This window comes from Bradyrhizobium sp. 62B (genome assembly GCF_030272265.2).
In the GTDB taxonomy this organism is placed as follows: Bacteria; Pseudomonadota; Alphaproteobacteria; order Rhizobiales; family Xanthobacteraceae; genus Bradyrhizobium.
Window position 1 is genome coordinate 7,134,113 of the sequence record NZ_CP092841.2, and the last position, 115,343, is coordinate 7,249,455.

Below are 115,343 nucleotides of genomic sequence, written 5' to 3' on the forward strand. Positions count from 1 at the left end.
GCGCCAGCGACACCGAGATCAAGATCGGGAATGTCGAGGCCTATTCCGGCCCCGCTTCGGCCTACGGCGTCATCGGCAAGACCGAGGAAGCCTATTTCAAGATGATCAACGATCAGGGCGGCATCAACGGCCGCAAGATCAACTGGATCTCCTACGATGACGGCTATTCGCCGCCCAAGACCGTGGAGCAGGTCCGCAAGCTGATCGAGAGCGACGAAGTGTTCCTGGTGTTCAACGCGCTGGGCACGCCGACGCAGACCGCCGTGCAGAAATATCACAATGCCAAGAAGGTACCGCAGCTCTTCCTCGCCACCGGCGCCAGCAAGTGGAACGACCCGAAGAACTTTCCGTGGACCATGGGCTTCCAGCCCAGCTATCGGGTCGAAGCCCAGATCTTCGCCAAGTACATCCTGAAGGAGAAGCCGGACGCGAAGGTCGCGATCTTCTATGCCAACGACGATTTCGGCAAGGACTATCTCGCCGGCATCAAGGACGTGTTCGGTGACAAGGCATCGAAGCTGATCGTGGCCGAAGAGAGCTACGAGACGTCGGAGCCGTCGATCGACGCCCATATCGTCAAGCTCAAGGGCACCGGCGCCGATGTCTTCGTCAACATCGCCACCCCAAAATTCGCGGCTCAGGCGATCAAGAAGATCGCCGAGCTCGAGTGGAAGCCGATGCATCTGATGACCGACGTCTCGGTCTCGATTGGTGCGGTGATGAAGCCCGCCGGCCTCGAGGCCTCCGAGGGCGTGCTGTCCGCCGGCTACCTGAAGGACGCGTCGGATCCGCAGTGGAAGGACGACGCGGGCATGAAGAAGTTCATGGCCTTCATCGACAAGTACATGCCGGGCGCGAACATCTCGGATGCGAACCTCGTCTACGGCTATGCGGCGGCCCAGACCATGGTTCAGGTGCTGAAGCAGGCAGGCGACAATCTCACGCGTGAGAACGTGATGAAGCAGGCTGCGAGCCTGAAAGACTTCACGCCAGATACGCTGATCCCGGGGATCAAGATCAACACCTCGGCCAACGATTTCGCACCGATCGAGCAGCTCAAGATGTGGCGCTTCAAGAAGGGCCAGTGGGAGCTATTCGGCGACATCATCAGCGCCGAAACCGGCGGCTGAGGCGCCCCTGCCGCGCCGCAAGATACCGAATGGCGGCTGCGAGGCCGCCATTCTTCTTGCCTGCGGACCGACAAATCCTTCATCCCGTCGCGACGGCCGCCGGAAAGGGATTTGCATCGCCCGGCTCGCGCTTCCGTTCCAAGTCGATCGACATCACGGCCAGACCGAGATGACGTGCATCGCCACTGCCACTGAATGGCGGGCATATCCATGCAAGGATCGCCGTGCCGGATGACGGCAGATCGAGCTCCAGCGTGTAGCTGTCACGACCGATCACGATCGCGGCCGGGTCGACGCGCGCGCCATCGAGATAGAAATACGCGCCGATCCTCTCCAGCGAGGCACGGAGAGCGGGACTTCGAATGCAGACCGTGTTGCGGCCGGGACGTCCGCTGATGCGAAGGGCAGCCTGCGGCTCGCTCCAACGGAAGGTGCGACCAGCCGACACCTCCATCTCGTGGAATCCCACTTGTGCAATGACATGTTCGCCAAGCGGGCCGGCAGTGGGAATGGGAACCTGTCTGAGGCGATGAATGCAGTCGAGCCTCTGAAGCCGGATCAGCGAGGCGATGTACCGCCTCAGCCATCGCTCGATCGCGTTGCTCGCCCCGACGATCGTCAAGAGGGACAGCACGGCGCGCGCTCCTAATGCCGCCAGCCGCGCGGAGACGCGCGCGGGAAGATCGCCGAGCAGCGCCGGCGCCACCCAGCGACGGAAGGCGCGCAGCTTCTCATCGGGCCGCTTCCAGCCTCGGCCCGCAAGGCTGTAACGCAAGAGCGCATTCAATGCGTGGCGGGCGAGCGAAGCATCGCGTTTGTCCCGCTCGCTCCACTCGACCGGCACGTCGAGCAGCTCGCTGCCGGGATCGCGGCGTGCCTCGCCGAGATAGCGGATCTCGCCCTGCACGAAATCGAGCGTGAACGTCTTCAGCTCGCCGATCTCGCCGATGTAATAATGATGGAAGCGCGCTTCTTCCAGATAACCAATGGCATAGCCTCGCGCGTGATACGCCGCAGCCAGCACCCATTCGGCGAAGTGGCCGAGCTCCTCGCGCAGGCCGCCGCATTCCCAATAGACGTCACGCCGCGTCACGAAGCACTGATCGAGCACTTTGCGCCAGGGATGCTGCTTCATGCCGAACTCGATGTCGGCCTGGTACATCGCAGCCTCTGCCACCGACAACCGGTTGTGGCAGATCGGGACCGAATGGCAGGAAAAGCCGGCCCAGTCGGGATGAGCCTCGATGGCGCGGATGCACAGCTCGATCACGTTGGGCTCTGGCCAGCAGTGCGATTCGGTGAAGAACAGATGGCGGCCGCGGGCTTTGGTGGCGCCGAATGCGCACAGCCCGATGTCATGTTCGGACTCGGTGAACTCGATACGGGCCTTGTCGGCGGCCAGCGCCTCCAACTCCTCTCGCGTCTTGAAATCCGGCGGCACGACCAGGATGATCTCGTAGAGCGATTTGTCCGCGGTCTGCGAGGTCCAGCCGAGCCAGGACTGCTCCCATTGCCCGCGGTGATATTCGAGCGGGATGATGATGGAGAACAGCGGAGTTCCGCCGTCGTTTCGCGCGGGCGCGTCCTGCATGGCAGATCCTTATAGACACATGCGAAGCCGCAGCAGGACTATTTCTCGCGGACTATAGCGTCAAAAACAGCGCAAAGGATTCATCAACCGTGCGGCGCAGATGCTTTCGATACAAGGCATGATTGTCATCATCGGGCGCAACCCGCCCCAGGGACGGCTGGGGGATGTTCCTGAGGGGCACGTAGGCGATCGGCGCCGCGATCGGTGTGAGCTGCGAACCAGGGCCTGCACGCAGCGTCGAGATGATTCCGTACATCTCGCCGGCGACCGTCGGCCGAGACACCGTGATCACGCGATGCTGGCCGTGCTTGATGATGACGAGGTAGATGAATCCGGACTGATGGGGAACGGCGACCTCACCGGTATGCTCGTAAGCGGCATCGGTCCGATCGCCCTCGCGGAAGACCAGTGACGAGACCTTCGGCTCCCAGACGATCTCGGTGCGGTAGGCGAAAATCGCATCCTTGTCGCCGAAGGACGGCCGCAACGTGATGTAGACGTCCTCGAGCCAGGTCACGGCGCGATGCGCGTAGGAGCCGAGACTGTCGGGAGCGACATCGCTGGCGGGCTGAGGCGCCAGCACGACGGGATTTTTGCGCAAGGAGACGCCCAGCGCCTGCTCCAGCCGGACCGTCGTCGCCAGCGTGAAAGGCCGCCGCCCGCCGAGCACCTTCTCCAGCGTCGACAGGCTGAGCTTGGCCTGCTCGGCCAGCGTCTGCCGGGAGATCCGGCGCCTGGCGAGTTCCTCGCGAATGGTCTCGGCGATCTCGCGGCTCTGCTCGTCCGAAAGCTGCCTGTCGGTCAGTTTGTCCTGCATCTGCATCGTGGGCCCCGCTTCCAGCACAGCCATTCTAGCAGGCCGGACAAACCAGCACAAAACCGCACATGGCCCCCTCGGGCACGGCGCACCCGGCCGGGCGTGGCGGAACATTGCCGATCATTCTGCTCGCGACATCGGCCCCTCCCGGCGAATGCTCGGAGCCAGCAAACGTCCTTTTGGGAGCAGGTCAATGGACACCTACGACGCAGCCGACAACGAAGAGCACCCCCTGTTGAAGGGGCTGATCAAGCTCGGATTGTTTCTTCTCGCGCAGGGCATCGCGGTGATGCTGATGGCGTTCGTAGCGCTGCTCGTCAGCTTCGGGACGAGCTGGTCGGCAACGACCGAGCAGGCCAGCCTGCTCCAGCCCGGCGCGGCCAGGTCCGGAAGCCTGCTCCTGAAGGACGACGGCGCTTACACCGAGGCGATCCGCCTCGGCATCGACGTCGACATCACCGTTTCCGGCCCGACCTTGCGCGCCCGGATCACTCAGGTTTTTCGTAACCCGACCCAGGATTGGGTCGAGGCAACCTATGTCTACCCGCTCGCGACCGGCGGCGCCGTCGATACGCTGAAGATGGTGGTCGGCGATCGCGTCATCGTGGGAGACATCAAGGAGCGGCAGCAGGCACGCGTGATCTACGAAGAGGCGCGCCGCGCCGGTCAGAGGGCCGCCCTCACCGAGCAGGAACGGCCGAACATCTTCACCAATTCGGTTGCCAATATCGGCCCCGGCGAAACCGTGCTGGTGCAGATCGAGTATCAGGAGCCTGTCCATCAATCCGGCAACGAATATTCGCTCCGCCTGCCGCTGGTGGTCGGACCCCGCTACAATCCGGCGCCGATCGTCCAGAGCGTCGACTTCCGCAAGGACGGGTCGGGTTGGGGCGCGGCGACGTCGGACCCGGTCGCAGACCGTGACCGCATCTCGCCGCCTGTGCTGGACCCCGCCAAGTCTGCGCCGGTCAATCCGACCAGCATCACGGTGCGCCTGAAGGCCGGTTTTGCGCTTGGCGAGGTCACGAGCCACCACCATAAGGTCACGATCGAGAGCCCGGACAGCAAGACGCGCGTCGTCACGCTCGCCGACGGCGTCGTCCCAGCCGACCGCGACTTCGAGCTGACCTGGAAGCCTGCCGCCGAGAAGGCGCCGTCGGTCGGCTTGTTCCGCGAACATGTCGGCGATGCCGATTATCTGCTTGCCTTCGTCACCCCGCCCCGCGCCGAGCAGACGACGCAAAAGCCGCTGCCGCGTGAGGTCGTGTTCGTGATCGACAATTCGGGGTCGATGGGCGGCACGTCGATCGTCCAGGCCAAGGCGAGCCTCACTTACGCGCTCTCCCGTCTTCAGCCAGCCGATCGCTTCAACGTCATCCGTTTCGACGACACCATGGACATGCTGTTTCCCGCGTCCGTGCCGGCGGATGCTGCGCATGTCGGCGAGGCGACCTCGTTCGTGAGCGCTTTGCAGGCGCGCGGCGGCACCGAGATGGTGCCGGCGATGCGCGCCGCGCTGGCCGACAAGCTCGGCGACACCGGCATGGTCCGGCAGGTCGTATTCCTGACCGACGGCGCAATCGGCAACGAGCAGCAATTGTTCGAAACGATCACGGCGATGCGCGGCCGCTCGCGTGTCTTCATGGTCGGCATCGGGTCGGCGCCCAACACCTATCTGATGACCCGCGCCGCCGAGCTCGGCCGTGGGGCCTTCACCCATATCGGTTCCGTCGAGGAGGTCGAGGAGCGCATGCGCGGCTTGTTCGCCAAGCTCGAAAACCCGGCCGTGACCGGCCTCACCGCAAAATTCTCCGAGGCCACGGCCGACGTTACCCCGGCTATCATCCCCGACGTCTATCGCGACGAGCCGCTGGTGCTGGCGGCTAGGCTCGACAAGCTCGCAGGCTCGCTCGAGATCAGGGGACGCGTCGGCGACCGTCCGTGGTCGGTGACGCTGCCGCTGCAGAATGCCGCCGAAGGCAAGGGCCTGTCGAAACTCTGGGCCAAGCGCAAGATCGGTGACGCCGAAGTGGCACGCGCCATGCGGGAGCTCGCGCCTGAGGCGGCCGACAAGGCGATCCTGATGCTGGCGCTCGACCATCAGATCGTCACGCGCCTGACCAGCCTTGTCGCCGTCGACAAGACGCCGAGCCGCCCCGAAGGCGCGTCGCTCAAGCTCAGCGAATTGCCGATCAACCTGCCGGCCGGCTGGGATTTCGAGAAGGTGTTTGGCGAACGGCCGCAGATCGCGCCGCAGCTACGTGAACGCCACGCGGATGCGAGCACACAACCGGCCACGCGGCGCGCGACGCCTGCAGCGCCCGATGCGATCCGCCTGCCCAAGACGGCAACCTCGGCCGAGCTGAAGATGATCGGAGGCTTCGTCCTGATCGTGATCGCCTTGTTGCTGTTCGTGTTCAACCGGCGTCGGCTCTTGCTCACCAACGCCGCTTGAGAGAGGAGCACCCCGACTCCTCTGTTAGCGCGCGCGGTCGCCCGTCCCGTACCCAACGGCCGCGCGCGCCTTTTTCTCAACGTCATTGCGAGGAGCGAAGCGACGAAGCAATCCAGGCTGCCGCTCAGGAGACAGCCCGGATTGCTTCGCGTCGCTCGCAATGACGGAAGGGAAACACAATGCCCCGCCTGCTATCTCCTCTGGTTCTCGCCCTGATCGGCCTCATCCTGTTCGGTGACGGGGTCTACATCCATGCCAAGGCGTGGCTCGCGCAAGTGCTGCTGGAGCGCGCCTTCGACAGAAGCCTTGCGACCGGCGAAATGATCAAGCCGTGGTCATGGGCCGACACCTGGCCGGTGGCCCGGATCGAGGTGAAGCGGATCGGCGCCAGCGCAATCGTGCTGGAAGGTGTCAGCGGCCAGGCACTTGCTTTCGGACCAGGCCATATCCCCCAAACGGCTGACGCCGGAGAACGCGGAGTTGCCGTATACGCCGCACATCGTGACACACATTTCCGCTTCTTGCGGAACGTTGCCATCGGAGACGTCATTGAGATCACCCGCCGCGATGGCAAGCAGTACCGCTACCGGGCGGATCATGCGGACGTTGTCCGTTCCGACGCGCCGGGCATCGATCCTTCAACGCAGAGTAGAGAGCTCGCGCTTGCAACCTGCTGGCCGTTCGACGCCGTCACATCCGGCCCGGAGCGCTATGTCCTGCATGCCACCTTGATCGAAACGGGTGAATAGCCGTTCGCAATCGGGGCCGTCCAGGGTCGATCGAACCTCCCAAATCACGCCGGACAGGCCCGGACTTCTGGCGCCACCGCCCGGAGCGCTGTAAGATTGGCCCATTGATTTTGTACGTTGCGATTTCTGAAAGAGCGATAATGGACGACGAGTTCAGGCAGCGCCTCGAACAGCGATTGGAGCAGCTCGAAAATCGCGTCGCGCTCCTGGAAAGGAATCAGGATCTCATCGCCGCCGGGCAGAGACGGTCCTCGCTCCGGAGCCTGTGGCGGCGGCCGCCGATCTGGACCTTCGAGCAATATCCGCCGCGCCTGCTCAATCTGACATCTTTTCCGCCAGCACCCTCGATTCCCGAGAATGCACCGCGGATCGCGATGGTCACGCCGAGCTACAACCAAGCGCAATATCTCGGCGCCACGATCGAGAGCATCGTCGGTCAGAACTACCCGAACCTGTATTATCACGTTCAGGACGGCGCCTCGATCGACGGCACGACGGATCTCCTGAAGCGTTGCGGCGCGAGCATCAGCTGGAAGAGCGAACCTGACAACGGGCAGTCGAACGCCATCAATCTCGGCTTCGCCGGCGTCGACAGCGAGATCATGGCTTATCTCAACAGCGACGACATGCTGCTGCCCGGGACGCTCGCCTATGTCGCCAATTATTTCACGTCGCACCCGCATGTCGACGTCGTCTACGGCCATCGCGTCTTCGTCGATCGCGAGGGGCTCGAGGTCGGCCGCGCCGTGCTGCCGCCCCATGACGGACGCGCGCTGCAATATGCCGACTACATCCCGCAGGAGACGATGTTCTGGCGCAGGCGCGTGTGGGACAGGATCGGGCCGCTCGATGAGAGCTTCCACTATGCGATGGATTGGGACTTCATCCTGCGGGCACAGGCCGCGGGATTCAAGTTCGTGCGGCTGCCGCGATTTCTCGCCTGCTTCCGAATCCATGACGCCCAGAAGACGGCATCAACCTATGCGATCGGCGTCCGGGAGATGGGCATCTTGCGGCGGCGCGTTCTCGGCTTCGATCCGACACAGATGCAGATCCGCCGCGCCATCGCACCCTATCTCACGCGGCAGCTCGCCTTCCACTACGCCCACAAGCTGAGCCTGCTGAGGTACTGAGCCCGCGGCGATCAGCGCCCTCCTGACGCACCGACATCGTCGTCGAGCCAGATCCGCTCGAGGCCGATGCCGAGCGGCCGCGCGTCGGAACTCAATCCGAGATCGGCGGGCGAGCGGGGATCGGAGAGCGACAGGCTGATGGTCAGCGTCCCGTCGGCCGCAATCGCGGCGGGATCGAGCATCAACCTGCGCTGGCCCGCGAAGGCCTCTTTCGAAAACGTCAATTGCTGCTGCACGCCGTTGCCGACGCGGCAAACCGCGTGCAGTTGTGGATTTCCGTCGGAGACGAACGCCCGGCACGCCAGCACGAGCGCGACCGGTCGTGACGGAATGGGGTGGACGGCGAAGCGGAGCACGCAATTCCTGGCGACGGACCAGGTGCCCCATTGCTCCGGCTCGCTCCACCCCTCGATCAACGCCGCGACACCCGCACCACCACGCGCGAATTCGAGCTGCTCGGCGCCGAGGACGGGCGCGGACACCGGGGGCTCCAGCGCAGCCGGATCGAACGGCTCCTGATCCGGAACGAATTGCGCGATCACGCGCACGGCATCCGCGATCGAATTGAGCCCGAGCACGGAACCGTCCAGCTCGTAAACCACATGGTTCTGTCCGGTGACGCGGACACGCTGGCCGGGTGGTGGCGGCCGATCCGCAAGGCGGGCGGGGATGACGATGTCAGCGACGTCGAACCCGTGCGTGCGGGCGAGTTCGCCGATGGTCCGCACGGTCCTGTCATACAAGGGCGGGCGGCTATTGATGTCGGTCGCGAGCGCCTGTGCCAGCGCCTTGAAGTCGAGCCGCACGTCGTCGTCATCCGCCAGCAGCAGACGTTTGAGGACGAGCATGTCCCTGGCGATGAAGAGCTGGAGCGCGTTGAGATCGGGGAGCTCCGGATCGCCGTCAACGGGTCCGAAATCGCGCGCCCCGCGCGGCGTTTCGAGCAGGTCGGTGGTCTCGAAGAACAGCGCGTGGCCGGTGCTGTGCTGCGAAAATCCGGCCATGCTCAGCGGCCGCGACAGCCGGACGAAGCTGTCCGTCAGCGCAGCGTTGGCGATGCCGGACGCCACATCCGGCGAAAGGCCGATGAAGTAGCGGCCTCCGAGTGCACGCATCCGATCGATGACGCTGCGGCGGACGAAGGAATTGTAGATCATCGGCAGATGCGCATAGTGCGCCTGGAAGCCGAAGACGCGCGCCAGCTCGGCGCGCGACGAGACGCGCTTTACCGACGAGGTCAGGTCGATCTCGGCCAGCAACCGGTTGCGGAACGCCGGGTGGTAATAGCCCGGCCAGTAGTAGCTGTAGGCGCTCCAGCTCAGGAGATCGATCTGTCGGCTGGAGAGCATGTCCGATGCCGTGGCACAGGCATAGGGCATCAGCCCGTCGTCATCGCCGAGGAAGGTGATGTACTCGCCCGAGGCACGGCCGAGCGCCGCCTCCCAATTGTCGGTCATGGTTAGCACGGTGTCGCTGGCAAAATATTTGAAGCGCTCGTCCTGGAGGTCTGCAACCATCTTCGCGATAGCGGGGTTGCCGCCATTGTTCTGAACGATGAACTCGCAATCTGCTTGCGCAGGCTGGCACGCCATGGTCGCGAGCGCGTGGCGAAGCGTGTCGGGACGATCGAGCGTCGGTATCACGATGGACAGCATCGGCATGATCACCAATGAGAGAATGAGCGCTACGATTGCGTAGCATCTTGCCTGGTCGTTCGCACTTTCGCCAAAAGTCTCGTGATGCTAGCCTCATCGACAAGTCTTGTCGTCAAGGCTTGCCATTCCGCCTCGCGGCATGGAGCCCGTCGCGATGAGGCACCAGACCGGCGCACGACAGCGCATTGCAACAAGAACAAGAGGCGAGGAACGCGCATGGAAGCTCAAGTGCCGGCTGCATCGGTGTCACAACGCCCATGGTCTCCATCGCCCGACGCCGGAGACATCGTCAAGGGCATCCACGCCATGCTGCACCCGCTCAACATCGTGCTGGTGGGCGCAACCGACAAGCCCGGCAATTACGCCGAACGCATCTGGAATAACCTGGTCAAGTACGGCTACGAGGGCGGCCTCTATCCGGTCAACGCCAAGCGCGAAACCATCTGGGGGGTCCCCTGCTTCAAGGACTTTGCGAGCCTCCCTGAAAAGCCCGATCACGTTCTGGTGCTGGTGCCGGCGCGCTTTGCCGTGCAGGTGATCCGCGACGCCGCAGCGGCCGGCGCGCGGTCGGCGACCATCGTCACCTCCGGCTTCAGCGAGTTGCAGGACGAGGACAGCCAGAAGCTCGCCGCCGAATTGCAGGCGGCGGTGCGCGAGACAGGACTTGCGGTCACGGGCCCGAATTGCCTCGGCAATCTCAGCGCCGGCGAGAAGCTCTTCACCAATATCGACGACCGTGTCGTGACCATGGAACAGGGCGCGGTGGCCATCGCCGGGCAGTCCGGCGCGATCGTCATGGCGATCCGCCAGGCGCTGGAAGATCGGGGTGTCGGTGTCGGCTATATGGTAACGACCGGCAACGAGGCCGGACTCGAGACGCCGGACCTGATGCGCTATTTCGCCGAGGATCCGAGCATCAAGGTGATCGTTGTCTACCTTGAGGGCGTTCGCAACACCAAGGCGTTCCGCGATGCCTGCAAGGCGGCGCGCGCCGCGAGCAAGCCCGTGATCGCGCTCAAGCTCGGCGCCTCCGAGGGCGGCCGTGCTGCGGCGATGGCGCACACCGGCGCGCTCGCGGGCTCGATCGAGACGTTCGACGCCGTTGCGACGCGCGAAGGGGTGATCCGGGTCGGCGGGCTCGACGAGCTGATCGAGACCACCGAATGCTTCGTTCACGCGGCGGTGCCCAAAGGCAACCGCCTCGCCGCCGTTACGCTGTCGGGCGGCAAGCGCGGAATGCTGCTCGATGCCTTCTACAAGGAAGGCCTGAACTTCGCGCCGCTCAGCCCGCATGTCGGCTCCGAACTGGCCAAAATGCTCGGACCGGGCTCGATCGTCGGCAATCCGCTCGATGCCGGCTTTGCCGCGGTGGTCGATCCCTCCGTTTACATGAAGTCGATCAAGCTGATGATCGACGACCCCGATATCGACATCGTCATCGTCGATGCCGAGCTGCCCAAGGCGCCGCATGAGCTGCGCGAACGCAATTTGCGCATCGTCGACGAGATGGCGCGCGAGGGCGGCAAGCCGGTGATCTACATCAGCGCGATGTCCATCGGCTTCACCGAGTTCACCAAAACCTTGCGCAAATCGCTGCCGCATCTCGCGGCGATGCAGGGCATGGACCGGGCGGTGACCGCGATCAAGTCGCTGCTCGACTACGCCAAGCTGCGCAAGGAGGTGCCCGATATCGTCTCGAGCTCGAAGCCTGCCGCGCGCGCCGTGCTGGAGAAGGCGCTCAAATCGGCGAGCGGCGCTGCGCTCGACGAGGTCGCCTCGAAGAAGCTCCTGAAGGCCTATGGCATCCCGATCTCCAAGGAGGCGATCGCTCAGACGGCGGCGGAGGCGGTGAAGATCGCCAAGCAGATCGGCTTTCCGGTCGTAGCAAAAGTCGTCAGCGCGGAGATCCTGCACAAATCGGACATCGGCGGCGTGGTGTTGAACCTGAACAGCCCGACCGAGGTGAAGAAGGCGTTCGCGGACATCACGGCACGGGTCGCGAAGCTGAAGGGCAAACCCAGGCTCGACGGCATCCTGATCGCGCAGCAGGTCAAGGCCGAGCTCGAGCTCGTGGTCGGCGCCTCGCTGGATGCCGAGATGGGGCCTGTCGTGCTGTTCGGCACCGGCGGCATCGACATCGAGCTGATGAAGGACGTTGCGCTCGCCGGCGCGCCCTTGGACGAGGCCGAGGCCCGGCTCCTGATCGGCCGGACCAAGGCAGGTATCAAGATGCGCGGCTATCGCGGCAAGCTGGCCCTGCACGAAGCCTCCGCGGTGAAGGCGCTGGTCGGCTTGTCCAATTTGATCGCGGATGCCGGAGACCGGATCGCCTCGATCGACATCAACCCGTTCCTGATCAACGCCAAGACGGGCGTCGCCGTCGATGCCCTGATCGTGCTGAACAATGCTGCGGCAAAGCGCGCGGCGGGACATTGAGGCGCCGTGGCCCGTAGGGCGGATTAGCGCCAGCGTAATCCGCCAGCTTGCACGGCTAGAGGCGAGGACGGCGGGTTACGCTTCGCTAACCCGCCCTACGTAACATCGCGGCCTCCTTCCAACTTCCCTGCTTTGGCCGTAAAACCTCCCCGTATGGCACGTGCGAGCAATCTGGTGATCGGAACGGCGACGCTGGCGGTGATCGCCGTGGCGTTCGGCGGCGTGCTCGGCGTGCAGAAATGGCGCACCATCCAGAGCCGCAGCCAGCTGCGCGTGGTGTTCGAGGGCGGGTCCGCCAGCGGCCTGCGCCGCGGCGGGCCGGTCAATTTCGACGGTGTCCCGGCGGGCCAGATCCTGTCGATCAAGCTGGATAGCCCGCGCAGGATCGTGGCCCTCGTGATGCTCGACAACACCGCGCCGATCCGCAAGGACACCGTTGCTGGCATCGAGTTCCAGGGCCTCACCGGCGTCGCCGCGATCTCCCTGATCGGAGGCGCTCCCTCCGCGCCACCGGTGCCGCTGGACTCGGACGGCGTCCCCGTCCTGACCGCCGATCTCAGCGACGCAGAATCCATCGTCGAGACGCTCCATAGCGTCGACCGCACGATCGTCAGCAATGCTCCCGCCATCAAGGAAGGCCTGCGCACGTTCGAAGATTACACCGCCGATCTCCGCAGCAAGGGCAGCGATATCGATTCCGTCATGGCCAAGGTCGACAGCGCCTTCGCGGGCTTCGACAAGGCGGTCACGAAGATCGAGGGCGTGGTGCCCGGCTTCGTCGACGGCAAGGCCGACGAGCTGTTCGAGAAGATCAAGGGACTGCACGAGCTTGCCAACACCATGAAGAAGAAGTCGGCCGGCTATCTCGAGGACATCCGCCGCTCGCTGCTCGACGTCAGCGAAGCCGCCAACAAGATGAGCGGGATATCGACGCCCGCCGCGGCCCCGCGCCCACCGCGCAAGCCTCCGCAGCCGAAGCGATAGATCCCTACCAAGCGTAGCGGACGACGCCCTTGCCGGCGTAGGAGCGGGAGACCTTCGAGAACTCGCCCTCGAAGGTCGCCGACGCAGACCAGCCGTTCATCCAGTTCATCTGCACCGCCGCCGTGGTCAGCGCGGAATCGCGCGCCTGGGCGGCACCGTTCACGACGAATGCCGATCCCGGCAACGTTTGGAAGACCGCGCCGACGCTGCGCTCCGGATTGTAGTCATGCGCCCAGGCGACGCGGCCGCGCAGGGTCATCAGGCCGCCGGCTGCGGCGAATGACTTGTCCGCGCGCAGGCCGAGCTCGGTGCGGGTGCTGGTCACGTCCTTGGCGGCATAGTTCAGCGCGAAGACATTGCTGCCGACCACAGCGAACTCCGAGTAGCTCGGAAGGCTGAACATGGTGGCCTGGACCGCCGCATAGGGCGTGAGGCCGATCCACTGCGAGGCATGGCGATAGCCGCCCTCGATACGGCCCGACAGCGCGTTGGCGTTGAACTGCGCACGCAACTGATCGACGCCGGCAGCGGTGACGATGCGGTTTGTCGTGACGTCCTGCCAGCCGTAGGCCAGCGCGGCCGTGACATAGGCAGGCCCCGCCGTGTGACGAACGAAGGCGCCGGCCTGGAACAGGTCGGAGCGGCCCCAGCCGAGCCCGTTGACGTTGAAGCCGGTGCCGCCGCCCGCAAGCGCAAACCCGGCGATCGTCGACGGCGAGAAGCGGTAATCGAGGCCGACGGCGGTGCCATAGACGCTGCTGCTGGTGGTGTTGGAGCCGAGGCCGGCGTTGCCGTCGGTGGCCTGCGACCCGCCATAGCCGGCCGCCCACACGTCCCAGCGCTGCTCGAACGTCGCAACCGGTGCTTTGCGGTAGATCGAAGCGAAGGCATCGCGCGTGGTCTTGTCGCGAGCGTTCCTGCCAGTTGCGGCATAGGCATTCGCGCTTGCGTCGTCCGCATACGGAGTCGCGCCGGGTGCACCGCCGCGCCCCGTGCCGAACACGTCCGTCAGCAGACTGATGAACAGGTTCATCGCGTTGAAGGTCGTCTGCTGCGAGCCGGTGCCCGATTCGCCGGAAGCCTGTGTGAGGCCGGCCGGCGAGAGATTGGCGAGCGCCACGGGAAGGCTGCCGCCGCTGTTGAAATAGTTCGTCAGCACATTGGCGACGTTCTGTTGATTGATGTTGAGGCCGCCGCCATAGCCGAGCGCGAGATCAAGGTCGACATTGTTGAGGCCATAGCTCAGCGTCGCATGCAGGTTCGGCGATAGCCCCACGACCACGGGATTGAACGTATCGGGCAGCGTCCCCGCGCTGAGGATCGTGTAGTGCTTCGCGATCGAGCCGGTCGGAACCACGACGACGGTAGCGCCGCCAAGCGTCGCCGTTCCGGTCACGACCGCAAGGCCGTTGCTCGCGCCCGAGACCTGCACCATGTAGCTCGACGCGCTCGTGAACGAGAGGTCGCCGGACACGGTGAGCGTCCCGGTCGGATTGCCTGGCGCCAGTGTGCCGCCATTCACGGTGATCGTGCTGACCGTGCCGACGCCACCGAAGGTACCGCCGGTGGCGACGGACACGGTGCCGTTGATGGTGCCGGCGAGCATCAGCGTGCCGCCGAGCACGTTCCAATCCTGATTGCCGGTGCCTGTCACGGTCCAGGTCGAGCTGTCGACCTTGTTGAAGGTCGAGAACCCGTCGTACTGGAGGCCAACACCGATCAGGTCGAGATTGAACGTATCCTTGCCGGTGCCGCCGAGCTGGAAGGTGTCGGTTCCGGATGCCAGAACCTGGCCGTTGATGACGCTGCCGGGGCCGAGGGTGAGCGTGTTGCTGCCGCATCCGCAGAAATCGATCGCGATGGCACCGGACGCGCCGGCATCGATGGTGCCGGAGTTGAAGACGCTACCGCCGCCACTCAGCATGATACCCGTGCCGTTGGCGCCGACGGTGATGGTGCCGGTGTTGACGATCTGGTTGGTCGTGCTGAACGAGCTGACGTCGATGCCGACGCCGGTGTCGCCGACGGTGATCTTGCCCGTGTTGGTGACGATGTTGGAATCGCCGACAACGAAGATGCCTTCGACAAAGTCGGCGCCCGTGATCTGCCCGCTGTTGGTTATCGTTGAGGACGAGCCGGTATAGGCGATGGCCACCCCGCCCAGCCCGACATTGATCGCGCCGCTTTGGCTGATCGTGGCCCGGTCACCCTGCAACGAAATGCCGGCCGTCCCGCTGCCCCCGACCGTGATCGTGCCGCCGTTGGTGACTTTCGAGTCGTCGCCCAGCACGGCGATGCCGACGCCAAAATCTCCGGCCGTGATCGTGCCGAGATTGCTGACAGTCTGGAAGTCGCCTTGCAGGAAGATGCCGGCGGCGTTCTGCCCGACCGTGATCGTGCCGGTGGCCGTATTGGTGATCGTGTTGTTGTCACTGATCGCCAGAATGCCGCCGGAGAATCCGGCGGAATCGCCGACCGTGATCGCGCCGGCATTGGTGATGATTGCACTGCCGAACGCAAAGATGCCGCTTGCACCGTCGCCGCCCGTGATCGTGCCGGTCGCAGAGTTGGTGATCGTGTTGTTCTGGCCGGCGAAGACGCCCACACCTGACCCGCCGACCGACAGCGCACCGCCGTTGGTGACGGTGTTGCTGTCACCGACCGAGATCGCGGCGCCGCTGTCGCCCGTCGTGATCGTTCCGGCATTGGTGATGACGTTGTGATCGATCGCCTGGATGCCGAGTCCGTTGTCGAGCACTGTGATGGTGCTGTTGTTGATCACGGTGTTGGAATTTCCAACGGCAATGCCGGTGAGGCCCGAGCCTGCCGACACGGTGCCGTTGTTGGTGACGGTGCTGGAATCGTTGACGCCGATCGAGACCGCGCCGTTGTCGTTCACCGCTGCGCCTGAGAGCACGTTGACATTGAGAGCATCGACACCGGCCCCGGCCTGAAAGCCGTCGGTATCGGTGCCGCTACAGGTAACGGTCTGGCCGCTCGTGGCCGGATCTGGTGTGCAAGTCGCTTTCGCCGGCGATGCGCACAGGCTGAACCCCAAAACGAACGCAGATGCGCCGACGAGCAACGCGGCACCGCGCCGGCGCAGTCGATCCTGCCGCCTCGATAGCCCCTCGCCCCTCACGTTACGCTCTCGCTTCCCCGCCAGTTCCGCGGGAACTTAGGCCATGAGAAGGCTCCGTAGAACTACGGCGCCATCGGAATGCGTCCGTTTGACCCACAACCGAGGCAGAATCCGGCGGTCATGTTGCAACCGGGACACGGTTTTCAGGGCCAAATTCCCATTTGGCGCATGAAGCCGGGTCGCAATGGCTCAGTAATTGGTGGCCGCCGCTTCATTCGGGATGCCGTCGATCGGGCATTCCGCAGTCCCCGGCGTCGCGCGGGTCATCGCCTCGACCATGTCCCGCGTGCCTTCTGGATCCTTGATCCAGTTCTTGTAGAAATCATACGGGCATGCCGCAACTCCACGCGGGCTGTCGCCGGAATTGATCATGCCGGTGTAGCCGCGGTGGACCAGCTTGTAGAGATGGTTCTGCGACTGGCCGTTGCGGCGCGCGTCGCGGATCAGATGTTTCGACAGCTGCGCGTATTGGATGCCGTAATCCTCCTCGCCGCACTCGCCGAGCGTGCGGCCATCGAAGCCGATGATCGCGGAGTGGCCGAAATAGGAATAGACACCGTCGAAGCCGGCGGCGTTGGCAACCGCGACATAGACGTTGTTGGCCCATGCCATCGCCTTGGAGATCATCACCTGCTGCTCCTTGGCCGGATACATGTAGCCCTGGCAGCGCACGATCAATTCCGCGCCCTTCATGGCGCAGTCACGCCAGATCTCCGGATAATTGCCGTCGTCGCAGATGATCAGGCTGACCTTGAGACCTTTCGGGCCTTCGGACACATAGGTGCAATTGCCGGGATACCAGCCTTCGATCGGCACCCATGGCATGATCTTGCGGTACTTCTGCACGATCTCGCCCTTGTCGTTCATCAGGATCAGGGTGTTGTAGGGGGCCTTGTGCGGATGCTCCTCATGGCGCTCGCCGGTCAGCGAGAACACGCCCCACACTTTCGCCTTGCGGCAAGCCTCGGCGAAGATGGCCGTCTCTTCACCTGGCACCGAGCACGCCGTCTCGTACATCTCCTTGGAGTCGTACATGATGCCCTGCGTGGAATATTCCGGGAAGATCACCAGATCCATGCCGGGTAGACCGACCTTCATGCCCACCAGCATGTCTGCGATCTTGCGGGCGTTGTCGAGCACCTCTGCCTTGGTGTGCAAGCGGGGCATCTTGTAATTGACGACCGCGACGCCGACCGTATCGTTGCTGCTGGAAATGTCGCCGTGAAGCATTTTGAGCGCTCCTGTCTCTTGTCTGTTTGAGGTCTTCGCTAGTGGCTGATCATCCAGGGCCGCGCGGTCGGAAAGCCCTTGGCGCCGCTCTTGGTCTTGGTCACCAGCCGTGCCGGTTTCTTGCTGTCCGCCGAGCCCTTGTCCTTGACTGTCTTTCCCGAGGAGCAACAGCCACAGCCAGGGCCGTGCGAGGCCTTGTATTGCGCCAGGGTCTGCGGCGCATGCGAGCTGCGCTCGTTGACGGCGTGGGCCTTGCGCCTGTCCGCCGGCATGCAGAAGAAATTCGGCGCGGTCAGGATCACCCGCGGCGCCATGGTCTCGCAATGCGGGCAGCTTTGCGGATCGTCGCATTCGGCCATCGGGCGGAGGTCCTTGAACGGACCGCAATCGTCACAGAGATATTCGTAGACCGGCATGGTTGATTCCTAGGCATTTAGCGACCGCGTGTGCGGAGACAGCCCTTCACCTCAATCCTCTCCCCGCAAGAACGGGGAGAGGGAGCACAGGCGTCATTTGTCCGGCGAGATCGGCATCTGGATGTCGCCGGTGATGTGCTTGATCGGCCCGGCCGCCGACGGCATCACGTCGAAGTCGAAGATTTCCGTCGGCAGCCATAGCGTGGCGCAGGCGTTGGGCACGTCGACCACGCCGGAGATGTGGCCCTGGCACGGCGCGGTGCCGAGGATCGAATAGGCCTGGGCGCCGGAATAGCCGAACTTCTTCAGATACTCGATCGCGTTGAGGCAGGCCTGACGGTAGGCGATGTGGACGTCGAGATAGTGCTGCTTGCCGGCCTCGTCGACCGAGATGCCTTCGAAGATCAGATAGTCCTTGTAGTTCGGCGTGATCGGCGACGGCTTGAAGATCGGGTTCTTGATACCGTATTTCGACATACCGTCCTTGATCACCTCGACCTTCAGGTGCAGCCAGCCGGCCATCTCGATGGCGCCGCAGAAGGTGATCTCGCCGTCGCCCTGACTGAAGTGAAGATCGCCCATCGACAGACCGGCGCCGGGCACATAGACCGGGAAGTAGATCTTCGAGCCGCGCGAGAGATCCTTGATGTCGCAATTGCCGCCATGCTCGCGTGGCGGCACGGTGCGCGCGCCTTCGGCGCCGATCTTGGCCTTGACGTCGCCCTTGGCGCGGCCGCCATGGGCAGTCGGCGCGAACGGCGGGTTGGCGAGCCCAGGCACGCGGGTCGGGTTGGTCGAGATCAATTCGGCTTCGCGCGTGTTCCAGGTCTCCAGCATCTTGGGATCGGGCAGACAGCCGATCAGTCCGGGATGGATGAGACCCGCGAAGTTCACGCCGGGCACGTGGCGGGACGAGGTGTAGAGGCCCTTGATGTCCCAGATCGACTTCTGCGCCAGCGGGAAATGGTCGGTGAGGAAGCCGCCGCCGTTCTGCTTGGAGAAGAAGCCGTTGAAGCCCCAGAGGCTCTCCTTGAGCGGACCGACGTCGAGCAGATCGACCACCAGCAGGTCGCCGGGCTCGGCGCCTTTGACGCCGATCGGACCGGACAGGAAGTGGACGATCGACAGGTCGATATCGCGCACGTCGTCGGCGGAATCGTTGTTCTTGATGAAGCCGCCGGTCCAATCATAGGTCTCGATGATGAAATCGTCGCCGGGATTGACCCACGCAACGATCGGGATGTCGGGGTGCCAGCGGTTATGCACCATGTCGTTTTCATAGGCCGACTTGGTGAGATCGACCTTGATCAATGTCTCTGGCATCGAGATGCTCCCCTTTGACTACGGTTGGTTAGACGGACAGATATTTCGAGACCTGCGCGGCATCGACGGCGTCGCGCGGATCGTCACGCACGATCTCGCCGTTCTCGATCACCAGCACACGGTCGGCGATGTCGAGCGCGAAGCTCAGCACCTGTTCGGACACGACGATCGAGAGCCCCTTCTCGTCACGGATGCGCTTCAGGGTGCGCGCCATCTCCTTGATGATCGACGGCTGGATGCCTTCGGTCGGCTCATCCAGCAGCAAAACCTTCGGCTTGGTCGCGAGCGCACGTGCGATGGCGAGCTGCTGCTGCTGGCCGCCGGAAAGGTTGCCGCCGCGACGGCCTTTCATTTCAAGCAGCACCGGGAACAATTCGTAGATGTCGCCCGGCACCTCGGAGCCACCGGAGACGACGAGGCCGGTTTCGATGTTCTCCTTCACCGTCATGGTGGAGAAGATCATGCGGCCCTGCGGGACGTAGGCGAGGCCCTTGGCGACGCGCTCAAAGCTCTTGAGGCTGCCGAGCTCGGCGCCGTCCATGGTCACCGAGCCGCTTTTGGCGGGCAGGATGCCCATCAACGACTTCATCAGCGTGGTCTTGCCCATGCCGTTGCGGCCCATGATCGCGACGATCTCGTTCGGCGCGACCTTGACGTTGAGCCCGTGCAGCACCTCGCTCTGGCCGTAGGCGACGTGCAGATCGGAAATTGCCAGCATCAATGCGCTCCTAGGCTCGATATATTTTCTTCCTTCTCCCCTTGTGGGAGAAGGTGGCGCGGACGAAGTCCGCGACGGATGAGGGGTCTGCATCCGCGAATGCGAGGAGCAGTTTCTCCCGCGGAGAGATACCCCTCACCCGGATCGCCTGCGCGATCCGACCTATCCCATAAGGGGAGAGGTGCACCGGCGTTGCCGCAACAGGCTCGCTCGACGTCATGTCTCAGTGCCCCAGGTAGACTTCAACGACCTTGGGATCGTTCTTCACCTTCTCCATGGTCCCCTCGGAGAGGATCTGGCCCTGGTGCAGCACGGTCACCTTGTGCGCGATGTCCTCGACGAACTTCATGTCGTGCTCGATCACCAGCACCGAGCGGTTCTTGATGATGCGGTTGAGCAATTCGGCGGTCTTGGCGCGCTCGGACACGCTCATGCCGGCGACGGGCTCGTCGAGCATCAGCAGGTCCGGATCCTGGATCAGCAGCATGCCGATCTCGAGCCACTGTTTCTGGCCATGGCTGAGCTCGTCGGCATAGGTGTTGAGCTTGTCCTTGAGGAAAATCATCTCGGCGACCTCCTCGACCCGGTCCTTCACCGGCTGGTCGCGCTGGAAAGTCAGCGAGCCGAACACGGTGCGCCCGCGCGGAAACGAGATCTCGAGGTTCTCGAACACGGTGAGATCCTCGAACACCGACGGCGTCTGAAACTTGCGCCCGACGCCGGTCTGCACGATCTCGTTCTCCCTCATCTTCGTGAGCTCCTTGCCACGAAATTGAATCGAGCCTGAGGTCGCCTTGGTCTTGCCGCAGATCAGGTCGAGCACGGTGGTCTTGCCGGCGCCGTTGGGACCGATGATGACGCGGATCTCGTTCTCTTCGACGTAGAAGGAGAGGTCGTTGACCGCCTTGAACCCGTCAAACGAAACGGTGAGTCCGGAGACCGCGAGCAGAAATTCCTTGGGCTGATGACCGATGAGCATGATCTATCTCCTCACTGCCGGCGTGGCATCGACATCGTGATGACCGATAAGCACGATGTCCTCCTCACTCTGCCGGCGCGCCGTCGGCGACCGAATTGTCGTTCCAGCCCGGCTTCGCCTTCCGCGAGGCGAACAGCCGATCGATGCGCGGCTGCACGTAGTCGGCCCAGAGCCCGGACAGACCGTTCGGGAAGGCGAGCACGACCGCGATGAACAGCGCTCCGAGGCCGAACAGCCAGAGTTGCGGGAAGGATTCGGACAGGCTGGTCTTGGCGAAATTCACCAGGATGGCCCCCCATATCGCGCCGAAGATCGACATCCGCCCGCCGACCGCGGTGTAGATCACCATCTCGATCGACGGCACGATGCCGACAAAGGACGGCGACATGAAACCGACATTGAGTGCGAACATGGCACCGCCGATCGCGGCGAAGACCGAGGCCATGCAGAAGGCAAAGATCTTGAAGTTGGCGACGCTGTAGCCGGAGAAGCGGACACGGTCCTCCTGTTCGCGCATCGCCACCAGGATGCGGCCGAGCTTGGTCAGCCGGATGAACTGCGCGATGCCGATGCAGGCGAACAGCAGCACCACCTCGACGAAGTACAGGATGATCTTGGCGTGGTCGGGCCGGATGTCCCAACCCTTCAGCGTGCGCAGATCGGTCATGCCGTTGATGCCGCCGGTATAGCCCTGTTGACCGACGATCAGGATGGTGAGGATGGCGGCCACCGCCTGGGTGATGATCGCGAAATAGGTGCCGCCAACACGGCGCTTGAACATCGCGGTGCCGATGATCAGGGCGAACAGGCCGGGGACCAGGATGATGGCGAGGATGGTGAAGGTCAGGCTGTGAAACGGCTGCCAGAACAGCGGCAGTGACGTGATCTGATTCCAGTCCATGAAATCGGGGATGCCGGGTGTCGACTGGATCTTGGTGTTCTCGACACTCGATGCCTCGAGCTTGAGGAACATCGCCATGCAATAGCCGCCCAAGCCGAAGAACACGCCCTGCCCCAGGCTCAAGATGCCGCCATAGCCCCAGCACAGCACGAGGCCGAGTGCGACAAAGGCGTAGGTCAGGTACTTCGCGACCAGATTGAGGCGGAAGACGTCGAGCGTCAGCGGCAGGATCACGAACAGCACGGCGGCGAGCGCAATGAAGCCCATGAGTTCGGATCGATTGAAGAAGCGTGAGTTAATGACCATGGCTTGCCTGCTTCTCGTTATTTGCGAACCTTGAGGGCGAACAGACCCTGCGGCCGCAGCATCAGGATGCCGACGACGGCGAGCAGCGTGAGCACCTTGGCCATCGAACCCGACATGAAGAATTCGAGCGTCGATTGCGTCTGCGAGATCGAGAACGCGGAGGCGATGGTACCGAGCAGGCTGGCGGCGCCGCCGAACACGACGACCAGGAATGTATCGACGATGTAGAGCTGTCCCGAGGTCGGCCCGGTCGAACCGATCATGGTGAAGGCGCTGCCGGCGATTCCGGCGATGCCGCAACCGAGGCCGAAAGTATAGCGGTCGACCTTCTCGGTATTGATGCCGACGGCGCCCGCCATGATGCGGTTCTGCACCACGGCACGGACCTGGCGGCCCCAGCGCGACAGGTAGAGAACGTAGGCGACAGAGATCGTGATCAGCACGGTGAGGCACATCACGAAGACGCCGTTGATCGGCACTTCGATGCTGTCGCTGACGTGCAGCGAACCGAGCATCCATTGCGGCAGCTCGACGCCGACTTCTCGTGCGCCGAACACGGAGCGATAGGCCTGCTGCAGCATCAGGCTGAGGCCCCAGGTGGCCAGCAGCGTATCGAGCGGACGCTTGTACAGATGCCGTATCAGCACCCATTCCACCAGCATGCCCAACGCACCTGACGCGACAAAGGCCAGGATCATCGCGAGGAAGAAGTAGCCGCTGAACAGGCTCGGCAAATAGGCCTGGAAGAGATTGGAGGTCATCCAGGTGACGTAGGCCCCGAGGATCATGAACTCGCCATGGGCCATGTTGATGACGCCCATCTGGCCGAAGATGATGGCAAGCCCAAGCGCCATCAGGACGTAGACCGAAAACAGGATCAGTCCTGCAAAACCCTGCATGACGAAGATCGAGCCGAGATCACCAAGCGAGTAGTCGCCGAACATCGATGTCCTCCGTCGGGGATAAGGGTCCCGCGTCGCGATGCAGAGTCGCGACGCGGGGTCTTGCGGCGTGGACTTGCGATCCACGCCAGGGAGCGGTTTTGGCTTTTGGGAAACTGCGGCGGAGGCCGCGGCTTACTGATAGCCCTTCGGGAACGGATCCGGCTCGACGAGATCGGCGGTCTCGTAGATCAGCTCGAACTGACCATCGAGCTTGGCGCGGCCTACGCGGGTCTTCGACCACAAATGATGATTCTCGTGGATGCGCACGTAGCCTTCCGGAGCCCCCTTGAACTCGACGCCCGGCGAGGCCGCCGCAATCTTGTCGACGTCGAAGGAGCCGGCCTTCTCGACCGTCAACTTCCAGAGCCACGGGCCGAGATAGGCAGCCTGGGTGACGTCTCCGATCACGGTCTTCTCGCCCCACATCTTCTTGAACGCCGGCACGAAGGCCTTGTTGTTCGGATTGTCGAGCGACTGGAAGTACTTCATGCAGGCATAGGCGCCCGCGATATTCTCGCCGCCGATGCCGTCGATTTCGTCTTCGGTCACCGAGATCGTCAGCAGCGCTTGCTTGGAAAGGTCGATGCCGGCGGCCTTGAGCTGCTTGTAGAAGGCGACGTTGGAGCCGCCGACGACGTCGGTGAAAATAACGTCCGGCTTGGTCAGCTTGATCTTGTTGATGACCGAGTTGAACTGGGTGTTGCCGAGCGGATAATACTCCTCGCCGACGACCTTGCCCTTCAGCACGTTCTCGACGTGCTTGCGCGCGATCTTGTTCGAGGTGCGGGGCCAGATGTAGTCGGAGCCGATGAAGAAGAACGATTTTGCGCCCTTCTCCTTGGCGATCCAGTTCAGGCCGGCGAGGATCTGCTGGGTCGCTTCCTGGCCGGTGTAGATGACGTTCTTGGACTGCTCGAGGCCTTCGTAGAAGGTCGGGTAGTAGAGCATACCGTTATACTGCTCCATGACCGGGAGCACCGCCTTGCGGGAGGCCGAGGTCCAGCAACCCATGATCGCCGCGACCTTGTCGTTGACGAGCAGCTTCTTGGCCTTTTCCGCAAAGGTCGGCCAATCGCTGGCGCCGTCTTCCTGGATGAACTTGATCTTGCGGCCGAGCACGCCGCCGGCGGCGTTGATCTGCTCGATGGCGAGCTTTTCAGCTTCGATCGAGCCGGTCTCGGAGATCGCCATGGTGCCGGTCGCCGAGTGCAGGATTCCGACCGTCACCTCGGTGTCCGTGACCGCAAGGCCCGTGGTGTTGACCGCCGAGGTCGCCGGGGCCTGGGCAAAGGACGCCCGCGGCAGCATCGTCATGGCCGGCAAGGCGGCCATTCCCATCAATAATTTGCGCCGAAGCGGCGATAACAGGCCCTTGTTTCCTTCGTCCGACATGAGCACCCCACTTTTTGTTCGAGAACACGCGATTGGTGCCGTGAGGATGGCTCGGATCTGGGCGGCGGAAGCATACGCAAGATCGCGTATATTGCACCGCAAAATGCCGACGTAGGCTTTTGGTACGGAAATTGCGAGGGCTCCGGGTCCGTATCGGGAGTGGGGTAGAGCGTGGCAGGGCGGCAGCGAATAGACCGCGTCAGGCGCCAGTACAATCAGTGGGTCGCCAACCAGACGTTGGAAGACTACGCGCTGCGCTTCACGGCCAAGAGCGCGCGCCGCTGGTCCGCCGCCAGGGTGGCCAACACCGCGCTGGGCGCGATCTCGTTCCTGGCGATGGAGGCGATCGGCGGGACCATCACCCTGAACTACGGCGTCACCAATGCGACCGCCGCCATCCTCGTGGTCTCGACGATCATCTTCTGCTGTGGCGTGCCCATCGCCTATTACGCCGCCAAGTGCGGCATCGACATCGACCTGCTCACGCGCGGCGCGGGCTTCGGCTACATCGGCTCGACCGTCACCTCGCTGATCTACGCGTCCTTCACCTTCATCTTCTTTGCGATCGAAGCCGTGATCCTGGCGTCCGCGCTCGAGATGTGCTTCGGGATCCCGCGGCCAATCGGCTATCTCATCAGCGCCGTCGTCATCATCCCGCTGGTGGCTTATGGCATCACGCTGATCAGCCGCTTCCAACTATGGACGCAACCGCTGTGGATCGTGCTCCACATCATTCCGTTCGCGGCGATCGCCTGGCACAACCCGCATTCCTTCACGGAATGGCGCAAATTTGCGGGCGAGCACGGCGACCTCAACGGCCAATTCGATCTGCTGCTGTTCGGGGTTGCGGCCTCGGTGGTGTTTTCCCTGGTGGCGCAGATTGGCGAGCAGGTCGATTTCCTGCGATTTTTGCCGCGCGACCGCCGCGCATCCAGGGCCTCCTGGTGGGTGGCGCTGATGAGCGCAGGGCCGGGCTGGATCGTGCTCGGCGCGCTAAAACTCCTGGCGGGTTCGTTCCTCGCCTTCTTCGCCCTCAGCCACGGGGTGCCGCCCGAGGAGGCCGCCGAGCCGGCCCACATGTATCTCGAAGCGTTCCGCTATGTGCTGTCGCAGCCCGATCTTGCGCTGGCCCTGACCGGCACGTTCGTGATCCTGTCGCAAGTCAAGATCAACGTCACCAACGCCTATGCCGGCTCGATCGCCTGGTCGAACTTCTTCTCGCGGCTGACGCACAGCCATCCCGGCCGCGTCGTCTGGCTGGTTTTCAATGTCATCGTGGCGCTGCTGTTGATGGAGATCGGCGTCTACAAGGCCCTGGAGCAGACGCTGGCTCTGTATTCGAACGTTGCGATCGCCTGGGTCGGCGCACTGGTCGCCGATCTCGTCGTCAACAAGCCGCTTGGCTTGCGGCCGCAGCAGATCGAGTTCAAGCGGGCGCATCTCTACGACGTCAATCCGGTCGGCGTGGGCGCGATGACGATCGCGACAATCGTCTCAATCAGCGCCTTTTACGGCCTGTTCGGGCCCAGTGCGAAGGCGCTGTCAGCCTTCATAGCGCTTGCGGCTGCCTTCATCACCGCACCGCTGATCGCCTGGGCCACAGGCGGCAAGTACTACATCGCACGCAAGCCGAAACGGAGCTGGCAGAACATCGAGGCGATCCAGTGCTGCATTTGCGAGCACGCGTTCGAGCCGGAGGACATGGCCTCCTGCCCGGCTTACGCCGGGCCGATCTGCTCCTTGTGCTGTTCGCTCGACGCCCGCTGCCACGATCTCTGCAAGCCGCACGCCCGGATCCAGGCGCAGGTGTCGGAGACTCTGGGCAAGCTGATGCCGCAGCCGATCTACGCGCGGATCAACTCGCAGCTCGGCCAGTATATCGGCGTTTTCGTGGTCTCCGCCGGCCTCGTCGCGCTGGTGCTTGGCCTGATCTATCTGCAGACCTCGGCGAGCGTGCATGGCGAGAACATGCTGGTTTCCGACGTGCTGTGGAAGGTGTTCTTCTCGCTCAGCATCATCATCGGCGTGGTGGCCTGGCTGTTCGTGCTGGCGCAGCAGAGCCGCCGCGCGGCCGAAGCCGAGACACGGCGGCAGACCACGCTGCTGATCCAGGAGATCGACGCCCACAAGCGCACCGACGCCGAGCTCCAGCGCGCCAAGGAAGTCGCCGAATCCGCCAACCTCGCCAAGAGCCGCTATGTGGTGGGCCTGAGCCACGAGCTGCGCTCGCCGCTGAATGCGATCAGCGGCTATGCGCAGCTGCTGGAGCAGGACGCGACGCTGAGCACCAAGCCGCGCGACCAGGTCCGCGTCGTCCGCCGCAGCGCCGACCACCTCTCCGGCCTGATCGACGGCATCCTGGACATCTCCAAGATCGAGGCGGGGCGGCTGTATCTGTCGCGCGACGAGGTGCGGCTCAGCGAATTCCTCGACCAGCTCGTCGGCATGTTCCGCCTGCAGGCCGCCGCCAAGGGCATCGACTTCGTGTTCCGGCGGCCGCCACATCTGCCGCTGGTGGTCTATGCCGACGAGAAGCGGCTGCGCCAGGTGCTGATCAACCTGCTATCCAACGCGATCAAGTTCACCCAGACCGGCAGCGTGCAGTTCGTCGTGCATTATCGCAGCCCCGTTGCCGAGTTCGAAGTGATCGACACTGGCCCTGGCATCCAGGGCGGCGATCTCGAGCGCATCTTCGCGCCCTTTGAGCGCGGCGCGCTCGGCGTCTCGCAGCCGCAGACCGGCACGGGACTCGGCCTGACCATCAGCCGCCTGCTGGCCGGGGTCATGGGCGGCGATATCAAGGTGACGAGCACGGTCGGCGCCGGCTCGACGTTCAAGGTCAAGATCCTGCTCTCCGAGGTCACAAATCCGCAGCGTATCGCGCCGATCGAGGCCCCGGTCTCCGGGTATCACGGCGCGCGCAAGACCATCCTCATTACGGACGACGATCCGGTTCACCGCGACCTTCTGCGCGAGGTGCTGACGCCGCTCGGTTTCATCCTGCTCAGTGCTCCCGACGGTCCCGGCTGCCTCGCGCTGGCGCAGCATTGCCGGCCCGATTTGTTCCTGCTCGACATCTCGATGCCGGCCATGGACGGCTGGGCCGTGGCGGAAGCGTTGCGCACGAGCGGCCACCGCCAGGCGCGCATCCTGATGGTGTCGGCGAGCGCGCTGGAAGCTCACGGCACGCCGCTGGCGCAGCCCTTCCACGACGGCTACCTGATGAAGCCGATCGACATCCCCCGGCTCCTGGAGGCAATCCGCCAGCTGCTCAAGATTGAATGGCAATACGGCTCGGACGAGATCGCGGTGTCGTTCTGGCGCCCCGAAAGCGGGTCGAGGCCGCCGGCGCGGCATATCGAGGCGCTGATCGGGCTCGGCCAGATCGGCTACGTCAGGGGTATCCAGTTGAAGCTGGACGAGATCGGCAACGAGCATCCGGAGCATGCCGACTTCGTCGCGCAGATGCGGTCCCTGGTGGACCGCTTCGATCTCGAGCAGTACATGGCCACATTGAAGACATTGCATGCGCATGAGCATTGAACCAAAGAAGCGCGACGTCGCGCTGGTTGTCGATGACTCTCCGGAGACGCTGCGGCTGCTGACCGACGCGCTTGACGGCGCCGGCATGACGGTGATGGTGGCGCTCGATGGCGCGGCCGCGATGCGCATCGTCGACCAGATCACGCCGGATATCGTGCTGCTCGATGCCGTGATGCCCGGCATCGATGGCTTCGAGACCTGCCGCCGGCTGAAGCGCGATGCGGACCTTGCCAATGTCCCGGTCATCTTCATGACGGGCCTTGCCGAAACCGAGCACATCGTGCGCGGGCTCGGGGCCGGCGGCGTCGACTACGTGACCAAGCCGATCGTGATCGAGGAGATGCTGGCGCGCATTCGCGTCCATCTCGGCAATGCCCGGCTGACGCAGAGCGCGCGCGCCGCGCTCGACGTCTCCGGCCGCTTCCTGTTCGCAGTGAACCGCCAGGGCAATTTGCTATGGGCGACGCCGCAGGCGCAGAAGCTGATGTCCGATCATCAGGGCGCACGGGCCGACGACTTCGTCCTGTCGCCGACGCTGCTGCAATGGCTGGAGCAGGCCAAGACCAAGGGTAGTTCGAAATCTCAGGCGACCTCGTTACCAGACAATCCGCAACTCCGGCTCTATTATATGGGCGAGACGGCGCCGAACGAGTTTCTGCTGCGGCTCTCCAGGGACTCCGGCACCGCGCTGCCGCCCGAATTCACCAGCGAGCTCGGCCTCACCACCCGGGAGGGCGAAGTGCTGGCCTGGCTCAGCAAGGGCAAGACCAACCGCGACATCGCGCAGATCCTGGGCCTCAGCCCGCGTACGGTCGACAAGCACCTGGAGCAGATCTACGCCAAGCTCGGCGTGGAGAACAGGACCGCAGCGGCGGCGATTGCCGCGAATGCGACGCGAAGGAATTCGTGAGCGGGGTGAGGACGTTTGTCCTCACCCATACACGAACGCCTTGTCGTCCAGATCCGTCTTCGGAATCTCGTCCTTCTCGGTCCAGTAATCCTGGCTGTGCTGCCATTCCGGCTTGTCGCCACGCTTGGGCAACAGGTTCATGTTGCGCATCATGTAGCCGGGATTGAAGTTCTCGGGATCGATCCAGGGCAGGATCGGCATATTGTGGTCTTCGGGGCGAAGTTTCACCTCGACCTTCTTCTTGCCCTTGGCCTTCATATGACCAAGCAGCCGGCAGACGAAATCGGCGACGAGGTCGACGCGCAGCGTCCAGCTCGCGCGGAAATAGCCGAACACCCAGACCATGTTCGGTACGCCCGTGAACATCATGCCGCGATAGGTGACGGTGTCGCCGAAGGCGAGCGGTTTGCCGTCGATCTCGAAGGCGATGTCGCCGAGCGCCGCGAGATTGAAGCCCGTTGCCGTGACGATGACATCGGCTTCCAGCCGCTTGCCCGATTTGAGCTGGATGCCGTTCTCGACGAAGCACTCGATCTCGTCGGTGACGACCGAGGCCTTGCCGCTGGCGATGCCCTTGAACAAATCGGCATCCGGCACGAATGCGATGCGCTGCCGCCACGGCCGGTAGGTCGGCGTGAAGTGCGTCTCGACGTCGTAATCGGGACCGAGCACGGCGCTGATCTGGCCGATCAGCTCCTTCTTCACCTGCTCGGGCTTGGACACGCAGAGCTTCGTGAAGGCATCCTGCTCGAACAGGATCTTGCGGCGAACGATCTCGTGGATCCAGGCCTCGTCGACCTGGAGCCGGCGCAATTCCTCGGCAATCTCGATGGCGTTGCGCCCCAAGCGGAAATAGGTCGGCGAACGCTGCAGCATGGTGACATGTGCGCATTTGTCCGCAATGTTCGGCACCAGCGTCGCCGCGGTGGCGCCCGAGCCGATCACGACGACCTTCTTGTTCCCGAGATCGATATCATCGGGCCAGGTCTGGGGATGGACGATGCGACCCTTGAAGCGGTCCATGCCCTTCCATTCCGGCGTGTAGCCTTCCGAATGGCGGTAATAGCCCTGGCACATCCAGAGGAAATTCGCGGTGAACGTCTTTGCTTCGCCAGTGTCGGTCGTCACCGCCTCGATGGTCCAGAGGTTCTGCTCGCTCGACCAGCTCGCGGAATTGATCTTGTGCTTGTAGCGAATGTGCTTCGCGATGTCGTTGTCCTCGATCACCTCGTTCATGTAGGTGAGGATTTCCTCGGCGGTCGCGATCGGCGGACCAACCCAGGGCTTGAAGCTGTAGCCAAACGTATGAAGATCGCTGTCCGAACGAATTCCGGGATAGCGATGCGTGGTCCAGGTTCCGCCGAACGTCGCCTGGGTTTCCAGGATCACGTAGCTGGTGCCCGGAAGCTGCTTGTCGATGTGATAGGCGCTGCCGATGCCGGAGATGCCGGCGCCGACGATCAGCACGTCGAAATGTTCAGAGGCCTGCTTGGTCGTGGCGTGACTGCGAACGGCGACATTCATTGTTGCTTCTATGCCTTGCTTGTTTTGGTGGCCGCCCTTGACTGGGCGACGCGTTTCCTCCGCAGCGGGCATGATCACCCGCCGCGCTTCCGCTTCAAAATGACATAGATCAAGTCGCGGTCAAATCACAGTGCCGCACCCCAGCTCCGCGCGGTCTGCAAGATCCAGTCGCGGTAGAGCGTGAGCGGTGTGACACCGGTCAAGCCGCCGCAACCGGCGGCGCCGTTCGGCCCCGTAGACCAGCTGACGAGACCGACGAGAACGGCACCGTTCGGCTTGTCCTCGAACACAGGCCCGCCGGAATCGCCCGTGCAGGCGCCGATTCCTTCACGAACACCGTTGGTTACGGGATCGACCAGCCGGATCTGGAGCGTGCCGGGCTGGCCCGTGGCAACGAGTCCGGCGACACGTATCGTGCCGCCACTCTTGCCGTCCCCGCGCACCGTGACGCCAATGCCGGCGATCGTGAAGCGACCGCCCACCCGAATCGGAATCTGCGGCATGCCGACCGTCACCGCGGATTTTCCCTTGAGTGGAATTTCCAGTTGCAGCAATGCCACGTCGGCGGTGGCACGATGTGATTGCATCGCCTGCATGTTGAAGTTCGGATGGATCGCGACCGTGCGCACGTTCAGCAATTGCGGCGCACCGTCGCTGCCGCGATCGACGATCTTGTAGTCAGCGCCGGGCTGGACACAGTGCGCGACCGTCAGGACCACACGTGGCGCAATCAGGCTGCCGGTGCAGAAATTGCCGCGCGAGCCGACGATGGTGACGACCGCGCGCGCCACGCCCTCGGCCTGCGGCGTGCCGCCGCCGACGATCGCGTGAGCGGGCGTGGCGAGCAGCAGCGCTGTCGTGACGAACGTGGCAAGCTTCTTCATGGGAACACGCTTCGGTCTGCGGCGGTGGATTGCTTCGGACTGGCTCTTGCCGATAGCGCATGCTAGCCCTCTTGGAAAGCAATTGACGAGGGCAGGATCGTGACGATCGAGGCGGTGATCTTTGATTTTGGCGGGGTGCTGACGAGCTCGCCGTTCGAGGCGTTCACGCGATTCGAGACCGAACGCGGCCTGCCCGCCGACATCATCCGACGCACCAATGCCGCCAACCATCTGGAAAACGCCTGGGCCAGGTTCGAGCGCGCCGAGGTCGACATCGAGACGTTCGATCGCCTGTTTGCCGAGGAATCGCTGGCCCTCGGCGCCGAGGTGCGCGGCCGCGAGGTGCTGCCCTTGCTGCAGGGCGACCTCCGCCCCGAGATGGTCGAAGCCTTGAAGCGCATCAAGGCGCAATTCAAGACCGGCTGCATCACCAACAACCTGCCGGCCAATGCCATTGGCAGCATGACGGGGCGCTCGCTCTACATCGCCGAGGTCATGGTGCTGTTCGATCACGTGATCGAATCCGCCAAGATCGGCCTGCGCAAGCCCGACCCGCGCATCTACAGGATCATGGTTGAGACCCTGAAGGTCGATCCCAAGAGGTGCGTCTATCTCGATGATCTCGGCGTCAACCTCAAGCCGGCGCGCGAGATGGGCATGACCACGATCAAGGTGACGAGCGGCGCGCAGGCGATCGCCGAACTTGAAGCCGCGACGGCGCTGAAGCTGAGCTAGGCCGCGTATTCATTAATCGGGGGTCGCCGTCTGACGTCTGCTATGCCTCTGATAGCAGTCCGAAATCGGAATGTGCAGGAGGTCCGCGTTGAGCCACAAGCGGACTAAGCATCCTCACGCGAGCGACGGTGCGCCAGCCAATAGTCAATCTGCCAGCCCTCGTAGCCAAGCAATTCGCAAGAGCGCCGTTCGTGATCTTCGGACCATGCTTCGAGTTCGTTTAGGAGCGCAAGCATGGCATCTATCCGCCACTCATGGCCGGGTAAAGCGTAGAGCAGTCTTCGGTGTGGCAGTTCAACTAATTCGCGTCGAATCAACCGGCCCGCAGCCACGTGTCTGTCGAACATCCGCCAATATCGAAGATTGACGTCAAACTCACGGGGGACAAAATTCAGGAAGTAGGCAAGAGGCTTCGTGCCCCTCAGCATCAGGCCGAGTTCTCTGCCGTTGTGCCCCAAATAGGGCAGTTCAGGAGGCTGCTCTGAACCCATGCTGAGCATGTTGATCGCTAGACGTTAATTTCCGCTAAGGGTCATAGGCCGTCGATCCCGACCGAGCGAGGCGACTTCCGCTTAACTCTCGAAAGCTGACGTTTATGAGTACACGTCCTAGTCCACAAATGCCGCAGGGTGAACAAAGCGAAAGCGTGCCACCGCAAGCATGGATGGGCACGGCGCTTCGCGCCTTTGCCCACCCTACGAGACCTACTCTGCCGCGGCGGCGACGCGCTCGGGAAATGCCGCCGCCAGCGCCGCGCGATCCGGCTTCAGCACACCGCGCTCGGTGATGAGGCCGGTGACGAGCCTCGCCGGCGTCACGTCGAAGGCGTAATTCGCGACCGGCGAGCCTTCGGGCACGATGCGCACCGTCTCCAGCCTCCCGTCGGCGGTGCGGCCGGTCATGTCGGTGACCTCCACGCCGCTGCGCTGTTCGATCGGGATGTCGCGGATGCCGTCATGGACGGCGAAGTCGATCGTCGGCGACGGCAGCGCGACGTAGAACGGCACGCCGTTGTCATGCGCGGCGAGCGCCTTCAGATAGGTACCGATCTTGTTGCAGACGTCGCCATTGGCAGCGACGCGGTCGGTGCCGACGATGGCGAGATCGACCATGCCATGCTGCATCAGATGCCCGCCGGTATTGTCGGGGATCACCGTGTGCGGCACGCCGTGATGGCCGAGCTCCCATGCGGTGAGCGAGGCACCCTGGTTGCGCGGACGCGTCTCGTCGACCCAGACATGGACCTTGATGCCGCGCTCATGTGCAAGATAGATCGGCGCGGTCGCCGTGCCCCAATCGACCGTTGCGAGCCAGCCGGCGTTGCAATGGGTCAGCACGTTGACCGTCTTGCCCGGCTTCTTCGCTGCGATCGCCTCGATCAGCTTCAGACCCTTGCCGGCGATGCCGCGGTTGATCTCGACGTCCTGCTCGACGATCTCGTCGGCACGCGCGTAAGCCGCCTCGGCCCTTTCCACCGGATCGATCGGCGCGAGCGCGATGCGCATCTCGTCCAGCGCCCATTTCAGATTGATCGCCGTCGGCCGCGCCACCACGAGCGTCTGGTAAGCACGCTTCAGGCCGGCGTCGGAGGAATCCTCGCGCATGGCGAGCGCCATGCCATAGGCCGCGGTCGCGCCGATCAGGGGCGCGCCGCGCACCAGCATGTCGCGGATGGCGACGGCAGCGTCCTCGCACGAGGTCAGCTTCGCGACGATGAACTCATGCGGCAGCCGGCGCTGATCGATCGCGCCGACCGACCACCCATCACGCTCGCGCCAGATGCTGCGGAAATGCTTGCCGTCGACCTTCATGGCATTCTGCCTTTTCGTCTCTCTTGCGTCTCACGCACGCAGCACGCGTCCTGCCACCGCATCGAGCTTCCTGAGGAGCTCCGGATCACGCGCCTCGGGCGCCGTGATCAGCGCGGTGTCGAGCGCGCGGTCCGAGCCGATCGGGCACGGCTCGTGCTCGCGCGGAAAATCCTTGGCCAGCCGCGCCACCAGCGCCTTCGCCTTGTCGGCGTTCGACGTCAATACGCGAATGATGTCCTGCACGGTGACCGCATCGTGGTCGGGATGCCAGCAATCGAAATCTGTCACCATCGCCACCGTGGCGTAACAGATCTCCGCTTCGCGTGCGAGCTTCGCCTCGGGCATGTTGGTCATGCCGATCACGGAATAGCCGAGAGTCTTGTAGGTCATGCTCTCGGCGTAGGTGGAGAATTGCGGCCCCTCCATGCAGACATAGGTTCCGCCGCGCACGATCGCGATATTCTCGGCTTCAGCCGCGGCCGCGAGGTGGATGCGCAACCGCGGCGAGACCGGGTGTGCCATCGACACATGCGCGACGCAGCCCCGGCCGAAGAACGAGCTCTCCCGCTTGTGGGTACGGTCGACGAACTGGTCGACGAGCACGAAGGTGCCGGGGGGCATCTCCTCCTTGAAGGAGCCGCAGGCGGACAGCGAGATCAGGTCGGTGACGCCGGCGCGCTTGAGCACGTCGATATTGGCGCGATAATTGATGTCGGAGGGCGACAGGCGGTGCCCCTTGTCGTGCCGTGGCAGGAACACGATCGGCAAGCCGGCGATGGTGCCACGCCTGAGGGGAGCCGACGGCTCGCCCCACGGGCTGCTGATCACCTCTTCGCGCGCACCTTCGAGGCCCGGCAGGTCATAGATGCCCGAGCCGCCGATGATGCCCAATACTGCCTGCGCCATGCCTGCTCCACCATGTTCGTCACGTACGACATGGTTAAGCTATGCCAGCTTTGGGGCGGTTTTGGAACGGGGGAGGGGTGATGGCGGTGGTGTGGTGGCGCGCGCTCCACACTCGGTGTCGTCCCTGCGAACGCAGGGCCGATAGCCGCAGTTTTGGCTTAAGCCGCGGTCGCCAACCGCAGCTGGGCCGCGACCATCCGCTCCAGCGTTTCGACGGACTGGAAGTTCTCCGGCGTGATCTCGGACTGTGGGATGGTGAAGTCGAACTCGGCTTCGACGCCGAGCATCAGATTGACCATGTCCATCGAGGTCAGGCCGGCATCGACCAGCTTGGCGGACGGCGTGACGTCGGCGCTGAGCGAATTCTGCTCGAGGATGCCCTTCACCAGCTTGATGATGCGATTGCGCAATTCGGTATCAAAGGCTTGCATCGGCAAATTCCCGTCTGTCTGTCGAAGGTCCGGACCGGCTTGCCGCTACGATGGGCGCGGCCCGCCGGTCCCGCAATGGCCAGCACCAATACTTCGCGTTTCTTAGTAAACGATGACTCAGATTGTCTGGAATTCGCCCTTCTTCCAGAATCCTAACGCGATGCCGGAAAATCAGGAGATGCAAACAACCCGAACTTAACTGTTCGTTCGGAATTGGGCTTTGTTTACCCTCTATTTCATCGACGAATTTGAATTAAATCCGTAGCCTCATCTCACAAGCAAAGATGGCCGGAGGATCGCTTACGCGCATCGCGAATGATGCCGGCGATCTCGAACGGCAAACCGGAGGCGGACGAGTATGAACGTGCGTGAAGCAGTCCTCACTGTCGACGAAACGCAGACAAGCTTCCTGGAGCAGACGCCTTCCCTGATCGAGCGCGCCGCCCGGACCGCTGCTGCGGCGGCGGCCGACGCCGACGGCGTCGACCGCGACGCCCGTTTCCCGCACAAGGCGTTCGAGGTCGCGCGTGAGCAGAAGCTGCTCGGCGTCATGATCCCGGTCGAGTTCGGCGGCTTCGGCGCCTCCATCTACGACGTCACCGACATCTGCTACACGCTGGGACGCGCCTGCGCCTCGACCGCGATGATCTATGCGATGCACCAGACCAAGGTCGCCTGCGTCGTCAGGCACGGCCACGGCATCCCCTGGATGGAAACCATGATGCGCCGGGTCGCCCGCGACCAGTGGCTGCTCGCCTCCTCCACCACCGAAGGCCAGAACGGCGGCAACATCCGCGCCAGCGCCGCCGCCGTCGACCACGCAGGCGATACCGTTTCGCTGGTGCGCGACGCCACCGTGATCTCCTACGGCGCCGAGGCCGACGGCCTCGTCACCATCGCCCGACGCGCCACCGAGGCCGCAGCCTCCGACCAGGTGCTGCTGGCGCTCGCCAAGGACGATTACTCGCTGAAGCGGACGCTGGGCTGGGAAACGCTCGGCATGCGCGGCACCTGCTCGACCGGCTTCGAGCTGAAGGTCGATTGCCCCGCCGACCGCGTCTTCCCGGAAGCCTATGACAAGATCCATGCCCAGACCATGACGCCGTTCGCACATCTGTGCTGGTCGTCGGCCTGGGCCGGCATCGCTGCCGCAGCCGTGACCCGCGCGCAGGCCTTCATCCGCAAGGCGGCGCGCTCTTCCGGCGGCCAGATGCCGCCGGCCGCTGCGCATTTCACCGCCGCGAAGATGTCGCTGGCCAAGCTGCGCGCGCTGATCGCGGCCAACATCGATGCTTTCGCCCACGCCGAACACGACGAGCGCGCCCTCGCCTCGCTCGACTTCCAGTCCTCGATCACGCTTCTCAAGGTGCAGGCCTCCGAGCTCGCGGTCGAGACCGTAATGCACGCGATGCGCACGGCCGGCCTCTCCGGCTATCGCAACGACGGCGAGTTCACCATGGGCCGGCATCTCCGCGACGTGCTGTCGTCCCCGATCATGATCAACAACGACCGCATTCTGGCCAACGCCGCGACGTCGACGCTGATGAGCGGGGTGCCGACAAGCCTTCGTGACTAAGTACCTGGCGACTGAACCAACAAGAACAATTTTGAGATAGCAGGACACCTAACCATGAACATTGCCGTCCTCCCCGATTCGCCCGCCACCGCGCCGCAGATGATCGATCCGCTCGATCATCTCGCCGACAAGCTGTTCCATCGCATGGGCGCCGACGGCGTCTATGCCCGCACCGCGCTCTATGAAGGCGTCGTCGAGAAGCTCGCCGCGCTCATCACCGGCCATCGCGAGGCCGGCACCGAGGTGATGCGTTTCCCGCCGGTGATGAGCCGGGCCCAGCTGGAAAAATCCGGCTACCTCAAGAGCTTTCCGAACCTGCTCGGCTGCGTTTGCGGCCTGCACGGCACCGAGCGCGAGATCAACGCCGCGGTGAGCCGCTTCGATGCCGGCGGCGATTGGACCACCTCGCTCTCGCCCGCCGATCTCGTGCTGTCGCCGGCTGCCTGCTACCCGGTCTATCCGATCGCGGCGAGCCGCGGCCCCTTGCCGAAGGGCGGCCTGCGCTTCGACGTTGCCGCGGATTGCTTCCGCCGCGAGCCGTCGAAGCATCTCGACCGGCTGCAATCGTTCCGGATGCGCGAATATGTCTGCATCGGCACGCCCGACGACGTCGCCGACTTCCGCGAGCGCTGGATGGTGCGCGCGCAGAAGATCGCGACCGACCTCGGCCTGACCTTCCGCGTCGACTATGCCAGCGACCCGTTCTTCGGCCGCGTCGGACAGATGAAGGCGGTGAGCCAGAAGCAGCAGCAGCTCAAATTCGAGCTCCTCATTCCGCTGCGCTCGGAAGAGCAGCCGACGGCCTGCATGAGCTTCAACTATCACCGCGAGCATTTCGGCACGACCTGGGGAATCCAGGATGCCAATGGCGAGCCGGCCCATACGGGCTGCGTCGCCTTCGGCATGGACCGGCTGGCGGTCGCCATGTTCCACACCCACGGCACCGACCTTTCCGCTTGGCCCGCCAAAGTGCGGGAGATCATGGGCATGCAGCCGTCGGCGACGGTCGGCGCCCATGGCGAAGGTTGGCGCTAAAGCGAACGAGGCCTGCCATTTCCACGGGTAAGACGAGCGTGATCCACACCAAAACCCGATGCCGCGAGATCACCGAGTCCGACGCAGAAGCGGTCGCGGACCTGCTGACGCGCGGCTTCGTGGGCCGCTCGCGTAACTATTGGATCCAGGGCCTGCGCCGGCAGGCCTTCCGGCCCGTGCCGGAGGGCTATCCGCGCTTCGGCTACATGCTCGACAATGAGGGCACGCCGGTCGGCGTGCTGCTGCTGATCTATACGGAACGCAAGAACGGCGAAGAGACCGCCATTCAGTGCAACCTGTCCAGCTGGTATGTCGATCCGGCCTACCGCAACTACGCCCCGCTGCTGACCAAGATCGCCCAGCGGCACAAGGACGTGACCTATTTCAACATCAGCCCAGCGCCGTGGACCTGGCCGATCATCGAGACCCAGGGCTTTCGCGCCTATTGCCGCGGCATATTCTTCTCGGTGCCCGCACTGGCGCGCGTCCCGCGCTGGAGCGAGATCGAGGTCATCTCGCCTCACGCCAAGACGATCGAGGGACTTTCCGAAGCCGAAACCGAGTTGCTGACGCGGCATGCGCGCTACAATTGCCTCAGCCTCGTCTGCCGCACGCCGAAGGGAACATTTCCGTTCATTCTACAACCGGTGCGCATCCGCCGCGGCTTCATTGCGCCCCCAGCGATGAAGCTGATCTATTGCCGTAGCGCCGCGGAATATTCCGCCTGCGCAGGCCGTATCGGCCGGTTGCTGCTTCGGCTCGGCAAGATCGCGGTGGCGATCGATTCCAATGGACCGGTTCCCGGCCTTGTCGGTATTTATACCGAGCGGCGCGGCCGCAAATATTTCAAGGGCCCGCATCGGCCGCAGCTCGGCGATCTCACGGATACGGAACTCGTGTTGTACGGGCCGTAGCGAAGGCTTTCGGACCCAATCATCTCGGGAATTTGCCGCGTCCTGCCGGTCAACTCTTGCAGGCGCCTCGGCATTCCGCCCCTCTCTCCATCGCCGGTCACCCTCCGTAAACTACTGCGCTTAAGGGAATTTTCCGGCCTCTTCGTTACCCTCGGTGGCTGAATTAGGTTGCGTTAAGTCTATTGCCCGCCGAGATCCTGCCGATCCCATGATTTCGACCTGCGACAACGAGCTTGGTGCGCGCCGCGAGCAGGGCCCGGAAGCCCTGGTCGCGCTGAGCCAGCTTGCGCTCGACCACATGGAACAGGGCGTCTGCGTCTACGACGCCGACAACCGGATCGTGCTGGTCAACCAACGCTACCTGTCCCTGTTCGGCATGTCGGCCGACATCGTACGGGTGGGCACGAGCTACCGCGAGGTGCTCGCGCACAGCGCCGGCCGCGGTAACTTTCCGGAAAGCGAGATCGACGCGCTCTATTCGGCGCGGATCGCGGAGATCGCGGGGGGAAAACCGTTCCGGACCGAGCAGCGGCTAGCCACCGGCCTCGTCATGTCGCTCGAGCTGAAGCCGCTTCCCGGCGGCGGCTGGATGACGATCTGCGACGATGTCACCCGCCTCGCCCGGCTCGAAGCGGAATTGCGCGTGCAGACCGAGCGCAGCCAGCACGCGCTCGCCAACATGTCGCACGGCCTCATCATGTACGACGCCGACAGCAGCGTCGTCGTCTGCAACGAGCGCTTCCTGAGCCTCTACAACCTCGATCCCGCAATCGTGAAACCGGGCGTCTCGCATCATGCGGTGCTCGACCATTGGCTGTCGCGCGGCAACATGGCCGGCATGCCGGCCGACGAATTCCAGCATTCCAGATTGGAGGACGTGCGCGCCAGGCGGGCCAAGACCATGCTGGTGATGCGCTATGACGGACGCATGGTGCAGACGGTCTCCCGTTTCCTGCCCGATGGCGGCTGGGTGACCGTGCACGAGGATGTCACGGAGCGGCTGCAATACGAGGAGACGCTGAGGCAGCAGAACTTCATCCTCGACGCGGCGCTGGAGAACATGGCGCACGGGCTCGCCTTCTACGACAGCGACATGCGCCTGCGCGTCTGCAACACCACTTATCGCAAGATCTACCTGCTGTCGCCGGAAGAGACCAGGCCCGGCACGCATCTCTCCGAGCTGATCGAGCGTTCGATAGCGAACGGCGCGTTTGCCTCGGAATACAGCCCGCAGCAGATCCTCGAAGCTGCCCGCGCGCGGATCGCGAGCCGCGATTGCTCGCCGATGCGACGGCGCATGTCGAACGACACGGTGATCTCGGTGCGCTATTGCGCGCTGCCCGAGGGTGGCTTCGTCGCTACCTATGAGGATATCACCGAGCGCGAACATGCGATCGGGGAGCTGAGCGAACAGTACCGCCGCTTCGACGCGGCGCTGAACAACATGAGCCAGGGTCTGTGCATGCTCGACTCGAGCCTGCGCGTGATCGTCTGCAATCGCCGCTATATCGAGATGTACGGCCTGTCGCCCGACATCGTGAAGCCCGGCGTCTCGATGCGCGAGATCATGGAGCACAGCTGCGAGCTCGGCATCCACCCGAACATGACGGGGGCAAGGCTCTATGCCGACTATGTCGAACGGCTGCGCGAGGGCGAGCACACGCTGCACCGGCATCTGAACGACGGCCGCATCATCAAGCTCAATCACAAGCGCATGGAGCAAGGCGGCTGGGTCGTCACCTATGAGGACGTCACCGAGCGCCACAAGGCCCAGGCCCGGGTGGCGCATATGGCGCAGCACGATTCTCTGACGGATCTGCCCAATCGCACGCTGTTCCGCGAGAAGATGAGCGAGGGTCTGAACCAGGTCGCGATCGCCGGCGGCGCGATGGCGGTGCTGTGCTTCGACCTCGATAATTTCAAGACCGTCAACGACCGCCTCGGCCATGCCGCGGGCGACCGCCTGTTGCGCTGGGTCGCGGCGCGCCTGAAGGAGAATGTCGGCGAGCACGACACCGTCGCGCGCCTCGGCGGCGACGAATTCGCCGTGCTGCAGCGCGGACCGCAGCCGCAATCGGCGGAGAAGCTTGCGCGGCGCCTGGTCGAGATCATCGGCCGCCCGCCGCCGCTGGAGAGCCAGTCGATCCATGTCGGCGCCTCCGTCGGCATCGCCATCGCGCCCGATCACGGGCTCGATGCCGACGAGCTGATGAAATGCGCCGACCTCGCGCTGTACCAGGCCAAGGCCAAGGGGCGCGGGGCCTATCAACTGTTCGAGCCCCAGATGGAAGAAGAGGCGCGCAGCCGCCACGCGCTGGAGCAGGATCTGCGCGGCGCGCTGGAGGCACGCGAATTCCACCTGGTGTTCCAGCCGCAGATGCGGCTCGATTCGTCGGAGCTCACCGGCTTCGAGGCCCTGCTGCGCTGGAAACATCCGTCGCGCGGCTTCATCTCGCCGGCCGAGTTCATTCCGATCACGGAAGAAAACGGACTGATCGTGCCGCTCGGCGAATGGGTGCTGCGCAGCGCCTGTGCGACCGCCGCGTCCTGGCCTGGTGTCGCCGTCGCGGTGAACCTGTCGCCGGTGCAATTCCGCTCGCGCGGATTGGTGGCAATGGTCACGAGCGCGCTCGCCGAAGCCGGTCTGCCGCCGCAGCGTCTCGAGCTCGAAGTCACCGAGACGGCCCTGCTCGACGACAGTGAAGCGACCATCGAGATCCTGCATCAGCTCCGCGCGCTGGGCGTCCGCGTCAGCCTCGACGATTTCGGCGTCGGCTATTCCTCGCTGAGTTACCTGCGCAAATTTCCGTTCGACCGCATCAAGATCGACCGTTCCTTCGTCGGCACGCTCGGCGAAAGCCCCGAGAGCGTTGCCATCGTCCGCACCATCGCCAGCCTCGGTTCCGTGCTCGGCGTCGAGACCACGGCAGAGGGTGTGGAGACCGAGGAGCAACTCGACTTCGTGCGCGAATGCGGCTGCACGGCCGTGCAGGGCTATTATTTCGGCAAGCCGTGCCCCGCATCGGAAGTCGGCCGCACCATCGAGACGCTGAATACGGTCCGGCGCGTGGCGTAACGGCTTTCTGCTCGCTCAAATTCCGCCTCTCGGCACACGGCCAAACGACGAATTGTCGCATGTGCCGGTTTGACCGGCATTGCCGCACCGACCGCCGCGCCCCTATCGCGCAACGCGCTTTTCTTCTCCCGCGATTTCGGGAACAATCCTCTCACAAGAACGAAGAACGGCGGCCCGCAAGCGGCCCCGAGGGAGGAATTCCGATGCCGCGATACGGGCTGAAGACGATCGCATTTGCCGCAATCCATGCTGTCCTGGGCACATTGCTCTCGACCGCCGTAATGGCGCAGGACTATCCCACCAAACCCATCACGCTGATCGTGCCATGGCCGGCCGGCGGCTCGACCGATATCTCGATGCGCGCCATCGCCGACAGCGCCTCGAAGGTGCTGGGGCAGCCGATCGTGATCGACAACAAGGCCGGTGGCGGCGGCACGGTGGGGCCCGCGACCATGGCCGCGGCCGCGAAGCCCGACGGTTACACCATCTCGCAGATTCCGATCACCGTCTTCCGCCTGCCCTTGATGCAGGAGGTATCGTGGGACCCGGCCAAGGATTTCACCTACATCGTCCATCTCACCGGCTACACGTTCGGTGTGACCACCAGCGCAGAATCGCAGTTCAAGAGCTGGAAGGACGTGGTGGAGTTCGCGAAGGCCAACCCGGGCAAGGTCACCTATGCCACGCCGGGCGCCGGCACCTCGCTGCATATCGGCATGGAGCAGATCGCCGGGATGTCCGGCATCAAGCTGACGCAAGTCCCGTTCAAGGGCGGCGCGGAGACCAACGCCGCGGTGCTGGGACAGCACACGATGCTTCAGGCCGATTCCACGGGATGGCGACCGCTGGTCGACGCCGGCAAGCTGCGCCTGCTGATGGTATGGACCGGCTCACGCTCGCCGAACTATCCCGATGTGCCGACGCTGAAGGAGCTCGGCTACCCCATGGTCTATGATTCCCCGTTCGGCATCGCCGGCCCGAAGGGCCTCGATCCAAAGATCGTCGCCAAGCTGCACGATGCCTTCAAGAAGGCGGTCGAGGATCCCGCCGTCGTGGCAACGCTCGCCAAATACGACATGGTGCCGAACTACAAGAACACCGAGGACTACAAGAAGTTCGTCCTCGAGGTCACGGAGTCCGAGCGCAAGGTGATCGAGACGCTCGGGCTGGCGAAGAAGTAGGACTGAGCCACCAGCGTGTCCCGGACGCGGTGCAGCGCTTCTTCAGCGGTGCACCGCAGAGCCGGGACTCATCCTGCCAAGCATCCATGGACCCCGGATCTGCAGCGCGTCACTTCGTGCCGCGCAGCGTCGGGGGAACGGCCGAGAGGGTGTCGATGACCAACCAAACCAACGCAAAACTCCGCCTCGACAATTCCGAGCTCTGGGGCGGGCTGATTGGGCTCGCGCTCGGCGGCTTCGTGATCTGGTCGGGCATGAAGCTCAAGCTCGGCACCATCAACGATCCCGGCTCCGGCTACGTGCTGTTCTACACGGGCATCCTGATGTGCCTGTTCGCTGGCGCCATCATCGTCTCGGCGGTCACCGAGGGCGGCCCGACGCTGGCCTCGCGCTGGGAGAATGTGCGCTGGAGCAAGCCGCTGCTGCTGATCGCATGTCTCGTGGCATTCTCCGTTGCACTGGAGCCGCTCGGCTTTCTGCTGTCGTCGATCCCGTTGATGCTGCTGCTGTTGCGGCTGATCGATCCGGTGCGCTGGACACTGGCGATTCCGATCGCCGTGCTGGTGCCCATGGGCATGTGGTGGGTGCTCAAGCGGCTGCTGTTGATCCAGCTGCCCTCGGGCCTGTTCGGGATCGGCTGACCCATGGATACACTCGTCAACGTCGCGCATGGGTTCGGCGTCGCGCTGCTGCCGGTCAACCTGCTCTACTGCTTCATCGGCGTCTTCATCGGCACGCTCGTCGGCGTGCTGCCGGGCATCGGGCCGATCTCGGCAATGTCGCTGCTGCTGCCCGTGACGCTGTCGGGCACGCCGGAATCCGGCATCATCATGATGGCCGGCATCTATTACGGCTCGATGTATGGCGGATCGACCACCTCGATCCTGGTCAATATCCCCGGCGAGGCGGCTTCCGTCGTCACCTGCATCGACGGCCACCAGATGGCGAAGCAGGGCCGCGCCGGCCCTGCGCTCGGCATTTCGGCCTTCGGCTCCTTCATTGCCGGCACGTTCGCGCTGATCGCCTTGATGCTGGTCGCGCCGAAGCTTGCCAGCGTCGCCATCGCGTTCGGCCCGGCCGAATATTTCAGCCTGATGGTGCTCGGCCTCGTCGTGCTCACCTTCCTGACCCAGGGCTCGATGCCGAAGGCGCTGCTGATGGCATGTATCGGCGTCGTGCTCGGACTGATCGGGCTCGACAGCATCACGGCGCAGCCGCGCCTGACATTCGGCCGCATGGAATTGATCGACGGCATCGGGCTCGTGCCCGTCGTGATGGGCCTGTTCGGCGTCGCCGAAGTGCTGCTCAACACCGAGCAGGCGATCAAGCGTGACGTCATCAACACCAGGATCACGCACCTGCTGCCCACCAGGGAGGACTGGAAGGCCAGCGCAGGTCCGGTCGGCCGCGGCACCATTCTCGGCTTCTTCCTCGGTATCCTGCCGGGCGGCGGCGCGGTGGTGGCGTCCTTTGCGTCCTACGCGCTGGAGAAGCGGCTGTCGAAGACGCCCGAGCGTTTCGGCCATGGTGCGATCGAAGGCGTCGCGGGGCCGGAATCGGCGAACAACGCCGCGGCAGGCGGCGCCTTCATTCCTCTGATGACGCTCGGCATTCCGCCGAACGTGGTGATGGCGCTGCTGCTCGGGGCCTTCGTCATTCACGGTCTGCAGCCGGGGCCGCTGCTGATCACGCAAAACCCCGGCCTGTTCTGGGGCATCGTCGCCAGCATGTATATCGGCAACGTCATGCTGCTGATCCTGAACCTGCCGATGATCGGCATGTGGGTGCAGCTGCTCAAGCTGCCCTACAACATCCTGTTCCCCCTGATCATCCTGTTCACGATCCTCGGCGTCTACTGCTCCAGCAACAACGTGTTCGACGTCTATGTGATGATCGCGTTCGGGATCATCGGCTATTTCATGCGCAAGCTCGGCTACGAGCCGGCGCCGCTGGTGCTGGCCTTCGTGCTGGGACCGATGATGGAGAACAACTTACGTAAGTCGCTGATCCTGTCGCAGGGCGATCTCTGGACCTTCGTGCAGCGGCCGATCTCGGCGGTGTGCCTCGCATTCGCAATGGTGCTACTGATCGCGCCGCTCCTGCCCGCGCTGCGCAAGAAGCGCGAGCTGGTGGCGCTGGATGAGGGGGCGTAACGTTTTGCAGAGGTCGGCTAAGATACAATTTCGCGAAAACAACCCCATGCACAGTAGATGGGGGATTGATTTCACAGGGAAAATTCTAGCGTGACATGCTACCCCGCCGCCGGCAGCGCGCTATCCGTCGGCGCGCCCCACGGCCGCTCTGCCGATGCCAAGCCGATCAGGCGGCCCTGGATATAGTCGCAGCCCCAGTCGCGCAGCATGCTTGCGGCTTCCTCATCCTGCACCCATTCGGCGACCGTCTTGATGTCGAGCCGGCGCGCGAGATCGATCAGCGTCTGCACGAAGGCGCGGTCGTCCGCGGAATGGGTGATGTTCTGCACGAAGGCGCCGTCGATCTTGACGATGTCCACGCCGAGCTTGCGCAGGTTTCGGAACGAGGTGTAGCCGGCGCCGAAATCGTCGATGGCGATGCGGCTGCCGAAATTCTTCAGCCGCGTGACGAAGCCACGGACGTCGTCGATGTCCTGGATCGCGACCGTCTCGGTGATCTCGACGATCAGCCGCTCGGCAACGCCGGGATGGGCCAGCATCAGCGATTCGATTCCCGCCCACCAGTCCGGATCCATGGTGGTATCGGGCGAGATGTTGAGGCTGAGGCAGATGTCGGGCGCGGCGGCGAGCTCGGCGACCACGAGCTCGAGCACGCGGTGATCGACCAGGCGGATCAGGCCGAGCCGTTCGGCGACCGGCACGATGTCGGGCGCGAGCAGCACCTGGCCGCCGCCCTGGTCCATCCGCACCAGGCATTCGTGGAAGGCGCGCTCGCGCGAGGCGGCCGACACCACCGGCTCATAGGCCAGCTTGATGCGGCGCTCGTTCAGCGCGGTGACGATCTCGTCGGTGACGCGGATATTGACGCGGCGCTGCGCGTCGCGCGCGGCATCCGGACGCCATGCCGCGAACGAGCCGGCCCGGCGGCGCTTGGCGGCGTCCAGCGTCTCATGGGCGCGGTTGACGGCCTCGTCGGTGTTGCGGGCGTAGCGCGGCAGGCTGACCGCGCCGATCGAGGCGGTGACCGAGACCGGGCCGGATTTGGTCGGCACCACCTCGTCGCGAATGCCGGCGAGGAAACGCTCGGCGGCGACGTTCATGTCGTCGACGGTGCAGTTCTTCAGGATCAGGCCAAACTTGTTGCCGGAAAAGCGGCCGAGCGCGTCGCCGCCACGCAGGCGCGAGCGGATGCGCTTGGCGATGTCGAGGATCACAGCGTCGGCAACGTCGAAGCCAAAGGCGTCGTTGACGCGGGCGAGATGGTCGATGCCGACCAGCATGAACGCCGCAGTGGAGCGGAAGCGGGTCGTCTCCTCGATCGCCTCGGCCAGCGCGGCGATCAGGTGCGAGCGGTTGAGCTCGCCGGTCAACGGATCGAGCCGGGCCAGCTTGGTCAGCTCCTCGTCGCGGGCATGGCGCTCGTTGTTGATACGGATCGAGCCGATCGCGCGCGTGGGGCGGCCGTCGGGGCCGGCGAACCAGCGGCCGGTCTCCTCGATCCAGATCACGGGATCGGCGGCGCTCATGCGGACGCCGTACTCGACACGGTAGGGCGTGCCGTCGGCGCCGTGCACGGCGGACGTCTGCGCCAGCGCCGCGGTCCGCAGCGACGACGCGGGTTCGATCAGTTTGGCAAATTCGGCGCCGGTCGCGAGGCGCTCGGCGGGAATGCCGGGAAAAACGCTGGCGACCTGGTCACCCCAGACAATGGCATCGCTGGCGACGTCCCAGGCGAACACGGCCTGGCCGAGCGCGGCCAAAATGTCGGAAGCTTGCGGCAATGCAGGGGTCAAGATCGCCTCGTTTCGGGACAGCGGGTAAGTCCTGGGCCGGCACAGAATAGGGCCAGATTCGCCTTCGACCCTAGGCAAAGTTCATAAACAATTTGGAAACCACGTTTCCGAGCCGCCCAGGAACGATTAAGCTCGGCCGGCATAGGCCTTGCGAGACCATCACATGCACCGGCGCCAATGTCCCAAAACGCGCCAGCTCAATCTGATGAACGGTGTTGCGATGGCGACGACGGATGGAATCGAAGAGATCAAGCGGCAGGGCGGCACGGCCCTGGTCCCGCTGATGCCGACGTTACGCTGGGTGCACAAGACGCCGATACTGCGCCCCGATCCGAGCTTCATCACCCAGCTCATCGCCAATGCCGAGCAGCTGCCCCAGGCGAGCCGGCTGCGCCGCGGTTCTTCCGAAGACGTGCAGATGGCCTATGGCGGCAAACGCCCGCTGCAGAGCGTCAGCGCACGGACACGGCAGGTCGCTTGAGGCTGATCAGCGCGGCGGCGTCTCGGAAGACGGCGGCGTGCCGTTACCCGGCTGAAGCTGCGGCGAGGGAATTTCCGGCGAAGACGCGCCCTGCACGGGCTTGGGCGCAGGATGATCCATCAGCACGGATTCCGCGACGGACTGCGCCGAGGGTGCGGGAGGCTCTCCCGGCACCGGCTGCGGCGCAATCACCGGCTCGAACTTGCGCTCGGACGCCGCATCCTCCACCGGCGCCTCAGCCTGGCGCTTGGCCTTGCGCGGCGCCGGCACCGTGGTCTCGGCGACATAGGTGACGCGGCGGCGCGTGCGCTGGGCAATGCCGCCGAGGAAATCCGCCATCGCCAGCAGCACCAGCAGGAAATAGGTCGAGTTGCCGAATTTGGGCCACATCACGAATTCGGCCGCGGCCGCGCCGAAGATGATCAGCGACAGCAGATGGTCCATCAGGAATTTCGATCCGGGCCGCGCGCCCTTGACCACCTCGAGCAGCAGCAGCACCACGCCGAGCGCGAGCATGAGATCAGCCAGCGTGACCGGCCAGGCCTCGCCCGTGATCATCGGCACCCGAAACAGCACATCCGAGAAGGACACGCTGGGCATCAGGAAAGCGATGATGTTGTACACCGCGAGCGGGATCAGAAGCAGCGGGAAACCGACCATCGGCAAAATGCCTTCTCAAGCATGATATCCGGACAGAACAATGCAGCGGCGAAGCATTCGCTCCGCCGCCGTCACCGTCTATCTCATGGGTGGGCCGAAATCAGGCAGGCGAAATCCTCCTGCCCGGAGAAAGGTCCTGGAGCTCAGGACTCTTTCTTCTTCAGGACCTGCCGGCCCTTGTACATGCCGGTCTTGAGGTCGAGATGATGCGGACGACGGAGCTCGCCGGAGTCCTTGTCTTCCACATAGGTCGGCTTCTTGATGGCGTCTGCCGAGCGGCGCATGCCACGGCGCGACGGCGAGGTTTTTCTTCTCGGAACGGCCATTTCAATATCCTCTAGGGATTGGTGTCATCAGGGCATCGTCCGCGGGACGGCTCAGCACCCAAACGGGGCGAGCGAAATGCCGATCAAGGCCGGGCTTATAGAGGAAGGCCGGGCGTAAAGCTAGGCTCTTGGGCCGGAAAATACGCTCCGAATGGGCCCAAAATCAGCGATTTTCCCGCCAGCAGGTCGCAAGCGAGCTCGCCTGCCCCCGGGCCATATAGGTGGCCGCCAGCCGCCGGACACCCGGGCCGGGGGTTTTGGCGCTGCGTTTGACCGGATTCGGCAGGATCGAGGCCAGCAGGGCCGCCTCCCGGGGGGATAGGTCCTCGGCCGACTTGCCGAAGGCAAAGGCGCTGCCGGCCTCGACGCCGAACTGGCCCTTGGGGCCGAACTCGGCGATGTTGAGATAGATCTCCAGGATCCGCGGCTTGGGCAGGACGAGATCAATCCAGAGCGCCAGCGGGAATTCGAGCGCCTTGCGGACGAAATCCCGCCCCTGCCAGAGGAACAGATTTTTCGCGACCTGCTGGGTGATCGTCGATGCGCCCCGGAACGGCGTACCGTCCTCCTGGGCATCGTCGATCGCCTCGCGCAGCGCGCCCCAATCGATGCCGTGATGCCTGCAGAAATGGGCGTCCTCGGCTGCAATCACCGCTCGCGGCAGATAAGGCGACATCGCCGCCAGATCGATCCATTCCCGCTGCATCGGCGCGCCACGGAGCGAGCGCCATGCCATCAGCGTCGAAACGGGATGGCCGATGCGGTAGAACGGCGCGATCACATAAGGCGCGAGAATGACGACCGCGAGCGCTACGAGCAGGATTTTGACGATGCGCAAATCGACCTTTCCGGCATGGAACGAGAAGCGGCCATGGATCACCCCATTAAGTCTGTGATAATTCGGGCCTTTTCCAGCACTTTTTAGGCCTTCCAAACGATTGACTGGGGCGGGCGCATAAAGGATTGTCCCGCCGAATTTTAGTTCTGGAGCCTTTCTTGATGACCGGCACGTCCCCGTCCGATTTCGCCAAACGTCTGGACAAGACCGCTGATGACACCGAAGCCCTGCTCGGGCGCCTGCTGTCGGACGACATCCTGCACGATGAGATCGCCCGGCCCAAGCGACTGATGGACGCAATGCGCTATTCGAGCCTCAACGGCGGCAAGCGCCTGCGGCCGTTCCTGGTGGTCGAGAGCGCTGCCGTATTCGGCGTGTCGCGCGAGGCCGCCCTGCTCGTCGGCGCCGCGCTCGAATGCATCCACTGCTATTCGCTGATCCACGACGATCTGCCGGCGATGGACAATTCGGACCTGCGTCGCGGCCGTCCCACCCTGCACAAGCAGACCGATGACGCGACCGCGATCCTCGCCGGCGACGGCCTCCTGACGCTCGCCTTCGACATCGTCACCCGCGACGAGATCCATCGCGACGCCAATGTGCGCCTCCTGCTGACACGCGCGCTGGCGCGCTGCGCCGGCATCGGCGGCATGGTCGGCGGCCAGATCCTCGATCTCGCCGGCGAAGGCCGCTTTGGCGGCAACGAGCCGATCGATGTCGCCCGCATCCAGCAGATGAAGACCGGCGCGCTGCTGCGCTACGGCTGCATCGCCGGTGCGATTCTCGGCCAGGCCTCGCAGAAAGAATATCAGGCGCTCGACGATTACGGCCGCGCGCTCGGCGAGGCCTTCCAGATCGCCGACGATCTGCTCGACGTCGAAGGCGATGCAGCCGCGCTCGGCAAGCCGGCCGGCGCCGATGCCGCGCTCGGCAAGACCACGTTCGTCACCCAGCTCGGCATCGAAGGCGCCAAGCAGCGCGTGCGCGACCTGCTCGCCCGGGCCGATAGCGCCGTGTCGATCTTCGGCGACCGTGCCGCTGTGCTGCAGGCCGCCGCACGCTTCGTCGCCGAGCGGAAGAACTGACGCGCTGCTATGGCGGGCAACGGCAAGGAAGATCCCGCCCTCGCCCGCTTCCGCAAGATGTCGCGGCCGGTGCGGCTGATCTATGCGCGGCCGCGGACCTTCATCGCGGTTGCGGCCGGCATCCTGGTCGGCCTGCTGCTGCCAGGCTCGTACCGGTTGGTGACCCGCCTGTTGTTCGGCTGGGATGCGCTGATCGCGGTCTATCTCGTGCTGGTCTATGCGATGATGCTGTGCAACGACCACCAGCACATCCGCCGCTCCGCCGCGATGCAGGACGACGGCCGCTTCCTGATCCTGCTGGTGACGGCCACAGGCGCATTCGCCAGCATCGCCGCGATCGTCTCCGAGCTCGGCACGCCGCATCGCGGCGTGTGGGAGCTCACGATCGCGATTGCCACCATCGCGCTGTCATGGGCCGCCGTGCACACGACGTTCGCGCTGCATTACGCGCATGATTATTACCGCGGCGCCAAGCCCGGCGGCCTGCAATTCCCGAGCGGCGACAAGGAAGACCACGCGGACTATTGGGACTTCGTCTATTTCTCGTTCGTGATCGGCATGACCGCGCAGGTCTCCGACGTCGGCATCACCGGCAAGACCATCCGCCGCACGGCCACCGCGCATGGGATCGTTTCATTCATCTACAACACGGCCCTGCTGGCCCTGACCGTGAACATCGCGGCGAGCGCAATTTCGAACTGATCGTCCCGGCGTTGCCGGGACGATCAGAATTGTCAGTTGCAGACCTCGGCATTGGCGTCATTGGAGGGGCCGCCACCGCCGCGATATTCGAGATGGCAGCCGCGGCTGACAGGACGGCAGCCGGTGCTGTTGCAGAACATCTGCCCGCCGCCCGAGGCACGGCTGGCGCCAGCGGCAATGCCGGCCGCAGCACCATAACCACCCGCGGCCCCGGCCGCCGCACCGCCGGCCTGACGACGCTGCCGCGCAGGACGCTCATCGCCGTCGTCGCGCTTGGCGGTCGCGGGTTTGGCCGGCTTGGCCGCACGCTGCTTTTCGCACTCATTGTCGTCATTGACCGCATAGCCCTCGCGGCAGACGATCTTGCTGCACTTGTCGCCGTCGGCCTTGAAGCCATGTTCGCAAACCAGCGGACAGACGCGCGACGGCTTGGCCTTGACGGCGTCGAGCGCGTCGGTGCTCGCAACCTTCACGTCGAGCTTGGTGCCGGCGTAGCGGTTGAACTGCGACAGTGAACGCTGCGAGGACGTACTCCAGTTGCCGTCGGCTGTGCCCGAGAAGCAGCCGACGCGGCCGAGCTCGGTCTGCACGGATCGGCTGAGATCGGCCGGCGCAGTCGCCGGCGTCAGCGACGCGACGTTGGTGCCGGCGGGGCTCGCCGTGCTGGCCGGCGCCGCGCTCGGGGCCGCAGCGGCGAGATTGACGCGCTGCTGCTCGGCGGCAGCGGCCTGCTGCTGTGCCTGCTCCTTTGTCTTCTGCGCGGCAAGCTGCGCCTGCTCGGCGGCCTTGGCATCGGCTGCGGCTCTGGCCTGCGCATCCTTCTGGGCGCCGAGGGCGGCGAGACGATCCCGCTCGGCCTCGGCCTGCTTCGCCTTCGCGATCGCCGCTGCGTGGGCCTGCTCGGCGCCGATCTTTTCGACCTGGAGCTTGGCAAGGTTCGCATAGAAACCATCGGGGTGCTGGGCGAGGAAGGCATCCCATGCCGCCTTGTTGCCGACCTGGAGCGCGAGCTCATAGTCGCGGCGGATATCGGCCTGCGGGTTAGCCACGGGCGCGACGGGTGCGGCCGCCGCGACCTTGACCGGGACCAGCGGCACGTCGTCGCCGCCGAGCGATCCGTAGACGAACGGCTCCTGCTTGTTACCGGTCGACTTGAGCACCTCGTCGCGCACGAAACCGAAGGCGCGGCGAACGTCGAGGCCCGGCGTCGTCAGATATTTCGACAGCGCAACCGTGAAGGGGCTGTTGGCACCGTCACCGTCCTGGGCGGTGAAGCCGGCCTTCGCCGAATAGGCGATCAGCGTGTTGGGGCTGGTCGGCTCGACCTGGGCGAGGCCACGGCCGATGCCGCGCGAGGCCACCGTACGCTTCATCGTCTTGCCGAACGGATTGTCGCGGCAGGCATCCAGGATCACCAGACGAAGCTGTTTTGCCGGTTCGACGGCAACCAGCACGCGATCGAGCGAGAGCGCCTCGTCATAGACGTCGGTGTCGCGCTCGAGCTTGGCGTCGACAGGGATCAGGTAATTCGAACCCTCGACCTCGATACCGTGACCGGCATAGTAAACCACGGCAATGTCGGCATTGCGGGTCGCGTCGGCGAAATCGCGCAGCACGCGCCGCGTCTCCTGGGCCGATAGATCGTGTCGGTAATCGACGGTGTCGAAACCGGCCTCCTTCAGCGTCTTGGCCATCACCGCACCGTCGTTGACGGGGTTGGTGAGCGAGGGCGCGTGCCGATAGGCCGAGTTGGCAAGCACCAGCGCGACGCGGTTGCCCGCGAACGCGGGCTCTGCGCCGAACAGCAGCGCTGCGGCGAGGAGAAGCGGGCAGAGTCTGAGCAGATTGCGCATGACACAACTTCCGAAGTTCGGGGCGTTTCGAGCCCCTTTAGGACCGCTTTAGCAGGATCTGGCGGCGGCGCTTGTGATGGAGGTCACGAAGACCGCACCAACGACAGCCCGAAAGTCCCCCTCTGTTTGTCGCGCCAGTCCGGCCGCGGTTCGCCGCCAAGCCGGCGTGCGGACCAAATTCCCCTAGCCATCACCGATATGCCCCCGATATTGCGGCAGATTGTCCGTAATGTCGTGCCAGGACGCCTTCGAGGCCACGAAAATATGGGCGCTCGGCCGGATCGAGGGGGTATCGACCAGGGTTCCCATGGCGACATGGACCCATTGTCCCTCACGCACCCGGGAATAAAGCAGCGAGCCGCATCGCCCACAATGCGCGTCGTGGGTGGTGTCGTCGCCGAAAATCAGCCGCTGGTCGTCGCCCCGGACAATACGGAGCTTGTCCTGCGCGATGCCGGCGAACGGCTTGAAGGCGGAGCCGGTGGTGCGACGGCAATTCGAGCAATGGCAGTTCATCGCATAGGAGAATGCGTCGGCAACCTCGAAGCGCACGGTGCGGCAGCAGCATTCGCCGATCAGGATACGAGCGTTCGAATTTTCTGATCCGGTCATGGCGAGGCCTCACGCAAATGGCTGACACACCCATAGCGCATTTTGACCTGTACGACTAAGTTCGTCCCAAGCCATCATGCAAAAGGATGACCCATGAACCAGAACCGCTCGAGCGTCGAAGCCGTCGTGCAATGCTATTTTGACGGCCTTTACGAGGGCGACGCCGAAAAGCTCGGCGCCATCTTCCATCCCTCGGCGGATTTGCGCTGGGTCGAGAAGGGCGAGCTGCAGGTGCTGACCGTACCCGACTGGCTCGACCGCGTGCGCAAGCGCCCCTCCGGCAAGGCCGAAGGCAAGCCGCGCGAGGACTTCATCGTCACCATCGACCGTTCCGACGAGAAGACCGCCTTCATCAAGGTCCGGTGCCAATTGCCGCCGCGCTTCTTCACCGACTATCTGGTGGCGATGAAGCTCGCCGACGGCTGGCAGATCGTATCGAAATCGTATCGCTATGATTTGAGGGAGTGAGGGGACCTGATCGTCTGCTGCCCAATATCTGCCGCGCTCACCCTCCAATTTCCGCGACGCGTAAGTCTCTCGCCCCGTCATTGCGAGGAGCTCTTGCGACGAAGCAATCCGGAATCCCTCCACGGACAGACTCTGGATTGCTTCGCTGCGCTCGCAATGACGGCGCGGATGAAGCGTGCGCTATATCTTCCGTCTCTTGTTCCCTGAAAGTCCCCCATGCATCTCGACCGCCGTTCCCTGCTCGCCTCGCTCGTCTGGATGGCCGCATCGCCCGCATTCGCCGCCGAGGCGCCGCCCGAGCTCGAATCCTATGAGCGCGAGAGCGGTGGGCGGATCGGGGTCCATGCCGAGAACCTTGCAACCGGCAGGCAGCTCGCCTGGCGCGCCGATGAGCGCTTCGTGATGTGCTCGACGTTCAAGGCCTCGCTCGCGGCCTGCGTGCTGGCACGGGTCGATCGCGATGAGGAGCAGCTGGCGGCCATGATCCCTTACGGCAAGGCCGATCTGCTGGACTATGCACCGGTCGCCAAGCAAAATCTCGCGGCCGGCACGATGTCCGTGACCGAGATGTGCAAGGCGATCGTCGAGCTCAGCGACAATACCTGCGCCAATCTGCTGCTGGCACGGATCGGCGGGCCGGCGGCCCTCACGGCATTCTGGCGTTCGATCGGCGATAGCACCTCGCGGCTCGATCATAATGAGCCCGAGCTCAACCGCTCACCGCCGGGCAATCCCCAGGACACCACGACGCCGGCAGCGATGGCGGGGAATTTGCGGCGCCTGGTGGTGGGTGAAGCCCTTTCGCCGGCCTCGCGCGCCCTGCTTACGGATTGGATGGTGAACTGCAAGACCGGCGCGAACCGGCTGCGCGGCGGCCTGCCCGCAAGCTGGACCATCGGCGACAAGACCGGCAACAACGGCAAGGATGCATCGGGTGATATCGCGGTCGTCTGGCCCAAACCCGACACGCCGATCCTGATCACGGCCTATACCCAGGGTGGCACGCCGAACGCGGCGCAGATCGAAGCCGTGTTCGCGCGGATCGGGCGCATGGTGACCGAGCGGCTGGCGTAAGCCGCGCATTGACGCAGCAGTCGCTTCCGGGTCAAGACAGGCCACTATGGAAGCGAAATTTCAGACCTTTCTCATCCTGCTCGCGGTGCTGGCGGGCACCGCACTTGCCGCGCGCCGCTTCAACATCGCGCCCGCGATCCTGCTGATGCTGGCCGGCGTCGGCCTCGCTTTCGTTCCGGGCATGCCCTCGGTGGAATTGCCGCCGGAGCTGGTGCTGCTGATGGTGCTGCCGCCGCTGATCTATTCGGCGAGCGTCGCCATGAGCTGGCGCGAGTTCCGAAAAAATTTACGCCCGATCGTCCTGCTCGCGGTCGGCGCGGTGATCTTCACCGCGGCGATGGTGGCGGCCGCGACCCACTACATGATCGGCCTGCCCTGGACCATCGGCTTCCTGTTAGGCGCCATCGTCGCGCCGCCCGACGTGGTGGCGCCGCTCGCGATCGCGCGCCGGCTCAACTTGCCGCGGCGGCTCGTGGTCATCCTCGAAGGCGAAGGGCTCGCCAACGATGCCACGGCGCTGATCCTCTACCGCTTCGCGCTGGCCGCGATCATGGTCGGGCATTTCTCGCTGCCGCTGGCGGCCGGCGAATTCCTCCTCATCGTCGCCAGCGAGATCGCCTTCGGCATCGGCGTCGGCTGGCTCTCCCTCCGCTTCCGCAAATGGTCCGGAGATCCGCAAGTCGAGCTGACGCTGTCGCTGATCACGCCCTACGTCTCCTATTGGCTGCCCGAGCATGTCGGCGGCTCCGGCGTGATCGCGACGGTCGCCTGCGGTCTCTATGTCAGCTGGAACGGCCCGCTGCTGATCTCGTCGGCGACGCGCCTGCAAGGCATCTTCTTCTGGGATCTCGTGATCTACCTGATCGAGGGCGTACTGTTCCTGCTCACCGGCTTTCAGATGCGCGCGCTCTACGAGAAATCGAAGGCGTTCCCGCTCGACGACATCCTGATCGCGACCGCCGTGGTGCTGGTGATCGTCGTGACGGCGCGCTTCGCCTGGCTCTATCCTGCAACCTATCTGCCGCGAATGCTCAGCAAGTCGCTGCGCGAGCGCGATCCGTCGCCGCCATGGCAGTGGCCGTTCGTGCTCGCCTTCACCGGCGTGCGCGGCGCGGTGTCGCTCGCGGCCGCGCTGGCGCTGCCGTTCACGCTGCCGGGCGGCGAAGCCTTCCCGTATCGCGACCTGATCCTGTTCGTGGCCTTCGGCGTCATCTTCGTCACGCTGATCGGCGTCGGGCTCACGCTGCCGCCGGTGGTGCGCTGGCTCGGTGTCGCGCAGGCCGGCCGCGACGAGCATGTCGCCGAGCACGAGGCCGAGATCGCCGCACGCCGCCAGGCGCTCGACGCCGCGCTGAAGTCGCTCGACGCAATGACCGAGGAGAAGGACGTGTCGGACGAGGTCATGCGGCTTCTGCGTGCACGTCACGAGATCCGCACCAACCAACTGCCGGAGTCGCTCGATCCCACCCGCCACGACGTCTCCGCCGCCGGCACCGCGCTGACCCGCGACCTGATCGCCGCCGAGCGCAAATTCATTCACAACCTGCTGCGCGACGGCCAGATCACCGACGAGACACGGCGACGGATCGAGCGCGACCTGGATCTGGAGGAGGCGGGCCTGGCGAACCGGGAGTATCGGGACGTGCCGCTTTAGCGCCGCGAGCTACCGCCTCTCGCAGAACTCCCTCATCGCAGCCGCAACGGCGCCCGCGACCACCTCATGCCGCTCCGCCGAGTTCATCGCCATCTCCTCATCGCGGTTGATGATGGAGCCGGCTTCGAGCAGCACCGCGGCGCTGCTTGTCCGTGAAAGAACGACCAACACGTCATAGCGGTAGACGCCGACATCCTTGTCGAGCAGCTGGCGCCGGTAACGGCCCATCAGCGGCAAGGTATATTGGCTGGCATAATGCAGGCCCTGTTCCTTCAACTGCCTGCCGATCATCCGGGCCAGCTTCAGGCTGGTGGCGAAATGCGAATTCTGCTGCGACACGAACAGCGAGTGGCCCGAAAAGCGATCGCTGAAATAGCTCTTCGCGCCGTCGAATTCCCAGGTCTCGAGCAATTTGTCCGGGACCGAATCGTGATGGATGGACAGGAAGAGATCGGCCCGGCCGTCATTCGCGGCACTGACCCGCTTGAACAGGCTCGGTCGTGCCTTGCCGTCGGTGACGAGCAGGCGGGTTGCCGCAAAACCCTCAGCCTTCAGCTTCGCCGTGACGAGGCGCGCGAGAACGAGGTTGAAGCCGAACTCCGGATCGTTGCGCGCGCTGAGTGCGCCGTAGGAGTCCGGGGTGTGCCCGACATCGACCACGATCCGGAACTTCGGCATCTCGCATTTGGCCGGTGATTGGGACTGCTTCGGCGTGGCCTTGGCGACCTTTCGCGCGGCCGCGGCCTCGCTGCGGCCAACAGGCGCAAGCCACGACAACAGGATCGCGGCGACCAGTCCGGCGATGATGCTGCGCGATTGCCCCACGCGTTACTCCGCCGCTGCGATCCTGGGTCGGCCGACGAAGCCCGCGACATCGCCAAAACGTTCCAGCATCACGGCGGGCAGATCCTTGGAGCTGCTGGTGACGCAGGCCCCGGAGCGCACCGCATAGCGATCCTGATGCGCGGCCTGCGGCGGCGGCTCGCCCTGCTGGAGCGCCCGGGCCAGATCCATCACGACTTTGCGGAAATGCATGATGCCGAGATCGGTCGGTCCGAGATGCTCGCGGGTGCGGTCGGCGATCGGGCCCTGGCTGTCCTGCACGGCGGCATCCTGCTCGGAGACGCCCTTGATGCCGGTGTAGCTGCGGGTCTTCTGCAGCTTGCGGTCGATCAGGTAGTCGTTGCCCTTGTGGCGCAGCGGCACGTAATTGTCGTCGACCTCCGCGATGACGCCGTTGCCGTGGTCATAGGCGTCGCGCTCGGCCTGCGAGAGCGGCCGTTCCGGATTCCACACATAGGTGTAGATCCAGCAATTGGTATCGGTGACGGGCACGAAGGTCTGGCCAAAAATATTCTCGCCCGGCATCGCGCTCGGGGCATAGGCATGGAACGGCATCAGGAACTGCGCGATGCGCCAGTAGATGTTGTCGCCGCCGGTGAGCCGGCCGCCGGCGATCGTCAGCCCGGCCTCGTGCGGCGCAACCTTGATCACAGGACGCGGGTCCTCCGCGATCCAGCGCATGTGATCGCTCGACATCCGCGCGATCGGATTCACAAAATGCTTCTTGATGTCCAGAATCTCGTTCTCCTCCTTGTCGAAGGAGAGATGGGCGAAGGTGAAATGCGCGGTGTCGATCGAGCCTTCCAGGGCCTGCACCCAGTTGCAGTCCTGCCATTTCTTGCTGACGTAGCGGTGCGATTCCGGCAGCAGCGCCATTTCGAGATCAGGCAGCTCGGGCATGGCTTCGAGCGGACCCATATAGGCCCAGATCATCTCGCCCCATTCGCGCACCGGGTACGACTTGATGCGGATCAGGTCCTTGGCATTGAGATCGGGATAGGAGGTCGGCATATCCACACAGCGCCCGTCGGTGTCGAACTTCCAGCCATGATAGACGCAGCGGATGCCGCACTCCTCATTGCGCCCCAGCCAGAGATTGGCGCCGCGATGCGGGCAGTATTGGTCGATGATTCCGACGACGCCGCGCGTATCGCGGAAGGCGAGCAGCTCCTCGCCGAGCACGACGATCTTCTTCGGCTCGCCGTCGGGCTCGGAAAGTTCTTCCGAGAGCAGGACGGGAATCCAGAAGCGGCGCAGCAATTCCCCCATGCCCGTTCCGGGGCCGGCCTCGGTCAGGAATTTATTGTCCTCTGCGCGAAGCATGAAGAAGCCTCCCGATTTGTTTTTTGGGAAGATTGGCGCGGGAGCAGGAGGACGTCAACGCAAGAACGAAGCACTTGTCCCCCGACGCGGCGCGGCGTGAAATGAGGCTGAAGCAGCGCTGCGCTGCGTCCGGGGCACAAGCAGCCCTAGACCGGCCGCTCGCCCTTCACCGTCACGCGCGTGCCCGAGCGCGTATGCGGCCAGTAGTCCCACATCGCGCGGTGCTGGGTGCAGCGGTTGTCCCAGAAGGCGATGGCGTTCTCGGTCCAGCGGAAGCGGCACTGGAACAGCGGGTTCTCGGCGTGCTGGTAGAGATAGGCCAGCATCGCATCGCTCTCATCGCGCGGGATGCCGTTGATGTGGCGGGTGAAGCCGCGGTTGACGTAGAGCGCCTTCTTGCCCGTGACCGGATGGGTTCGCACCACGGGATGCTCGGCTTGCGGATAGGAGGGACGATCGGCGACGCCGTAATTCGCATAGAGCCCACGGTAGATCGGCTCGCCGTCGTGCAGCGCGGTGAGGCCGTCGAGATAGGCCTTCATGCGGTCCGACAAGGCTTCGTAAGCCGCATACATGTTGGCGAACAGGGTGTCGCCGCCGCGCGGCGGGCATTGCTTGATGTAGAGGATCGAGCCCATCGGCGGCTCGAGATCGCAGGACACGTCCGAGTGCCAGCCCTCGCCATTGGCGCGCGGCGAGTTCTTGTCGGCGTAGATCTTCATCAGGGCCGGGTCTTCGTCCTCATGCGGCGCTGCGGGGTGAAAATGCAGCTCGCCGAACTTGCGGCCGAAGGCGAGGTGCTGCTGCGGCGTGATGTGCTGGTCGCGGAAGAAGATGACGAGGTTTTCGGCGAGCGCGCGGTGGATCTCGTCCATCTGCCGGTTGGAGCGCGCGTCGCCATCCACGAGCGAGCCGATGTCGATCCCGGAGATTTCCGCGCCGATGATCGGCGTGAGCTTTTCGACCGCGATGGTCTCGTAAGGCGCGCCGTCCTCAGCCGTGTGGCGATAGCGCGGACCCTGCTTGCCGGCGAGTGAGCTCATGGCGTGTCTCCCGATCATTGTTGATTGGGAGCCATCGTAGCAATGTAGGGCGGGTTCGCGAAGCGTAACCCGCCACTTCGCGTCCGCAAAAAAATTCGCGTCCGCAAAAAAATAAGGCGGGTTACGCTGCGCGAACCCGCCCTACGATTCAATGTTGAGGTGGCGCCTACTCCGCCGCCGTCACCGGCACCTTGGCGCCCTGTCCGTAGCGCTGGTCGATATAGTCGATCACCAGCGCCTTGAAGTCGGCGGAGATGGTGGGGCCGCGCAGCGTGCGGAACTTCTTGCCGTCGACGAACACGGGCGCGGCCGGGGCTTCGCCGGTGCCCGGCAGGGAGATGCCGATATTGGCGTGCTTGGATTCGCCGGGGCCGTTGACGATGCAGCCCATCACCGCGACGTTGAGCTCTTCCACGCCGGGATATTTCGTCTTCCACGCCGGCATCTCGTCGCGGATGAAATCCTGGATCGAGCGGGCCAGCTCCTGGAACGTGGTCGAGGTGGTGCGGCCGCAGCCGGGGCATGCCGCGACCAGCGGCACGAAGGTGCGGAAGCCCATGGTCTGCAGCAGCTCCTGGCCGACCTGCACTTCACGGGTGCGGTCGCCGCCGGGCTCCGGCGTCAGCGAGATACGGATGGTGTCGCCGATACCCTGCTGCAAGAGGATGCCGAGCGCCGCCGAGGACGCCACGATGCCCTTCGAGCCCATGCCGGCTTCGGTGAGGCCGAGATGGATGGCGTAATCGGAACGGCTGGCGAGGTCCTGATAGACCGCGATGAGATCCTGCACCGCCGAGACCTTTGCGGAGAGGATGATGCGGTTCTTGGGCATGCCGAGCTCTTCGGCGCGCGCGGCCGAGAGCAGCGCGGATTGCACCATGGCCTCGCGCGTCACCGCGCGCACGTCGCGCGGATTGGCGGAGGCGGCGTTCTCGTCCATCAGCTTGGTCAGGAGCTCCTGGTCGAGCGAGCCCCAATTGGCGCCGATGCGGACCGGCTTGCCGTTCTTGTTCGCGATCTCGATGATGTCGGCGAACTGGGTGTCGCGCTTGTCCTTGAAGCCGACATTGCCGGGATTGATGCGGTACTTGGCGAGCGCCTCGGCGCAGGCCGGATAGGCCGCGAGCAGCTTGTGGCCGATATAGTGGAAGTCGCCGATCAGCGGCGTCGTGATCCCGCGCTTGGCGAGGCCGTCGCGAATGTGCGGAACGGCGGCCGCGGCTTCCTCGCGGTCCACGGTGATGCGGACCATTTCGGAGCCGGCGCGCGCGAGCGCTGCGACCTGGGCAATGGTACCGTCGATGTCGGCGGTGTCGGTGTTGGTCATCGACTGCACGACGATCGGCGCACCGCCGCCGACGGCGACGTCGCCGACCTTGACCTGGGTGGTACGATGGCGCGGTGCAGGTCCCGCGAGATCGGAATCGATGGTGGTTTCGGGCTTGTTCATGGGGTCCAAATATCAGGTTTTGGTGACGTTCAGCAATGCATCAGCTGGCGCCGCAGCCGTTTGGCTCGGACGGTTAACCAGAAAAAGCCCAGCAATTACAAGGACAGCAGCCGCCCCGAACGCCAGGCTTAGGGTGTCGTGCATGATGAAATAGCTACCCACCACGCCAAACAAAGGGGTGATGAAGGTAAAAGCCGACAATTTGCTGGCCGAATAGGCCTTCACCAGAGCGAACCAAAGCGTGAACGTGGTTCCAACCACCCAGATCGCCTGGAACGCCATCAGGCCGAGCGAGAGCGGCGCCGGGGTGTGGGTGATGGTCTCGCCGAACAGCCAGGCCGCCAGCCCCAGGATGGGGATCGAGGTGGCGACCTGATAGCCCAGCGCCTTCTCCGGCGCAGCGAATCGCAACCGCGTGCCCTTGGCTACCAGCGTCGTCGCCGCCCACAGCGCGGCACCACCGACGATCATGAGGTCCCCGAGCAGCACATGTGAATCGACATTGGGCTGCGGCACGCCGATTGCGAGCGCGACGCCGGCAAAGCTGATGGCGAGGCCCAGCCATTGCGAGGCGCCGAGCCGCTCGCCGAGCACCTGATAGGAGCCGAGCGCGACGAAGAACGGCGCGGTGTAGAGGAACACCACCGCGCGCGAGGCGGAGGTGAGGCGCAATCCCTGGAAGATCAGCACGAATTCGATGCCGAACATCAGCCCGGCGATCAGGCCCGGCTTCCACGTGCGGTCGTTCTCGAAGAATTTGACGCCGCGAAGCGTGCCGATGATGAACAGCACCGGCAGCGCGCCCGCCGAGCGGATCGTGGCCTGGAGCATCGGCGGGATGTCCGGCAGCACCAGCTTCACCGCGATCTGGTTGAACCCCCAGGTCAGGCACAGCATGAGCATCAGGGCGATGGCGCCGGCACTGAGGGGGCGTGCGGCGGATAGGTTGGCTTGGGTTGCGGACATGTCTTCCTGAAAATCCGGCTTTGCGCCGTTGTTGCTTCAAGCAGCTTTCTGACAATGGGTGCAGACGCCCGTGATCTCCACCACGGACAATTTGGGAGCAAAGCCCGAGCTGCGCGCCGCGGCATTGAGATCGCCGGCGAAGGACGCCGAGGGAATCTCGCCGACCAGGCCGCAGCGCTCGCAGATCAGGAACGCCACCGCCGAGGTCGCGTCATGGTCGTGCGCGGCGCAGGCGAGGTAGGCATTGCGGCTTTCGATGCGGTGCACGAGGCCGTTGGCCATCAGGAAATCGAGCGCCCGGTAGACTGTGATCGGCGCTGGCCGCGGCATCGACTTGGCCAATTCGTCGATCACCTCATACGCGCCGAGCGGACGGTGGCTGGAAAGCAAGGCCCCCAGCACCTGGCGCCGGATCGGCGTGAATTTCTGCGCGCGCTGCTCGCAGACCTCCTCGGCATGCGCCAGCGCATCCGCGGTACAGCGGCCGTGATCGTGGTCTGGCGCGGGAAAGGCCGTCTTCGCGGGGGTCATGCGGCACAGCTTCTAGCATTTCGCCGATGGAACCCAAAGCGCGACGGGCGCGGCGGCTGTCAGCCATGCTCTCATGGCGGGACAGCCACCCGGTAAGCCACCGTGCAACAATCATAAGCTTGCTTATTATATTCCAAGCTTATTGGAGACCAAGCTCATGAGCCGCGGGTCCGTGGACCAGAATTTCCTGTTTACGCTAGGTGAGCTCTACCGCCTGTTGCGCGTCTATGCCGACAAGGAAGCCTCGCGCTTCGGCATCACGCGCGCGCAATGGGCCGTGCTGGCCAAGGTCGAGCGCAGCGAAGGCATGAAGCAGTCGGAGCTCGCCGAGCTGCTCGAGATGCAGCCGATCACGCTGACCCGCCTGATCGACAAGCTCTGCGACAATGACTGGATCGAGCGGCGCAACGACGCCTCGGACCGGCGCGTCAAGCGCCTGCACCTCAAGAAGGCCGGCCGGCAGCTGCTCGGCCGGATGAGCGGCCTGAAGTCGGAGCTCACCGCGAACGCGCTCGACGGCATCAGCCCGGCCGACGCCCACCGTCTCCTGACCCAGCTCGAAACCATCAAGGAAAACGTGCGCAACGCGATCCAGACATCCGGCGCGGAGCAAGCACGTAAGGAGCAGCGCTATGGCTGACCAGGTCCTCAAGTTCCAGCCCGAGCAGAAGACCGACAGCGGCAAGCCGACCAAGAAGGCCGGCACCGATCCGCGCCGCCGCCTGGTCGCAGGCCTGCGCCGCTATCGCCGCTTCCTGCTGCTGGTCGTGCTGCCTGTAGCCGCCGCCATCGGCGGCCTCACCTTCTACCTGCATGGCGGCCGCTATGTCGGCACCGATGACGCCTATGTCGGCGCCCAGAAGGTGCTGGTGACGCCCGATATCTCCGGCAAGATCCTGAAGGTGGTCGTGAAGGAAGGCCAGTCGGTCAAGCACGGCGACGAGCTGTTCGAGATCGACCCCGTTCCGTTTCGCCACGCGGTGGACGAAGCCAAGGCGCAGCTCGCGCAGGCGCGCACGACCTATGACAACCTCGTCGCCAACATCAAGATCTATGGCGACATGCTCGATCTCGCCCAGCAGGGCATGGATCTGAAGAAGCGCGATGTCGAGCGCAAGCAGGCGCTGGTGAAGAACAATTACGGCTCGCAGCTCGATCTCGACAACGCCTCGAATGCGCTGGTGACCGCCGGCGCGCAGGCGCAATACATCAAGCAGCAACTGTCCAACGCCAAGACGCAGCTGCTCGGCAACGCGGAATTGCCGCTGGAGCAATTCCCGCCCTACGCTCAGGCGAAAGCCAAGCTGGACGATGCCCAGCGCAACCTCGACCACACCGTGCTGCGCGCGCCGATGGACGGCGTGGCGACGCAGGTCGAGCAGATTCAGCTCGGCCGTTTCGTCACCGCGGGCACGCCCGTCTTCTCGATCATCGACGTCGCCCATCCCTGGGTCGACGCCAATCCCAAGGAGAGCGACCTCACCCACGTCACCGAGGGACAGCCCGTCACGCTCGAGGTCGACGCGTTCCCGAACCATGTCTTCAAGGGCAAGATCGGCTCGCTCTCGCCCGGCACCGGCGCGCAATTCGCGATCCTGCCGCCGCAGAACGCCACCGGCAATTTCGTCAAGGTGGTGCAGCGCGTGCCGATCCGCATCTATTTCGACGAGACCGACAAATACGTGCGGAAGCTGAAGGCCGGCATGAGCGTCTACGCCACCATCGACACCGGCCATCAGCGCTCGCTCGCGGGCCTGCTCGGCCTGTCGGCGACCGCGAGCCAAGATCAAGATAAAGACTGACGAGGACTGATCGGATGTCCGGTCCCAATGCCCATCTGATGGTCCCCGGCCTGCGCCGGAACATGGTGACGATCTGCGCCATGACCGCGACCATCATGCAGGCGCTGGACACCACCATCGCCAACGTCGCTTTGCCCTACATGCAGGGCACGCTGTCGGCCTCGCAGGACCAGATCAACTGGGTGCTGACCTCCTACATCGTCGCCGCCGCGATCATGACGGCGCCGGTGGGCTGGATCGCCAACCGCTTCGGCCGCAAGCGCATCTTCATCATCTGCTCGGCCGGCTTCACCATGGCCTCGGTGCTGTGCGGCCTCGCGCAGGACATCAACCAGATGGTGCTGTTCCGCCTGCTGCAGGGCGTGTTCGGCGCGGCGCTGGTGCCGCTGTCGCAATCGGTCATGCTCGACTATTACACGCTCCAGGAACGCGCCAAGGCGATGTCGATCTGGGGCATGGGCGTGATGATGGGTCCGATCATGGGCCCCTCGCTCGGCGCCTGGCTGACCGAGACCTATTCCTGGCACTGGGTGTTCTTCGTCAATTTGCCGTTCGGCTTCATCACGGTGCTCGGCCTGATCGTGTTCATGGACGAGACCCGGAAGGATTTCAGCCTCAGATTCGACTGGTTCGGCTTCGCCGCGCTGGCGGTTGCGATCGGCGCGCTGCAGCTCGCGCTCGACCGAGGCGAGCAATTGGGCTGGTTGGAATCCAATGAGATCCTCGCGGAGTTCATCGTCTCGGCCGTCGCCTTCTACTTCTTCCTGGCGCACTCCTTCACGACCTCGACACCGTTCATCCGCTTCGCGCTGTTCCGGGATCGCAACTTCGTCACCGGCTGCATGTTCATGGTCGTGATGGGGCTCGTGCTGTTCTCGACCATGGCGCTGGCCTCGCCCTACATGCAGAACGTGATCGGCTATCCCATCATCACCGCCGGCCTCTTGCTGGCGAGCCGCGGCTTCGGCACCTTCTTCGCCATGATGCTGGTCGGCCGCATGATGCGCTATTTCGAGGCGCGCACGCTGATCATCTCCGGCCTGACGCTGACCGCGGCCTCGCTGTACCAGATGACGGGCTGGACCGACCTGACCCAGGTGCCGGAGATCGTCACCGTCAGCGTCATCCAGGGTTTTGGCTTTGGCCTCGTCTTCGTGCCGCTCTCGACCGTGGCGTTCCTGACGCTCTCGAACGAACTGCGCACCGACGGCACCGCGATGCTGACCCTGATGCGCAACGTCGCGAGCTCGGTCGGCATCTCCGTCGTCATCGCGCAGCTGACGCAGGGAACGCGGCGGACCTACGCAATCCTGTCGGAGCACATCAACCCGTTCAACCACGCGCTGCAGATGCCCGACGTCCGTGGCCTGATCAATCTGTCCACCGACGCCGGCCGCGCCATGGCGGACCGGATGGTCAGCGTGCAGGCGCAGATCATCGCCTTCGCGCATGACTACCAGCTGGTGATGCTTTTCATCCTCTGCACCATCCCGCTCGCTCTGCTGATCGGATCGACCAAGGCCACGCTACGCAAGCAGGCGGCGGGACCGGAACACGCGGTGATGGAGTAGGCACAGTTTCACGCGATCTCGTGTCCCGGCGCGGTGCAGCGCGGAGCGATGCGCCTCAGGACCGGGACCCATTCTGCTGTCGGATCTGGCCCCCGGCTCAGCAGCGCATCACACCGGACGATGCTTCGCATCGCCGGGAGTGCTGCGCTGCGTCCGGGGCACGCGAGATCACCCCAACAACTCCTCGCAGCCGAGATCATCCACCGCCGCGAATATCCGCTCCAGATTATTCCACCAGATCACCGGCGGGATGTTGAAGCTCCACTGCCAGACCGGCCGCGTGATCTGCCAGAGCACCGCCCAGCGGTAGTCGCGATCGAGCGCGCCGCGCGTGTAGCCGGTGATGCCGCTGTCGATCAGCGTGTCGTGATAGAGGTTGAGCAGCGCGCGTTCCAGCGCTTGCCGGCGCTCCGGATACCAGTGCATCGCCATCATATAGGCGAGGTCGTGGCTTGGAACGTTGATGCTCCACAGGTCGAAATCGAAGATGCGCGCGGTATCGGCAACGCCTGAGCGCGGCAGCAGGAAATTCCAGACATGGGCATCACCATGGGTGATGCTGAGGTGACGGCGCGAGTGGTAGCGCTGGGACAGCCGGTCCGACTGATCGATCAGGCGGCGATAGAGGATACGCCGTTCCTCACTGAGGCGGTCACCGAGAGAATCTGCAAAGCGGTCGTAATGGCCCGCGAAGGTCTCCATGCGCTCCGCACTGTCCTCGGGGCTCGCGAAGGTGCCGACGGTGTCGCCGAGGCCCGGATGGTCCCACCAGGATGCATGCCAACGTGCGAGCGTGGTGACGATGGCGATCGTCTGCTCGCGCGATGGCGGCAGCGGCCAGGCCGCCGCGACGTCGTGGCTGTCGGTGAGGTCCTCGAGCAGAAGATGCCAGGCGAGACTGTCCTCGTCGAAATGTCCGTCGAAGCAGAGTGGCACGAGTCCCGGCGGCATATTCGGCGCCAGCTGCGTGTAGTACTCCACCTCGCGCCGGCCGCCATTGGCAAGCTTCTCGGCGAACGCGGAATTCGCGGTCTTCAGGATCAGCGATTGCGGGGCACCCGTGGATTCGCCGACATAGCGCAGGCCAAGCCGGACGATATGGGACACCACGGTGTCGCGCTGGTGCAGCACCTTCACCTCGCGCACCGCGCCGGCATCCAGCACGCCGCCCCGGCGCAGCGCGGCCGTCAGCCGAGCCGGCTCAATGATGTCAGGCAATTGTGGAGATGTCATAACCACGATGCCCCCGTGCCGCTCCATACTGCACGATCACAACCGCCGGCACCAGCGGCAGGCATCGCGCCCGGCTCAAGCCGCGGCGGTCGATTCGCGCACGGTCCTGACCACGACCGACCGGAGCTGTTCGAGATTGGCCGCCATGCCGGCGATCGCCCGCCTGACCTCCTCGGCGCGCTCGTTCACGGAAGCGGCGTCGCGGCTGACATTGCCGATCTTGGCCGAGACCTCCTTGGCGGCCGACGCCGATTCGGAAATCGAGCGCGTGATTTCCCGCGTCGCGGCGTCCTGCTCTTCCATCGCGGCGGCAACAGAGGTGGCGACGCCGTCGATCTCGACGATGTGCCCTCCCATCGTTTCGACGGCATCGACCGCGGCCTGCGTCGAGGCCTGGATCTCGGCAATGAGCCGCGCGATCTCCTCGGTGGATTTGGCGGTCTGGTCCGACAGGGACTTCACCTCGGCGGCGACCACGGCGAAGCCGCGACCGGCCTCGCCGGCGCGCGCCGCCTCGATCGTGGCGTTGAGCGCCAAGAGGTTGGTCTGGCCCGCGATGCCGCCGATGAGGTCTGAGACCTCGGCGATCTTCTTCACCGATCCGGCCAGCGCCTGGATGGTCGAGCGCGCCTGCTCGCGGCCGGCGACCGCCGATTTCGTCACCGTGCTGGTCCGTGCGACCTGGCTTGCGATCTCGCGGATCGAGGCGCTCAGCTCTTCGGCCGCGGCCGAGACGGTCTGCGAGCTGCCGAGGGCCTGGGTGGAGGCCGCCGCGACGGCCTGCGACTGCGCGGAGAGCGAACTTGCGATCTCTGACAGGCTGGACGCAGCCCGCTCCACGCCATGGCTCGCCGCGCTCGCGGTGTCGACCGAACGGCCGGTCTCGCGCTCGACGGTCTCCGCCATCTGATGCAGGGCGCCGCGCTTGGCGAGCGCCGCCTCCTGCTCCTGGCGCAACTGTTCCTCGCGCAGGCGGGAATTCTCGCCCGCCGCCTGCTTGAACACCAGAAGTGCACCCGCCATCGAGCCGACTTCGTCCTGGCGGTGGGCGAACGGAATGTCGGCGGTGAGATCGCCGGTCGCGAGCTTCTGCATCGTCTCCGTCATGCGCACGATCGGGCGCACCACGCCGACGGCGACGCCGAGCAGGCCCGCGGCAACGAAAGCGAGGACGGCGGCGGAGACGCCGAGGAGGATCCAAAGCATCGAGCTGTCGCGCTCCGCGGCCAGCGTTTCCATGGCGGAATTCTGCTTGTTGGCGCTCTCGACGATGCTGTCGATCACGGCGCGATGGGCGGTGTAGGCATCCTTGAGCTGCGCGTAGATGCGCTCGGACGCAGCTGCGTCCTTGGCCTTGAGCGCCGGCAGGAGCTGGTCGGACGCCTTCCAGAATTTCTGCACTTCGGCGTCGGATTTCGGCACCAGCGCCGTCTTAAGGTCGGCCGATAGGCTGGAGGAGACCCAGAATGCCTTGCGCTCGTCATAGTCCTTGCGGAGCTGAACCAGGCGTTCGCCATGGGCCGCCAGCTGATCCGGCTCGCGCATGGCGAGGGTCGCCTCGAGATAGGCCTCGATGACATATTCCGGCGGCGGCAGAATGTCCGCGATGAGGTCGTTGCCCAGCTTGATGTCAGAGTAGAGCGGACCGCCGACCTTGAGCTCTTTCAGGGCGTACAGACTGGTCGAGACCACGGCGGCGAAGCCGATGGCGAGAACGATCCCAAACGCAATGATCGCAGAGGACAACGACAGACGAAATTTCATGAAAAACAATCCGGGGCGGCGTCCAAACTGAGGCCACCCTAGACGAATACGGTAAATACGGAATTGCTTCGCGCCGGAATTGCATCGCGCGATCCCCGCACAAGTACGGGAATTTGGCGTCAAGCTATCGGTATTTGAGTCAGTAGAGCTGACGCACAGACCCAAAAGACAGTCGTTCCGGCCCGGCGCGACCCGGCGTCGGCTTCGATGCGCCGAACGAGGAAGACGTGCCGAGGAGCAACCTCCCCGGCACGTATTGCCTTCACACGTCGAAGAACACCGTCTCGTTGTCGCCCTGCAGCCGCAGATCGAGCCGATACACCGGCTTGCCGGCCTCCCGCACGGCGGTGATCGTGGCGCGCCGATCGGCGGGCACCAGCGCCAGCACGGGATCGGCGGCATTGCCGGCCTCGTCGCTGAAATAGATGCGGGTGTAGAGATGCCGCAGCATGCCGCGACCGAACACCGCAAGCAGAATGTGCGGCGCCTGCGGCTTGCCGTCGGGATCCGGCACCGCGCCCGGCTTGACGGTCTCGAATGCGTAATTGCCGTCCTTGTCGGTGCCGCAACGGGCAAAGCCGCGGAAGCTCGCATTCGGTAGCGCACGCTTGTCCTGCGGGTCGGCAAAGCGGCCCTGCGCGTCCGCCTGCCAGATCTCCAGCATGCAATCCGGCACCGCGACGCCATCGCCGTCGAACACCCGACCTTCGATACGAATGCGATCGCCCGTGACGTCGGGGGTCAGCGTCGAGTTGATGAACGCGTCGTTCCAGGCGTACTCGCCGGTCGGCGTCAGGCCGTATTTGAAGAACGGGCCGACGGTCTGCGATGGCGTGATCCCATCAGGCTTCCCAGACTGTTGCACTTAATGGTTCTCCATGGGGGTGGCGTTCTTGCCGCGCAGCACGATGTCAAAGCGGTAGCACAGCGCCCATTCGGGCTGGGTATTCTCGAGGTCGAAGGACGAGACCATGCGCGCCCGCGCCTTCTCGTCCGGCACCGAGTTGAAGATCGGGTCGAACGGAAACAGCGGATCGGCCGGGAAGTACATCTGCGTCACCAGGCGCGTGACGAAGGAATGGCCGAACACCGACAGATGGATGTGCGCGGGACGCCAGGCATTGTGGTGATTGCCCCAGGGATAGGCGCCGGGCTTGATCGTCACGAAACGATAATAGCCGGAGGCGTCGCTCACCGTGCGGCCCGCGCCGGTGAAATTCGGATCGAGCGGCGCCGGATGCTGGTCGCGGACATGGACGTAACGGCCGCAGGAATTGGCCTGCCAGATCTCGACCAATGAGCTCGGTACGCCCCGGCCGTCCTCGTCGCGCACATGGCCGTGAACGATGATGCGCTCGCCGATCGGCTCACCGGCATGCTGCGTGGTCAGATCGCTGTCGCCCTCGCGCACGGTCTCATGGCCGTAGACCGGTCCGGTCAACTCCGACAGCGTATGACGCATCGGGATCAAGGGCTTGTTCGGCGCGCGCTTGATCGAGCTCTTGTAGTCGGGCGACAGCGGCAGCGGATGCGCCTTGTTGCTGTCGGTCGGATAGATGAATGTCATTGGCGAACTCCTCCCCGGCCATTCTAGGTCCGGCCGGTCAACGCTTCCGCCAATCATTATATGACATAACTAATTTGGGGAAGCCGGTTTCGCGGCCCGCCCGCGCGCCGGATTTGGCCTGGGGTGCCCTATTTGATCGGCGGCCGCGGCAGCGTGGCCTCGCCGGCTTCGAGCCGATAGGTGTGGTCGAGCGAATACCAGGGCGCGGCGACATCAGGCACTGCCGGATGCGGCGATTCATGGCGCTGGAACTTGCCGATCAGCGCCCGCGTCACGCCGAACTGCACGTCACTGTCGATATGCGGGTCGGCAGGGTCGTAGACCTGCGAGATCAGCGTCTTGAATCCGGGCTTGAAGATCAGGGCGTGCAGATGCGCGGGTCGATAGGGATGCCGGCCCTGCGCGGCCAGCAAGCGGCCGACCACGCCATTGGTCGGGATGGGATAGCCGACCATCATCACCGAGCGGAAGGAGAAGCGCCCGTCCTGGTCGGTCGTGAACTTGCCGCGCAGGTTCATGTCGGCCTGCTCAGGATCCTGGTTCTCGTAGAGGCCGACGGGCGAGGCGTGCCAGACATCGACCTCGGCGCCGGCAACGGGACGGCCGTCCTTGTCGACGACATGGCCATTCACGAACAGCGGCGCGCCCGGGGTCTCGGAGCGCACGATCGACCCGCCATTCTCGACCCGCGGCGAGTTCAGCCGCCAGAACGGCCCGAGCAGCGATTGATCGGTTTCGGTATTGCCCTGATCGCCATTGTTGAGCAGGCACACCAGGGATGAAACGCCGAGCGAGCCTGCCATCAGCACGACTTCGTTGTGCGTGTCGGTCGAGAGCTTGCCGAGCTCGGCGATAACGGCCGTGGCGTCGCGAAACTCCTTCTCGGTCAGGCGGACGTCGCGGACGAAGGCATGCAGATGCTTGACCAGAGAGAGCATGATCTGGCGCATGCGCGGATCGGAGGTCCGCTCCATCACCGCCAGTGCAGCAGCCGTGACGTCCTGCTCGCGCTCGATGATCATGGCGCCAATCTCTCCCAGCCATTCCGGGGTGGTCCGAAGGACCAAACCCCAGGTGCGCAATTGCGCACCGGGGAATCTCGAGATCCCGGACTCCGCCCTCATCGGGCGGCTCCGGGATGACCGGACGCGAAGAGTTCGGTCAGTTCAGCTTCTCGATCGCGACCGCGACGCCCTGGCCGACGCCGACGCACATGGTGGCGAGCGCCAGCTTGCCGCCGCGCTTTTCCATGCCGTGCACCGCGGTGAGCGCGAGGCGCGCGCCACTCATGCCGAGCGGGTGGCCGAGCGCGATGGCGCCGCCATGCGGATTGACGAAATCGGCATCATCCGCGACGCCGAGCTGGCGCATGCAGGCGATGCCCTGCGAGGCGAAGGCCTCGTTGAGCTCGATCAGGTCGAAATCGCTGATCTTCTTGCCGAGGCGCTCCATCAGCTTGCGGGTCGCGGGCACCGGGCCGATGCCCATGATGCGCGGCGGCACCCCGGCCGAGGCCAGTCCGAGGATGCGCGCGCGCGGCGTCAGGCCGTGCTTCTTCACCGCAGCCTCTGAGGCCAGGATCATCGCAGCAGCTCCGTCGTTGACGCCCGAGGCATTGCCGGCCGTCACCGTGCCGGGATTGCGCACGATCGGCTTCAGTTTTGCCAGACCTTCCAGCGTGGTCTCAGGACGCGGATGCTCGTCCTTGTCGACCGTAACAGGACCGGCTTTGCCGCCAGGAATTGTGATGGGGGTGATTTCTTCCGCGAAATAACCCGCCGCGATCGCCTTGCCGGCGCGCTGCTGCGAGCGGATGGCGAAGGCGTCCTGGTCGGCGCGCGAGACCTGGAATTCCTCGGCGACGTTCTCGCCGGTCTCCGGCATGGCATCGACGCCGTACTGCGCCTTCAGCAGCGGATTGATGAAGCGCCAGCCGATCGTGGTGTCGAAGATCTCGGCCGAGCGCGAGAAGGCCTCCTGCGCCTTGCCCATCACGAAGGGCGCGCGGGTCATCGACTCGACGCCGCCGGCAATGGCGAGCTCGATCTCGCCGGAGCGGATGGCGCGGCCCGCGGCACCGACCGCATCGAGGCCGGAGGCACAGAGGCGGTTCAGGGTCTGGCCGGGAACCGAATCCGGCAGACCCGCGAGCAGCAGCGCCATGCGCGCGACGTTGCGGTTGTCCTCGCCGGCCTGGTTGGCGCAGCCGAAGAAGACTTCGTCCACCTGCGCCCAGTCGAGATTGGGATGCTTGGCCATCAGCGCCTTGATCGGGGCGGCGGCGAGATCGTCGGCGCGCACTTTGGCGAGCGAGCCGCCGAAGCGGCCGATCGGGGTCCGCACGGCATCGCAAATAAAGACGTCACGCATCGTTGTTCTCCCTGAATGCCGCGGTTCGGCCCAATTTCTTCAATGTCGGCGGAGTTTTAGGAGGGCGCCCGCGGCAGGTCAATTGACTGATACACGCGTGGTCCGAGGGGGCTGCACGCCGGCCACGCATGCCGCAATGCGGACAACGTGGAAAACCCGCTCCTAGCGGCCAAAGCGATAGGAGCAGGTGCCGAAATTTTGTAGGTTGCGCCGCCCATGACAGTGCAACAGCCGATACCCGTCCCGCCCGCCGACGAAGCGCCCGCAGCGCCGGCGGAAGCCGCCGCGCGCGTCACGCCGATGATGGAACAGTACCTGGAGATCAAGGCGGCGCACCAGGGCCTCTTGCTGTTCTACCGGATGGGCGATTTCTACGAATTGTTCTTCGAGGACGCCGAGATCGCCTCCCGGACGCTCGGCATCGTCTTGACCAAGCGCGGCAAGCACCAGGGCGCCGACATCCCGATGTGCGGCGTGCCGGTCGAGCGCTCCGAGGATTATCTGCACCGCCTGATCTCGGCCGGCCACCGCGTCGCGGTCTGCGAGCAGACCGAGGATCCCGCCGCCGCGAAAGCGCGCGGCAACAAGAGCGTGGTCCGCCGCGGCGTGGTCCGGCTGGTCACGCCGGGCACATTGACCGAGGACAATCTGCTCGACGCGCGTGCCAACAATTACCTGCTCGCGATCGCGCGCGCCCGCGCCTCCGGCGGCGGCGATCGCTTCGGCCTTGCCTGGATCGACATCTCGACCGCCGAATTCATGGTCACGGAATGTTCGGGCGGCGAGCTCGCCGCGACGCTGGCGCGCATCAATCCGAACGAGGCGATCGTCACCGACGCACTCTATAACGACAGCGAGCTCGGACAGACCCTGCGCGAATTACCGGCCGTGACGCCGCTGACCCGCGACGTCTTCGACGGCGCCACCGCCGAGAAGCGTCTGTGCGATTATTTTGCGGTCGCGACCATGGACGGGCTGGCGCAACTGACGCGGCTCGAAGCCACGGCGGCAGCAGCAGCCGTCACCTATGTCGACCGCACCCAGGTCGGCAAGCATCCGCCGCTGTCGCCGCCCGCGCGTGAAGCCTCGGGCGCGACCATGGCGATCGATCCCGCCACCCGCGCCAATCTCGAGCTGACGCGGACGCTTGCCGGCGAACGTCGCGGCTCGCTGCTCGACGCGATCGACTGCACCGTGACCTCGGCCGGCTCGCGCCTGCTGGCGCAGCGGCTGGCGGCGCCGCTGACCGATGCGCCCGCGATCGCGCGGCGGTTGGATGCGGTCAGCGCCTTCGTTACAGACCCGGCGGCGCGCGAAGACATCCGCAGCATCTTGCGCGGCGCGCCCGACATGTCGCGATCGCTGGCCCGTCTCTCGGTCGGCCGCGGCGGACCGCGCGATCTCGCCGGCATCCGCGACGGCATCATCGCCGCGGACCAGGTGCTGGCGCGGCTCGGTGAGCTCGACCAGCCGCCGCAGGAGATCGCCGCAGTGATGGCGGCGCTGCAAAGGCCGTCGCGCGAGCTGGCGGCCGAATTTGCCAGCGCGCTCGACGAGCAGCTGCCGCTGATCAAGCGCGACGGCGGCTTCGTCCGACAGGGCTATGAGCCCGCCCTCGACGAGGCGCGAAACCTGCGCGACGCCTCGCGCCTGGTGGTGGCCTCGATGCAGGCTCGCTACGCCGACGCGACCGCCGTCAAAGGCCTCAAGATTCGCCACAACAACGTGCTCGGCTATTTCGTTGAGGTCACCGCACAGCACGGCGACAAGCTGATGTCGGCGCCGCTGAACGCGACCTTCATCCACCGCCAGACGCTGGCGGGGCAGGTGCGCTTCACCACGTCGGAACTAGGGGAGATCGAGGCCAAGATCGCCAATGCCGGCGATCGTGCCCTTGGACTGGAGCTCGAGATTTTCGAGCGCCTGTCCGCGAAGGCCATGGCGATCAGCGACGATCTGCGCGCCGCCGCCCATGCGTTCGCCTTGCTCGACGTTGCAACGTCGCTCGCCAAACTCGCGGTCGACGATCACTATGTGCGACCCGACGTCGACGACTCCCTCGGCTTTGCGATCGAAGCCGGCCGCCACCCCGTGGTCGAGCGAGCCCTGAAGCGCAATGGCGAGCCGTTCATCGCCAATGCGTGCGATCTGTCACCGGCGCCTGGCCAGAAGTCCGGCCAGCTCTGGCTGCTCACCGGTCCCAACATGGCCGGCAAATCGACGTTCTTGCGCCAGAATGCGCTCATTGCCCTTCTTGCTCAAATCGGCAGCTTCGTGCCGGCGGCGCGCGCGCGGATCGGCATCATCGACCGCCTGTTCTCGCGCGTCGGCGCCGCCGACGATCTCGCGCGCGGCCGCTCCACCTTCATGGTGGAGATGGTCGAGACCGCGGCGATCCTGAACCAGGCCGGCGAGCGTTCGCTCGTCATCCTCGACGAGATCGGTCGCGGCACCGCGACGTTCGACGGCCTCTCGATCGCCTGGGCCGCGATCGAGCATCTGCACGAGAGCAACCGCTGCCGCACGCTGTTCGCGACGCATTATCACGAGCTGACCGCGCTCTCGGCCAAGCTGCCGCGCATGTTCAACGCCACCGTGCGGGTGAAGGAGTGGCAGGGCAATGTCGTGTTCCTGCACGAGGTGCTGCCGGGCTCGGCCGACCGCTCCTATGGCATCCAGGTGGCGAAACTCGCCGGCCTGCCGCCCGCGGTGATCACGCGCGCGAAATCCGTGCTCTCCAAGCTGGAGGCGCAGGACCGCGGCCAGACCGCACGCGCGCTGGTGGACGATCTGCCGCTGTTCGCCGTGCCATCGCGCGCCGCGGCGGAAGCCGCGCCGCCGAGCGAGGCCGAGCTGCTGATGGAAGCGGTGAAGGCGCTGCACCCGGACGAGATGTCGCCGCGCGAGGCGCTCGATGCGCTCTACGCGCTGAAGGCCAAGCTGCCGAAGCAGTGAAAGGAACGGTCATTCCGGGAGGTCCGGAGGACCAGACCCCAGGTGCGCAATTGCGCACCTGGGAATCACGAGATTCTCAGCTGCGCAATTGCGCACCATAGTTCGATGCTGCGGATCGCCCCGGAATGACTCGAGGGAAACTACGCCCTCGCCGCGATCGCGGCCGCTTCAGCCGCGGCGCGCTGCATGCTGGTCGACATCTCGTTCGTCACCGTGCTCTGCTCCTCGACGGCTGCCGCGGTCGATGTCACGTATTCGCTGACATTGTTGATCGCCTGCTTGATCGAGCCGAGCGCGCTGACGACGTCGCCGGAGATGCCGTTGAGGCTGCCGATCTCCTGGCCGATCTTGTCGGTCGCCTGCTTGGCCTGGTTGGCGAGGCTCTTCACTTCGGAGGCGACCACGGCAAAGCCGCGGCCGGCTTCGCCGGCCCGGGCGGATTCGATCGTGGCGTTGAGCGCGAGCAGGTTGATCTGGCCGGTGATGCTGTTGATCATCTCGACGATGCCGCTCATCGACTGCGCAGCCTCGGTGAGGCGCTGCGCCTGCGCGTCGGCGGAGGCGACCTGGTCCACCGCGCTCATCGCGGTCTCGCGGGATTTGGTCATCGCCTCGGAAATCTCGCGCACCGAGGCGTTCAGCTCCTCCGAACCCGCCGCGACCGATTCCATCATGCCGCGCACGCGCTCGTTGCCCATCCGGACCAGCACCTGCTTGGTGACGTCGGTGGCATATTTGACGACCTTGAACGGCTTGGCATTGAGATCGAGGATCGGATTGTAGGACGCCTGGATGTAGACCTCCTTGCCGCCCTTGCCGATGCGCTTGTATTCGGCCGCCTGGTACTGACCGCGGTTGAGCGCCGCCCAGAATTCGCGATAGGCAGAGCCGTCGCGCTCGCTGGGCTCGACGAACATGCTGTGATGCTTGCCCTTGATCTCGGCCAGCGAGTAACCGAGCGCGCCGAGGAAGTTGGCGTTCGCGGTGATGATCGTGCCGTCCATGTTGAACTCGATCACGGCCTGCGCCTTGTCGATCGCCGCGATCTGACCGGCGAGATCCGCGTTTTTCAGCTTCTCGGCAGTCACGTCGGTCGCGAACTTGACGACGCCGTAGGGCTTGCCCGCCTCGTCGAGCAGCGGATTGTAGGACGCGAGAATCCACACCTCCTTGCCGCCCTTGCCGATGCGCTTGAACTCGCCGGCCTGGTAGTCGCCGCGGTTGAGCGCGGCCCAGAATTCGCGATAGGCCGCGCTGTTGCGGTCGGTCTCGGCCACGAACAGGCTGTGATGCTTGCCCTCGATCTCGGACAACGAATAGCCGAGCGCCTTGCAGAAATTCTCATTGGCGGTGACGATGGTGCCGTCGAGCCTGAACTCGATCACGGCCTGGGCGCGGCCGATGGCGGCGATCTTCGAAGCATCGGTCATGCTCCGCATTTTCTTCGCGGTGATGTCGGTCGCGATCTTGGCGACCAACACGGTCTTGCCATTGCCGTCGAGTACCGGATTGTAGGCTGCTTCGATCCAGACTTCGCGGCCGCCTTTCGCGATCCGCTTGAACTCGCGCGCCTGACTCTCGCCACGGTTCAGCGCGGCCCAGAACGCCTTGTACTCGGCGCTGTCGCGCTGGTCGGCCGGCACGAACATGGAGTGATGCTTGCCCTGGATCTCGCCAAGCTGATAGCCGAGGGCGTCGAGGAAGTTCTTGTTGGCCGTGATGATCGTGCCATCCAGATTGAATTCGATCATGGCCTGGGAGCGGCCGATCGCATCGAGCCGCGCTTGCGCATCAATCTGCGACTTGCGACCGAACATCAAAGAATCTCCATCTCGAAATGACGTGGACAGCTCTTGGGGGAAGCGACTCTCGCGGCGAAACAGCCGCACTCGAATTGCAATTAGCGCGAGTCCCTGCACTCGGATGCAGCTCGGGCGCGTCCGCGCCGATGACGCCGGAAGCGGGTACGCATTATTATTCGTAAGGGAAAAGCTCGAACAAAGTTCTAATAGAAGTGTCGGAAATCAGCGGGAAGTGGAACGGCCTCCGCTCGTGTAGCAGTCGGTCCCGGCCGGCGTCACGACTTGAAATGACGCATCTCATTCAATGGCTTGCGAAGATGCGGCATCGCCAATCGGGCACGCCGGAACGACTTTTCGCGACGGGGTGTCGCGCATGTCCGTAGTCTCACGGCTGTCGTCGCGCCTTGTGCATTGCTCGCCGGCCGATCGCCCACAGCGTCAGGTTCCAGGCGATACACGTGCCGAGCGCGAGGCACAGGCCGACGGCCGAGCCGAATGACACGACCGCAACGTGTAGAACGGCGATCGCCGTGCCGAATCCGAGCAGGCCCCAGGCGGAGTTGGCGAGCACGGCGGCGGTCGGCGGGCCGCCGATCCGCGGATGCAGGATCACCATGATGCTGGAGAACACCACGGGATACAGCGCGATGATGCCGCTGATGCGGGGACCGACCCAGCCCGAGGTCGAGACCACGATGGCGACGAGGGTCGCCACCAGCGCAGCTCGCATCGGCACGTCATACCAGCGGCGCGTCACCAGCGGCATCTTCACGTGGCGGTAGCCGGCCAGCAGGGGAATGCAGATGCCGAAGGCGATCAAGTTCGCGGCGAGCCCGGCGGTGAGCGACCAGTCGAACTGACGGATGATGGAGGCCAGCACGATCCAGACCGCGACCGCACTGCCGCAACTCACCAGAAGGCTATGCCGCTGCGCCAGCACGACGTAAGTGAGGCACATGAAGATCGTCGCCGCATTGATCGGAAGACTCGCGAGCGAGCCTTGCGCGATGAAGGCGGCGTCGTGGTCGAGCGCGAGAAAGACGTAGGAAGGACCGGCCGAGATCGGCAGGGTCGCGACCAGCGCGCCGATCACCGGCCCCGACCGCTCGGTGATGATCGACGCCGTCACGACGAAGGTCGCCGCGATCGCCATGCGCAGGACAAGGAGGAGGATGAAGTGGAGGTCGGGGGACATTCTATCTGTCATTCCGGGCGCGCGAAGCGCGAGCCAGGAATCCATGACCACAGGCCGGCGTGGTTTGAGAGCTGGAGCAACAACCGTCTGAAATCGCGACGGCCTGGGATTGTGGGTCCCGGGCTCGCGCCAGGCGGCGCGCCCCGGGACGACACCAATGATCGGGTTACGACCCTCGCCTCACATCCGCTGCATCGACACCGAGACCTTCGGGCCGTTCTTGATGGTCTGATAGACCACGCAATAGCGCTCGGTGAGCTTGAGCAGGAGATCGAGCTTGTCCTGCGGCGCGTCGGTGTCGACCTCGAAGCGCAAGCGGATCTCGGCGAAGCCGACAGGGGTCTCCTTGTCGACGCCGAGCGTGCCGCGGAAATCGAGATCGCCCTCGGCATAGACATTGCCGGTCCTGAGCGGCACCTCGATCGCGGTCGCAACCGATTTCAGGGTGACGCCGGCACAGGCGACCAGCGCCTCGAGCAGCATGTCGCCGGAGCAGAGCTCGAGGCCGGAGCCGCCAGTGGCCGGATGCAGGCCAGCAAGCGCGATGGCGCGGCCGGTCTCGACCTTGCAGGCGATGCCTTCGCTGTCGGTCGAGCCCTTGGCCTTCAGTGTGATCAGAGCGGTCTTGGGATCGGTCTTGTAGCGCTCCTTGATCGGAGCCTGCATCTGGCGCAGTTGGGCGGCGTCCATCTTGTTCTCTCCCGGAAGAATTGCCCCTCGATGTACCGGCTCAGAGAGAAAATGTCACCACCACATGGCCTGACCGGGACCCTGGGTTGCGTCACGGTCGGGCACGTTGCGGTCGAGCGACCGGTCGAGTGACGTCAGCACACTTCGCTTGAAAGTCTCGAACAGCGGCGAATTGCGGTCGCGCGGGCGGCCGAGATTGATCTCGATCTGGTCGAACAGCCGGCCCGGCCGCGGCCGCATCACCAGCACGCGGTCAGCCAGCACCACGGCCTCGTCGACGTCATGCGTGACAAGAATCAGCGTCGGTCGCGTGTCGGCCCAGAGGTCGAGCAGATGATCCTGAAGGTCGCGGCGGGTGAAGGCATCGAGCGCCGAAAACGGCTCGTCGAGCAGGAGCACCTCCGGCTGCGGCACCAGCGCGCGTGCGATCGCGACGCGTTGGGCCTGCCCGCCCGACAGCTCGCGCGGCCAGGCCTGCGCCTTCTCGGCGAGGCCGACGCGCTCGAGCGCGCGCGCGACCTTCTGGCGCCGCTCGACCGCAGGCAGGTCGGCAAGGCCAAACCCGATATTGTCGGCCACGCTGAGCCAAGGCAGCAGCCGCGGCTCCTGGAAGATGATGCCGATCTTGGCGTGCGGCGAGGCGATTGCCTCGTTGTCGAGGCTCACCGTGCCCGAGCTGGCGCGGTCGAGACCGGCAATGGCGCGGAGCAAAGTGGACTTGCCGCAGCCGGAGCCGCCGATGATGGCGATGATCTCGCCCTGCTTGATCTCTGCGGAGAAGCGCGCCAGCGCATGCACGCCATTGGGATAGGTCTTGCTGACCCGGTCGAGCGCCAGCATCGCGTTACGCCCCCTTGTCAAGTTTCTTTGGCACGCCCGAAGGCGTCCTGCCAGCGCAGGAACGGCGCGGCGGCAATCTCGATCAGCCAATCCGTGAGCTTGCCGAGGATGGCGAAGATCACGATCGCGGCCAGGATCTGCGCGGGCTTGCCGAGCTGCTGGCCGTCGAGCAGGAGATAGCCGAGGCCTTCCGAGGCGCCGATCAGCTCGGCGGCCACCACGAACATCCAGCCGAGGCCGAGACCGACCCGCAAGGACACGACATAAGCCGGCAGCACCGCAGGCAGCAGGATACGGCGGATCATGGCCGGCCCGGAGAGGCGGAACGTGCGGCCGACCTCGACGATCTTGCGGTCCACCGAGAGGATCGCGCCCATCACGCCGAGATAAACCGGGAAGAACACGCCGACCGCGATCAGCGCGATCTTCGAGGTCTCGAAAATGCCGAGCCAGAGAATGAACAGCGGCACCCAGGCCAGCGAGGGGATCGCGCGCAAGGCTTGTACGGTGGGATCAAGAAGTCGCCGCGCCAGCGACCAATAGCCGGAGATGGCGCCGAGCACCGTGCCCGCGACCACGCCGAAGGCGAAGCCGAGCGCGACGCGCCACAGCGTCGCGGTGATGTGGCGGACCAGCTCACCGGAACGGGCAAGCTCGGCGATGGTGGCAAACACGCGCGAGGGCGGCGGCACCAGCCGGCCGTTGGACCCGCCGAGCCAGACCAGGAACTCCCAACCGAGCGCGAGTGCGAGCGGCAGCAACACACCCAGCATCGGCCGTGCATAGCGGGCGAGCCGAGACGGCGCGGCGGCGCTTTCGGCTGGTTCCGATGTCTGTTGCAAGACTGGTGCGTCGGAGATCATGGCCGTTAGGAAGCGCGTCTTCCGCGAGATTGCAACACGACTCTTGCAGCGCCCTCCGCTGCTTTTCCCTTCTCCTCTTGTGGGAGAAGGTGGCGCGAAGCGCCGGGGGTTCTCTCCGCGCGCAATACTGACCGTGAGGAAAGATACCCCTCACCCGCCTCGCTTCGCGAGGCACCCTCCCCCACAAGGGGAGAGGGAAAGAGCACCTCAATTCGTCGGCAACGGCACCTGATCGTCGATCAACGCATCCAGCGTCGCCTTCACGTCGACCTTGGCATCGACGACGCCGGCCTGCTGCAGGGCGAGGCCGGCGGCGAGGATCGACTCGCGCTGGGGGGCACCGATGCGGCTATGGGTGAGCTCGGTCCGCTCCTTGAGCTGCTTGTCGACGACGGCCTCGGGAAGCTTGGTCACGGCGATGAAGGTCTTCTTCAGCTCGTCGTAATTGGCCAGCGAATACTTTCGCGCCTCCTCGTAGACCGCAAGCACGCGGCGGGCGGCGTCCGGATGATCCTTCAAGAACTGCTCGCGCACATTGAGGATGCCCCAGGTGTTGGCGTCCGCCTTGCGATAGAACAGCTTTGCGCCTTCCTCGACCTCGGCCTGCGCCATCATCGGATCGAGGCCGGCCCAGGCATCGACGTCGCCGCGGATCAGCGCGGTCTTGCCGTCGGCGTGCTGCAGCAGCACCGGCGTGATGTCCTTTTCGGTGAGGCCGGCGCTGAGCAGCGCGCGGACCAGGAAGATGTGCGGATCGGTGCCGCGCGTCACCGCGACGCGCTTGCCCTTGAGATCGGCAACGCCAGCGATCTTGGAATCCTTGCCCGTCACCAGCGCGGTCCACTCAGGGCGCGAATAGACGTAGATCGACTTGATCGGGTTGCCGTTGATCTTGGCCACCAGCGCCGCCGACCCCGCGGTCGAGCCGAAATCGATCGAGCCGGCATTGAGGAATTCGAGCGCCTTGTTGGAGCCGGCCGACTGCACCCAGGTGATGGTGATCCCGTCCTTGGCGAACTCCTTCTCCAAGAGGCCCTTCTGCTTCAGGACCATCGACACCGGGTTGTAGGTCGCCCAGTCGATGCGGATTTCCTTGAGCGGATCCGCCGCCTTTGCCGCAGGCGCCACCGCGAGCGCAATCGCGCCCGCCAGCAGAATGCGTCGTGTCATCCCAGTCATGCCCAGCCTCCTCCAAAACTTCATTGTTTTTCAATGAGTTAAATCTAGAAATCAACGAGAAAATCCGTCCCTTGAAAGCCCGCCGGCCGAGAACAGATTTGCCCGAAGCCTCCGCTTTCCAGCATGGAACGACTATTGCCAGAGAATGGCGGGTGACAGCGCCTGTCACCTCTTATATCCGGTGAGGCATGGACAGCGTCGCGACTGAGCACAAGGCCGAGGTGGACGAGCGTTTCGACACTGCGCGGATCACCGCCGCCGTCGATGCGCTTGTCGAAAAGCATGGGGGACGCGAAGACGCGTTCCGCACGGCCATGGCGCAATTGCTCAAGGCCGAGCTGATCGCGGCGCGCGCCGCGGCACAGGACATCCTCCTGAAGGACCGCCACGGCCGCCGCTGCGCCGAGCGGCTCTGTCACGTCCAGGACGAGATCATCCGCATCCTGTATTCGGCGGCGACCCGTCATCTCTACCGCTCGCCGATCCCGAGCGGCGCCGAGCGCATGGCGGTGGTCGCGACCGGCGGCTACGGCCGCGGCCTGATGGCGCCCGAATCCGACATCGATCTCTTGTTCATCCTGCCCTACAAGCAGACCGCCTGGGGCGAGCAGGTCGCCGAAGCCATCCTCTACTGCCTGTGGGACATGGGGCTGAAGGTCGGCCACGCCACGCGCTCGGTGGACGAGTCGATCCGGCAGGCACGCGGCGACATGACGATCCGCACCGCCATCCTGGAGACTCGCTTCCTGACCGGCGACAAGCCGCTCTACGACGAGCTGGTCGCGCGCTTCGACAAGGAGGTGGTGCAGGGCACCGCGTCGGAATTCGTCACCGCAAAGCTCGCCGAGCGCGAGGAGCGCCATCGGCGCGGCGGCCAGTCGCGCTATCTGGTCGAGCCCAACGTCAAGGACGGCAAGGGCGCCTTGCGCGACCTGCACACGCTGTTCTGGATCGCCAAATACGTCTACCGCGTGCGCGACACCGACGAATTGGTCGAGCGCGGCGTGTTCGACGCGCAGGAGTATCGCAGCTTCCGCCGCTGCGCCGACTTCCTGTGGTCGGTGCGCTGCAATCTGCATTTCTACTCTGGCCGCGCCGAAGAGCGCCTCTCCTTCGACCTCCAGCGCGAGATCGCGATACGGCTCGGCTACACCTCGCATCCCGGCATGCAGGACGTCGAGCGCTTCATGAAGCACTACTTCCTTGTCGCCAAGGAGGTCGGCAACCTCACCGCCATCCTCTGCGCCAAGCTCGAGGACCAGCAGGCCAAGCCCGCGCCGGTGTTGAGCCGGATGATGGCGCGGCTGCGGCCGACCGCGGCGAAACGGCGCGTCCCCGACAGCGACGACTTCATCGTCGACAACAACCGCATCAACGTTGCAGCCCCGGATGTCTTCAAGCACGATCCGGTCAATCTGATCCGGATCTTCCGGCTCGCGCAGAAGAACAACCTCGCCTTCCATCCGGACGCGATGCGCGACGTCACGCGCTCGCTCGGCCTGATCAATGCGCAAATGCGCGAAAATCCCGAGGCCAACCGGCTGTTCATGGAGATCCTGACCTCCGACAACGCCGAGATCGTGCTGCGGCGGATGAACGAGACCGGCGTGCTCGGCCACTTCATCCGCGCCTTCGGCAAGATCGTCTCGATGATGCAGTTCAACATGTATCATCACTACACCGTCGACGAGCATCTGATCCGCTGCATCGGCTTCCTCCAGGACATCGAGCGCGGCGGCGTCGAGGAGTTCACGCTCGCCAGCGACCTCATGCGCAAGACGCGGCCCGAGCACCGCGCGGTGATCTATATCGCCACGTTGCTGCATGACGTCGCCAAGGGCCGGCCGGAGGACCACTCGATCGCCGGCGCCAAGGTCGCGCGCCGGCTCTGCCCGCGGCTCGGCTTCAGCCCGGCCGACACCGAGCTCATCGCCTGGCTGATCGAGGAGCATCTGACGATGTCCACGGTCGCGCAGTCGCGCGACCTCTCGGATCGCAAGACCATCGAGAATTTCGCAGCAGTGGTGCAGTCGGTCGAGCAGATGAAGCTCCTGACGATCCTGACCACCGCGGACATTCGCGGCGTCGGTCCGGGCGTGTGGAACGGCTGGAAGGCGCAGCTGCTGCGCTCACTGTATTATGAGACCGAGCCGGTGCTCACAGGCGGCTTCTCGGAGGTCGACCGGGGCAAACGTCTTGCGTCCGCCCACGCAGAATTCCGCATGGCCTTCGCAGAATGGCCGGCGGAGGAGCTCGACGCCTATATCGGCCGGCACTATCCGGCCTATTGGCTCAAGGTCGAGCTGCCGCGAAAAATCCGCCACGCGCGCTTCGTCCGCTCCAGCGAGCAGGCCGGCCACAAGCTTGCGATCAATGTCGGCTTCGACGAGGTGCGCGGCGTCACCGAGCTCACGATCTTCGCGGCCGACCATCCCTGGCTGCTGTCGATCATCGCGGGCGCCTGCGCCTCGGCCGGCGCCAACATCGTCGACGCCCAGATCTACACCACGACCGACGGCCGCGCGCTCGACACGATCTCGATCTCCCGGGAATACGACCGCGACGAGGACGAGGGACGGCGCGCCACCCGCATCGGCGAGATGATCGAGGACGTGCTGGAAGGCAAGCTGCGTCTGCCCGAGGTGGTGGCCCGCCGCACCGTGCGCAGCAAGGCAAAACCCTTCGTGATCGAACCGGAAGTGACCATCAACAACCAATGGTCCGACCGCTACACCGTGATCGAGGTCTCGGGCCTCGACCGGCCCGGCCTGCTCTACGAGCTGACCACCGCGATCTCCAAGCTCAACCTCAACATTGCGTCAGCCCACGTCGCGACCTTCGGCGAGCGCGCGCGCGACGTGTTCTACGTCACCGACCTCCTCGGCGCCCAGATCAGCGCACCGACACGCCAGGCCGCGATCAAGAGCGCGCTGACCCATGTGATGGCCGGCGACAAGGCGGTTGCGGCACCGGCGGCGTGAGCTTCCTCATGTCCGGACTGGCCGCGGTGCGGCGCCCGGATTGAGAAGGGAAGAGGCCGGCAGGCCACGCCCTTCCCCTCTGCTGATCATCGCGCCGACCTTTGTTCGGAAAGTCGTAGCGCGTTCACCAGCGCAGACAACGCAGCCGGTTGATGCTGACGACTGGGATAGTACATGAAGAAGCCGGGAATTGGCGGCGTCCAGTCCTCCAGCACCCTGACAAGGCGGCGCTGCGCAACATACCCGGCGACCTGCTCCTCATAGGCGAGTCCGACACCAACCCCGGCGAGCGCTGCCTGGATCACCAGGTGGGTATCGTCAATGATCAGCGGGCCGTTCACGTTGATCGTGACCGACTTTCGACCCTGCTCGAACTCCCACCGATATGGACCGCTCGCAAGACGCAAGGTAATGCACCGATGATCGTTAAGGTCCTTTGGATTTTCGGGAATGCGTCGTGAAGCGAAATATCGCGGCGAACCTACGACCGCCAGCCGCAGGTCGGGCGTGAGACGAACCGCGATCATGTCCTTTTGGATGTACTCGCCAAGCTGAATACCGGCATCGAACTCGCCCGCCACAAGATCCACGGGACCAGTGACGGTGACAATGTCCAGAACGATGTCAGGGTAGACCTCAGCGAAAGCTCTCAGCCGCGGCAATAAGACCATCACGGCGGCTGATCGTGACATCACGATTCGAAGGCGGCCTTGGGGCCGACGCCGAACGCTTCGGGCCTTGTCGAGGGCCTGACGAATTTGCTCGAGGGCCGGAGACAAGTCTTCCAAAAGGGCTGCCCCGGCGGCGGTCGGCGCAACGCTCTTAGTTGTTCGGGCGAGCAGCTTCAACTCTAGCCGCTGCTCGAGTCTCCGGATTGTATGGCTCAAGGCAGATTGGGATACACCGAGCTTTATCGCAGCGCGTGTAAAGCTTCGTTCGTTGGCTACGACCGCAAAGGCGGCGAGTTCGTTCATTTCGTTGGTCATCGTTCATGAATATTGCTCACGAGCCTATGCCAAGCAAGGTGTCTAGTTTCATGAGCCACTTTGCCGTAGGTCTTTGCGGGCAACGAGACGACTTGCAGCAGCTTTCCTGAACGCGGGGCAGGTCGAGGCTCAGCACAGCCGACCGAGCCGCATGAATGAGTCCGGCACAACAACTTGAGGAAGACCATGGACACGGATGTTTCTGCCTTGCGCTCCCTGGCGCAGACCTATTTCGATGCTGCCTATGAAATGGATGCTGAGAAGTTTGCGTCCATATTCCACCCATCGAGTTCCGTGACGAAGGTCGCCGAGGACGGCAATGTCGGCGTGACGCCGATTGCGGCCTGGCTGGCAGTGGTCCGCAACATCAAGGCTCCGAAGCAACAGGGCTGCGAGCGCGATGATCAGATCGTGTCGATAGATGTCGAGAGAGAGCTCGCGCTCTTGAAGGTGAAACTGCAAATTCCGCCGCGTTCCTTCACGGACCTGTTGTCGTGCTTAAAGGTGAATGGAACATGGAAGATCGTGCAGAAGGTGATGACGTCGGAAATCTGACGAGTTCGGCATAAGGGGAGAACATCCAAGAGATCGCCCGACGATCGCTCGTTCTCAGAGGGACTCCCGAATCTTCACCCCCTCGTGCCGCAGCAGCCAGCGTTTGCGTTCGAGCCCGCCGCCATACTTCACCAGCGAACCATCCGCGCCGATCAGCCGATGACATGGCAGCACCACGCTGATCGGATTGGAGCCGTTGGCATGGCCGACGGCGCGAATGGCTTTGGGCAGGTCGATCTTTGCAGCGAGTGCGCCATAGCTCATCGTGGTGCCCGCAGGGATTTGCGCGAGCGCGGTCCAGACCTTCTGCTGGAACGGGGTGCCGGCGATGCGCCATGCGATGCCCGAGAGCTGGCCGAGATCGCCGTCGAAATAGCCTGACAGCGCCGTCCGCATGGAAACGGGCGCAGGCCGGTCACGCAGCTCCACCACGCCGTAGTGCAAGCGCAGGAGCTCTCGCATCCGGTGCTCGTAATCATCCCAATCCAGCGCGCGCAGCGCGCCTTCCGCGTCGGTAACGAGCAGCGCGGTGCCGATCGGCGTCGTCAGGCGATCGAGGCCGAAGCTGACTGAGGATTTGGTTGACCGACTGGCCATTGCGGCACCATTGCAACGAAACACGCCCATCGCACTTGCCATGCCGGCCGTGGTAACGTCCACCCGAAAGCTGACGCTTTGGGGGAGCTCACCTTGATTCTGATCGCCAATGTCCTGGTGGCGCTGGTCGCCGCGCTGCACGTCTTCTTCCTGATCCTGGAGATGTTTCTCTGGGACAAGCCACAGGGCCTGAAGGTGTTTCGCAACACGCCTGAGAAGGCCGAGATCACGAAGGTGCTGGCCGCCAATCAAGGTCTCTATAACGGCTTCCTCGCGGCCGGACTGATCTGGGGTCTCGTCCACGACAACCCGGCCTTCGCGTTCCAGATCAAGGCGTTCTTCCTGCTTTGCGTGATCGTGGCCGGCGCCTATGGCGCCGCGACCGTCAGCAGCCGCATCCTGATGGTGCAGGCGCTGCCGGCGGCGATCGCGCTGGCGGCGTTGTTCCTGGCTTAGCTTCTGGCCTGAGACGCTACGGCGCAGCGCCGCGATCCTTGCGCGGCGGCGAACCTTCCTCCACAATCTTCGGCAGCGATGGCGACCGTTGCAATCAGCGGAAAAAGACCATCGGCGGAAAATTCCGTCTGGAGGAACATCCACATGAACAATCGCAGAGCCTTTCTAGCTGCCACGGCGGCGCTCGCCGTCGCGTTCTCCGCGAACCAGGCCTTTGTAAGCCAGGCCTTCGCGCAGAAGAAATACGACACCGGGGCGAGCGACACCGAGATCAAGATCGGTCAGACCGTGCCGTTCTCCGGCCCCTATTCCGTCTACGCCAATATCGGCAAGACCCAGGCCGCCTATTTCAAGATGATCAACGATCAGGGCGGCATCAACGGCCGCAAGATCAATCTGATCCAGTATGACGACGCTTATTCGCCACCGAAAACGGTCGAGCAGGTGCGCAAGCTCGTCGAGGGCGACGAGGTGCTGTTCACCTTCCAGCTGATCGGCACCGCAGCCAATGCCGCCGTGCAAAAATATCTGAACGGCAAGAAGGTCCCGCAGTTGCTGGCCTCGACCGGCGCGGCGCGCTTCAACGATCCGCAGAACTATCCCTGGACCATCGCCTACAATCCCAATTACGTGTCCGAGGGACGGATCTACGCCAAGTACATTCTCAAGGAGCATCCGAACGCCAAGATCGGCGTGCTCTACCAGAACGACGACATGGGCCGCGACTATCTCGCGGGCCTCAAGAGCGGCCTCGGCGACAAGGCCAACATGATCGTCGGCGAAGTCTCCTACGAGGTCACCGACCCGACCGTCGACTCCCAGGTGGTCAAGCTGAAGTCGATGGGTGTCGACGTGTTCTTCGATGCCTCGACGCCGAAATTCGCGGCGCAGGCGATCAAGAAGCTGGCCGACCTCGGCTGGACGCCGGTGCACATCCTCGACATCAATGCGAGCCCGATCTCGGCGACGCTGAAGCCGGCCGGCCTCGACATCTCCAAGGGCATCATCTCGACCCAATACGGCAAGGAGCCGAGCGATCCGCAGTGGAAGGACGATCCCGGCGTGAAGGCCTTCTTCGCCTTCATGGACAAGTACTTCCCGGAAGGCGACAAGCTCAACACCGTCAACACCTATGCCTATTCGGTGGCGGAGTTGCTGGTGCAGGTCCTGAAGCAATGCGGCGACGACCTGACGCGTGAGAACATCATGAAGCAGGTCGCCAACATCAAGAACTTCACGCCGAGCTTCGCGCTCCCCGGCATCAAGATCAACACCGGGCCGAACGACTTCCGCGTCAACAAGCAGATGCAGATGATGAAGTTCAACGGCGAACGCTGGGAGCTGTTCGGACCGATCATCGAGGACACGGGACCGTCGGGCTAGCGAGACCCGGATACCTCGCCTCTGCCCGGACAGAGCACGTAAAGGACGCTCGCCCTCCCCGGGGTGCGGGCGTCCTGCTTCCCACGGCCGGCCGCGTCGTCAACCATACCTGAAGGTCCCAGCGTCGGTTCGACTAAAGTCACTTTCGTGACCAGCATGTAATCTTGCGTCGCAGCAGAGCCTCCGCCACACTCCCGCCCAGCGATGACGTCCGCCGCCGACGGGGCGATGGAAAGATCGTCCGCGATAACAAACCGAGGAAATTGCGAATGAGGAACGGATTTTTGCATCTGGTCACTGGCACGGCGCTCGCTTTGGCGCTGTCGGTCTCGGCGGCCAATGCCCAGAAGAAATATGACCCCGGCGCGTCGGACACCGAAATCAAGATCGGTCAGACCAACCCGTTCAGCGGTCCCGCCTCTGCTTATGCCACGATCGGCAAGACCCAGGCCGCTTACTTCAAGATGATCAACGATCAGGGCGGCATCAACGGCCGCAAGATCAACCTGATCCAGTATGACGACGCCTATTCGCCGCCCAAGGCCGTGGAGCAGGTGCGCAAGCTGGTCGAGAGCGACGAGGTGCTGCTGACATTCCAGCTTCTCGGCACCCCCTCGAACGCTGCCGTGCAGAAATATCTCAACGCCAAGAAGGTGCCGCAACTCTTCGCGGCCACTGGCGCATCGAAGTTCACCGACCCCAAGAACTTCCCCTGGACGATGGGCTTCAATCCCAACTACTTCGTCGAAGGCCGCATCTACGGCCAGTACATCATCAAGAATCATCCGAACGCCAAGGTCGGCGTCCTCTACCAGAACGACGATCTCGGAAAAGACTATCTGAACGGCATCAAGGCCGGGCTTGGAGACAAGGCCTCCAGCATGATCGTCGCGGAAGCTTCGTACGAAGTGTCCGATCCCACCGTCGATTCACAGATCCTCAAGATCAAGTCGGCAGGCGCCGATTTGTTCTTCAGCGCCACGACGCCTAAACAGGCCGCGCAGGCGATCAAGAAGATCGCCGAGCTCGACTGGCACCCCGTGCATATTCTCGACATCAACGCCACTTCGGTCGGCGCCGTGATGAAGCCCGCTGGACTTGAAGCATCCAAGGGCGTGATCAGCGTCAACTATGGCAAGGATCCGCTCGATCCGAGCTGGAAGGATGATCCGGGCATGAAGAAATATTTCGAGTTCATGGCCAAGTACTATCCGGACGGCGACAAGGATTCGAGCTTCAACAGCTACGGCTACTCGACCTCGCAGTTGATGGCTTACGTGCTCCAGAAATGCGGCGACGACCTGACCCGCGAGAACGTCATGAAGGTCGCCACCAGCCTGAAGGACGTTGAACTCGACCTGTCGCTGCCCGGCATCAAGGCCAATACGTCGCCGACCGACTACCGCGTCAACAAGCAGCTTCAGATGATGAAGTTCAACGGCGAGCGCTGGGAGCTGTTCGGCCCGATCCTGGAGGATGCGGGTCCGGCCGGTTAGTTCTCAAGAACGCTGCCTCAACGACGTCATGCCCGGGCTTGTCCCGGGCATCCACGTTCTTGGAGGCGCGAAAGGAAGTCGTGGATGGCCGGGTCAAGCCCGGCCATGACGACCGCGAGAGATCGGTCCAACGGCACTCACACCGGTATCTCGCCAAAATTCTTCCCCACCGGCAGCACCGCGTGCCGGATGAGGCGGGAATCCTCCACCGCGGCCTGCCTGTGCTTCACCGCCTCGCGATAAACGGGGTCGCGGATCATCTCGACGAAGGCGGCGACGCTCGGATACTCTGCGATGAAGCAATGGTCCCAGCGTTCGTCCTGCGGGCCGATCAGCATCAGCTCGAACCTGCCCTGCCAGACGATGCGGCCGCCGAGGCGTTCGAACACCGGGCCGCTCTCGCGGCCATAGGCCGCGTAGGCTTCCGCGCCGCTCGCCTTGCGTCCGTCCGGATAGGCCGCCTCTTTCCGCAACCGCACCAGGTTGAGCATATGGATCGGGCCGGGACGGTCGTTCTCCCGGAACTGCGCAAAAATCTCCTTGCTCGGATCGATATGGCCCATGAGCGCTCCTTCTTCTTGATGCCGACGATTGTAGCTTTGGCGCCAAGGATGCGGAACAGCGGGGTGCGAATGCCCCACCTCCTAATCACGCGTTAACGCCGGGGTAACCGGGCCTTAAACAGCGACCGCTAGCGTGCGACGGGGCGGGCTGACCGGGCGTTTTGCGTATGGCGTGGGGAAAGAAAAAGGGTGGGCGGAAGGAGCCGCTGTTCGGCTTGCCCGCGGCGCTCTCCGATCTGCGCCTGACCGCGGCGGATCGCGTTCCCGGTGGCGGCGACGACAAGCCGAAGAAATCAGCGAAATCATCCGCCAAGCGCAAGGCTGACGAGCCCGGCGGCGAGCCGCCGCGCGAACGCAAGGCGCCGGCCGGCCGGAGCGGCGCCAAGCGGCGCGCGAAGTCGCGGGGCGGGTTCGGCCTCGGCCGTCTGGTCTATTGGGGCGCGGTGCTGAGCCTGTGGGGCGGCATCGCGGTGATCGGCGTCGTGATCTATGTCGGCGCCCATCTGCCGCCTATCCAGTCGCTGGAGATTCCAAAACGCCCGCCGACGATCCAGATCGTCGGCATCGACGGCAGCATGCTGGCGCAGCGCGGCGAGATGGCCGGCGCCAATGTCGCGCTGAAGGACCTGCCGCCCTATTTGCCGAAGGCGTTCATCGCCATCGAGGATCGCCGCTTCTATTCGCATTTCGGCATCGATCCCGTCGGCATCCTGCGCGCCCTCGTCACCAACGTTCTGCACCGCGGCGTCTCGCAAGGCGGCTCGACGCTGACGCAGCAGCTCGCGAAAAACCTGTTCCTGACCCAGGAGCGCACCATGCAGCGCAAGCTGCAGGAGGCGGAGCTCGCGATCTGGCTGGAGCGCAAGCACTCCAAGGACGAGATCCTGGAGCTCTATCTCAATCGCGTCTATTTCGGCTCCGGTGCCTACGGCGTCGAAGCCGCCGCGCAGAAATATTTCGGCAAGTCGGCGAAGAACGTCACCGTGGCCGAGGCGGCGATGCTGGCCGGTCTCGTCAAATCGCCCTCGCGCCTCGCCCCGAACCGCAATCCCGAAGGCGCCGAAGCGCGTGCGCAAATCGTGCTCGCGGCGATGGCGGATGCAAAATTCATCACCGACGCGCAGGCCAAGGCCTCGATCGGCCATCCCTCCTACAATGTGAAGCCGGCCGGCGCCGGCACCGTCAATTACGTCGCCGACTGGATCGGCGAGGTCCTGGACGATCTGGTCGGCCAGATCGACGAGAGCATCAAGGTCGAGACCACGATCGATCCCAAGCTGCAGAGCGTGGCGGAAGCCGCCATCATCGACGAGCTCGCGGCCAAGAGCGTGAAGTTCAATGTCAGCCAGGGCGCGCTGGTGGCGATGACGCCCGACGGCGCCGTGCGCGCGATGGTCGGCGGGCGGAACTATTCCGAGAGCCAGTACAACCGCGCGGTCACCGCCAAACGGCAGCCGGGCTCGTCTTTCAAGCCGTTCGTGTACCTCACGGCGCTCGAACAGGGCCTGACGCCCGACACGATGCGCCAGGACGCGCCGATCGAGGTCAAGGGCTGGAGGCCGGAGAACTACACCCATGAATATTTCGGCGCGGTGACGCTGACCCAGGCGCTGGCGATGTCGCTCAACACCGTCGCCATCCGTCTCGGCCTCGAAGTCGGACCGAAGAACGTGGTGCGCACCGCGCACCGGCTCGGCATCTCCTCAAAGCTCGAGCCCAATGCCTCGATCGCGCTCGGCACGTCGGAAGTCTCGGTCGTCGAGCTGGTCGGCGCCTACGCGCCCTTCGCCAATGGCGGCTTCGCAGTGGCGCCGCATGTCGTGACGCGGATCAGGACGCTCAGCGGCAAGCTGCTCTATATGCGTCAGCCTGAAGAGCGCAACCCGGTGATCGACCCCCGCTATGTCGGCATGATGAACGCGATGATGCGGGAGACGCTGATATCGGGCACGGCCAAGAAGGCGGAGATCCCGGGATGGCCCGCGGCCGGCAAGACCGGCACCAGCCAGGATTATCGCGACGCCTGGTTCATCGGCTACACCGCAAACCTCGTCACCGGCGTCTGGCTCGGCAACGACGACAACTCGCCGACCAAGAAGGCCACCGGCGGCGGCCTGCCGGTGGAAGTCTGGTCGCGCTTCATGAAGACGGCGCACGAGGGTGTGGCGGTGGCAAACTTGCCGAGCGCACCAGGCGGCTGGGGCCTGTCGAACCTTGCGCAGGCGGCTTCGCAAGTGTCACCCCCGACAGCGATTGCGCCCGCACCGGCGCCGGCCAACAATGGCGGCTATCGCCCGCCGCCGACGCGCGCCAATGCACGGCCGGAGGCCGCGGCGGGACTCGATGGCTGGCTGATGGACCGGTTGTTCGGCGGAAACCGATAGGCGCGGCCTGAGGGCTTTGGCGACCTCAACACAAAAACCGCGAAAACAACCCCATGCACAGTAGCCGGCGCTAACGAAATCAACGGCTTGCGGGGGGAGGCACTGACGTTCGAAGCGCGGGCTTGGACGTCAGCTGCAACCCTTCGGGATTGACGTTCTACACCCGGCGGATCGCGCCCCCATCAACCGGGATCGCAGCGCCATTGATGTAGCGGGCGAGTGGAGAGGCGAGAAACGCGACGAGGTGCCCGATATCCTCAGGCTCCCCGAAATAGCCGGCAGGGATATTCTGCTTGATGAAGTCCGCCTTCGATTGCTCCGTTGGATGCAATTTCTGAATTTGAGCGGTGTTGATGCGGCCCGGTGCGATCGTGTTGACGGTGACACCATAGGGGCCGAGTTCGGACGATAGCGTTCGGGACCAGCTGACGAGAGCGGCCTTGGCCGGCGCCGCTCCATTGAGCTTAGGCGCAATAAGCGCACCCGAGATGTTGACGATCCGCCCCCAGTTTCGAGCCTTCATTCCCGGCGAGATGAGGTCGGTCAAGCGACGTGCCGCAAGGAAGTTGAGCGTCATCGCCTCGTCCCAGAAGGCATCGTCGGCCTCGCCCGTCACGGGTCTCGCCCCACCGGCGTTGTTGACGAGGATATCGACGTGCCCGCCGAGCGCGGCCGACGCTTCGGCTGCAATTTGCGCCGGGCCGCCTTGCGCACACACGTCCCCCACGACGATCACGGGACGACCGCCAGCGCGCGAGGCGAGGGCTCCGGCTACCTTCTCCAGCGCGGCCGCCGTCCGCGCACTGATTGCGACCCGCACCCCCGCGTCTGCCAGTGAGCCGGCGATGCCGCTGCCAATTCCGCCACTGGCCGCCGTTATGAGGGCGGTCTTGCCTTCCAGTCCGAGGTTCATCGGTTGATCTCCTCACAAATCAGGGGGATGCCCGTGGATTGATGATCAATGAAGAGGCTGTCGACTTGCGCGAAAGGGCTGGTCGGACACCGAGGCCGCTGAGAACAAAGTCCCATCAATCCATCGGCGCGCGCGGCTGCAAGCCCTCGCGCAAAAGGCGGGCGATGACAGCGTCAGATGAGGCAAAAGCGAGCCCTAATCCTCGACGCCGTAGCGGTGCAGGTCGTTGCCGTAGGTATCGAGCCACTTCTTGGCACGCTCCATCGAGGGGCAGACTTTGCCGCAGACGCGCCAGAACCGCGCCGAGTGGTTCATCTCGACGAGATGGGCAACCTCGTGGGCGGCGAGATAGTCCAGCACGAAGGGCGGCGCGAGGATCAGGCGCCAGGAGAACGACAGCGAGCCCGCGGAGGTGCACGAACCCCAGCGGCTGGACTGATCGCGGATCGACAGGCGCTTGACCCTGACACCGAGCTCGGCGGCGTAGGCCTCCGCCGACCGCTGCAGATCGCGGCGCGCCTCGCGCTTGAGGAAGTCGCTGACGCGGCGATCGACATGTTCGAGCCCGCCGGCGACGCAGAGAATCTTCTCGCCGCTATCGCGAGTCTCGGTCCACACCGTGCCGCGCGTGCCGGCGCGATGAACGATGCGATGCGGCGTGCCGCGAAGCGGTATCACCGTGCCCGGCTGGAACGGCGCGGCCTTCGGCAAGCGACCGAGACGCGCGGCGATCCACGCACCATGACGCTGCGCGAAGTCTTTGGCTTCGGCCAGCGTGCCGCGCGGCGGCATCGTGAGGATGGCTTCACGATCGCTCGGATGAATCCTGAGCGTGTAACGGCGCGCGCGGCGGTGCCGGCGCAATCGGATGGCAAAAAATTGCGATCCGTGGGTGATCAGGACGGTCTTTGGTTCGTGGGGCCGACGATAAAGGAGTGCGCGGGTGGCCATGTCTGTCAGTCCGGGGGGCAGGAGGGCGCCCGGATTCTGCCATAACCGCCGCCATGGGAAGCGCTCGGCGCAAAAACAAATCATTTGCCCAATATACAGCGGTCAGGCTTCCGGGAGACCCTACAGACTGGGGTTGGAACCGGCTTTTTTCGCCCTCGCTGGATGCATGCGGCACCCCCAAGAGGTGAGTGCTGACTCACTCCTATAAAGCTACCTAAATACCGCGAATCTGGTGGGTATTCACCCCCTCCGGAACGTCCGGCCGGGACCGGATTTTCGACGGGAAAGCCGAAAAAGCAGGTTATTCGGCCGCGCGCGCCTGCAACGAGCTCGGATTCGCCGCCGAAACCATGAAGTCGTGAATTCGCGGCACGATTTCCGACCTGAAGCGCGAGCCGTTGAACACGCCGTAATGCCCGACACCCTTCTGGACGTAATGAATGCGGCGATGATCCGGGATCGAGCTGCACAATGTGTGCGTTGCTTCGGTCTGGCCGAGACCGGAGATGTCGTCGTTCTCGCCTTCGACCGTCATCAACGCCACGCGCGTGACCTTGGAGGGATCGACGCGTGTTCCGCGATGGGTCATCTCGCCCTTCGGCAGCGAGTGCTTCACGAACACGGTGTCGACCGTCTGCAGGTAATACTCTGCCGAGAGATCCATCACCGCGAGATATTCGTCATAGAACTCGCGATGCTTGTCGACGAGGTCGCCGTCGCCCTTCACCAGATGGGCAAAGAGCTGCTTGTGGGCGTCCATATGTCGGTCGAGATTCATGCTGATGAAGCCGTTGAGCTGCAGGAATCCCGGATAGACGTCGCGCATCATGCCCGGATGCGGGAACGGCACCTTGGTGATGACGTGGTTGCGGAACCAGTCGATGCCGCGCTCCTGGGCGAGGTTGTTCACCGCGGTCGGATTGCGGCGAGTGTCGATCGGCCCGCCCATCAGCGTCATCGAGGTCGGCACAAAGGGATCTCGCCGCGCTTCCATGATCGAGACGGCGGCGACGACGGGCACGGAGGGCTGGCACACGGCCAGCACATGCGTGTTGCCGCCGAGGACATGCAGCATCTCGATGACGTAATCGATGTAGTCGTCGAGATCGAAGCGGCCGTCGCTGAGCGGCACCATGCGGGCATCGGCCCAGTCGGTGATGTAGACCTCATGCGCGGGCAGGAAGGCTTCGACAGTGCCACGCAGCAGCGTCGCATAATGGCCGGACATCGGCGCGACGATCAGCACGCGCGGCTGCGGGCTACGCAAAGGCCGCGCGAATTTGCGATCGAAATAGAGCAGCCGGCAGAACGGCTTTTCCCAGACCGAGCGGACCTCGACGGGAACGCGGATGCCGTTGACCTCGGTGTCGTTGAGACCCCATTCCGGCTTGCCGTAACGGCGCGTGGTGCGCTCGAACAATTCGCAGGCTGCGGCGACCGACTTGCCGATCTCGGTGCGCGCCCAGGGATTGAGCGGATTTTGAAACAGCAACTTGGTGGCGTCAGTGACCGCACGTGCCGGATTGAGAGAGGCGTGCGCCATCTCGTACATCCAGTACATCGGCGTCGTCAGGACCGGACTGCCTTCGGCCGCCAGGGGCGGCGCGCCGCCAAACTCACCAATAGGCATCGCTATATTCCTCTTCGCATCGCAGCATACTGCCGAATGCGTAATATTGCGTCAATGCATGGTTCCGTACATCTACGTGGCCGAAACGGCTCAACCGGCCTGAATCCACGAGAAAGTGACGCTATTCGCCGCCCGCCAGCAGCGAGCCGTGCTTCCTGGCGCTGCGTAAAAGGGCAAGGAATGCCCCAAAAGATGCAACCAGAAGCACCACATTGATGGCCAGTGCATCCAGCATCAGGTCGGTGCGGAAGGTGTTCTCGATCAGGAGCGCGCGCATTCCTTCGAACACGTAGGTCGGCGGCAGCGTCCAGGCGACATATTGCAGCCAAACCGGCAGCACGCTGACGGGATAGTAGATGCAGGCGAGCGGCAAGATCACGAACATCAAGGTCCAGACGATGCTCTCCGCGCCAAGGCCGTTTCGTAGCACCAGGCCCGAGACGAAGATGCCGACCGACCAGCTCGTGAAGATCAGATTGCAGAAGAAGGCAATCAACGGCAGGCCGAGCGCGTAGACGTTGAAGTGAAACAGGAACAGCGCCAGCAGCGTCATCGGGATGATTCCGATCGCGAGGCGGATCAGGCTCATGACCATCAGCGAGAGCAGAAACTCGATCGGCTTGAGCGGACTCATCATGAGGTTGCCGAGATTGCGCGCCCACATCTCCTCGAGGAACGAGATGGAGAAGCCGAGCTGGCCGCGAAACAGGATGTCCCAGAGGATGACGGCGCCGATCAGCGTGCCGCCGGCACGCGCGAAAAAGCTGGCATTCTCCGCGATGTAATATTGGATGAAGCCCCAGGTGATGACCTGCAGCGCCGGCCAGTACAACAGCTCAAGCAGCCGCGGCCAGGACGACAGCAAGAGATACCAATAGCGCAGGATCATCGCGCCGATGCGATGGGCGGAGATGCCGTGATGGTGGGAGATGTCGGTCATGAGGACACCCCGTAGCCCGGATGGAGCGCAGCGCAATCCGGGAATCTTGCCACAAGCGACAGGCGTCCCGGATTACGCTGCGCTCCATCCGGGCTACGGCTGCGTCTGCTCATCGCACCGCCTCCTTCCGGCCGCGCGCGACGTCGAGAAACACCTCCTCCAGCGTGGTGCGGTTGTAGCGCGCCATGATCGCCTCGGGCGTGTCGTCGTCCTCGATGCGGCCGCGCTTCATGATGATGACGCGGTCGCAGAGCCGCTCGACCTCGAGCATGTTGTGCGAAGCCAAGAGAATGGTGGCGTTGTTCGCCTTGCGATAGCGCTCCAGATGCGCCCGCACCCAGTCGGCCGTATCGGGGTCGAGCGAAGCGGTCGGCTCGTCCAGCAGCAGGAGCTCGGGCTGGTTGATCAGCGCCTTGGCCAGCGCGACGCGGGTTTTCTGCCCGGCGGAGAGCTTGCCGTTGGCGCGATCGATGAAGTCGGTGAGATCGAGATCGTCCGCGAGCTCCGCGATGCGGCCCGCGAGGTTCTTCACCGCATAGAGCTTGCCGAAGATGGTGAGGTTCTGCCGTACCGTGAGCCGCATCGGCATGTCGACATAGGGGCTCTCGAAGTTCATCCGCCCCAGCACGGCAGCGCTCTCCTCGGGCATCCGATGCCCGAGCACCTGCACGCGGCCGGAGGTCGGCAGCACCAGCCCCATGATCATCGCGATGGTCGTGGTCTTGCCGGCGCCGTTGCCGCCCAGAAGGCCGGTGATGCTGCCGCGCGGCAGGACAAAGGAGATGTCGTCGACCGCGCGGGTCTGCTTATAGACCTTGACGAGATGCTCGACCGCGATCGCCGCGGACGAGCTGCGCTCCGCGACAGTCGGCCGGCTTGAAGCCTCGTCATTCTCCGTCATGCTGACCGTTCTTCTGCTATTGCGGCAGGGAGCGCAAGGCTTGTAATCCGGTGGTTCCGCGAGCCCAGCGTTTGTGACCTTGGAAGGCGCCGCCACATTGGCCGATATGACCGAAATTGCTGCTTCCGACTTCCGCCCCTCGCAGCGGCATATCCGCCTGGATACGATCCTGCGGCTGCGCTGGCTTGCGGTGCTGGGGCAGCTCGCCGCGATCTTCATCGTGGCGCAGGGGCTGGAGTTCAACGTCGAGATCGTCCCCTGCGTCAGCATCATCGCTCTGTCGGCGGCCCTGAACCTGGCGCTGCAGACCGCGGCCAATCCGATGCAGCGGCTGGAGCCGATCCAGGCGGCCGGCCTGCTCGCGCTGAACATCGTGGAATTGGCCGGCCTGTTGTACTTTACAGGCGGCTTGCAGAACCCGTTCTCGTTCCTGTTCCTCGCGCCGGTGCTGATCTCGGCCACGGCGCTGCCGGCGCGCCTCACCTTCGGCCTCGGCCTGCTCGCGGTCGCCTGCGCCTCGGTGCTGTTCTTCTTCCATCTGCCGCTGCCCTGGGATTCCGACGATCCCTTGGTGCTGCCGCCGATCTACCTCGTCGGCGTCTGGCTCTCGATCGCGCTCGCGATCGGCGTCACCAGCCTCTATTCGTTCCAGGTGACCGAGGAGGCGCGCAAGCTCGCGGACGCGCTGGCCGCGACCGAGCTGGTGCTGACGCGCGAGCAGCATCTGACCCAGCTCGACGGCCTTGCCGCTGCCGCCGCGCACGAGCTCGGCACGCCGCTCGCCACGATCTTCCTGATCTCGCGCGAGCTGGAGAAGACGGTGAAAGACGCCAGTTTTGCCGCCGACCTGAAGACGCTGCGCGAGCAGACCCAGCGCTGCCGCGACATATTGAGCAAGATCACCCAGCTCTCCTCCACCGGTGCGCCGTTCGACCGCATGAAGCTGTCGGAGCTGATCGAGGAGGTGGTGGCCCCGCACCGCGATTTCGGTGTCGAGATCAAGGTGCGGATCGCGGTCGCCGCCGTGGCCGAGCCGGTCGGCTCGCGCAATCCGGCGATCCTCTACGGCGTCGGCAACATCGTCGAGAACGCGGTCGATTTCGCCCGCACCACGGTCGAGGTGAACGCGTGGTGGAACAAGGATACGATCGAGCTCGTGATCTCCGACGACGGCCCCGGCATTCCCCCCGATATCCTGAACCGGATCGGCGAGCCCTATCTGTCGCGGCGGCGAACCGTGGACGAGGGCGGTGGCGAACGACGCGGCCTCGGATTGGGCGTGTTCATCGCGCGGACACTGCTCGAACGCACCGGCGCCAAGGTCTCGTTTACCAACCGGACCTTTCCGGAACACGGTGCCGTGGTCCACATCAGTTGGCCGCGAGAGCGCTTTGAGGCTATCGAGACGCTCGAAGAAACAATAGGATAGCCGCGACCTTGCGTCGCACAACAGGGCCGATCGACTATCGGCGGCCTTGGCACCGCCCGATTGCGAGGCCATATGTAGACGCGTTGGAGAGAGGACAAAACCTTGAACGCCATCGCCGAACTGAACGAACAGACCGACCGCTCGCTGCTCATCGTGGAGGACGACAAGCCGTTCCTGGAGCGGTTGTCGCGCGCCATGGAGACGCGCGGCTTTGCGGTGACGTCATGTGACACCGTGTCGGACGGTCTTGCCCAGATCGGCAAGGCGGCGCCCGCATTCGCCGTGGTCGATTTGCGGCTCGGCGACGGCAACGGCCTCGACGTCGTCTCGGCGCTGAAGAAGAAGCGCCCGGATGCGCGCGCGATCGTGCTGACCGGCTACGGCAACATCGCCACCGCCGTCACCGCGGTGAAGATGGGCGCGATCGATTATCTCTCCAAGCCCGCGGATGCCGACGACGTCGTCGCGGCGCTGCTGTCGACCAGCGCGGAGAAGTCCGAGCTGCCGACCAACCCGATGTCCGCCGACCGCGTGCGCTGGGAGCACATCCAGCGCATCTACGAGATGTGCAACCGCAATGTCTCGGAAACGGCGCGCCGGCTCAACATGCACCGGCGAACCCTGCAGCGCATTCTGGCCAAGCGCGCGCCGCGGTAAGCTTCAACGGCTCGTGCCCCGGACGCAGCGCATTACGAAGTGATGCGCTGCAGAGCCGGGGGCCCATCTCTCAGAATCCATTGCCTTCTGGGTCCCGGCTCTGCGCAGCAACGCTACGCGCTGCAGCGCGTCCGGGACACGAGACCGTCCTACTCCCAAAACTCCGCGTGTCCCTGCGGATCGACCAGGCGGTTGATCCGTAACGCTGCTGCCATTGCAAACCGCACCGTCATCTGCTTGCGCGTGGCGGCCGCGAGCTTGTGCTCGGGCGCTTCGCAATGCAGGTGCGCGCCGTAGGCGTCGGCGACGATCAGGCCGGTCTCTTCCGGAAAGATCTCGCACGGCAGATCCTGCGTGAAGGCGAAGAACAGCCGGTCGCAATGGGCGCGGTATTCGTGCCATTTCTGATCGGCACGCAGATCCTCCACCGACGATTTGATCTCGACGATCCAGATCTCGCCGCGCTCGTTCAGCGCGACCAGATCGGCGCGCCGCCCCGAGGGCAGCGGCAATTCGCTGATGCAGGAGAAGCCGAGCGAACGTAACAGCCGCGAGGTGCCGCGCGCGATCGCAAGCGCCGTCTCGGATTGGCGGCGGTCGGGCGGTGGCACGAGGGAGAGGTTGCGGGCGGGGTTGTCCATGGCGAGGAGGATAGCCGATTCCGTGTGGGGCGGACACTGTCCGATAGGGGCGAGCTGTTACCACACACCCGGTGAGGATGCGGAACCTCCCCTCCCCCAAGCACTTATCACGCAGCCGCCGGTCCTCGGCGGAACCACCGAGGCGGCGCGCGCATGATCGACGATCTCTGGTACAAGAACGGCGTGATCTACTGCCTGTCCGTCGGCTCCTATATGGACGCCAACGGCGACGGCATCGGCGACTTCAAGGGCTTGCTGCGCCGGCTCGATTATCTGCACGGCCTCGGCATCACCACGATCTGGCTGATGCCGTTCCAGACCTCGCCGGGCCGCGACGACGGCTACGACATCGCCGATTATTACAGCGTCGATCCCCGCTACGGCACGCTCGGCGATTTCGTCGAGTTCACCCATGGCTGCAAGCAGCGCGGCATCCGCATCATCATCGACCTCGTCGTCAACCACACCTCGGACCAGCATCAATGGTTCAAGGAGGCGCGGCGCGACAAGAACTCGCCCTATCGCGACTGGTATGTGTGGTCCGACAAGAAGCCCGCCAATGCCAACAAGGGCATGGTGTTTCCCGGCGTGCAGAAATCGACATGGACGCGCGACAAGGAAGCGGGCGCCTATTACTTCCATCGCTTCTACGATTTCCAGCCCGACCTCAACACGTCGAATCCTTACGTGCAGGCGGAAATTCTCAAGATCATGGGCTTCTGGATCCAGCTCGGCGTCTCCGGCTTCCGCATGGACGCCGTGCCCTTCGTGATCGCGACCAAGGGCGCGAAGGTGAAGAAGCCGGTCGAGCAGTACGACATGCTGCGCGCGTTCCGCGAATTCCTGCAATGGCGGCAGGGCGACGCGATCATTCTCGCCGAGGCCAACGTGCTGCCGGAAACCGACATGGAATATTTCGGCCGCGACGCCGACCGCATGCACATGATGTTCAACTTCCACGTCAACCAGCATCTGTTCTACGCGCTGGCCTCGGCGGACTCGCGCGCTCTGGCCAAGGCGCTGAAAGCAACAAAACCGCGGCCGGCCACGGCGCAATGGGGCCTGTTCCTGCGCAATCACGACGAGCTCGATCTCGGACGCCTGACCAAGGCGCAGCGCGATGCGGTGTTCAAATCGTTCGGCCCCGACAAGGACATGCAGCTCTACGACCGCGGCATTCGCCGCCGGCTCGCGCCGATGCTGGGCGGCGACCGCAGGCGGCTCGAGCTCGCCTACAGCCTGATGTGCACGCTGCCGGGAACGCCCGTGATCCGCTATGGCGACGAGATCGCGATGGGCGACGACCTTTCGCTGCCCGAGCGCAATTGCGCGCGCACGCCGATGCAATGGTCGACCGAGCCGCATGGCGGCTTCACCAAGAGCGACAAGCCGGCCTGCCCCGTCATCGACAAGGGACCTTACGGCTATCCGCACGTCAACGTGGCAAAGCAGCGGCGCGATCCGAACTCCATGCTGAACTGGACCGAGCGCATCGTCCGCATGCGAAAGGAAGTGCCGGAGGTCGGCTGGGGCGATTTCGCCATCATCCCGACGCGCGATCCCGCGGTGTTCATCATGCGCTACGACTGGCGCAACAATTCGGTGCTGTTCGTGCATAATCTCGACGAGAAGCCGCGCGAGATCGCGTTCTCGGTGGGGCTATCGGGCGAGGCCGGCGCGCATTTGATCAATCTCCTCGCGGAGGACCACAGCCATGCCGACAAGCGCGGCCAGCACCGCGTCGTACTGGAGCCCTATGGCTATCGCTGGTACCGCGTCGGCGGGCTGGATTATCTGTTGAAGCGGAGTGACATCGACGGGAATACGGTACGTGGGAATAAGCATCCGGGGTGACGTCTCGACATGCCTCGCTGTATCCACCGGGACGACGGCTAGGGTGGAGCGACGATCACTCCCTCATTGCCACGCAGCTCCAGCACGCCTTCGATTCCTTCCCCCTCACGATCCAGGAACGTCGACAGCAAAATCCTGCTGCCGAAGCGGACGGCGCTCGTCGTCGCGGTGACCGGGTCCGCACCGAGATTAAGCGCCACGATCACCGCCCGGCCCTCGGCCTCGCGGCGATAGATCAGGAGATCGCCGTGCGCGGCGACCGGATGATAGTCGCCCGCGATCAGTTGTGGGCAACTCTGCCGCAAGCCGATCAGGCGCTTGTAGAGGTTGAGGATCGAGCGTGGATCGGATTCGAGACTGGCGACATTGTCGCGCACATAGTGCTCGGGCAGCGGCAGCCACGGCCTCACCGCGGAGAAGCCGGCGAATTTCGACGCATCCCACTGCATCGGCGTGCGGCAGCCGTCGCGGCCGACGCCGATGCCGGGCACGTTCTTCTCGAAGGGATCGCGGACATCCTCCGGCGCGACCGCGACCTGGTGCATGCCGATCTCGTCGCCGTAATAGAGCGTCGGCGTGCCGCGCAACGTCAGCAGCAGCATGGCGGCGACGCGGGCCTGCTCCGTGCCGACGCGGCTCGCCACGCGCGGACGATCGTGATTGCCGAGCACCCAGTTCGGCCAGGCGCCGCGCGGCAGCGCCTTCTCGTAATCCTCGACGATCTTCTCGATCGAGCGCGCGCTCCAGAACGTCGAGAGCAGCGCGAAGTTGAACGGCATCTGCGCGCCGGTGAGATCGTTGCCGTAATAGGCCATGAGCCGGTGCAGCGGCAGATAGATCTCGCCGATCAGTACGCGCGCGGAATATGCATCGGTGACGCGGCGCATCTCGGCGATCACGTCGTGCACCTCGGGCTGGTCGGTGGAGTATTGCGTCAGGATGCGCTCGTTCGGCGGCCGGCCCTCGACGTAATGCGGGTTCGGCGGATTGTCGCGGAATTCGGCATCCTTGACGAGGTGCCAGATCACGTCGACGCGGAAGCCGTCCACGCCCTTCTCCAGCCAGAACCGCATCACGTCGTAGATGGCGCTGCGGACGTCCGGATTGCGCCAGTTCAGGTCGGGCTGCTGGGCGAGGAAGGCGTGGTAGTAATATTGGCCCGTGGTCTCGTCGAGCTGCCACGCACTGCCGCCGAACTCGGACAACCAATTGTTCGGCACGCCGCCGTCGCCGGCCGGATCGCGCCAGATGTACCAATCGCGTTTGGGATTGTCGCGCGAGGATCGGCTCTCGACGAACCAGGGATGCTGGTCCGAGGTGTGGTTGGGCACGAGATCGAGGATCAGCTTCAGGCCGTTGTCATGGACGGCCGCGATCAGCGCGTCGAAATCTTCCATCGTGCCGAACAGCGGCTCGATGCCGGTATAGTCGGAAATGTCGTAGCCGAAATCGGCCATGGGCGAGGGGAAGATCGGCGACAGCCAGATCGCGTCGACACCGAGCGATTTCACATAGGGCAGCCGGCGCAAGATGCCGGCGAGATCGCCGACACCGTCACCGTCGGCGTCCTGAAACGAGCGCGGATAGATCTGATAGAAAATGCCGTTGCGCCACCAATTCTTGTCGTTCTGAGCCAAGATCATCCCCCGAATGCGCTTCGCGGACAGCAACGCGGAACCGCGCGAAGGGTTCACACAGGGGTGACGGCCGCCGCTGAGAGGACGTCGCCAGGGACCGCATGGCGCGGATTTCGCCGGGAATCGCCGTAATTTCGCGCCAGTCCGGCCTTTGTTCCGGCTTCAGCCCACCGCGATGCCAGTGGAACCTCGGTTCCGAGGGACGCAAACCACTGGAGGGACCCCATGAGGTCACGCATCACACTGCGCTCGCTCGCCTTCGCTCTCGCTGCCCTGCCGCTGTCGGCCGGATTGTCCCCGGCCCTGGCACGGCCCACCGTCGAAGTCGCTTTCGTGCTGGATACCACGGGCTCGATGGCGCGCTTGATCGAGGGCGCCAAGCGCAAGATCTGGTCGATCGCCACCGCGATCGTCGATTCCAACCCGGATGCCGATATCCGCATGGGCCTCGTCGCCTATCGCGACATCGGCGACGATTACGTGACATCGAAGATCGAGCTGACCCGCGACATCCAGGATCTCTATGCCAACCTGCTGGAGCTGAAGGCGCGCGGCGGCGGCGACTGGCCCGAAAGCGTCAACGAGGCGCTCGACGTCGCCGTCAACAAGCTGCAATGGACTGATGGCAGCGACGCCAGGCACATCGTCTTCCTGGTCGGCGATGCGCCGCCGCACATGGACTACGCGCAGGACACGAAATATCCGACGACGCTCGCGGCCGCCAGGCAAAAGGACATCATCGTCAACGCCGTGCTCGCCGGCGATGCCCGCGATACCGAGCGGGTGTGGCGCGACATCGCGCAGATCGGCCAAGGCCGCTTCATCCCGATCCCGCAGGATGGCGGCCAAATCGTGGTGATCGATACGCCGTACGACCAGGACATCATCATCCTGCAGCAGCAGCTCAACGGCACGGTGATCCCCTATGGCCCGCGCGAGATGCAGAAGCGCACGGAGATGAAGATGCAGCAGACGGCGAGCGTGGCGGCGGCCGCACCGTCAGTCGCGGCCGACATGACGAGCTATATCGGCAAGCGGGCCCGCGCGACCGCGGAAGCGGTCACCGGCGGCGGCGACCTCGTTGCCGATGCGGCCAAGGGCACGACCAGCGTCGCCGCCGTCAAGGACGCGGACCTGCCCGAGAACCTGCGCGCGATGAAGCCCGAGCAGCGCGAGGCCGAAGTCGCCAAGCAGGTCGAACAGCGCAAGACCCTGAACGAGAAGCTCGCCGCGCTGGTCGCCAAGCGCGACAAATACATCGCCGATCAGGCCGTGAAGTCGCCGAAAACCTCGTCCTTCGACGGGGTCGTCCAGGAGACGCTGAAGGCGCAGATCAAGCGGTAATCGCGGCGATCCGGGGAACACCCGTTCCCCGGATCCCCCGCGCGAATCTTTTGCTTGGCGGCATGGCAAAAATCGGCATTGTGGCGCCATGACCGAGCAAAACGACACCAAAGCCAAGGCGGGCGCGATCATCGTCCCCGTGACGCTGTTCGAGCAGAACTGCACCATCATCTGGGACGAGCCCTCCAAGAAGGCCGTGGTGATCGATCCCGGCGGGGACGTGCCGAAGATCCTGGATGCGATCAAGCAGACCGGCGTCACCGTCGAGAAGATCTGGCTGACCCACGGCCATATCGACCATGTCGGCGGCGCAGCCGAACTGCGCGATGCGCTGAAAGTGCCGGTCGAGGGGCCGCATGAAGCGGACAAATTCCTGCTCGACAATGTGGTCGAAAGCGGCGCGCGCTTCGGCATGACCGGCGTGCGCAACTTTGCGCCGGACCGCTGGCTCAACGAGGGCGACACCGTGTCGATCGGCGACCTCACGTTCGACATCTTCCACTGCCCCGGCCACTCGCCTGGCAGCGTGGTGTTCTTCAACAAGGAATTGCGGTTCGCCCATGTCGGCGATGTCCTGTTCGCGGGCTCGGTCGGGCGTACCGATCTGCCCGGCGGCAGTCACGCGACCCTGATCAACTCGATCCTGACGAAGCTGCTGCCGCTCGGCGACGACGTCGGCTTCATCTGCGGCCACGGCGCCGGCTCGAGCATCGGTCAGGAGCGGATGACCAATCCGTTCATCACCGGCGAGATGTGAGAGTCTATTCGGCGGCGTCCACAAGCGCCGTCTCACCAAGGTTGCGCTCGCCCCATTCGCGAATGGCCGCGACGACGGGCACGAAGCTCTTTCCCTTCCGCGTCAGCCGATACTCGACCTTTGGCGGCACCTCGCCAAAATCCTTGCGGTCGATCAGGCCGCTCGCCGTGAGCGCCTTCAGCTCGCGGCTGAGCACGCGCGGGGTGATCTCGGCGCTGCCGGTGGTACCGCGCAAAAGGCCGCTTCGGATCTCGCCATAGCGGCGCGGACCGTCCTTCAAATCCCAGACGATGCGGAGCTTGTACTTGCCGCTGATCATCTTCTGAAAGGCCGCGACCGGACAGCTGCGCGCCAGAATTGCCTTTGCCATGTCGTCTCCTCCATGCGCATCCAGCTTGGGAGAGGATAGGAGCGACGGCGAAAAAGTCCATACTATCAATTTTGTCCATACTTGCAGCAGCGCCCACAAGGCGCAGATGATGACGCACATGACGAACAGGGAGCGTCACATGAAGCACTTCATGATCAAGTACGAGTTCAGGAACGGCACGACGGAAGCCTGGCATCAGGAGATCGCCCGCTTCATCAAGGCGATCGACGGCGATCCGGAGCTGAAAGGACGGGTCGGCTATCGCGTCCTCAAGAACCGCGACGATGGCCACTACCTCCATCTCGCCAGCGTCGCCGACGAGGATGCGCAGAAAACGCTGCAATCGCGCGACTTCTTCAAGGCCTATTCGGCGATGACGCGTCAGGTCTCTGGCGGCGAGGTGACGGCAACGCCGATCGAGATGATCGACGCAACCGCGTAGCCACAACACAGCTGTCGTCTTGCGAACGCAGGGATGACAGCGGGGCTACTTCATCAATCCCGCTGCGGTCAGCGCGCGGGTGATGATCTGGCCGAGATCGAAGCTGCGGGCCTGCTCGCGCTTCGGTTCGGCCGGCTGTTCGGCGATCGCCGCGCGGATCGAACGGGCGAGATGCGGCGCGGGCGAGAGCCCAGGCTTGGTTGCCGGCTTGCTTACAGGCTTGGCTGCCGGCTTGGTTGCCGATTTGGCTTCCGCCTTGGCAGCGTCTGCAATCCAGTCCGTGAGGCCGAAGAACTTTGCGATGTGATAGGACGAGGAGATACCGGCCTCGATCAGGAAGGCGCCTTCGACGCCATAGCGCTGATCGTTGTCGGCAAGGCCGAGCGGCGTGCCGTGCGCCATGTCAGTGATGGCAAAGGATTCGACCAATGTCTCGCCGTCCTTGCCCCACCAGGCCTGGCGCGGATAGCCGTCGACGATGGTCTCCGCCATCGGCGTTTCAGGCAGATCGTGTAGATCGAGCCATTGCTTGACGATCTCGTTGGCATTGCCCGGATTGACGGTGCGGTCGGCACTGCCGTGCCACACCGAGATTTTCGGCCAGGGGCCGCTATGATCGGACGCGTTGCGCACGAGATCGCCGAGCTCGCGCGCCGGGCGCATTGGGGAATGAAACATCCCATCGAGCGCCTCGCGCAGGTTCATGGCGATGCCGTAGGGCAATCCGGCAATGACCGCGCCGGCGGCGAAGATCTCCGGATAGGTCGCGAGCATCACCGACGTCATGCCGCCGCCGGCGGACAGGCCGGTGATGAAGATTCGCCTGGGATCGATGCGATGCGCCCCGACCATGTGCGCAATCATCTCGCGGATCGAATGCGCCTCGCCGCTGCCGCGCGCAATGTCTTCGGGATTGAACCAGTTGAAGCAGGTGTTGCCGTTGTTGATGCGCTGCTGCTCGGGCATCAGAAGCGCGAAGCCATAGTGCTCGGCCAGCGTCGACCAGCCGGCGCCGAGATCGTAGGCCGCCGCGGTCTGGCCGCAGCCATGCAGCACGACGACGAGCGCGCGCGGCTTCTGCATCTGCTCCGGCACGAACGCGAACATGCGCAACGCTCCGGGATTGCCGCCGAAATCCGCGATCTCCTGCAACGGACTGGGTGCGTCCGCGCCGCGGCCGAGCTCGGCGAAGCGCAGACCGTCCAGCCTGGGCAGACGTCTCAACAGATCGATATTTTTGGCGAGTGACACGGCAACTTCCTGGTGGGGGACGTTCAACGTCCAGCCAGACCAGATAGTTGCTGCATTGCAAAATAAAAAGACCGTGCGCTGTCAATCCAGCGAAAATCCCCGAATATCCCGCGGAAACTCGCACGTATTAACCGCATTGCCTCAACTTCATGCAGGCGCACGACGCTGGCACGACAAAAATGCGGCGCAGATCATGATTAATGTCACAAACAGCACAAGCGAGACCAGGAATCCTGCGCGCGTTGATTGCAACGCTTCGACCGCGAAGAACACCGCGCCGATTGCGGCCACTCCGGCCGCATTTCCGATCTGCGCAATGGTGCCGTACATGCCGGAGGCCGAGCCTGCAGCGACGGGCTTCACGGTCGAGAGCACCGCGCCGGAGAGCGGGGCCATCACCAGTCCCTGTCCATAGCCGAAGATGATCATGGTGAGCGCGAGCAGGAGCGCCGACGGTGCGTCGACGCAGCCTGCGACGAGCGCGAGCGCGGCGAGGCCCGCGACCTGAATCGCGCAGCCCTCGATCAAGACCTTGCTGCCGCGATGCTGCGCCCGCACGCCGCTGTGACGCGACGCCACGACGAAAGCGAGCGCCAGCGGGAGGAACGCCATGCCGGCCGCGAGTGGCGGGATCTTCAGGCCCCGCTGCATGAACAGCGTCATGACGAGGTAGAAGGAGAGATTGGCGAAGAAGAAAAAGAAGGCGGCGCCGAGCCCGCGCAGGAAAGCGGCGTCCGCCAGCAGCGTCAGGTCGATCAGCGGCATGCCCGCGCGCGCGACGGCGCGCTCGAGCTTTGGGAATGCGGCCAGGATGACGCCGCCGACCGCCATCACCGCCCACAGCCAGGGCGCCCAGCCGACATCGTGACCGAACAGCAGCGGGCCGATCAGGCACAGCAGCCCTGCGAACAGGAACACGCTGCCTTTGATATCGAGCCGTGTCCCTGACCGCCGCGGCGCCGACGGCATGATGCGCCAGGCGGCAACCGCAATGACGAGGCCGCAGGGCACGTTGACGAAGAACACCGAACGCCAACCGGTGCCGGCCAGATCAACCGTGATCAAGAGGCCGCCGAGCAGGAAGCCCGCAGCGCCGGCAAGCCCGAGCACGATGCCGTAGATGGCGAAGGCGCGGCTGCGCTGGCCGTCCGTGAACAACAGATGCAGCGTCGCCAGCACCTGAGGCACCATCAGCGCGGCGGTCGCGCCCTGCGCCAGCCGGGCGATGATCAGCTCCGCGCCGGATTGCGCGAGGCCGCACCACAGCGACGTCAGGGTGAAGCCGAGCACACCGGCGAGGAATATTTTTTTGGTGCCATGGATGTCGCCGAGCCGGCCGCCGGTGACGACCAGCGTGGCATAGGCGATCAGATAGATGGCAATGACGGATTCGATCTGCGCCGGAGTCGCCTTCAGCTCCGCCGCAATGGTGGGAATGGCAACGTTCACAATGAAGGCATCGACGCCGAACATGAACTGGGCGGCAACCACGATCGCCAGCACCCACCAGCGGCGAGTCGAATCGATCGGCCTTGTGACGATTTGATGCATCGGTGCAGGTCCCTGAAGACGCGGCCGATGATTCCAGATCGTTTGCAGCGCCGCGATTACCTCCGAGGTAGGACTCTGCGCTTCCTTCATTCGAAGGCGCGACCCTTCGCCTCTCCCCGCAAGCGGGGAGAGGAAAAAACACGCATGCCTGCATTCCGCCGCGCGGGACACCGCGCGATTGCGTTCGTGCCATCCGGCACGTAGCCTTGTCGCCTCAACAAACAGAAAATCAAAGCCGGAGAAAACGTCATGGCACGCCTGAAGTTCGGAGCCTTCCTTGCCCCGCATCACCCGATCGGGGAGCATCCGATGCTCCAGTTCCGGCGCGATCTCGACCTGGTCGAGCAACTCGATGCGCTCGGTTATGACGAGTTCTGGTGCGGCGAGCACCATTCATCCGGCTGGGAGATGATCGCCTCTCCCGAGATGTTCCTGGCCGCGGCCGGCGAGCGCACCAAGCGGATCAAGCTCGGCACCGGCGTGGTGTCACTGCCCTATCACCATCCCTACAACGTCGCCCAGCGCATGGTGCAGCTCGACCACATGACCGGCGGCCGCGCCATCTTCGGCTCAGGCCCCGGCGCGCTTGCCTCCGACGCGCATACGCTCGGCATCGACCCGATGACGCAGCGCGACCGCCAGGACGAGGCGATCGGCGTGATCCGGCGCCTGTTCAACGGCGAGCGCGTCACGGCGAAGAGCGACTGGTTCACCATGAACGACGCCGCGCTGCAGATCCTCCCTTTGCAGGAAGAGATGCCGTTCGTCGTGGCCTCGCAGATTTCGCCCTCTGGCATGACGCTCGCCGGCAAATACGGCATCGGCATCATCTCGCTGGGATCGATGACGACGCAGGGCCTGATGTCGCTGCAGCAGCAATGGCAGTTCGCCGAGGACGCCGCCAGGAAGCACGGCACGAAGGTCGACCGTGCCGACTGGCGCGTGCTCCTGACCTTCCACATCGCCGAGACCCGCGAGCAGGCGCGCCGCGAGGCCGGCGCCGGGCTGATGCGCTGGCACAACGAGTATAATGTCGGCACGCTGCAGCGGCCGGGCCTCACCGCATTCTCCTCCCCGGATGAGGCCGTGGACAAGACCGCCTTCGTCGAGGGCGCTGCCTCCACCATCGGCACGCCCGACGATCTCGTCAAAACCATCAAGAACGTGATGCAGGTGTCGGGCGGGGTCGGCGCCATCATCGGCTTCGTGCACGACTGGGCCAATCCGGAAGCGACGCGCCGGAGCTGGGACATGGTGGCGCGCTACGTCGTGCCTGAAATCAACGGCTATATCGACGCCCTGCGCCGCTCGCAAAAATTCGTGATCGAGAACCGCGCGATCTTCGAGCGTGCGGGTCAGGCGGTGATGGCCAAGATCATGGAGAACGAGAAGGCCGCCGAGGCGCTGAAGGTGACCGGCCCGGGCCGTGTCGCCATTCCCGCCGTCAACGCCCCGGATCTGCAGAAGGAAGCGGCGAAGCGGTAGGACGGATCCACTCGTCGTCCCCGGGCGCGCGCAGCGCGAGCCCGGGGGAGACGATGTCGCCTGCGGTCATTTGCGCCAGCAACCGTCGCATCACCAGGCCTGGATTGTGCTACGCTGGAAGCGCCCGCCAACCGGAGCAATCGTCATGTCGATGCAGAATGTGGCCGCAACGGCGCCCGACTACACCGCGCCCAAGCGTAACGCGCTGACGCACATTCCCGGCGACGAAGGCTGGCCGATCATCGGCAAGACCTTGCAAGTGCTGGCTGATCCCAAGGGCCATATCGAGGCGAACGGCGCCAAATACGGTCCGGTCTACCGCACCCATGTATTCGGCGAGACCAATGTCGTGCTGCTCGGGCCGGAGGCCAACGAGCTCGTGATGTTCGATCAGCAGAAACTGTTCTCCTCGACCCACGGCTGGAACAAGGTGCTCGGCCTGTTGTTTCCGCGCGGCTTGATGCTGCTCGATTTCGACGAGCACCGGCTGCACCGCAAGACGCTGTCGGTCGCGTTCAAGTCGGGGCCGATGAAATCCTACCTCGCGGATCTCGACCGCGGCATCGCCGCGCGGGTCGCGCAGTGGAAGGCCAAGCCCGGCGAGATGCAGCTCTACCCGGCGATGAAGCAGCTCACGCTCGATCTCGCCGCGGCCTCGTTCCTCGGCGCCGACATCGGGCCTGAGGTCGACGAGATCAACCGCGCCTTCGTCGACATGGTCGCGGCCGCCGTCGCCCCGATCCGCCGCCCGCTGCCCGGCACCCAGATGGCGGCCGGCGTCAGGGGCCGCAAGCGCATCGTCGCCTATTTCCGCGAGCAGATCCCGCTGCGGCGTGGCAATCACGGCGGCGACGATCTGTTCTCGCAGCTGTGCCGCGCCACCCATGAGGACGGCGCGCTGCTGTCCGAGCAGGACATCATCGACCACATGAGCTTCCTGATGATGGCGGCGCACGACACCCTGACCTCGTCGTTGACCTCCTTCATCGGCGAGCTCGCCGCCAATCCGGACTGGCAGGACCGGCTGCGCGCGGAAGTTCTCGCGCTCGGGCTTGCGCCGGGCGCGCCGAGCAGCTTCGACGATCTCGAGAAGATGCCGCTGTCGGAGATGGCGTTCAAGGAAGCGTTGCGGATCAAGCCGCCGGTGCCCTCGATGCCGCGCCGCGCGATGCGCGATTTCACCTTCAAGGGCTTTACCATTCCCGCCGGCACCGCGGTCGGCGTCAATCCGCTCTATACCCATCACATGAAGGACATCTGGCCGGAGCCGGACCGCTTCGATCCCATGCGTTTCACCGACGAGGCCCAGCGCGGCCGCCACCGCTTCGCCTGGGTCCCGTTCGGCGGCGGCGCGCATATGTGCCTCGGCCTGCACTTCGCCTACATGCAGGCGAAATGCTTCGCGCGGCACTTTTTGCAGAACATCGAGGTGTCGCTGGAGCCGGGCTACAAGCCGGACTGGCAGATGTGGCCGATCCCGAAACCGCGGGATGGGTTGAGGGTGCGGGTGAAGGCGGTTTAGGCGTTGCTTTGTAGGGCGGGTTAGCCGCAGGCGTAACCCGCCACTTCTGTCTCTGCGGAGGCGAAGAGGCGGATTACGCCTGCGGCTAATCCGCCCTACGCGCTATCGGCTACCCCTGATCGAACGCCTTGCGCAGGGCCACGTAGCCCTGCTGCTGCTGGCTCCAGTTGCGGCCGCCGGTCATGGCGCCGTCGACGACGAGATCGTGCCCGTTGATGAAGCTGGATTCGTCGCTGGCGAGGAACACGGCAGCCTGGGCGATGTCGTCGGGCAGGCCGGCACGTGGGATCGGCTGTGCGGTCTTGTAGACCTCGCGCATCACCGCCGGCGTCTTCTCCGCGGCATCGGTCGACAGCCCAAGTGCCTTGCCGAAAATGCCGGTCGCGATCGCGCCGGGCGAGATCGCGTTGACGCGCACATTGGACTCGCCGAGCTCCATCGCCACGCATTTGGTGAGATGGATCACCGCCGCCTTGGCCGCGCTGTAGACCATCGAGGAGGAGAAGCCGGCGAGGCGGCCGGCGATGCTGCCATTGTTGATGATGCTGCCGCTGCCCTGCTTCTTCATGACGGGCGCGGCGTGCTTCATGCCGAGCATGACGCTGCGCACCAGCGTCGCCATCGCCGCATCGAAGCGCTCGGCCTCGAGGCCCTCGATGCCGCCGGTCTGCGCCGGGCCGCCGGCATTGTTGAACAGGCAGTCGATCCGGCCGAACTTGTCCACGGCGAGCGCGATCAGGGCCTGCATCTGCGCCTCGACCGTCACGTCGGTCTGGCGGAAGATGCAAGTCTGCCCGAGCCGCGATGCCAACGCTTCGCCTTCCGGTATACGCCGGCCCGCGATCACAATTTTGGCACCTTCGGCAACGAAGACTTCCGCAGTGCGCAATCCGATCCCGCTCGTCGCTCCCGTAATCACCGCAACCTTGCCGTCCAGCCTGCCCATGGAATGTTCCTGTTTTCGAACGATTTGATGCCAAATGGCGAACATTGGCCGCTGCCATCGCCGCACCGGCTAGTATCCCTGCCCGTCTCCGGCAAGGCAAGCTATGCTTGTGCGGACGGTTTGCGTAACATCCTGATGGGCCGCTCGATTTTCGAACGCATATCGCAACTGGGCTGCGCATGGGGAAGCTGATCGAGGAATTCCGCAG

Annotated in this window: 97 protein-coding genes (2 of these 97 running past the window's edge); 41 read left to right on the forward strand and 56 right to left on the reverse strand. The window is 64.4% G+C overall.

What is annotated here, in order from left to right:
- Positions 1-1,130, forward strand: partial view of an ABC transporter substrate-binding protein gene (locus tag ML401_RS34255; RefSeq protein WP_211415458.1) — the 3' portion only. 94 nt of this gene lie to the left of the window's left edge; 1,130 of the gene's 1,224 nt are visible here — the last part of the coding sequence; the start codon falls outside the window, past its left edge; its stop codon occupies positions 1,128-1,130.
- Between the two features lie 79 nt (positions 1,131-1,209).
- Here the strand turns inward: ML401_RS34255 and ML401_RS34260 are convergent, their stop codons facing one another.
- Both ML401_RS34260 and ML401_RS34265 read right to left on the reverse strand, forming a co-directional pair.
- Positions 1,210-2,721, reverse strand: coding sequence for a glycosyltransferase family 2 protein (locus tag ML401_RS34260; protein ID WP_285808608.1), 1,512 nt, complete (start codon positions 2,719-2,721; stop codon positions 1,210-1,212).
- Positions 2,722-2,773: 52 nt separating this feature from the next.
- Entirely contained in the window at positions 2,774-3,544 is a 771-nt protein-coding gene (locus tag ML401_RS34265) for a helix-turn-helix transcriptional regulator (RefSeq protein ID WP_285812781.1), read from the reverse strand.
- Between the two features lie 187 nt (positions 3,545-3,731).
- Between ML401_RS34265 and ML401_RS34270 the strand changes: the two genes are divergently transcribed.
- The 3 genes from ML401_RS34270 (at position 3,732) to ML401_RS34280 (ending at position 7,875) form a co-directional block, all read left to right on the forward strand.
- The gene (locus ML401_RS34270) at positions 3,732-5,993 is read left to right on the forward strand and encodes a marine proteobacterial sortase target protein (RefSeq protein ID WP_285808610.1); all 2,262 of its coding nucleotides are present in this window, start codon (positions 3,732-3,734) and stop codon (positions 5,991-5,993) included.
- 179 nt (positions 5,994-6,172) lie between these two features.
- Entirely contained in the window at positions 6,173-6,742 is a 570-nt protein-coding gene (locus tag ML401_RS34275) for a class GN sortase (protein WP_285808612.1), read from the forward strand.
- 140 nt (positions 6,743-6,882) lie between these two features.
- The gene (locus tag ML401_RS34280; protein WP_285808615.1) at positions 6,883-7,875 is read left to right on the forward strand and encodes a glycosyltransferase; all 993 of its coding nucleotides are present in this window, start codon (positions 6,883-6,885) and stop codon (positions 7,873-7,875) included.
- Positions 7,876-7,886: 11 nt separating this feature from the next.
- Here ML401_RS34280 and ML401_RS34285 read toward each other — a convergent pair whose 3' ends face one another.
- Positions 7,887-9,530 carry a glycosyltransferase gene (locus ML401_RS34285; protein ID WP_285808616.1) on the reverse strand — a complete coding sequence of 548 codons (1,644 nt, stop codon included), beginning with the start codon at positions 9,528-9,530 and terminating at the stop codon, positions 7,887-7,889.
- A 216-nt stretch (positions 9,531-9,746) separates the two neighbouring features.
- Between ML401_RS34285 and ML401_RS34290 the strand changes: the two genes are divergently transcribed.
- Both ML401_RS34290 and ML401_RS34295 read left to right on the forward strand, forming a co-directional pair.
- A complete protein-coding gene (locus ML401_RS34290) occupies positions 9,747-11,966 on the forward strand; it encodes an acetate--CoA ligase family protein (RefSeq protein WP_285808618.1) in 2,220 nt (739 codons plus the stop codon).
- 153 nt (positions 11,967-12,119) lie between these two features.
- Positions 12,120-12,950 (forward strand): MlaD family protein, encoded by an 831-nt coding sequence (locus tag ML401_RS34295; RefSeq protein WP_285808620.1) that lies wholly within the window; start codon positions 12,120-12,122, stop codon positions 12,948-12,950.
- A 4-nt stretch (positions 12,951-12,954) separates the two neighbouring features.
- On the opposite strand, the gene ML401_RS34300 is transcribed toward ML401_RS34295, so the two are convergent.
- The 9 genes from ML401_RS34300 to urtA form a co-directional block, all read right to left on the reverse strand.
- Entirely contained in the window at positions 12,955-16,092 is a 3,138-nt protein-coding gene (locus ML401_RS34300) for an autotransporter domain-containing protein (RefSeq protein ID WP_376717330.1), read from the reverse strand.
- 189 nt (positions 16,093-16,281) lie between these two features.
- Positions 16,282-17,322, reverse strand: a complete 1,041-nt coding sequence (locus ML401_RS34305) for an aliphatic amidase (RefSeq protein ID WP_194404991.1) — start codon at positions 17,320-17,322, stop codon at positions 16,282-16,284.
- Positions 17,323-17,360: 38 nt separating this feature from the next.
- Entirely contained in the window at positions 17,361-17,738 is a 378-nt protein-coding gene (locus ML401_RS34310) for a zinc ribbon domain-containing protein (RefSeq protein ID WP_194404992.1), read from the reverse strand.
- Between the two features lie 93 nt (positions 17,739-17,831).
- Positions 17,832-19,061 carry a formamidase gene (fmdA, locus tag ML401_RS34315; RefSeq protein ID WP_211415449.1) on the reverse strand — a complete coding sequence of 410 codons (1,230 nt, stop codon included), beginning with the start codon at positions 19,059-19,061 and terminating at the stop codon, positions 17,832-17,834.
- A 28-nt stretch (positions 19,062-19,089) separates the two neighbouring features.
- On the reverse strand, positions 19,090-19,779 hold the full coding sequence (gene urtE / locus ML401_RS34320; protein ID WP_028133834.1) for an urea ABC transporter ATP-binding subunit UrtE: 690 nt from the start codon (positions 19,777-19,779) through the stop codon (positions 19,090-19,092).
- A 223-nt stretch (positions 19,780-20,002) separates the two neighbouring features.
- Positions 20,003-20,758 (reverse strand): urea ABC transporter ATP-binding protein UrtD, encoded by a 756-nt coding sequence (gene urtD / locus ML401_RS34325; protein ID WP_194404993.1) that lies wholly within the window; start codon positions 20,756-20,758, stop codon positions 20,003-20,005.
- Positions 20,759-20,822: 64 nt separating this feature from the next.
- Positions 20,823-21,965: an urea ABC transporter permease subunit UrtC gene (gene urtC / locus ML401_RS34330; protein ID WP_194404994.1), complete on the reverse strand. Its 1,143-nt coding sequence runs from the start codon at positions 21,963-21,965 to the stop codon at positions 20,823-20,825.
- A gap of 17 nt (positions 21,966-21,982) precedes the next feature.
- Positions 21,983-22,909, reverse strand: coding sequence for an urea ABC transporter permease subunit UrtB (gene urtB, locus ML401_RS34335; protein WP_194404995.1), 927 nt, complete (start codon positions 22,907-22,909; stop codon positions 21,983-21,985).
- A gap of 132 nt (positions 22,910-23,041) precedes the next feature.
- Positions 23,042-24,301 carry an urea ABC transporter substrate-binding protein gene (urtA, locus tag ML401_RS34340; RefSeq protein ID WP_259218063.1) on the reverse strand — a complete coding sequence of 420 codons (1,260 nt, stop codon included), beginning with the start codon at positions 24,299-24,301 and terminating at the stop codon, positions 23,042-23,044.
- 171 nt (positions 24,302-24,472) lie between these two features.
- On the opposite strand from urtA, the gene ML401_RS34345 reads away from it, so the two are divergent.
- Both ML401_RS34345 and ML401_RS34350 read left to right on the forward strand, forming a co-directional pair.
- On the forward strand, positions 24,473-27,844 hold the full coding sequence (locus ML401_RS34345; RefSeq protein WP_211415444.1) for an ATP-binding protein: 3,372 nt from the start codon (positions 24,473-24,475) through the stop codon (positions 27,842-27,844).
- A complete protein-coding gene (locus ML401_RS34350) occupies positions 27,828-28,754 on the forward strand; it encodes a response regulator (RefSeq protein ID WP_285808639.1) in 927 nt (308 codons plus the stop codon). Before ML401_RS34345 ends, ML401_RS34350 begins: the two co-directional genes overlap by 17 nt.
- Before the next feature lie 21 nt (positions 28,755-28,775).
- Here ML401_RS34350 and ML401_RS34355 read toward each other — a convergent pair whose 3' ends face one another.
- A complete protein-coding gene (locus ML401_RS34355; RefSeq protein ID WP_285808641.1) occupies positions 28,776-30,278 on the reverse strand; it encodes an NAD(P)/FAD-dependent oxidoreductase in 1,503 nt (500 codons plus the stop codon).
- 125 nt (positions 30,279-30,403) lie between these two features.
- Entirely contained in the window at positions 30,404-31,162 is a 759-nt protein-coding gene (locus tag ML401_RS34360; protein WP_211415442.1) for a trypsin-like serine protease, read from the reverse strand.
- Positions 31,163-31,261: 99 nt separating this feature from the next.
- Between ML401_RS34360 and ML401_RS34365 the strand changes: the two genes are divergently transcribed.
- The gene (locus ML401_RS34365) at positions 31,262-31,897 is read left to right on the forward strand and encodes an HAD-IA family hydrolase (protein WP_285808643.1); all 636 of its coding nucleotides are present in this window, start codon (positions 31,262-31,264) and stop codon (positions 31,895-31,897) included.
- Positions 31,898-32,001: 104 nt separating this feature from the next.
- Here the strand turns inward: ML401_RS34365 and ML401_RS34370 are convergent, their stop codons facing one another.
- The 4 genes from ML401_RS34370 to ML401_RS34385 all read right to left on the reverse strand — a co-directional run bounded on the left by ML401_RS34370 (position 32,002) and on the right by ML401_RS34385 (position 35,045).
- A complete protein-coding gene (locus tag ML401_RS34370) occupies positions 32,002-32,397 on the reverse strand; it encodes a hypothetical protein (protein ID WP_285808645.1) in 396 nt (131 codons plus the stop codon).
- A 204-nt stretch (positions 32,398-32,601) separates the two neighbouring features.
- The gene (mtnA, locus tag ML401_RS34375) at positions 32,602-33,708 is read right to left on the reverse strand and encodes an S-methyl-5-thioribose-1-phosphate isomerase (RefSeq protein WP_285808647.1); all 1,107 of its coding nucleotides are present in this window, start codon (positions 33,706-33,708) and stop codon (positions 32,602-32,604) included.
- Between the two features lie 30 nt (positions 33,709-33,738).
- The gene (locus tag ML401_RS34380; protein ID WP_285808649.1) at positions 33,739-34,614 is read right to left on the reverse strand and encodes an S-methyl-5'-thioadenosine phosphorylase; all 876 of its coding nucleotides are present in this window, start codon (positions 34,612-34,614) and stop codon (positions 33,739-33,741) included.
- A gap of 158 nt (positions 34,615-34,772) precedes the next feature.
- Positions 34,773-35,045: a phosphopantetheine-binding protein gene (locus ML401_RS34385; RefSeq protein ID WP_285808651.1), complete on the reverse strand. Its 273-nt coding sequence runs from the start codon at positions 35,043-35,045 to the stop codon at positions 34,773-34,775.
- A 358-nt stretch (positions 35,046-35,403) separates the two neighbouring features.
- Here ML401_RS34385 and ML401_RS34390 point away from each other — a divergent pair, with 358 nt between their 5' ends.
- From ML401_RS34390 to ML401_RS34420, 7 genes are all read left to right on the forward strand, one after another.
- Positions 35,404-36,621 (forward strand): acyl-CoA dehydrogenase family protein, encoded by a 1,218-nt coding sequence (locus ML401_RS34390; RefSeq protein WP_194405005.1) that lies wholly within the window; start codon positions 35,404-35,406, stop codon positions 36,619-36,621.
- 54 nt (positions 36,622-36,675) lie between these two features.
- Positions 36,676-37,656 carry an amino acid--[acyl-carrier-protein] ligase gene (locus ML401_RS34395; RefSeq protein WP_259218070.1) on the forward strand — a complete coding sequence of 327 codons (981 nt, stop codon included), beginning with the start codon at positions 36,676-36,678 and terminating at the stop codon, positions 37,654-37,656.
- A gap of 38 nt (positions 37,657-37,694) precedes the next feature.
- On the forward strand, positions 37,695-38,570 hold the full coding sequence (locus ML401_RS34400) for an acyl-CoA acyltransferase (protein WP_285808656.1): 876 nt from the start codon (positions 37,695-37,697) through the stop codon (positions 38,568-38,570).
- Positions 38,571-38,778: 208 nt separating this feature from the next.
- Positions 38,779-41,646: a PAS-domain containing protein gene (locus ML401_RS34405; protein ID WP_285808658.1), complete on the forward strand. Its 2,868-nt coding sequence runs from the start codon at positions 38,779-38,781 to the stop codon at positions 41,644-41,646.
- A 203-nt stretch (positions 41,647-41,849) separates the two neighbouring features.
- On the forward strand, positions 41,850-42,827 hold the full coding sequence (locus tag ML401_RS34410; protein WP_259218073.1) for a tripartite tricarboxylate transporter substrate binding protein: 978 nt from the start codon (positions 41,850-41,852) through the stop codon (positions 42,825-42,827).
- 155 nt (positions 42,828-42,982) lie between these two features.
- Positions 42,983-43,468 (forward strand): tripartite tricarboxylate transporter TctB family protein, encoded by a 486-nt coding sequence (locus ML401_RS34415; RefSeq protein ID WP_285808660.1) that lies wholly within the window; start codon positions 42,983-42,985, stop codon positions 43,466-43,468.
- A 3-nt stretch (positions 43,469-43,471) separates the two neighbouring features.
- Positions 43,472-44,980, forward strand: a complete 1,509-nt coding sequence (locus tag ML401_RS34420) for a tripartite tricarboxylate transporter permease (RefSeq protein WP_259218076.1) — start codon at positions 43,472-43,474, stop codon at positions 44,978-44,980.
- 98 nt (positions 44,981-45,078) lie between these two features.
- On the opposite strand, the gene ML401_RS34425 is transcribed toward ML401_RS34420, so the two are convergent.
- Positions 45,079-46,773, reverse strand: a complete 1,695-nt coding sequence (locus ML401_RS34425) for a bifunctional diguanylate cyclase/phosphodiesterase (RefSeq protein ID WP_285808662.1) — start codon at positions 46,771-46,773, stop codon at positions 45,079-45,081.
- Between the two features lie 220 nt (positions 46,774-46,993).
- On the opposite strand from ML401_RS34425, the gene ML401_RS34430 reads away from it, so the two are divergent.
- Positions 46,994-47,254, forward strand: a complete 261-nt coding sequence (locus ML401_RS34430) for a hypothetical protein (protein WP_285812782.1) — start codon at positions 46,994-46,996, stop codon at positions 47,252-47,254.
- Between the two features lie 6 nt (positions 47,255-47,260).
- Here the strand turns inward: ML401_RS34430 and ML401_RS34435 are convergent, their stop codons facing one another.
- From ML401_RS34435 to mtgA, 3 genes are all read right to left on the reverse strand, one after another.
- Complete coding sequence (locus tag ML401_RS34435; RefSeq protein WP_212064983.1) at positions 47,261-47,914, reverse strand: hypothetical protein; 654 nt, start codon at positions 47,912-47,914, stop codon at positions 47,261-47,263.
- 143 nt (positions 47,915-48,057) lie between these two features.
- Positions 48,058-48,240 (reverse strand): 50S ribosomal protein L32, encoded by a 183-nt coding sequence (gene rpmF, locus ML401_RS34440; protein WP_007598106.1) that lies wholly within the window; start codon positions 48,238-48,240, stop codon positions 48,058-48,060.
- A gap of 163 nt (positions 48,241-48,403) precedes the next feature.
- Entirely contained in the window at positions 48,404-49,078 is a 675-nt protein-coding gene (mtgA, locus tag ML401_RS34445) for a monofunctional biosynthetic peptidoglycan transglycosylase (RefSeq protein ID WP_285808756.1), read from the reverse strand.
- A gap of 161 nt (positions 49,079-49,239) precedes the next feature.
- Between mtgA and ML401_RS34450 the strand changes: the two genes are divergently transcribed.
- Together ML401_RS34450 and ML401_RS34455 are read left to right on the forward strand one after the other, a co-directional pair.
- Positions 49,240-50,163 (forward strand): polyprenyl synthetase family protein, encoded by a 924-nt coding sequence (locus tag ML401_RS34450; protein WP_194405014.1) that lies wholly within the window; start codon positions 49,240-49,242, stop codon positions 50,161-50,163.
- A gap of 9 nt (positions 50,164-50,172) precedes the next feature.
- Entirely contained in the window at positions 50,173-50,865 is a 693-nt protein-coding gene (locus ML401_RS34455; RefSeq protein WP_211415420.1) for a DUF1345 domain-containing protein, read from the forward strand.
- Between the two features lie 32 nt (positions 50,866-50,897).
- On the opposite strand, the gene ML401_RS34460 is transcribed toward ML401_RS34455, so the two are convergent.
- Together ML401_RS34460 and ML401_RS34465 are read right to left on the reverse strand one after the other, a co-directional pair.
- Complete coding sequence (locus ML401_RS34460) at positions 50,898-52,718, reverse strand: caspase family protein (protein ID WP_285808757.1); 1,821 nt, start codon at positions 52,716-52,718, stop codon at positions 50,898-50,900.
- Positions 52,719-52,901: 183 nt separating this feature from the next.
- Positions 52,902-53,330 carry a GFA family protein gene (locus ML401_RS34465; protein WP_259218081.1) on the reverse strand — a complete coding sequence of 143 codons (429 nt, stop codon included), beginning with the start codon at positions 53,328-53,330 and terminating at the stop codon, positions 52,902-52,904.
- A 93-nt stretch (positions 53,331-53,423) separates the two neighbouring features.
- On the opposite strand from ML401_RS34465, the gene ML401_RS34470 reads away from it, so the two are divergent.
- The 3 genes from ML401_RS34470 to ML401_RS34480 all read left to right on the forward strand — a co-directional run bounded on the left by ML401_RS34470 (position 53,424) and on the right by ML401_RS34480 (position 56,526).
- A complete protein-coding gene (locus ML401_RS34470; protein ID WP_194405018.1) occupies positions 53,424-53,798 on the forward strand; it encodes a nuclear transport factor 2 family protein in 375 nt (124 codons plus the stop codon).
- Between the two features lie 216 nt (positions 53,799-54,014).
- The gene (gene bla, locus ML401_RS34475; RefSeq protein WP_285808758.1) at positions 54,015-54,872 is read left to right on the forward strand and encodes a class A beta-lactamase; all 858 of its coding nucleotides are present in this window, start codon (positions 54,015-54,017) and stop codon (positions 54,870-54,872) included.
- 46 nt (positions 54,873-54,918) lie between these two features.
- The gene (locus tag ML401_RS34480) at positions 54,919-56,526 is read left to right on the forward strand and encodes a Na+/H+ antiporter (protein ID WP_285808759.1); all 1,608 of its coding nucleotides are present in this window, start codon (positions 54,919-54,921) and stop codon (positions 56,524-56,526) included.
- Between the two features lie 9 nt (positions 56,527-56,535).
- On the opposite strand, the gene ML401_RS34485 is transcribed toward ML401_RS34480, so the two are convergent.
- The 6 genes from ML401_RS34485 to ML401_RS34510 form a co-directional block, all read right to left on the reverse strand.
- Complete coding sequence (locus ML401_RS34485) at positions 56,536-57,351, reverse strand: N-acetylmuramoyl-L-alanine amidase (RefSeq protein ID WP_285808760.1); 816 nt, start codon at positions 57,349-57,351, stop codon at positions 56,536-56,538.
- Between the two features lie 3 nt (positions 57,352-57,354).
- Positions 57,355-58,692, reverse strand: coding sequence for a Rieske 2Fe-2S domain-containing protein (locus ML401_RS34490; RefSeq protein ID WP_285808761.1), 1,338 nt, complete (start codon positions 58,690-58,692; stop codon positions 57,355-57,357).
- A gap of 146 nt (positions 58,693-58,838) precedes the next feature.
- On the reverse strand, positions 58,839-59,735 hold the full coding sequence (locus tag ML401_RS34495; RefSeq protein WP_194405023.1) for a TauD/TfdA family dioxygenase: 897 nt from the start codon (positions 59,733-59,735) through the stop codon (positions 58,839-58,841).
- 166 nt (positions 59,736-59,901) lie between these two features.
- Positions 59,902-61,185, reverse strand: coding sequence for a flavodoxin-dependent (E)-4-hydroxy-3-methylbut-2-enyl-diphosphate synthase (gene ispG, locus ML401_RS34500; RefSeq protein ID WP_194405024.1), 1,284 nt, complete (start codon positions 61,183-61,185; stop codon positions 59,902-59,904).
- 12 nt (positions 61,186-61,197) lie between these two features.
- Complete coding sequence (locus tag ML401_RS34505) at positions 61,198-62,151, reverse strand: DMT family transporter (protein WP_211415411.1); 954 nt, start codon at positions 62,149-62,151, stop codon at positions 61,198-61,200.
- 36 nt (positions 62,152-62,187) lie between these two features.
- Entirely contained in the window at positions 62,188-62,682 is a 495-nt protein-coding gene (locus ML401_RS34510) for a Fur family transcriptional regulator (RefSeq protein WP_194405026.1), read from the reverse strand.
- 157 nt (positions 62,683-62,839) lie between these two features.
- On the opposite strand from ML401_RS34510, the gene ML401_RS34515 reads away from it, so the two are divergent.
- Genes ML401_RS34515 through ML401_RS34525 form a run of 3 tightly spaced genes read left to right on the forward strand, consistent with a single transcriptional unit; the run spans position 62,840 to position 66,055 of the window.
- Positions 62,840-63,322 (forward strand): MarR family winged helix-turn-helix transcriptional regulator, encoded by a 483-nt coding sequence (locus ML401_RS34515; protein ID WP_194405027.1) that lies wholly within the window; start codon positions 62,840-62,842, stop codon positions 63,320-63,322.
- Complete coding sequence (locus tag ML401_RS34520; RefSeq protein WP_212064975.1) at positions 63,315-64,484, forward strand: HlyD family secretion protein; 1,170 nt, start codon at positions 63,315-63,317, stop codon at positions 64,482-64,484. Before ML401_RS34515 ends, ML401_RS34520 begins: the two co-directional genes overlap by 8 nt.
- A gap of 14 nt (positions 64,485-64,498) precedes the next feature.
- Positions 64,499-66,055 carry an MDR family MFS transporter gene (locus ML401_RS34525; protein ID WP_285808763.1) on the forward strand — a complete coding sequence of 519 codons (1,557 nt, stop codon included), beginning with the start codon at positions 64,499-64,501 and terminating at the stop codon, positions 66,053-66,055.
- 168 nt (positions 66,056-66,223) lie between these two features.
- Here ML401_RS34525 and ML401_RS34530 read toward each other — a convergent pair whose 3' ends face one another.
- From ML401_RS34530 to pcaF, 6 genes are all read right to left on the reverse strand, one after another.
- Positions 66,224-67,315 carry a phosphotransferase gene (locus ML401_RS34530; RefSeq protein WP_285808765.1) on the reverse strand — a complete coding sequence of 364 codons (1,092 nt, stop codon included), beginning with the start codon at positions 67,313-67,315 and terminating at the stop codon, positions 66,224-66,226.
- 48 nt (positions 67,316-67,363) lie between these two features.
- Complete coding sequence (locus ML401_RS34535) at positions 67,364-69,052, reverse strand: methyl-accepting chemotaxis protein (protein ID WP_285808766.1); 1,689 nt, start codon at positions 69,050-69,052, stop codon at positions 67,364-67,366.
- Positions 69,053-69,314: 262 nt separating this feature from the next.
- Positions 69,315-69,917 (reverse strand): protocatechuate 3,4-dioxygenase subunit alpha, encoded by a 603-nt coding sequence (pcaG, locus tag ML401_RS34540; protein WP_285808767.1) that lies wholly within the window; start codon positions 69,915-69,917, stop codon positions 69,315-69,317.
- Entirely contained in the window at positions 69,918-70,619 is a 702-nt protein-coding gene (pcaH, locus tag ML401_RS34545) for a protocatechuate 3,4-dioxygenase subunit beta (RefSeq protein ID WP_194405033.1), read from the reverse strand.
- 128 nt (positions 70,620-70,747) lie between these two features.
- Positions 70,748-71,641, reverse strand: a complete 894-nt coding sequence (locus ML401_RS34550; protein WP_285808768.1) for a dioxygenase — start codon at positions 71,639-71,641, stop codon at positions 70,748-70,750.
- 139 nt (positions 71,642-71,780) lie between these two features.
- Positions 71,781-72,989, reverse strand: coding sequence for a 3-oxoadipyl-CoA thiolase (pcaF, locus tag ML401_RS34555; protein ID WP_212064968.1), 1,209 nt, complete (start codon positions 72,987-72,989; stop codon positions 71,781-71,783).
- Positions 72,990-73,205: 216 nt separating this feature from the next.
- Here pcaF and mutS point away from each other — a divergent pair, with 216 nt between their 5' ends.
- Positions 73,206-75,944, forward strand: coding sequence for a DNA mismatch repair protein MutS (mutS, locus tag ML401_RS34560; RefSeq protein WP_285808769.1), 2,739 nt, complete (start codon positions 73,206-73,208; stop codon positions 75,942-75,944).
- Positions 75,945-76,084: 140 nt separating this feature from the next.
- Here mutS and ML401_RS34565 read toward each other — a convergent pair whose 3' ends face one another.
- The 6 genes from ML401_RS34565 to ML401_RS34590 form a co-directional block, all read right to left on the reverse strand.
- Positions 76,085-77,761, reverse strand: a complete 1,677-nt coding sequence (locus ML401_RS34565; RefSeq protein ID WP_285808771.1) for a PAS domain-containing methyl-accepting chemotaxis protein — start codon at positions 77,759-77,761, stop codon at positions 76,085-76,087.
- A gap of 370 nt (positions 77,762-78,131) precedes the next feature.
- Positions 78,132-78,941: a hypothetical protein gene (locus tag ML401_RS34570; RefSeq protein ID WP_259218094.1), complete on the reverse strand. Its 810-nt coding sequence runs from the start codon at positions 78,939-78,941 to the stop codon at positions 78,132-78,134.
- A 180-nt stretch (positions 78,942-79,121) separates the two neighbouring features.
- Positions 79,122-79,631, reverse strand: a complete 510-nt coding sequence (locus ML401_RS34575; RefSeq protein ID WP_211415400.1) for an OsmC family protein — start codon at positions 79,629-79,631, stop codon at positions 79,122-79,124.
- A gap of 54 nt (positions 79,632-79,685) precedes the next feature.
- Positions 79,686-80,471: an ABC transporter ATP-binding protein gene (locus ML401_RS34580; protein ID WP_285808775.1), complete on the reverse strand. Its 786-nt coding sequence runs from the start codon at positions 80,469-80,471 to the stop codon at positions 79,686-79,688.
- Positions 80,472-80,488: 17 nt separating this feature from the next.
- Complete coding sequence (locus ML401_RS34585) at positions 80,489-81,334, reverse strand: ABC transporter permease (protein WP_285808776.1); 846 nt, start codon at positions 81,332-81,334, stop codon at positions 80,489-80,491.
- Between the two features lie 207 nt (positions 81,335-81,541).
- Complete coding sequence (locus ML401_RS34590; RefSeq protein ID WP_285808777.1) at positions 81,542-82,513, reverse strand: aliphatic sulfonate ABC transporter substrate-binding protein; 972 nt, start codon at positions 82,511-82,513, stop codon at positions 81,542-81,544.
- A 188-nt stretch (positions 82,514-82,701) separates the two neighbouring features.
- Between ML401_RS34590 and ML401_RS34595 the strand changes: the two genes are divergently transcribed.
- Positions 82,702-85,494, forward strand: coding sequence for a [protein-PII] uridylyltransferase (locus ML401_RS34595; RefSeq protein WP_285808779.1), 2,793 nt, complete (start codon positions 82,702-82,704; stop codon positions 85,492-85,494).
- A gap of 86 nt (positions 85,495-85,580) precedes the next feature.
- On the opposite strand, the gene ML401_RS34600 is transcribed toward ML401_RS34595, so the two are convergent.
- Positions 85,581-86,468 (reverse strand): LysR substrate-binding domain-containing protein, encoded by an 888-nt coding sequence (locus tag ML401_RS34600; RefSeq protein WP_376717331.1) that lies wholly within the window; start codon positions 86,466-86,468, stop codon positions 85,581-85,583.
- A gap of 198 nt (positions 86,469-86,666) precedes the next feature.
- Here ML401_RS34600 and ML401_RS34605 point away from each other — a divergent pair, with 198 nt between their 5' ends.
- Positions 86,667-87,035: a nuclear transport factor 2 family protein gene (locus ML401_RS34605; RefSeq protein ID WP_285808782.1), complete on the forward strand. Its 369-nt coding sequence runs from the start codon at positions 86,667-86,669 to the stop codon at positions 87,033-87,035.
- 54 nt (positions 87,036-87,089) lie between these two features.
- Here the strand turns inward: ML401_RS34605 and ML401_RS34610 are convergent, their stop codons facing one another.
- On the reverse strand, positions 87,090-87,632 hold the full coding sequence (locus ML401_RS34610) for a methylated-DNA--[protein]-cysteine S-methyltransferase (RefSeq protein WP_194408496.1): 543 nt from the start codon (positions 87,630-87,632) through the stop codon (positions 87,090-87,092).
- 99 nt (positions 87,633-87,731) lie between these two features.
- On the opposite strand from ML401_RS34610, the gene ML401_RS34615 reads away from it, so the two are divergent.
- The 3 genes from ML401_RS34615 to ML401_RS34625 all read left to right on the forward strand — a co-directional run bounded on the left by ML401_RS34615 (position 87,732) and on the right by ML401_RS34625 (position 90,967).
- The gene (locus tag ML401_RS34615; protein WP_285812783.1) at positions 87,732-88,088 is read left to right on the forward strand and encodes a DUF1304 domain-containing protein; all 357 of its coding nucleotides are present in this window, start codon (positions 87,732-87,734) and stop codon (positions 88,086-88,088) included.
- Between the two features lie 144 nt (positions 88,089-88,232).
- Positions 88,233-89,471: an ABC transporter substrate-binding protein gene (locus ML401_RS34620; protein WP_212064958.1), complete on the forward strand. Its 1,239-nt coding sequence runs from the start codon at positions 88,233-88,235 to the stop codon at positions 89,469-89,471.
- A gap of 269 nt (positions 89,472-89,740) precedes the next feature.
- Positions 89,741-90,967, forward strand: coding sequence for an ABC transporter substrate-binding protein (locus ML401_RS34625; RefSeq protein ID WP_211415393.1), 1,227 nt, complete (start codon positions 89,741-89,743; stop codon positions 90,965-90,967).
- A gap of 137 nt (positions 90,968-91,104) precedes the next feature.
- Here the strand turns inward: ML401_RS34625 and ML401_RS34630 are convergent, their stop codons facing one another.
- Positions 91,105-91,530: a DUF1330 domain-containing protein gene (locus tag ML401_RS34630; RefSeq protein ID WP_285808784.1), complete on the reverse strand. Its 426-nt coding sequence runs from the start codon at positions 91,528-91,530 to the stop codon at positions 91,105-91,107.
- A gap of 167 nt (positions 91,531-91,697) precedes the next feature.
- Between ML401_RS34630 and ML401_RS34635 the strand changes: the two genes are divergently transcribed.
- Positions 91,698-93,914, forward strand: coding sequence for a transglycosylase domain-containing protein (locus tag ML401_RS34635; protein ID WP_259218101.1), 2,217 nt, complete (start codon positions 91,698-91,700; stop codon positions 93,912-93,914).
- Positions 93,915-94,071: 157 nt separating this feature from the next.
- On the opposite strand, the gene ML401_RS34640 is transcribed toward ML401_RS34635, so the two are convergent.
- The 5 genes from ML401_RS34640 to ML401_RS34660 all read right to left on the reverse strand — a co-directional run bounded on the left by ML401_RS34640 (position 94,072) and on the right by ML401_RS34660 (position 99,249).
- Entirely contained in the window at positions 94,072-94,827 is a 756-nt protein-coding gene (locus ML401_RS34640; protein WP_285808785.1) for an SDR family oxidoreductase, read from the reverse strand.
- A gap of 195 nt (positions 94,828-95,022) precedes the next feature.
- Positions 95,023-95,862 (reverse strand): M48 family metallopeptidase, encoded by an 840-nt coding sequence (locus ML401_RS34645; RefSeq protein WP_211415390.1) that lies wholly within the window; start codon positions 95,860-95,862, stop codon positions 95,023-95,025.
- Between the two features lie 217 nt (positions 95,863-96,079).
- Positions 96,080-97,408, reverse strand: coding sequence for a polyhydroxyalkanoate depolymerase (locus tag ML401_RS34650; RefSeq protein ID WP_194405050.1), 1,329 nt, complete (start codon positions 97,406-97,408; stop codon positions 96,080-96,082).
- Positions 97,409-97,529: 121 nt separating this feature from the next.
- Positions 97,530-98,348, reverse strand: coding sequence for an ABC transporter permease (locus tag ML401_RS34655; RefSeq protein WP_194405051.1), 819 nt, complete (start codon positions 98,346-98,348; stop codon positions 97,530-97,532).
- Positions 98,349-98,457: 109 nt separating this feature from the next.
- The gene (locus ML401_RS34660) at positions 98,458-99,249 is read right to left on the reverse strand and encodes an ABC transporter ATP-binding protein (RefSeq protein ID WP_211415389.1); all 792 of its coding nucleotides are present in this window, start codon (positions 99,247-99,249) and stop codon (positions 98,458-98,460) included.
- A gap of 106 nt (positions 99,250-99,355) precedes the next feature.
- Between ML401_RS34660 and ML401_RS34665 the strand changes: the two genes are divergently transcribed.
- A complete protein-coding gene (locus ML401_RS34665; RefSeq protein ID WP_285812784.1) occupies positions 99,356-100,678 on the forward strand; it encodes an ActS/PrrB/RegB family redox-sensitive histidine kinase in 1,323 nt (440 codons plus the stop codon).
- Between the two features lie 102 nt (positions 100,679-100,780).
- Entirely contained in the window at positions 100,781-101,335 is a 555-nt protein-coding gene (locus tag ML401_RS34670) for an ActR/PrrA/RegA family redox response regulator transcription factor (protein WP_008141807.1), read from the forward strand.
- Positions 101,336-101,484: 149 nt separating this feature from the next.
- Here ML401_RS34670 and ML401_RS34675 read toward each other — a convergent pair whose 3' ends face one another.
- Positions 101,485-101,976, reverse strand: coding sequence for an MmcB family DNA repair protein (locus tag ML401_RS34675; protein WP_194405053.1), 492 nt, complete (start codon positions 101,974-101,976; stop codon positions 101,485-101,487).
- Positions 101,977-102,129: 153 nt separating this feature from the next.
- On the opposite strand from ML401_RS34675, the gene ML401_RS34680 reads away from it, so the two are divergent.
- Positions 102,130-103,830 carry an alpha-amylase family protein gene (locus tag ML401_RS34680; protein WP_285808802.1) on the forward strand — a complete coding sequence of 567 codons (1,701 nt, stop codon included), beginning with the start codon at positions 102,130-102,132 and terminating at the stop codon, positions 103,828-103,830.
- A 38-nt stretch (positions 103,831-103,868) separates the two neighbouring features.
- On the opposite strand, the gene ML401_RS34685 is transcribed toward ML401_RS34680, so the two are convergent.
- Positions 103,869-105,467, reverse strand: a complete 1,599-nt coding sequence (locus ML401_RS34685; RefSeq protein WP_285808803.1) for an alpha-amylase family glycosyl hydrolase — start codon at positions 105,465-105,467, stop codon at positions 103,869-103,871.
- Between the two features lie 225 nt (positions 105,468-105,692).
- Here ML401_RS34685 and ML401_RS34690 point away from each other — a divergent pair, with 225 nt between their 5' ends.
- A complete protein-coding gene (locus tag ML401_RS34690) occupies positions 105,693-106,811 on the forward strand; it encodes a vWA domain-containing protein (protein WP_285808805.1) in 1,119 nt (372 codons plus the stop codon).
- Between the two features lie 88 nt (positions 106,812-106,899).
- Positions 106,900-107,568: an MBL fold metallo-hydrolase gene (locus ML401_RS34695; protein WP_285808806.1), complete on the forward strand. Its 669-nt coding sequence runs from the start codon at positions 106,900-106,902 to the stop codon at positions 107,566-107,568.
- Positions 107,569-107,572: 4 nt separating this feature from the next.
- Here the strand turns inward: ML401_RS34695 and ML401_RS34700 are convergent, their stop codons facing one another.
- Positions 107,573-107,938 carry a helix-turn-helix domain-containing protein gene (locus tag ML401_RS34700; RefSeq protein ID WP_259218111.1) on the reverse strand — a complete coding sequence of 122 codons (366 nt, stop codon included), beginning with the start codon at positions 107,936-107,938 and terminating at the stop codon, positions 107,573-107,575.
- A gap of 139 nt (positions 107,939-108,077) precedes the next feature.
- On the opposite strand from ML401_RS34700, the gene ML401_RS34705 reads away from it, so the two are divergent.
- Entirely contained in the window at positions 108,078-108,380 is a 303-nt protein-coding gene (locus tag ML401_RS34705) for a hypothetical protein (protein WP_285808808.1), read from the forward strand.
- Positions 108,381-108,425: 45 nt separating this feature from the next.
- On the opposite strand, the gene ML401_RS34710 is transcribed toward ML401_RS34705, so the two are convergent.
- Positions 108,426-109,631: a PHB depolymerase family esterase gene (locus ML401_RS34710; protein WP_285808809.1), complete on the reverse strand. Its 1,206-nt coding sequence runs from the start codon at positions 109,629-109,631 to the stop codon at positions 108,426-108,428.
- A 147-nt stretch (positions 109,632-109,778) separates the two neighbouring features.
- Positions 109,779-111,182, reverse strand: a complete 1,404-nt coding sequence (locus tag ML401_RS34715; protein ID WP_285808811.1) for an MFS transporter — start codon at positions 111,180-111,182, stop codon at positions 109,779-109,781.
- A 249-nt stretch (positions 111,183-111,431) separates the two neighbouring features.
- Between ML401_RS34715 and ML401_RS34720 the strand changes: the two genes are divergently transcribed.
- Positions 111,432-112,667, forward strand: a complete 1,236-nt coding sequence (locus ML401_RS34720) for an LLM class flavin-dependent oxidoreductase (RefSeq protein ID WP_211415380.1) — start codon at positions 111,432-111,434, stop codon at positions 112,665-112,667.
- Between the two features lie 145 nt (positions 112,668-112,812).
- Complete coding sequence (locus ML401_RS34725; RefSeq protein WP_194405063.1) at positions 112,813-114,189, forward strand: cytochrome P450; 1,377 nt, start codon at positions 112,813-112,815, stop codon at positions 114,187-114,189.
- 109 nt (positions 114,190-114,298) lie between these two features.
- On the opposite strand, the gene ML401_RS34730 is transcribed toward ML401_RS34725, so the two are convergent.
- A complete protein-coding gene (locus tag ML401_RS34730; RefSeq protein ID WP_212064944.1) occupies positions 114,299-115,135 on the reverse strand; it encodes an SDR family NAD(P)-dependent oxidoreductase in 837 nt (278 codons plus the stop codon).
- Between the two features lie 179 nt (positions 115,136-115,314).
- On the opposite strand from ML401_RS34730, the gene ML401_RS34735 reads away from it, so the two are divergent.
- On the forward strand, positions 115,315-115,343 hold the 5' portion of the coding sequence (locus ML401_RS34735) for a sensor histidine kinase (protein WP_212064943.1). It continues 937 nt past the right edge of the window; 29 of the gene's 966 nt are visible here — the first part of the coding sequence; the start codon lies at positions 115,315-115,317; its stop codon lies beyond the right edge, outside the window.

Coding starts and splice junctions, on each gene's coding strand:
- ML401_RS34260 (WP_285808608.1), bottom strand. CDS start 2,721: ATGCAGGACGCGCCCGCGCGAAACGACGGCGGAACTCCGCTGTTCTCC.
- ML401_RS34265 (WP_285812781.1), bottom strand. CDS start 3,544: ATGCAGATGCAGGACAAACTGACCGACAGGCAGCTTTCGGACGAGCAG.
- ML401_RS34270 (WP_285808610.1), top strand. CDS start 3,732: ATGGACACCTACGACGCAGCCGACAACGAAGAGCACCCCCTGTTGAAG.
- ML401_RS34275 (WP_285808612.1), top strand. CDS start 6,173: ATGCCCCGCCTGCTATCTCCTCTGGTTCTCGCCCTGATCGGCCTCATC.
- ML401_RS34280 (WP_285808615.1), top strand. CDS start 6,883: ATGGACGACGAGTTCAGGCAGCGCCTCGAACAGCGATTGGAGCAGCTC.
- ML401_RS34285 (WP_285808616.1), bottom strand. CDS start 9,530: ATGCTGTCCATCGTGATACCGACGCTCGATCGTCCCGACACGCTTCGC.
- ML401_RS34290 (WP_285808618.1), top strand. CDS start 9,747: ATGGAAGCTCAAGTGCCGGCTGCATCGGTGTCACAACGCCCATGGTCT.
- ML401_RS34295 (WP_285808620.1), top strand. CDS start 12,120: ATGGCACGTGCGAGCAATCTGGTGATCGGAACGGCGACGCTGGCGGTG.
- ML401_RS34305 (WP_194404991.1), bottom strand. CDS start 17,322: ATGCTTCACGGCGACATTTCCAGCAGCAACGATACGGTCGGCGTCGCG.
- ML401_RS34310 (WP_194404992.1), bottom strand. CDS start 17,738: ATGCCGGTCTACGAATATCTCTGTGACGATTGCGGTCCGTTCAAGGAC.
- fmdA (WP_211415449.1), bottom strand. CDS start 19,061: ATGCCAGAGACATTGATCAAGGTCGATCTCACCAAGTCGGCCTATGAA.
- urtE (WP_028133834.1), bottom strand. CDS start 19,779: ATGCTGGCAATTTCCGATCTGCACGTCGCCTACGGCCAGAGCGAGGTG.
- urtD (WP_194404993.1), bottom strand. CDS start 20,758: ATGCTCATCGGTCATCAGCCCAAGGAATTTCTGCTCGCGGTCTCCGGA.
- urtC (WP_194404994.1), bottom strand. CDS start 21,965: ATGGTCATTAACTCACGCTTCTTCAATCGATCCGAACTCATGGGCTTC.
- urtB (WP_194404995.1), bottom strand. CDS start 22,909: ATGTTCGGCGACTACTCGCTTGGTGATCTCGGCTCGATCTTCGTCATG.
- urtA (WP_259218063.1), bottom strand. CDS start 24,301: ATGTCGGACGAAGGAAACAAGGGCCTGTTATCGCCGCTTCGGCGCAAA.
- ML401_RS34350 (WP_285808639.1), top strand. CDS start 27,828: ATGCGCATGAGCATTGAACCAAAGAAGCGCGACGTCGCGCTGGTTGTC.
- ML401_RS34355 (WP_285808641.1), bottom strand. CDS start 30,278: ATGAATGTCGCCGTTCGCAGTCACGCCACGACCAAGCAGGCCTCTGAA.
- ML401_RS34360 (WP_211415442.1), bottom strand. CDS start 31,162: ATGAAGAAGCTTGCCACGTTCGTCACGACAGCGCTGCTGCTCGCCACG.
- ML401_RS34370 (WP_285808645.1), bottom strand. CDS start 32,397: ATGCTCAGCATGGGTTCAGAGCAGCCTCCTGAACTGCCCTATTTGGGG.
- mtnA (WP_285808647.1), bottom strand. CDS start 33,708: ATGAAGGTCGACGGCAAGCATTTCCGCAGCATCTGGCGCGAGCGTGAT.
- ML401_RS34380 (WP_285808649.1), bottom strand. CDS start 34,614: ATGGCGCAGGCAGTATTGGGCATCATCGGCGGCTCGGGCATCTATGAC.
- ML401_RS34385 (WP_285808651.1), bottom strand. CDS start 35,045: ATGCAAGCCTTTGATACCGAATTGCGCAATCGCATCATCAAGCTGGTG.
- ML401_RS34390 (WP_194405005.1), top strand. CDS start 35,404: ATGAACGTGCGTGAAGCAGTCCTCACTGTCGACGAAACGCAGACAAGC.
- ML401_RS34395 (WP_259218070.1), top strand. CDS start 36,676: ATGAACATTGCCGTCCTCCCCGATTCGCCCGCCACCGCGCCGCAGATG.
- ML401_RS34405 (WP_285808658.1), top strand. CDS start 38,779: ATGATTTCGACCTGCGACAACGAGCTTGGTGCGCGCCGCGAGCAGGGC.
- ML401_RS34410 (WP_259218073.1), top strand. CDS start 41,850: ATGCCGCGATACGGGCTGAAGACGATCGCATTTGCCGCAATCCATGCT.
- ML401_RS34415 (WP_285808660.1), top strand. CDS start 42,983: ATGACCAACCAAACCAACGCAAAACTCCGCCTCGACAATTCCGAGCTC.
- ML401_RS34420 (WP_259218076.1), top strand. CDS start 43,472: ATGGATACACTCGTCAACGTCGCGCATGGGTTCGGCGTCGCGCTGCTG.
- ML401_RS34430 (WP_285812782.1), top strand. CDS start 46,994: ATGGCGACGACGGATGGAATCGAAGAGATCAAGCGGCAGGGCGGCACG.
- ML401_RS34435 (WP_212064983.1), bottom strand. CDS start 47,914: ATGGTCGGTTTCCCGCTGCTTCTGATCCCGCTCGCGGTGTACAACATC.
- rpmF (WP_007598106.1), bottom strand. CDS start 48,240: ATGGCCGTTCCGAGAAGAAAAACCTCGCCGTCGCGCCGTGGCATGCGC.
- ML401_RS34450 (WP_194405014.1), top strand. CDS start 49,240: ATGACCGGCACGTCCCCGTCCGATTTCGCCAAACGTCTGGACAAGACC.
- ML401_RS34455 (WP_211415420.1), top strand. CDS start 50,173: ATGGCGGGCAACGGCAAGGAAGATCCCGCCCTCGCCCGCTTCCGCAAG.
- ML401_RS34460 (WP_285808757.1), bottom strand. CDS start 52,718: ATGCGCAATCTGCTCAGACTCTGCCCGCTTCTCCTCGCCGCAGCGCTG.
- ML401_RS34465 (WP_259218081.1), bottom strand. CDS start 53,330: ATGACCGGATCAGAAAATTCGAACGCTCGTATCCTGATCGGCGAATGC.
- ML401_RS34470 (WP_194405018.1), top strand. CDS start 53,424: ATGAACCAGAACCGCTCGAGCGTCGAAGCCGTCGTGCAATGCTATTTT.
- bla (WP_285808758.1), top strand. CDS start 54,015: ATGCATCTCGACCGCCGTTCCCTGCTCGCCTCGCTCGTCTGGATGGCC.
- ML401_RS34480 (WP_285808759.1), top strand. CDS start 54,919: ATGGAAGCGAAATTTCAGACCTTTCTCATCCTGCTCGCGGTGCTGGCG.
- ML401_RS34490 (WP_285808761.1), bottom strand. CDS start 58,692: ATGCTTCGCGCAGAGGACAATAAATTCCTGACCGAGGCCGGCCCCGGA.
- ML401_RS34495 (WP_194405023.1), bottom strand. CDS start 59,735: ATGAGCTCACTCGCCGGCAAGCAGGGTCCGCGCTATCGCCACACGGCT.
- ispG (WP_194405024.1), bottom strand. CDS start 61,185: ATGAACAAGCCCGAAACCACCATCGATTCCGATCTCGCGGGACCTGCA.
- ML401_RS34505 (WP_211415411.1), bottom strand. CDS start 62,151: ATGTCCGCAACCCAAGCCAACCTATCCGCCGCACGCCCCCTCAGTGCC.
- ML401_RS34510 (WP_194405026.1), bottom strand. CDS start 62,682: ATGACCCCCGCGAAGACGGCCTTTCCCGCGCCAGACCACGATCACGGC.
- ML401_RS34515 (WP_194405027.1), top strand. CDS start 62,840: ATGAGCCGCGGGTCCGTGGACCAGAATTTCCTGTTTACGCTAGGTGAG.
- ML401_RS34520 (WP_212064975.1), top strand. CDS start 63,315: ATGGCTGACCAGGTCCTCAAGTTCCAGCCCGAGCAGAAGACCGACAGC.
- ML401_RS34525 (WP_285808763.1), top strand. CDS start 64,499: ATGTCCGGTCCCAATGCCCATCTGATGGTCCCCGGCCTGCGCCGGAAC.
- ML401_RS34530 (WP_285808765.1), bottom strand. CDS start 67,315: ATGGAGCGGCACGGGGGCATCGTGGTTATGACATCTCCACAATTGCCT.
- ML401_RS34535 (WP_285808766.1), bottom strand. CDS start 69,052: ATGAAATTTCGTCTGTCGTTGTCCTCTGCGATCATTGCGTTTGGGATC.
- pcaH (WP_194405033.1), bottom strand. CDS start 70,619: ATGACATTCATCTATCCGACCGACAGCAACAAGGCGCATCCGCTGCCG.
- ML401_RS34550 (WP_285808768.1), bottom strand. CDS start 71,641: ATGATCATCGAGCGCGAGCAGGACGTCACGGCTGCTGCACTGGCGGTG.
- pcaF (WP_212064968.1), bottom strand. CDS start 72,989: ATGCGTGACGTCTTTATTTGCGATGCCGTGCGGACCCCGATCGGCCGC.
- mutS (WP_285808769.1), top strand. CDS start 73,206: ATGACAGTGCAACAGCCGATACCCGTCCCGCCCGCCGACGAAGCGCCC.
- ML401_RS34565 (WP_285808771.1), bottom strand. CDS start 77,761: ATGTTCGGTCGCAAGTCGCAGATTGATGCGCAAGCGCGGCTCGATGCG.
- ML401_RS34570 (WP_259218094.1), bottom strand. CDS start 78,941: ATGTCCCCCGACCTCCACTTCATCCTCCTCCTTGTCCTGCGCATGGCG.
- ML401_RS34575 (WP_211415400.1), bottom strand. CDS start 79,631: ATGGACGCCGCCCAACTGCGCCAGATGCAGGCTCCGATCAAGGAGCGC.
- ML401_RS34580 (WP_285808775.1), bottom strand. CDS start 80,471: ATGCTGGCGCTCGACCGGGTCAGCAAGACCTATCCCAATGGCGTGCAT.
- ML401_RS34585 (WP_285808776.1), bottom strand. CDS start 81,334: ATGATCTCCGACGCACCAGTCTTGCAACAGACATCGGAACCAGCCGAA.
- ML401_RS34590 (WP_285808777.1), bottom strand. CDS start 82,513: ATGACTGGGATGACACGACGCATTCTGCTGGCGGGCGCGATTGCGCTC.
- ML401_RS34595 (WP_285808779.1), top strand. CDS start 82,702: ATGGACAGCGTCGCGACTGAGCACAAGGCCGAGGTGGACGAGCGTTTC.
- ML401_RS34600 (WP_376717331.1), bottom strand. CDS start 86,468: ATGAACGAACTCGCCGCCTTTGCGGTCGTAGCCAACGAACGAAGCTTT.
- ML401_RS34605 (WP_285808782.1), top strand. CDS start 86,667: ATGGACACGGATGTTTCTGCCTTGCGCTCCCTGGCGCAGACCTATTTC.
- ML401_RS34610 (WP_194408496.1), bottom strand. CDS start 87,632: ATGGCCAGTCGGTCAACCAAATCCTCAGTCAGCTTCGGCCTCGATCGC.
- ML401_RS34620 (WP_212064958.1), top strand. CDS start 88,233: ATGAACAATCGCAGAGCCTTTCTAGCTGCCACGGCGGCGCTCGCCGTC.
- ML401_RS34625 (WP_211415393.1), top strand. CDS start 89,741: ATGAGGAACGGATTTTTGCATCTGGTCACTGGCACGGCGCTCGCTTTG.
- ML401_RS34630 (WP_285808784.1), bottom strand. CDS start 91,530: ATGGGCCATATCGATCCGAGCAAGGAGATTTTTGCGCAGTTCCGGGAG.
- ML401_RS34635 (WP_259218101.1), top strand. CDS start 91,698: ATGGCGTGGGGAAAGAAAAAGGGTGGGCGGAAGGAGCCGCTGTTCGGC.
- ML401_RS34640 (WP_285808785.1), bottom strand. CDS start 94,827: ATGAACCTCGGACTGGAAGGCAAGACCGCCCTCATAACGGCGGCCAGT.
- ML401_RS34645 (WP_211415390.1), bottom strand. CDS start 95,862: ATGATTTGTTTTTGCGCCGAGCGCTTCCCATGGCGGCGGTTATGGCAG.
- ML401_RS34650 (WP_194405050.1), bottom strand. CDS start 97,408: ATGCCTATTGGTGAGTTTGGCGGCGCGCCGCCCCTGGCGGCCGAAGGC.
- ML401_RS34655 (WP_194405051.1), bottom strand. CDS start 98,348: ATGACCGACATCTCCCACCATCACGGCATCTCCGCCCATCGCATCGGC.
- ML401_RS34660 (WP_211415389.1), bottom strand. CDS start 99,249: ATGACGGAGAATGACGAGGCTTCAAGCCGGCCGACTGTCGCGGAGCGC.
- ML401_RS34665 (WP_285812784.1), top strand. CDS start 99,356: ATGACCGAAATTGCTGCTTCCGACTTCCGCCCCTCGCAGCGGCATATC.
- ML401_RS34675 (WP_194405053.1), bottom strand. CDS start 101,976: ATGGACAACCCCGCCCGCAACCTCTCCCTCGTGCCACCGCCCGACCGC.
- ML401_RS34680 (WP_285808802.1), top strand. CDS start 102,130: ATGATCGACGATCTCTGGTACAAGAACGGCGTGATCTACTGCCTGTCC.
- ML401_RS34690 (WP_285808805.1), top strand. CDS start 105,693: ATGAGGTCACGCATCACACTGCGCTCGCTCGCCTTCGCTCTCGCTGCC.
- ML401_RS34695 (WP_285808806.1), top strand. CDS start 106,900: ATGACCGAGCAAAACGACACCAAAGCCAAGGCGGGCGCGATCATCGTC.
- ML401_RS34700 (WP_259218111.1), bottom strand. CDS start 107,938: ATGGCAAAGGCAATTCTGGCGCGCAGCTGTCCGGTCGCGGCCTTTCAG.
- ML401_RS34705 (WP_285808808.1), top strand. CDS start 108,078: ATGAAGCACTTCATGATCAAGTACGAGTTCAGGAACGGCACGACGGAA.
- ML401_RS34715 (WP_285808811.1), bottom strand. CDS start 111,182: ATGCATCAAATCGTCACAAGGCCGATCGATTCGACTCGCCGCTGGTGG.
- ML401_RS34720 (WP_211415380.1), top strand. CDS start 111,432: ATGGCACGCCTGAAGTTCGGAGCCTTCCTTGCCCCGCATCACCCGATC.
- ML401_RS34725 (WP_194405063.1), top strand. CDS start 112,813: ATGTCGATGCAGAATGTGGCCGCAACGGCGCCCGACTACACCGCGCCC.
- ML401_RS34730 (WP_212064944.1), bottom strand. CDS start 115,135: ATGGGCAGGCTGGACGGCAAGGTTGCGGTGATTACGGGAGCGACGAGC.